Annotated in this window: 108 protein-coding genes and 1 tRNA gene (1 of these 109 running past the window's edge); 23 read left to right on the top strand and 86 right to left on the bottom strand. The window is 61.9% G+C overall.

Annotated elements, in window-relative coordinates; all coding sequences use genetic code 11:
* Positions 1–48: 48 nt before the first annotated feature.
* The 3 genes from INT40_RS08240 to INT40_RS08250 all read right to left on the bottom strand — a co-directional run bounded on the left by INT40_RS08240 (position 49) and on the right by INT40_RS08250 (position 2,798).
* Positions 49–276, bottom strand: coding sequence for a hypothetical protein (locus tag INT40_RS08240; protein ID WP_193095907.1), 228 nt, complete (start codon positions 274–276; stop codon positions 49–51).
* A 66-nt stretch (positions 277–342) separates the two neighbouring features.
* Entirely contained in the window at positions 343–1,002 is a 660-nt protein-coding gene (locus tag INT40_RS08245; RefSeq protein WP_226830977.1) for a response regulator, read from the bottom strand.
* On the bottom strand, positions 999–2,798 hold the full coding sequence (locus tag INT40_RS08250; RefSeq protein ID WP_257930111.1) for an ATP-binding protein: 1,800 nt from the start codon (positions 2,796–2,798) through the stop codon (positions 999–1,001). Before INT40_RS08250 ends, INT40_RS08245 begins: the two co-directional genes overlap by 4 nt.
* Positions 2,799–2,940: 142 nt before the next feature.
* Between INT40_RS08250 and INT40_RS08255 the strand changes: the two genes are divergently transcribed.
* Positions 2,941–4,437 carry a CitMHS family transporter gene (locus INT40_RS08255; protein WP_101571125.1) on the top strand — a complete coding sequence of 499 codons (1,497 nt, stop codon included), beginning with the start codon at positions 2,941–2,943 and terminating at the stop codon, positions 4,435–4,437.
* 13 nt (positions 4,438–4,450) lie between these two features.
* The gene (locus INT40_RS08260; protein ID WP_101571127.1) at positions 4,451–4,912 is read left to right on the top strand and encodes a universal stress protein; all 462 of its coding nucleotides are present in this window, start codon (positions 4,451–4,453) and stop codon (positions 4,910–4,912) included.
* 9 nt (positions 4,913–4,921) lie between these two features.
* On the opposite strand, the gene INT40_RS08265 is transcribed toward INT40_RS08260, so the two are convergent.
* The 8 genes from INT40_RS08265 to INT40_RS08300 form a co-directional block, all read right to left on the bottom strand.
* Positions 4,922–6,394: a (Fe-S)-binding protein gene (locus INT40_RS08265; RefSeq protein ID WP_180958939.1), complete on the bottom strand. Its 1,473-nt coding sequence runs from the start codon at positions 6,392–6,394 to the stop codon at positions 4,922–4,924.
* Positions 6,394–7,545 (bottom strand): FAD-binding oxidoreductase, encoded by a 1,152-nt coding sequence (locus INT40_RS08270; RefSeq protein ID WP_180958940.1) that lies wholly within the window; start codon positions 7,543–7,545, stop codon positions 6,394–6,396. Before INT40_RS08270 ends, INT40_RS08265 begins: the two co-directional genes overlap by 1 nt.
* Entirely contained in the window at positions 7,542–9,008 is a 1,467-nt protein-coding gene (locus INT40_RS08275) for an FAD-linked oxidase C-terminal domain-containing protein (protein WP_101571132.1), read from the bottom strand. The genes INT40_RS08270 and INT40_RS08275 overlap by 4 nt, the downstream gene beginning before the upstream one ends.
* Before the next feature lie 150 nt (positions 9,009–9,158).
* A complete protein-coding gene (gene aceB / locus INT40_RS08280) occupies positions 9,159–10,763 on the bottom strand; it encodes a malate synthase A (protein WP_193095908.1) in 1,605 nt (534 codons plus the stop codon).
* Between the two features lie 467 nt (positions 10,764–11,230).
* On the bottom strand, positions 11,231–12,877 hold the full coding sequence (locus tag INT40_RS08285) for a ribonuclease J (RefSeq protein ID WP_101571137.1): 1,647 nt from the start codon (positions 12,875–12,877) through the stop codon (positions 11,231–11,233).
* A gap of 34 nt (positions 12,878–12,911) precedes the next feature.
* Complete coding sequence (gene dapA / locus INT40_RS08290; protein WP_101571140.1) at positions 12,912–13,835, bottom strand: 4-hydroxy-tetrahydrodipicolinate synthase; 924 nt, start codon at positions 13,833–13,835, stop codon at positions 12,912–12,914.
* 182 nt (positions 13,836–14,017) lie between these two features.
* Complete coding sequence (locus INT40_RS08295) at positions 14,018–14,695, bottom strand: TetR/AcrR family transcriptional regulator (RefSeq protein ID WP_193095909.1); 678 nt, start codon at positions 14,693–14,695, stop codon at positions 14,018–14,020.
* Positions 14,692–16,707, bottom strand: coding sequence for an FAD-dependent oxidoreductase (locus INT40_RS08300; protein WP_193071946.1), 2,016 nt, complete (start codon positions 16,705–16,707; stop codon positions 14,692–14,694). The genes INT40_RS08295 and INT40_RS08300 overlap by 4 nt, the downstream gene beginning before the upstream one ends.
* A gap of 146 nt (positions 16,708–16,853) precedes the next feature.
* Here INT40_RS08300 and INT40_RS08305 point away from each other — a divergent pair, with 146 nt between their 5' ends.
* Positions 16,854–18,137: a heparan-alpha-glucosaminide N-acetyltransferase domain-containing protein gene (locus INT40_RS08305; RefSeq protein ID WP_193071947.1), complete on the top strand. Its 1,284-nt coding sequence runs from the start codon at positions 16,854–16,856 to the stop codon at positions 18,135–18,137.
* Here INT40_RS08305 and INT40_RS08310 read toward each other — a convergent pair.
* The 18 genes from INT40_RS08310 to INT40_RS08395 form a co-directional block, all read right to left on the bottom strand.
* Positions 18,100–18,558: a hypothetical protein gene (locus tag INT40_RS08310; protein WP_193071948.1), complete on the bottom strand. Its 459-nt coding sequence runs from the start codon at positions 18,556–18,558 to the stop codon at positions 18,100–18,102. The genes INT40_RS08305 and INT40_RS08310 overlap by 38 nt on opposite strands.
* The gene (gene dapB, locus INT40_RS08315; protein WP_193071949.1) at positions 18,558–19,307 is read right to left on the bottom strand and encodes a 4-hydroxy-tetrahydrodipicolinate reductase; all 750 of its coding nucleotides are present in this window, start codon (positions 19,305–19,307) and stop codon (positions 18,558–18,560) included. The genes INT40_RS08310 and dapB overlap by 1 nt, the downstream gene beginning before the upstream one ends.
* Before the next feature lie 40 nt (positions 19,308–19,347).
* Positions 19,348–19,935, bottom strand: a complete 588-nt coding sequence (locus INT40_RS08320; protein ID WP_193071950.1) for a GNAT family N-acetyltransferase — start codon at positions 19,933–19,935, stop codon at positions 19,348–19,350.
* Between the two features lie 212 nt (positions 19,936–20,147).
* Complete coding sequence (locus tag INT40_RS08325) at positions 20,148–20,774, bottom strand: superoxide dismutase (RefSeq protein ID WP_092107348.1); 627 nt, start codon at positions 20,772–20,774, stop codon at positions 20,148–20,150.
* 218 nt (positions 20,775–20,992) lie between these two features.
* Positions 20,993–22,159 (bottom strand): acyl-CoA dehydrogenase family protein, encoded by a 1,167-nt coding sequence (locus INT40_RS08330; RefSeq protein ID WP_193071951.1) that lies wholly within the window; start codon positions 22,157–22,159, stop codon positions 20,993–20,995.
* Entirely contained in the window at positions 22,156–23,862 is a 1,707-nt protein-coding gene (locus INT40_RS08335) for a thiamine pyrophosphate-binding protein (RefSeq protein WP_193095910.1), read from the bottom strand. The genes INT40_RS08330 and INT40_RS08335 overlap by 4 nt, the downstream gene beginning before the upstream one ends.
* Positions 23,859–26,006 carry an acetate--CoA ligase family protein gene (locus tag INT40_RS08340; protein WP_226830979.1) on the bottom strand — a complete coding sequence of 716 codons (2,148 nt, stop codon included), beginning with the start codon at positions 26,004–26,006 and terminating at the stop codon, positions 23,859–23,861. Before INT40_RS08340 ends, INT40_RS08335 begins: the two co-directional genes overlap by 4 nt.
* A gap of 4 nt (positions 26,007–26,010) precedes the next feature.
* A complete protein-coding gene (locus INT40_RS08345) occupies positions 26,011–27,285 on the bottom strand; it encodes a Glu/Leu/Phe/Val dehydrogenase dimerization domain-containing protein (RefSeq protein WP_193095911.1) in 1,275 nt (424 codons plus the stop codon).
* Positions 27,286–27,368: 83 nt separating this feature from the next.
* The gene (locus INT40_RS08350; protein ID WP_226830981.1) at positions 27,369–27,971 is read right to left on the bottom strand and encodes a TetR/AcrR family transcriptional regulator; all 603 of its coding nucleotides are present in this window, start codon (positions 27,969–27,971) and stop codon (positions 27,369–27,371) included.
* Between the two features lie 225 nt (positions 27,972–28,196).
* On the bottom strand, positions 28,197–28,844 hold the full coding sequence (locus INT40_RS08355) for a bifunctional 4-hydroxy-2-oxoglutarate aldolase/2-dehydro-3-deoxy-phosphogluconate aldolase (protein ID WP_193071954.1): 648 nt from the start codon (positions 28,842–28,844) through the stop codon (positions 28,197–28,199).
* Positions 28,845–28,955: 111 nt separating this feature from the next.
* Positions 28,956–30,569: a dipeptide ABC transporter ATP-binding protein gene (locus INT40_RS08360; protein ID WP_193095912.1), complete on the bottom strand. Its 1,614-nt coding sequence runs from the start codon at positions 30,567–30,569 to the stop codon at positions 28,956–28,958.
* Between the two features lie 108 nt (positions 30,570–30,677).
* A complete protein-coding gene (locus tag INT40_RS08365) occupies positions 30,678–31,607 on the bottom strand; it encodes a sugar kinase (RefSeq protein WP_193071956.1) in 930 nt (309 codons plus the stop codon).
* Between the two features lie 73 nt (positions 31,608–31,680).
* Entirely contained in the window at positions 31,681–32,061 is a 381-nt protein-coding gene (locus INT40_RS08370; RefSeq protein WP_193071957.1) for a RidA family protein, read from the bottom strand.
* A 58-nt stretch (positions 32,062–32,119) separates the two neighbouring features.
* On the bottom strand, positions 32,120–33,163 hold the full coding sequence (locus INT40_RS08375) for a serine hydrolase domain-containing protein (RefSeq protein WP_193071958.1): 1,044 nt from the start codon (positions 33,161–33,163) through the stop codon (positions 32,120–32,122).
* Positions 33,160–34,401: a threonine synthase gene (locus tag INT40_RS08380; protein ID WP_319020910.1), complete on the bottom strand. Its 1,242-nt coding sequence runs from the start codon at positions 34,399–34,401 to the stop codon at positions 33,160–33,162. The genes INT40_RS08375 and INT40_RS08380 overlap by 4 nt, the downstream gene beginning before the upstream one ends.
* Complete coding sequence (locus tag INT40_RS08385) at positions 34,398–35,336, bottom strand: ABC transporter permease (protein ID WP_193071960.1); 939 nt, start codon at positions 35,334–35,336, stop codon at positions 34,398–34,400. The genes INT40_RS08380 and INT40_RS08385 overlap by 4 nt, the downstream gene beginning before the upstream one ends.
* The gene (locus tag INT40_RS08390) at positions 35,333–36,319 is read right to left on the bottom strand and encodes an ABC transporter permease (RefSeq protein ID WP_193071961.1); all 987 of its coding nucleotides are present in this window, start codon (positions 36,317–36,319) and stop codon (positions 35,333–35,335) included. The genes INT40_RS08385 and INT40_RS08390 overlap by 4 nt, the downstream gene beginning before the upstream one ends.
* Positions 36,320–36,332: 13 nt before the next feature.
* A complete protein-coding gene (locus INT40_RS08395) occupies positions 36,333–37,952 on the bottom strand; it encodes an ABC transporter substrate-binding protein (protein ID WP_193071962.1) in 1,620 nt (539 codons plus the stop codon).
* 68 nt (positions 37,953–38,020) lie between these two features.
* Between INT40_RS08395 and INT40_RS08400 the strand changes: the two genes are divergently transcribed.
* The 3 genes from INT40_RS08400 (at position 38,021) to INT40_RS08410 (ending at position 42,041) form a co-directional block, all read left to right on the top strand.
* Positions 38,021–38,788 carry an IclR family transcriptional regulator gene (locus INT40_RS08400; RefSeq protein ID WP_193071963.1) on the top strand — a complete coding sequence of 256 codons (768 nt, stop codon included), beginning with the start codon at positions 38,021–38,023 and terminating at the stop codon, positions 38,786–38,788.
* 2 nt (positions 38,789–38,790) lie between these two features.
* Positions 38,791–39,912 carry an amidohydrolase/deacetylase family metallohydrolase gene (locus INT40_RS08405; RefSeq protein ID WP_193071964.1) on the top strand — a complete coding sequence of 374 codons (1,122 nt, stop codon included), beginning with the start codon at positions 38,791–38,793 and terminating at the stop codon, positions 39,910–39,912.
* Positions 39,913–40,496: 584 nt separating this feature from the next.
* Entirely contained in the window at positions 40,497–42,041 is a 1,545-nt protein-coding gene (locus INT40_RS08410) for a BBE domain-containing protein (protein WP_193071965.1), read from the top strand.
* A gap of 70 nt (positions 42,042–42,111) precedes the next feature.
* Here the strand turns inward: INT40_RS08410 and INT40_RS08415 are convergent, their stop codons facing one another.
* The 13 genes from INT40_RS08415 to rimP form a co-directional block, all read right to left on the bottom strand.
* Positions 42,112–43,362, bottom strand: coding sequence for a pitrilysin family protein (locus tag INT40_RS08415; RefSeq protein WP_319020911.1), 1,251 nt, complete (start codon positions 43,360–43,362; stop codon positions 42,112–42,114).
* A 68-nt stretch (positions 43,363–43,430) separates the two neighbouring features.
* Positions 43,431–45,659, bottom strand: a complete 2,229-nt coding sequence (locus INT40_RS08420) for a polyribonucleotide nucleotidyltransferase (RefSeq protein WP_193095913.1) — start codon at positions 45,657–45,659, stop codon at positions 43,431–43,433.
* Positions 45,660–46,041: 382 nt separating this feature from the next.
* The gene (gene rpsO / locus INT40_RS08425; RefSeq protein ID WP_101571170.1) at positions 46,042–46,311 is read right to left on the bottom strand and encodes a 30S ribosomal protein S15; all 270 of its coding nucleotides are present in this window, start codon (positions 46,309–46,311) and stop codon (positions 46,042–46,044) included.
* Between the two features lie 92 nt (positions 46,312–46,403).
* Positions 46,404–47,342, bottom strand: coding sequence for a bifunctional riboflavin kinase/FAD synthetase (locus INT40_RS08430; protein ID WP_101571172.1), 939 nt, complete (start codon positions 47,340–47,342; stop codon positions 46,404–46,406).
* An 89-nt stretch (positions 47,343–47,431) separates the two neighbouring features.
* Entirely contained in the window at positions 47,432–47,803 is a 372-nt protein-coding gene (locus INT40_RS08435; RefSeq protein WP_193095914.1) for a hypothetical protein, read from the bottom strand.
* Complete coding sequence (locus INT40_RS08440; RefSeq protein ID WP_193095915.1) at positions 47,793–48,437, bottom strand: hypothetical protein; 645 nt, start codon at positions 48,435–48,437, stop codon at positions 47,793–47,795. Before INT40_RS08440 ends, INT40_RS08435 begins: the two co-directional genes overlap by 11 nt.
* Before the next feature lie 80 nt (positions 48,438–48,517).
* A complete protein-coding gene (gene truB, locus INT40_RS08445; protein ID WP_193095916.1) occupies positions 48,518–49,435 on the bottom strand; it encodes a tRNA pseudouridine(55) synthase TruB in 918 nt (305 codons plus the stop codon).
* 13 nt (positions 49,436–49,448) lie between these two features.
* Positions 49,449–50,321, bottom strand: a complete 873-nt coding sequence (locus INT40_RS08450; protein ID WP_193095917.1) for a ligand-binding protein SH3 — start codon at positions 50,319–50,321, stop codon at positions 49,449–49,451.
* 146 nt (positions 50,322–50,467) lie between these two features.
* Complete coding sequence (gene rbfA / locus INT40_RS08455; protein WP_193095918.1) at positions 50,468–50,902, bottom strand: 30S ribosome-binding factor RbfA; 435 nt, start codon at positions 50,900–50,902, stop codon at positions 50,468–50,470.
* A gap of 215 nt (positions 50,903–51,117) precedes the next feature.
* Positions 51,118–54,156 (bottom strand): translation initiation factor IF-2, encoded by a 3,039-nt coding sequence (infB, locus tag INT40_RS20915; protein WP_101571187.1) that lies wholly within the window; start codon positions 54,154–54,156, stop codon positions 51,118–51,120.
* A gap of 132 nt (positions 54,157–54,288) precedes the next feature.
* On the bottom strand, positions 54,289–54,564 hold the full coding sequence (locus tag INT40_RS08465) for a YlxR family protein (protein WP_101571189.1): 276 nt from the start codon (positions 54,562–54,564) through the stop codon (positions 54,289–54,291).
* Between the two features lie 71 nt (positions 54,565–54,635).
* Positions 54,636–55,598 carry a transcription termination factor NusA gene (gene nusA / locus INT40_RS08470; RefSeq protein ID WP_101571190.1) on the bottom strand — a complete coding sequence of 321 codons (963 nt, stop codon included), beginning with the start codon at positions 55,596–55,598 and terminating at the stop codon, positions 54,636–54,638.
* Positions 55,599–55,681: 83 nt separating this feature from the next.
* On the bottom strand, positions 55,682–56,146 hold the full coding sequence (gene rimP, locus INT40_RS08475; RefSeq protein WP_101571192.1) for a ribosome maturation factor RimP: 465 nt from the start codon (positions 56,144–56,146) through the stop codon (positions 55,682–55,684).
* Positions 56,147–56,277: 131 nt separating this feature from the next.
* Between rimP and INT40_RS08480 the strand changes: the two genes are divergently transcribed.
* Positions 56,278–57,258 carry a hypothetical protein gene (locus INT40_RS08480; RefSeq protein WP_193095919.1) on the top strand — a complete coding sequence of 327 codons (981 nt, stop codon included), beginning with the start codon at positions 56,278–56,280 and terminating at the stop codon, positions 57,256–57,258.
* On the top strand, positions 57,255–58,274 hold the full coding sequence (locus INT40_RS08485; RefSeq protein WP_193071969.1) for an aminoglycoside phosphotransferase family protein: 1,020 nt from the start codon (positions 57,255–57,257) through the stop codon (positions 58,272–58,274). The genes INT40_RS08480 and INT40_RS08485 overlap by 4 nt, the downstream gene beginning before the upstream one ends.
* An 88-nt stretch (positions 58,275–58,362) precedes the next feature.
* Here INT40_RS08485 and INT40_RS08490 read toward each other — a convergent pair whose 3' ends face one another.
* Together INT40_RS08490 and INT40_RS08495 are read right to left on the bottom strand one after the other, a co-directional pair.
* Complete coding sequence (locus INT40_RS08490; RefSeq protein WP_193095920.1) at positions 58,363–59,169, bottom strand: TSUP family transporter; 807 nt, start codon at positions 59,167–59,169, stop codon at positions 58,363–58,365.
* A gap of 13 nt (positions 59,170–59,182) precedes the next feature.
* A complete protein-coding gene (locus INT40_RS08495; protein ID WP_193095921.1) occupies positions 59,183–61,030 on the bottom strand; it encodes a proline--tRNA ligase in 1,848 nt (615 codons plus the stop codon).
* A 232-nt stretch (positions 61,031–61,262) separates the two neighbouring features.
* Here INT40_RS08495 and INT40_RS08500 point away from each other — a divergent pair, with 232 nt between their 5' ends.
* Entirely contained in the window at positions 61,263–61,994 is a 732-nt protein-coding gene (locus INT40_RS08500) for an NUDIX hydrolase (RefSeq protein ID WP_101571202.1), read from the top strand.
* Positions 61,995–62,026: 32 nt separating this feature from the next.
* Positions 62,027–62,443: an RNA-binding S4 domain-containing protein gene (locus INT40_RS08505; protein ID WP_101571205.1), complete on the top strand. Its 417-nt coding sequence runs from the start codon at positions 62,027–62,029 to the stop codon at positions 62,441–62,443.
* A 56-nt stretch (positions 62,444–62,499) separates the two neighbouring features.
* On the opposite strand, the gene INT40_RS08510 is transcribed toward INT40_RS08505, so the two are convergent.
* Both INT40_RS08510 and ispG read right to left on the bottom strand, forming a co-directional pair.
* On the bottom strand, positions 62,500–63,378 hold the full coding sequence (locus INT40_RS08510; RefSeq protein ID WP_193095922.1) for a GNAT family N-acetyltransferase: 879 nt from the start codon (positions 63,376–63,378) through the stop codon (positions 62,500–62,502).
* A gap of 59 nt (positions 63,379–63,437) precedes the next feature.
* Complete coding sequence (ispG, locus tag INT40_RS08515; RefSeq protein WP_101571209.1) at positions 63,438–64,586, bottom strand: flavodoxin-dependent (E)-4-hydroxy-3-methylbut-2-enyl-diphosphate synthase; 1,149 nt, start codon at positions 64,584–64,586, stop codon at positions 63,438–63,440.
* 183 nt (positions 64,587–64,769) lie between these two features.
* Between ispG and INT40_RS08520 the strand changes: the two genes are divergently transcribed.
* Complete coding sequence (locus INT40_RS08520) at positions 64,770–66,203, top strand: serine hydrolase domain-containing protein (RefSeq protein WP_193095923.1); 1,434 nt, start codon at positions 64,770–64,772, stop codon at positions 66,201–66,203.
* A gap of 71 nt (positions 66,204–66,274) precedes the next feature.
* On the opposite strand, the gene INT40_RS08525 is transcribed toward INT40_RS08520, so the two are convergent.
* On the bottom strand, positions 66,275–67,738 hold the full coding sequence (locus INT40_RS08525) for a M50 family metallopeptidase (protein ID WP_193095924.1): 1,464 nt from the start codon (positions 67,736–67,738) through the stop codon (positions 66,275–66,277).
* Between the two features lies 1 nt (position 67,739).
* Positions 67,740–69,011: a 1-deoxy-D-xylulose-5-phosphate reductoisomerase gene (gene dxr, locus INT40_RS08530; RefSeq protein WP_193095925.1), complete on the bottom strand. Its 1,272-nt coding sequence runs from the start codon at positions 69,009–69,011 to the stop codon at positions 67,740–67,742.
* Positions 69,012–69,110: 99 nt separating this feature from the next.
* Between dxr and INT40_RS08535 the strand changes: the two genes are divergently transcribed.
* A complete protein-coding gene (locus INT40_RS08535) occupies positions 69,111–70,310 on the top strand; it encodes an acyl-CoA dehydrogenase family protein (protein WP_101571221.1) in 1,200 nt (399 codons plus the stop codon).
* A gap of 18 nt (positions 70,311–70,328) precedes the next feature.
* On the opposite strand, the gene INT40_RS08540 is transcribed toward INT40_RS08535, so the two are convergent.
* From INT40_RS08540 to rpsB, 9 genes are all read right to left on the bottom strand, one after another.
* Positions 70,329–71,177, bottom strand: coding sequence for a N5-glutamine methyltransferase family protein (locus INT40_RS08540; protein WP_180958942.1), 849 nt, complete (start codon positions 71,175–71,177; stop codon positions 70,329–70,331).
* A 166-nt stretch (positions 71,178–71,343) separates the two neighbouring features.
* Positions 71,344–72,075: a hypothetical protein gene (locus INT40_RS08545; RefSeq protein WP_101571223.1), complete on the bottom strand. Its 732-nt coding sequence runs from the start codon at positions 72,073–72,075 to the stop codon at positions 71,344–71,346.
* Positions 72,068–72,628 (bottom strand): DivIVA domain-containing protein, encoded by a 561-nt coding sequence (locus tag INT40_RS08550; protein ID WP_101571225.1) that lies wholly within the window; start codon positions 72,626–72,628, stop codon positions 72,068–72,070. The genes INT40_RS08545 and INT40_RS08550 overlap by 8 nt, the downstream gene beginning before the upstream one ends.
* Before the next feature lie 83 nt (positions 72,629–72,711).
* Positions 72,712–74,019 carry a radical SAM protein gene (locus INT40_RS08555; RefSeq protein ID WP_193071976.1) on the bottom strand — a complete coding sequence of 436 codons (1,308 nt, stop codon included), beginning with the start codon at positions 74,017–74,019 and terminating at the stop codon, positions 72,712–72,714.
* A 169-nt stretch (positions 74,020–74,188) separates the two neighbouring features.
* Positions 74,189–75,217 carry a phosphatidate cytidylyltransferase gene (locus tag INT40_RS08560; protein WP_101571229.1) on the bottom strand — a complete coding sequence of 343 codons (1,029 nt, stop codon included), beginning with the start codon at positions 75,215–75,217 and terminating at the stop codon, positions 74,189–74,191.
* Positions 75,217–75,774, bottom strand: a complete 558-nt coding sequence (gene frr, locus INT40_RS08565; protein WP_101571231.1) for a ribosome recycling factor — start codon at positions 75,772–75,774, stop codon at positions 75,217–75,219. Before frr ends, INT40_RS08560 begins: the two co-directional genes overlap by 1 nt.
* Before the next feature lie 148 nt (positions 75,775–75,922).
* On the bottom strand, positions 75,923–76,675 hold the full coding sequence (gene pyrH / locus INT40_RS08570) for a UMP kinase (protein WP_101571232.1): 753 nt from the start codon (positions 76,673–76,675) through the stop codon (positions 75,923–75,925).
* A gap of 176 nt (positions 76,676–76,851) precedes the next feature.
* A complete protein-coding gene (gene tsf / locus INT40_RS08575; protein ID WP_101571234.1) occupies positions 76,852–77,679 on the bottom strand; it encodes a translation elongation factor Ts in 828 nt (275 codons plus the stop codon).
* A gap of 33 nt (positions 77,680–77,712) precedes the next feature.
* Positions 77,713–78,678: a 30S ribosomal protein S2 gene (gene rpsB, locus INT40_RS08580; RefSeq protein WP_101571236.1), complete on the bottom strand. Its 966-nt coding sequence runs from the start codon at positions 78,676–78,678 to the stop codon at positions 77,713–77,715.
* 718 nt (positions 78,679–79,396) lie between these two features.
* Here rpsB and INT40_RS08585 point away from each other — a divergent pair.
* From INT40_RS08585 to INT40_RS08605, 5 genes are all read left to right on the top strand, one after another.
* Entirely contained in the window at positions 79,397–80,359 is a 963-nt protein-coding gene (locus INT40_RS08585; protein ID WP_226830986.1) for a D-alanyl-D-alanine carboxypeptidase family protein, read from the top strand.
* A gap of 142 nt (positions 80,360–80,501) precedes the next feature.
* On the top strand, positions 80,502–81,620 hold the full coding sequence (locus INT40_RS08590; protein WP_096177902.1) for a tyrosine-type recombinase/integrase: 1,119 nt from the start codon (positions 80,502–80,504) through the stop codon (positions 81,618–81,620).
* The gene (locus INT40_RS08595; RefSeq protein ID WP_096177844.1) at positions 81,617–81,973 is read left to right on the top strand and encodes a helix-turn-helix domain-containing protein; all 357 of its coding nucleotides are present in this window, start codon (positions 81,617–81,619) and stop codon (positions 81,971–81,973) included. Before INT40_RS08590 ends, INT40_RS08595 begins: the two co-directional genes overlap by 4 nt.
* A gap of 75 nt (positions 81,974–82,048) precedes the next feature.
* Positions 82,049–82,675 carry a histidine phosphatase family protein gene (locus tag INT40_RS08600; RefSeq protein WP_193095926.1) on the top strand — a complete coding sequence of 209 codons (627 nt, stop codon included), beginning with the start codon at positions 82,049–82,051 and terminating at the stop codon, positions 82,673–82,675.
* A gap of 443 nt (positions 82,676–83,118) precedes the next feature.
* A complete protein-coding gene (locus INT40_RS08605; protein ID WP_135447951.1) occupies positions 83,119–84,168 on the top strand; it encodes a hypothetical protein in 1,050 nt (349 codons plus the stop codon).
* A 46-nt stretch (positions 84,169–84,214) separates the two neighbouring features.
* On the opposite strand, the gene INT40_RS08610 is transcribed toward INT40_RS08605, so the two are convergent.
* The 18 genes from INT40_RS08610 to INT40_RS08695 all read right to left on the bottom strand — a co-directional run bounded on the left by INT40_RS08610 (position 84,215) and on the right by INT40_RS08695 (position 102,750).
* Entirely contained in the window at positions 84,215–85,189 is a 975-nt protein-coding gene (locus tag INT40_RS08610; RefSeq protein ID WP_319021963.1) for a tyrosine recombinase XerC, read from the bottom strand.
* A gap of 52 nt (positions 85,190–85,241) precedes the next feature.
* Entirely contained in the window at positions 85,242–86,498 is a 1,257-nt protein-coding gene (dprA, locus tag INT40_RS08615; RefSeq protein ID WP_193071723.1) for a DNA-processing protein DprA, read from the bottom strand.
* Positions 86,495–88,045, bottom strand: a complete 1,551-nt coding sequence (locus INT40_RS08620) for a YifB family Mg chelatase-like AAA ATPase (RefSeq protein ID WP_193071724.1) — start codon at positions 88,043–88,045, stop codon at positions 86,495–86,497. The genes dprA and INT40_RS08620 overlap by 4 nt, the downstream gene beginning before the upstream one ends.
* On the bottom strand, positions 88,042–88,440 hold the full coding sequence (locus INT40_RS08625; RefSeq protein ID WP_101571250.1) for a YraN family protein: 399 nt from the start codon (positions 88,438–88,440) through the stop codon (positions 88,042–88,044). The genes INT40_RS08620 and INT40_RS08625 overlap by 4 nt, the downstream gene beginning before the upstream one ends.
* 182 nt (positions 88,441–88,622) lie before the next feature.
* Entirely contained in the window at positions 88,623–88,940 is a 318-nt protein-coding gene (locus tag INT40_RS08630; protein WP_101571252.1) for a DUF2469 domain-containing protein, read from the bottom strand.
* Positions 88,937–89,668 carry a ribonuclease HII gene (locus INT40_RS08635; protein ID WP_193071725.1) on the bottom strand — a complete coding sequence of 244 codons (732 nt, stop codon included), beginning with the start codon at positions 89,666–89,668 and terminating at the stop codon, positions 88,937–88,939. Before INT40_RS08635 ends, INT40_RS08630 begins: the two co-directional genes overlap by 4 nt.
* The gene (gene lepB, locus INT40_RS08640; protein WP_101571257.1) at positions 89,668–90,372 is read right to left on the bottom strand and encodes a signal peptidase I; all 705 of its coding nucleotides are present in this window, start codon (positions 90,370–90,372) and stop codon (positions 89,668–89,670) included. Before lepB (INT40_RS08640) ends, INT40_RS08635 begins: the two co-directional genes overlap by 1 nt.
* A 210-nt stretch (positions 90,373–90,582) precedes the next feature.
* Positions 90,583–91,206: a signal peptidase I gene (gene lepB, locus INT40_RS08645; RefSeq protein ID WP_193071726.1), complete on the bottom strand. Its 624-nt coding sequence runs from the start codon at positions 91,204–91,206 to the stop codon at positions 90,583–90,585.
* Between the two features lie 33 nt (positions 91,207–91,239).
* Complete coding sequence (rplS, locus tag INT40_RS08650) at positions 91,240–91,581, bottom strand: 50S ribosomal protein L19 (protein ID WP_193071727.1); 342 nt, start codon at positions 91,579–91,581, stop codon at positions 91,240–91,242.
* A gap of 175 nt (positions 91,582–91,756) precedes the next feature.
* The gene (trmD, locus tag INT40_RS08655; RefSeq protein WP_193095927.1) at positions 91,757–92,587 is read right to left on the bottom strand and encodes a tRNA (guanosine(37)-N1)-methyltransferase TrmD; all 831 of its coding nucleotides are present in this window, start codon (positions 92,585–92,587) and stop codon (positions 91,757–91,759) included.
* A gap of 8 nt (positions 92,588–92,595) precedes the next feature.
* Positions 92,596–93,096 carry a ribosome maturation factor RimM gene (rimM, locus tag INT40_RS08660; protein ID WP_101571262.1) on the bottom strand — a complete coding sequence of 167 codons (501 nt, stop codon included), beginning with the start codon at positions 93,094–93,096 and terminating at the stop codon, positions 92,596–92,598.
* A 226-nt stretch (positions 93,097–93,322) separates the two neighbouring features.
* A complete protein-coding gene (locus INT40_RS08665; protein ID WP_009885102.1) occupies positions 93,323–93,553 on the bottom strand; it encodes an RNA-binding protein in 231 nt (76 codons plus the stop codon).
* A gap of 2 nt (positions 93,554–93,555) precedes the next feature.
* On the bottom strand, positions 93,556–93,984 hold the full coding sequence (gene rpsP / locus INT40_RS08670) for a 30S ribosomal protein S16 (RefSeq protein ID WP_193071729.1): 429 nt from the start codon (positions 93,982–93,984) through the stop codon (positions 93,556–93,558).
* A gap of 160 nt (positions 93,985–94,144) precedes the next feature.
* On the bottom strand, positions 94,145–95,758 hold the full coding sequence (gene ffh, locus INT40_RS08675; RefSeq protein ID WP_193095928.1) for a signal recognition particle protein: 1,614 nt from the start codon (positions 95,756–95,758) through the stop codon (positions 94,145–94,147).
* A gap of 133 nt (positions 95,759–95,891) precedes the next feature.
* Entirely contained in the window at positions 95,892–97,112 is a 1,221-nt protein-coding gene (locus tag INT40_RS08680) for an ammonium transporter (protein WP_193095929.1), read from the bottom strand.
* Positions 97,113–97,222: 110 nt separating this feature from the next.
* Positions 97,223–98,365, bottom strand: a complete 1,143-nt coding sequence (gene ftsY, locus INT40_RS08685) for a signal recognition particle-docking protein FtsY (protein WP_193095930.1) — start codon at positions 98,363–98,365, stop codon at positions 97,223–97,225.
* A 178-nt stretch (positions 98,366–98,543) separates the two neighbouring features.
* Positions 98,544–98,945 (bottom strand): hypothetical protein, encoded by a 402-nt coding sequence (locus tag INT40_RS08690; RefSeq protein ID WP_009885107.1) that lies wholly within the window; start codon positions 98,943–98,945, stop codon positions 98,544–98,546.
* A 199-nt stretch (positions 98,946–99,144) separates the two neighbouring features.
* A complete protein-coding gene (locus INT40_RS08695) occupies positions 99,145–102,750 on the bottom strand; it encodes an AAA family ATPase (RefSeq protein ID WP_193095931.1) in 3,606 nt (1,201 codons plus the stop codon).
* A gap of 86 nt (positions 102,751–102,836) precedes the next feature.
* On the opposite strand from INT40_RS08695, the gene INT40_RS08700 reads away from it, so the two are divergent.
* Together INT40_RS08700 and INT40_RS08705 are read left to right on the top strand one after the other, a co-directional pair.
* A tRNA-Asn gene (locus INT40_RS08700) sits at positions 102,837–102,909 on the top strand.
* A gap of 270 nt (positions 102,910–103,179) precedes the next feature.
* Complete coding sequence (locus tag INT40_RS08705) at positions 103,180–105,051, top strand: BCCT family transporter (protein ID WP_226830988.1); 1,872 nt, start codon at positions 103,180–103,182, stop codon at positions 105,049–105,051.
* A gap of 111 nt (positions 105,052–105,162) precedes the next feature.
* Here the strand turns inward: INT40_RS08705 and INT40_RS08710 are convergent, their stop codons facing one another.
* From INT40_RS08710 to INT40_RS08745, 8 genes are all read right to left on the bottom strand, one after another.
* The gene (locus INT40_RS08710; protein ID WP_101571274.1) at positions 105,163–105,558 is read right to left on the bottom strand and encodes a DoxX family protein; all 396 of its coding nucleotides are present in this window, start codon (positions 105,556–105,558) and stop codon (positions 105,163–105,165) included.
* A 122-nt stretch (positions 105,559–105,680) separates the two neighbouring features.
* Complete coding sequence (mutM, locus tag INT40_RS08715; protein ID WP_193095932.1) at positions 105,681–106,625, bottom strand: bifunctional DNA-formamidopyrimidine glycosylase/DNA-(apurinic or apyrimidinic site) lyase; 945 nt, start codon at positions 106,623–106,625, stop codon at positions 105,681–105,683.
* 61 nt (positions 106,626–106,686) lie between these two features.
* Positions 106,687–107,391 (bottom strand): ribonuclease III, encoded by a 705-nt coding sequence (gene rnc / locus INT40_RS08720; protein ID WP_193095933.1) that lies wholly within the window; start codon positions 107,389–107,391, stop codon positions 106,687–106,689.
* 3 nt (positions 107,392–107,394) lie between these two features.
* Complete coding sequence (rpmF, locus tag INT40_RS08725) at positions 107,395–107,598, bottom strand: 50S ribosomal protein L32 (RefSeq protein WP_009885115.1); 204 nt, start codon at positions 107,596–107,598, stop codon at positions 107,395–107,397.
* A 2-nt stretch (positions 107,599–107,600) separates the two neighbouring features.
* Complete coding sequence (locus INT40_RS08730; RefSeq protein ID WP_101571280.1) at positions 107,601–108,119, bottom strand: YceD family protein; 519 nt, start codon at positions 108,117–108,119, stop codon at positions 107,601–107,603.
* A gap of 121 nt (positions 108,120–108,240) precedes the next feature.
* Entirely contained in the window at positions 108,241–109,428 is a 1,188-nt protein-coding gene (locus INT40_RS08735; RefSeq protein WP_193095934.1) for an MFS transporter, read from the bottom strand.
* A gap of 3 nt (positions 109,429–109,431) precedes the next feature.
* Complete coding sequence (coaD, locus tag INT40_RS08740; protein ID WP_101571284.1) at positions 109,432–109,920, bottom strand: pantetheine-phosphate adenylyltransferase; 489 nt, start codon at positions 109,918–109,920, stop codon at positions 109,432–109,434.
* Positions 109,917–110,678: a GntR family transcriptional regulator gene (locus INT40_RS08745; protein ID WP_193095935.1), complete on the bottom strand. Its 762-nt coding sequence runs from the start codon at positions 110,676–110,678 to the stop codon at positions 109,917–109,919. The genes coaD and INT40_RS08745 overlap by 4 nt, the downstream gene beginning before the upstream one ends.
* Before the next feature lie 115 nt (positions 110,679–110,793).
* On the opposite strand from INT40_RS08745, the gene INT40_RS08750 reads away from it, so the two are divergent.
* From INT40_RS08750 to ehuA, 4 genes are read left to right on the top strand one after another with little or no spacing between them, the layout of a single operon-like run.
* Positions 110,794–111,678, top strand: a complete 885-nt coding sequence (locus tag INT40_RS08750; protein ID WP_193071737.1) for a transporter substrate-binding domain-containing protein — start codon at positions 110,794–110,796, stop codon at positions 111,676–111,678.
* Positions 111,679–111,702: 24 nt separating this feature from the next.
* On the top strand, positions 111,703–112,509 hold the full coding sequence (gene ehuC, locus INT40_RS08755; RefSeq protein WP_193071738.1) for an ectoine/hydroxyectoine ABC transporter permease subunit EhuC: 807 nt from the start codon (positions 111,703–111,705) through the stop codon (positions 112,507–112,509).
* Entirely contained in the window at positions 112,506–113,165 is a 660-nt protein-coding gene (gene ehuD / locus INT40_RS08760; protein WP_193071739.1) for an ectoine/hydroxyectoine ABC transporter permease subunit EhuD, read from the top strand. The genes ehuC and ehuD overlap by 4 nt, the downstream gene beginning before the upstream one ends.
* The gene (ehuA, locus tag INT40_RS08765) at positions 113,152–113,940 is read left to right on the top strand and encodes an ectoine/hydroxyectoine ABC transporter ATP-binding protein EhuA (RefSeq protein WP_193071740.1); all 789 of its coding nucleotides are present in this window, start codon (positions 113,152–113,154) and stop codon (positions 113,938–113,940) included. The genes ehuD and ehuA overlap by 14 nt, the downstream gene beginning before the upstream one ends.
* Positions 113,941–114,044: 104 nt before the next feature.
* Here the strand turns inward: ehuA and INT40_RS08770 are convergent, their stop codons facing one another.
* The 3 genes from INT40_RS08770 to INT40_RS08780 form a co-directional block, all read right to left on the bottom strand.
* Positions 114,045–114,326 (bottom strand): hypothetical protein, encoded by a 282-nt coding sequence (locus INT40_RS08770; protein WP_193071741.1) that lies wholly within the window; start codon positions 114,324–114,326, stop codon positions 114,045–114,047.
* On the bottom strand, positions 114,323–115,117 hold the full coding sequence (locus tag INT40_RS08775) for an RsmD family RNA methyltransferase (protein WP_193071742.1): 795 nt from the start codon (positions 115,115–115,117) through the stop codon (positions 114,323–114,325). The genes INT40_RS08770 and INT40_RS08775 overlap by 4 nt, the downstream gene beginning before the upstream one ends.
* A 67-nt stretch (positions 115,118–115,184) precedes the next feature.
* Positions 115,185–115,343, bottom strand: partial view of an ATP-dependent DNA helicase RecG gene (locus INT40_RS08780; protein WP_101571300.1) — the end only. It continues 1,989 nt past the right edge of the window; only the last 159 of its 2,148 coding nucleotides appear in the window; the start codon falls outside the window, past its right edge — the gene reads right to left on this strand; it ends in the stop codon at positions 115,185–115,187.

Here is a 115,343-nt window from a genome sequence, read left to right on the forward strand (position 1 = left end):
GGGTCAGTCAGGCTTTGGGTCACACCGGGATTCCCGACCTTTCCAGTATCAACGTGCAGGCAGTTCCGTCACAGAGACGCCCAGCAACTTTCCCCTCCCGAAGTAACGGACACCGACTCCGATCCGGACCGGCGCATCCTGCTCGATCTCTATTTCAGTGGGTTCGGACCAGGTCAACGGGTGCTCTGCATGACCAACCACCGCCACTGGTTTTGACAACAGTTTCAGGAACCAGCTGCTGACCCAATGAGCCTTGATCGCAATTCTGTATTTCATACTCAAGCTTTCCTGGGCGGAAGGTTCTGGAGTGCGGTCGGGCACGTGCCCAGGACAGATGGCCCCTCAGCCCACCCCATAGAGGTGTTCGGGGCGGCCGGTGCTTCCGTATTGGAGTGAGACGGTGACGGCGCGGGACTCGGCCAGCTTGGCCAGGTGGCGCTGCGCTGTCGCGCGGGAGGTGCCGACGATATCGGAGACCTCCATTGCCGTCAGTGGCTGATCGGCGCTCTCGAGTGCTTCGAGGATCCGACCAGTCGTCGACGAGCCCGAGCCCTTGGCCGGTGCGCTCCCCGGTGAGGAGACGTCATGCAGGCCCCGCAATTGACGCTCGAGCTCGGGCTGGCTCACCTTCTCCCGTTCCCAGTAACGGCGGAAGCGGGCATAACGTCTGAGGAAGTCCTGCAGCTCCTCAGCGGCGAAGGGTTTGAGAATATAGGTCATGGCTCCCGCCCGCAGAGCCGAACGCACCACCTCGGAATCGGACACGGCCGAGAGCACGATGGCATCAACATTCGTCTCACGGATGAGCTCGACTCCGTTGCCTTCGGGCAGAACGTAATCGGCTAACACAAGGTCTACGTCCTCTTCGGCGATGATCGTGCGAGCGGTGCGCAGATCTCTGACCGGTTCCAGAGCGTTGAATCCCGCGACCTCGTTGACGTACCGGCAGTGGATCTGCCCCACATAGAAGTCGTCGTCGAGAACCAGAACGTTGATCATCATCTCTCCTCGTCATCCGTGTCATCGCTGAGTACATCGGACAGGTGCATGCCGAAACCGGCACCGCCCAGATCGGGATCGTGGCCTGCCAGCAGCCACACCCGGCCGCCGTGTCGGCGTGCGGTCCTTCGGCACAGCGCCAAACCGATGCCATGCCCATGGTCTGAATCCAGACCGTCGGCACTGCTGGTCCCCTCGTCGAAGATGGACTCCGCATCCTTCTCATCCACTCCCCCACCGGAGTCAGTGACGACGGCATGCAGCTCCGGGCCCGACCCAAGCAGCGTCACTTCGACTCGGCCGAACACCTCGGCGACCCGATCAACACCCTCAGCACTCTCAACAGCTTTGCCACTTGCCTGCGTCACCACCGCCCGCACCGCATTGTCGATGAGATTGCCGAGGATGAGCGTGACGTCTTCGGGTTCATTCACCCGGCCCAGCACCAGGGAATCTGGGGTGACGGCGAGGCTCACACCCACCTCGGCGGCGGTGGTTCCTTTTGCTTCCAGCAGGGCACGAAGATAGGGATCGGTGATCACCTCAATGCCTTCGACGGGCGTGGTGATCGGCCCGGTGCGCAAGATCGTGGCGAGGTAGTTCCGTGCCTCGTCGGTGGCACCCGTGTCGACGAGGCCGAGGACGGTATGGAGACGGTTCGCGAATTCGTGGCGTTGCGTGCGCAGGGCCCGCGCCATGGAGGTCACCGATTCGAGCTGACGTGCCATGGTCAGCACCTGGGTCTCATCGCGCAAAGTGACGACCCCACCGACCGAGACTCCATCACGACTCACGCGGACAGCGGTGGCCAACAGGATCCGGTCGCCGACGGTGACTCGCCGCCGCAGGGCACCGTGATCGGGGGCCTCGACCATCATGTTCCGGATCACCTCGGGCACTTCTGCCCGTGGACCGGTCGTGGACCCGCCCGAGGCCGACACCGTGACGTCAGTGCCGGCGCCCCTGTTGGTGCCGGCGAACCGGTCGTGGTCGTCGTCATCGTCGTCACGGTCGACATGGGAGATTCCGAGCAGCTGTTCGGCCGTGGAGTTGGTCAGGGTCGGGACTCCCGAAGAACTGAAGGCGAGAACCCCGTCGTCAAGACCGCGCAGGACCGCACCCTGATCGCGTGCCATCTCCGCAAGCTCCTCGGGACCTACGCCCAGAGTCTCACGCCTCAGCCTGCGCCCCAGAGCCAGTGAAGCGATGACACCGATGGCCAGGGCCAGGACCGCGACGGAGCCGAGGACTAGGAATTCGCGCCGCAGATCGGCATCAAGCACCGAGGCGTGAATGCCCACGGAGACCTCTCCGACGACGGTCTCATCATCGGTTGAAGAAAAGATCGGGACCTTCGCACGCACGGTCTCGCCGAGAGTGCCTCGCTCATGCGTCACGGATTCCCTGCCGGCCAATGCATCATCCGGGGAAGTGGACACACGTTTGCCGATATTGTCCTGGTCCGGGTGGGAGAGTCGGATGCCCCGGTCATCGGTGATGACTGCGAAGACGATACCTGAGGAGTCGCGCAGGTCATCGGTGATCTCGAGCAGCGGAGTCGTGATCGCATCATCGGCCTCCCCCGCAGGCTGCGCCGAGGCGTCGGTCGAGGCCTTCCTCACATCAGGATCGATGGCCAGAGTCCGTGCGGTCGCCAGTGCTTTGGTCTCGGTGACTTCGGTGACCGAGCGTGCACCCATCCAGGCGAAGACTCCGGTCACCAACGCCAGCGTCACCACAATGACCGCGAGCTGACTGAACAGAACACGGCGAGAGAACGATCGGCTGGGACGTGGCACCAACCCACAGTAACCAGGCGTGAGCGAAATGCGCAAAAGGCGCCAAACAGGCAGAACGTGTTCAGTGCACACAAGCGCGCGCCCGGGCAGTGCGCGGCCTAGGGTGTATCGGGCATCACATCCGTCTTCACAGGAGAAGCTCGTGCTCGTAATCCTCGGTTTCGCAATGATCATCGTCTTCATGACGCTGATCATGACGAAGCGACTCTCACCGATCCTGGCCCTGATCATCGTCCCGACCATCTTCGGACTCTTCACCGGCGCAGGCTTGGGAATCGGCGAAATGGTCATGGACGCCATCGCAGACATGTCCTCGACCGCAGCGCTGCTGCTCTTCGCCATCATCTACTTCGGCATCATGATCGACGTGGGGCTCTTCGACAAACTCGTCGGATTCATCCTCAGAGTCGCCGGCCATGATCCCGTCAGAGTCGTCATGGGCACGGCACTGCTGACCGGAGCGGTCTCCCTCGACGGTGACGGGTCGACGACGTTCATCGTCGTCACCGCCGCGATGCTGCCGATCTACCAGCGCCTGGAGATGTCACCCGTGGTGCTGACCTGTGTCGCGGGTCTGATCAACGGCACGCTCAACATCGTCCCTTGGGGAGGTCCGACGGCACGCGCCTCCTCTGCCCTGCAGATCGATGCCAACGAAATCTTCGCTCCCATGGTGCCGGCCCTCGCTGCGGGTCTGCTGGTGTGCTTCGTCTTCGCCTACTTCCTCGGCGTCTCTGAACGCCGCCGGCTGGCCAAGAACGGTGTGGCCTGGGTCGATGAGTCCCGTGCGGGTTCGAAGCGCTCCGACCTCGTCGGTGCCGTCGCCCGCTCGAACTCAGAGTCAGGCACGAACTCGGGTGCAGGTTCGGCTTCGGGCCCGGGTTCAGTCTCCGCCACCGGGTCCATGTCGGGTTCCGATCACGGTGGAACAGCCTCGGCGGGCACAGCGGTCGCAGATGACGATGCCGGTTCCGGTTCGGCCCTGACCGATACCGCGCTCGACCCCAATCGGGCGACGCTGCGTCCCAAACTCTTCTGGTTCAACCTGATCCTGACCGTGGCCGTGATGGTCATGCTCATCGCCGACCTGCTGCCCCTGCCTTACCTGTTCATGATCGCCATGGTCATCGCGCTCATGGTCAACTTCCCCAACCTCAAGGCACAGCAGGAAGAGCTGGCCTCACACGCCTCGGCGATCATCGCCGTGGTCGCCATGGTCATGGCCGCGGGCGTGCTCACCGGCATCATGAGCGGCACCGGCATGGTGGATGCCATGGCCGCGTGGCTCGTCGACGTCATCCCGTCCTCCATGGGCCCCTACATGGCCGTCATCACCGGGCTGCTCTCGATCCCGATGACGTTCTTCATGAGCAATGACGCCTTCTACTTCGGCATCCTTCCCGTGCTGGCCGAGACCGCCGGTCACTTCGGGATCTCGGCTGCCGATATGGCCAGAGCCTCGATCACAGGACAGCCGGTGCACATGCAGTCACCGCTGGTGCCCGCGATCCTGCTCCTCGTCTCACTCTCGGGAGTCGAACTCGGAGACCACCATAAGAAGGTCCTGTGGCGAGCCCTCATCGTCGCCCTCGTGATGCTGACCGTCGGCGTCCTCATCGGCGTCATTGCAATCGGATAGGAACAGAACCGACATGACTGACTTCTACTCAGCACCTCAGCACAGATTCCCGACACCCTCGCTGCGGGTGGCGGCCTCGGCCGGCATCGACGATGCCCGGGCCACGGTCATCCTGGCCTACCGGTCCGATTCCTCGGCGACGGTTCTCGACGAGGCGATCGCCGGTGCCCGTCGAGAAGGGGCAGCCCTGCGCGTCGTCCACTTCGGCACCGACACCACGACTGCACCGGCGGCCGGTTCCCTGTCGCAGACGAAGGAGCTGGCCGATTCGCTCGCCGAGGCAGGCCTCGAGTTCGAAATCCAACGCGCCGATTCCGATGTGGCCTCCCAGATCATCGACCTCGCCGAGGCGTGGCAGGCGAAGCTGATCGTGATGGCCTCTCGCCGCCGCTCCCCCTTGGTCAAACTGCTGCTGGGCTCCAGCACCCAGAGGGTCATCCTCGAGGCCGAATGCCCGGTGCTCATCGTCAAATAGCGTGCTGCCTCAGCGTGCCAGCAGCTCTCCGGCTCCTGCCCCAGTGAGTGAGGCGTCGAGGAGTTCGATCGTGTGCGCGGTGGGCAGCGTTGCCTCACCCTGTCGGCGGAGGGCGTCGGTGACCTGCAGCAGGCAACCGGGGTTGCCTGTCACGACGAGTCCGGCCTTGGTGGCGGCGATGTTCGTGGCCTTCTTATCCCCCAGTTCACGAGCTGCCTCTGGGCGCACCAGGTTGTAGATACCGGCCGAACCACAGCAGGTGTCGGCGTCCTTGATCGCAGCCAGTTCGACTCCCGGGATCTGACCCAGTAGTTCGCGTGGAGGGTTGCGCACCCCCTGGGCATGGGAGAGGTGGCAGGCGTCGTGGTAGGCCACACGCAGACCACCATCGGCCACCGGATGCCGCGGGGCGCTGGGGCCGAGCTCGACGAGGATCTCGGTCACGTCTCTGACCTTGTCCGCCAGTTCCTTCGCACGCTCGGCATAGGCGGGATCACCTGCGAGGATGTCGGCATACTCCTTCATCGTCGACCCGCAGCCGGCGGAGTTCACGACCAGATAGTCCACCTGCGCCGAGGTGAATGTGTCCACGATCTTGCGCGCGAAGTCCTCGCCCTCCTCGCTGCGCCCGGCATGGACCGACAGTGCACCGCAGCACCCCTGCGACTGAGGCACCACAACCTCACAGCCCTCCATATTGAGCACGCGCACGGTCGCGGCGTTGACCTGAGGGTAGAAGGTGCGCTGCACACAACCGAGCAGCATCCCCACCCGCGCCCTGACCGGCAGGCTCTCACCTGCGGCCGAACGTGGCGGGTTCGACGATGGAATACTGACCTTCTTCGTCACCGGCGGTGCGATGGCCTCCATCGTGGCCAAGGTCGGTGAGAGCTTCTCCAGGATCTTGGACTTGCGCACAAGCGTGGACAGCCCCGTCCGCTGGTAGAGCTTGAGCGGTGCCAACATCGTCTTGAGACGATCGGGGTACGGGAAGAGTTGGAAGATCGCTGCCCGCAGCGCCACCTCGGCGCGGCTGCGATGCTCTTGACCGTTGCGTTCGACCTGTCCGCGGGTGGCCTCGATGAGCTTGTCGTATTGGACGCCCGAGGGGCAGGCGCTGACGCAGGCCATACAGCCCAGGCAGGCGTCGAAGTGTTCGACCATGGACGCGCTCATCGGACCGTTCTTCAGGCCCTCCTGCATGAGGTAGATGCGACCGCGCGGTGAGTCCTCCTCGTTTCCCCACAGCTGGTAGGTCGGACAGGCGGGGAGGCAGAAACCGCAGTGGACGCAGTCGGCGATGAGACTCGAATCCGGTGGGTTGAAGACGTCGAAGGCCGAGTGGTCCATCGTCGGCGGGGCCATCTCCATCGTTGTCTGACCCGCGGTCGACATCGTGGCCTCCAGGGGTGTCGGACCGGTCGCTTCACTGGGCGCTCCGCCGCCCTGGCAGGCTCCTGCGCCACCGCAATCGCATGACATCACAGTCCTCCTATTCCACGTCCGGGTGAGAGCAGACCGTCCGGATCGAACCGGTCCTTGATGGTGGTCATGAGTCCGAATCCGGGGATCTCGCCCCAGGCATCGACCTCGCCCCACACCGAGGCGGGGGCACACAGCACGGTCGCGCTCAGCTGCTTCTGGCCCCATGAGCGCAGGTGTTCGAGAACGACGCGGGTCGCGATCGTGGGATCGGAGTCGAGATCGCCGATGCCCAGGTCGAAGACTCCCATGGCGGACCCGCGCAGTTGGATCGGGTACCCGATGGCGTCCTCAAGGCGGGCGACCTGGCCCACCAGTTCCGGCACTAGGGCCGGTGAGACCGAGGCCCGTATCGTCACCGGTGCTTGGGCTCGCCGTGCCCACCAGCTGGGTTCGACGCCCGGCATCGCACCGGGGTTGGCGTCGATGATCTGCCGTGTTCGGGACTCGACCGACTCAGGGAGTCCTTCGACCATCACGACGGTCGTTGCCGCTACACCCGGCGAGCGGTCGATTTCGACTGCCGCCGGGGCCACCTGGGATCCGATGCTGGAAAGCGCAGCCTCGGCGCCGGGGATCTCGACGAAGCCCTGAGTCTGCGGTTTCGGGTAGAGCCGAATCGCAGCACTGGCGATGATGCCCAACGTGCCCCAGGACCCGGTCATGAGTTTGGCGAGGTCGTAGCCGGCGACATTTTTCACTACCTTGCCTCCGGCCTTCGCGATCGTGCCGTCGGCGAGGACGACGGTGACGCCGAGGACGACTTCACGCAGCGGCAGGCGGCCGATGCGGCGGGGCCCGACGGCACGGGTGGCGATGGCTCCGCCCAGGGTTGAACCGGAGTCGGTGCGGTCGGCTGGAAAGTCTGAGAGGAGCTCCTGGTCTCCGGTTTCGGCGACTCGGGTCAGCTCAGCGACCGTGGCACCTGCTCCGGCGACGAGGATGAGGTCTCCGGGAGAGTGTTCGGTGACCTGGTTGAGGCCTCCCATGTCGAGGAGAAGCCCCGGAGTCTTACCCGGCGGGTGATCAGCAAGTGCGGTTCCACCACCGTAGACGCCGATGGTGCGTAAGTCTCGGTGCGCGGCGGCCACGAGTTCGGAGAGCTCTTCAACGCTGTCGGGTCGAGCGAGCCTGGGCAGTTCCTCGGTCAAAACAGCTCCGCCTTTCCTGCTGCCTGAAGTGGGTGTTCCCCCGATGTTCGCCGAGGTGGTTCCCCGCACAGTCGAGGAGTCGGGAAGATCTTTCCCGGGTTGGACAGATAGTCCGGGTCGAAGGCACAGCGCAGGATCTGCATCGTGTCGAGGTCCTCATTGGTGAACATCCGCGGCATGAATTTCGCCTTGTCGGAGCCGACCCCGTGTTCCCCGGTGATCGAACCGCCTTCGCTCAGGCACAGGTCGAGGATCCGCCCCGAGGCGGTCTCGGCCAGTTCGGTCTGGCCCTCGATGCTGCCGTCGAAGAGCACGAGCGGGTGCAGGTTGCCGTCTCCGGCGTGGAAGACGTTGGCCACGCGCACACCGCATTCCTCAGCGATCGTCGAAATCGAGGCCAGCACAGGCCCGAGCCGTGAGCGTGGGATCACCCCGTCCTGGACGATGTAGTCGGGGCTGATGCGACCGACAGCGGCGAAGGCCGATTTCCGGCCCTTCCAGATCAGACCGCGTTCGACATCGTCGACGGCAACGCGAACCTCGCCGGCCCCGTGGTCCTTGGCCCGGGCGATGACGGTCTCGCGTTCGAGATCGACGTCGATGGCAGGGCCATCGAGTTCGACGACGAGGACAGCACCGGCACCCTCTGGGTAGTTACACGCCACGGCCTTCTCTGCGGCCTCGATGGCCAGGGCGTCCATCATCTCGATGGCGGCGGGCATGATCCCCGCGGAGATGATGTCGCTGACCGCCTCTCCTGCCGCATCGGTCGACTCGAACCCGATGAGCAGCGTCTCCACCGCTTCGGGCAGCCGGGTCAGACGCACGGTCACCTCGGTGACGATGCCCAGCGTCCCCTCTGATCCGCAGAGCACACCGAGGAGGTCATAGCCGGGATATTCGGGAGCATCTCCCCCGATCTCGACGATGTCACCCTGGGCGGTGACCAGGGTGAGGCCGGTGACGTGGTTGGTGGTGAACCCGTATTTGAGGCAGTGGGCACCGCCGGAGTTCTCAGCGACGTTGCCGCCGATCGAGCACACGCTCTGACTCGAAGGGTCCGGGGCGAAGTAGTAGCCGTGCGGGTTGGCCTCATTGGAGAGATTGAGGTTGATGACCCCGGGCTGCACGATGGCGCGCTGGGCCAGCGGATCGATATCGAGGATGTCTCGCATCGTCGACATGACGATGAGCACGCCCTCGGCGTGCGGTTGGGCACCACCGGAGAGTCCGGTGCCCGAACCCCGGGCGACGAAGGGGACAGCGAACTCGTGACAGGCACGCACGGCAACGGCCACCTCGGCGGTGGAGGTGACGCGGATGACCAGGGCCGGGACGGTCCTGTGCACGGCCAGACCATCGCACTCATAGGTTTTGCGTTCGTTCTCGTCGGTGACGATCGCCCCTGGTGGCAAATGCGGTTCGATCCGTGTGAGAACCGAGTCGACTCTGCTCTTGTCCACTTCCGCCTCCTTGCGTCAATGATGTCGAGCTTAGCGAAGAACGCCGCCGAAAATGTGCCAAGGAGCACATTTTCGACGGCGTTCTTACGTGGTGAGACTCCTGAACCGTGCCGACTCAGGGCTTTAGTTCAGCCCACAGGCGCGCGCAGATCAGGGCATGCGGGCGTAGGCCGGCAGCGTCAGGAAGTCGACGTACTCGTCTGCGACGGCCACGGACAGGAATGTGTCGGTGGCATCCTTCCAATCCGCCTGCTCACCCGGAAGCTTCGCAACCTCTTCGGTCACGACCTGGCGCACGAAGTCGGCTGTGACGGTGACTCCGGTGTCGAGTTCGACTCCGGCGTCCATCCACTGCCAGACCTGAGACCTGGAGATCTCAGCGGTCGCGGCATCTTCCATGAGTCCGTTGATGGCGACGGCGCCGTTTCCTTCCAACCAGGCGCGCAGGTACTGGATGCCGACGGAGACGTTGGTCCGCAGACCCTGCTCCGTCATCGATCCTGGGGTCGACTTGACGTCGAGGAGATCGGCTGCAGTCACGGACACATCGTCGCGCTTGTTCTCGATCTGGTTGGCTTTGGCACCCAGCGTCTCGGTGAAGACCTCCTTGCACAGTGCGACCATGCCGGGGTGGGCCACCCAGGAGCCGTCGAAGCCCTTGCCGGCCTCACGGGACTTGTCCTCGCGGACCTTGTTGAATGCGGCCTCGTTCGCCTCCGGATCCTTCGCCGGCACGAAGGCGGACATGCCGCCGATGGCGTGCGCGCCGCGCTTGTGGCAGGTGTGAACGAGGAGCTCGGTGTAGGCACGCATGAACGGCACCGTCATCGTCACGTCAGAACGGTCGGGCAGCAGGAAGTCAGCACCGCGGGCGCGGAAGTTCTTGATCACGGAGAAGATGTAGTCCCAGCGGCCGGCATTGAGACCCGAGGAGTGCTCGCGCAGCTCGTAGAGGATCTCTTCCATCTCGAAGGCCGCAGGGTAGGTCTCGATGAGCACGGTGGCGCGGATGGTCCCACGGTCCAGGCCGAAGGAGTCCTCTGCATGGTCGAATACCTGGTTCCACAGACGAGCTTCGAGATGGGATTCCATCTTCGGGAGGTAGAAGTACGGGCCCTTGCCCTTTTCGATCTGAAGCTGTCCGGCGGTGGCGAAGTAGAGCGCGAAGTCGACGAGCGAGCCGGATGTCTCCTCGCCGTCGACGAGGATGTGCTTCTCCGGCATGTGCCAGCCGCGGGGACGGACGACGATGGTCGGCAGCTCCTCGTCGGGGGCCAGGGTGTAGCTCTTGCCCTCGGGCGAGGTGAAGTCGATCTCGCGGTTGAGTGCGTCGAGCAGGTTGAGCTGTCCGCCGATGACCGAATCCCACTGTGGGGTGTTCGCATCCTCCTGGTCAGCCAGCCACACCTTGGCCCCGGAGTTCAGGGCGTTGATCGTCATCTTCTTGTACGTCGGTCCGGTCATCTCCACGCGCCGGTCCTCGAGACCGGGTGCCGGTGGTGCGACCTGCCAGCTGGGATCGTTGCGGATCTCGGCGGTCTCGGGGAGGAAGTCGAGGTCAGCGCCGGCGGCAATCTGAGCCTGGCGCTCCTTGCGAGCCTCCAATCGTTCGAGGCGGGTGCCGTTGAACTTCCGGTTCAGCTCGACGATGAGCTCGAGAGCTTTGGGGGTGAGTACCTTCTCTGCCCCGTCCGGCAGTTCGCCGGTAATCTCCATGCCTTCTGGAATGTTCAGATTCTCGATATGAGCAGTCATCCGTGGTTCTCCTTAGTCGGCACTTTCACTAGTGCATCGCTTGTCGCTGGCAACGGGGTTTGGCCTGCAAAACTTTCACATCGTGAAATTTATTGTTCACACAACGAAAAGAATAGGAGGTGACGCACCTCTCGTCAAACCCTTCCCTCGTTCTGAGACACCACCAGAAGTGCCCGGGCTCACTCTTCGAGCGGGGCGGCCTGACTCCTTCGAGACTAACGCGCGGCCTCGATCAATGCGAAGCCCGTTTTTATCGTCGCCGGGGACGGTGAAAACGAGCTTCGCATTGATCGGGGGCAGAGACAGACGAGTTGGCGGTGATCGACGACAGAGACTTCGAGGCCGTGGGGCCAAGGCCCCGCAGATACGACTTCGCCCGCGATGCGCCCTCCTTCGAGGGTGCACCGCGGGCGAAGTGTCTGAACTCACACGAGAGTACTCAGCGAAGCGAACTCAGCGAAGCGAACTCAGACGATGACGACCATGGGGACGATCATCGGCTTGCGACGCAGCTTCGAGGACGCCCAACGTCCCACAGTGCGGCGCACAACCTGCTGCAGCTGGTACTGGTCGGTGTTGCCGTCCTTGAGCGCATCTTCGACGGCCTTCGTGACCTTCGGCATAATGGAGTCGAAAACGGAATCGGATTCGGCCACACCGCGGGCGTGGATCTCGGGCCCGGCGATGAGGGACTTCGACTGGCTGTTGATGGCCATGAAGATCGTGACGAAGCCTTCGCCGGAGAGCACAAGACGGTCCTTGAGATCCGCCTCGGTGATCTCACCGACGGAGGAGCCGTCAACGAAGACGAAGTTGCAGTCCACTGCACCGACGACCTCGGCGTGACCGTCCTTGAGGTCGACGACCCAACCGTCGTCGGCAAGGACGATGTTGTCCGGATTCACCCCGGTCGCCTCGGCGTGCCTGGCATTGGCCAGCATGTGTCGCCATTCGCCGTGGACGGGCATGACTCCGCGGGGCTTGACGATGTTGTAGCAGTAGAGCAGCTCGCCGCCGGACGCGTGGCCGGAGACGTGGATCTTGGCGTCTGCCTTCGAGATGACATTGGCACCCAGCTTCATCAGCCCGTTGATGACCTTGAACACGGAGTTCTCGTTGCCGGGGATGAGTGAGGAGGCGAGGATGACGGTGTCGCCGTCGCCCACCTCGACGCGGTGGCTGCGGTTGGCCATGCGCGAGAGCGCGGCCATCGGCTCACCCTGCGAACCGGTGCACATGAGCACGACCTGGTCATCGGGGAGTTTGTCGACCTCTTTGATGTCGATGAGGGCACCGCGTGGGACCTCAAGGTAGCCGAGATCTTCGGCGATCTTCATGTTGCGCACCATCGACCGGCCGACGAGCGCGACCTTGCGACCGTGCGCGTCGGCGGCGTTGAGCACCTGCTGGACACGGTGGATGTGTGAGGAGAATGAGGCGACGATGATCCGACGCTCGGCGTGACCGAAGAGGTTCTCGAGAACCGGTCCGATGTCCTTCTCCAGGGCGGTGAACCCGGGGACCTCGGCGTTCGTCGAGTCCGTCATGAACAGGTCGACACCTTCCTCGCCGAGGCGGGCGAAGGCACGCAGGTCCGTGATGCGGCCGTCGAGAGGCAGCTGGTCCATCTTGAAGTCGCCGGTGTGGAGGATGTTTCCTGCGCCGGTGCGGATGAAGACCGCGAGCGCGTCGGGAATCGAGTGGTTGACGGCGACGAACTCAAGGTCAAAGGGACCGAGCTGGTCGAGGTCGTCTTCCTTGACCACGCGGGTGATCGGCTTGATCCGGTGTTCCTTGAGCTTGGCCTCGATGAGCGCGATCGTCAGCTTCGAACCGAGGATCGGGATATCGGCCTTGCGACGCAGCAGGTAGGGCACGGCACCGATGTGGTCTTCGTGGCCGTGGGTCAGAACGAGGCCGACGATGTCGTCGAGACGGTCATCGAGGTAGGCGAAATCGGGAAGGATGAGGTCGACGCCGGGCTGGTCCTCTTCGGGGAAGAGGACGCCGCAGTCCACAATGAGCAGCTTGCCGTGGTATTCGAACACGGTCATGTTGCGACCGACTTCGCCGAGGCCGCCGAGTGCGACGATGCGGACGGCCTCTGCGTCCATCTTCGGCGGAAGCTTCAATTCTTGAGTCAATGCATTATTCACTGAGGTAACCACTCCTGGTCAATTGGGCGGTCACGAGCGCCATCTGCTCTTCATCTGCTGGGAGCAGCGGCATTCGTGTTCCGCGGTTGTCAAGTATTCCTTGGGCCTGCAATGCGGCCTTCGCCGAGGTGACTCCCGGCATGTGATTCATGAGCGCGTCGACCATGTCCGCCGTTTCATGGGCGATCGCGCGAGCGGTGGTGAGGTCGTTGTTCGCCACGGCCTCGACCATGTCGGCAAACCGTGGTGTGCAGACGTGGCCAGCAACGGAGACGACGCCCAGGGCGCCGAGTGCCAGCAGCGGAAGGTTGAGTGCGTCTTCGCCCGAATAGTAGACGAGGGAGCTGCGGTTCATCACCTGCGCGGAGGCGAAGAGGTCGCCCTTGGCGTCCTTGACCGCGAGGATGTTGGGATGATCGGCCAACCCGAGGAGAGTTTCCGTGCGGATGGGCACGCCCGATCGTCCTGGGATGTCATAGAGCATGACGGGAAGATCGGTGGAGTCCGCGGCCGCGCACATGTGGGCGGCGATGGCCGGCTGTGTCGGCTTCGAGTAGTAGGGGGTGACGATGAGGATGCCATCGGCACCGGCTGCTGCCGAACGCTTGGACAGGTCAATGGTATGCGAAGTGACGTTGTTGCCGGTGCCCGCGATGATCTTCGCCCGGTTGCCGATGACGCCGCGCACGACCTTGAGCAGCTCGATCTTCTCGTCGTCGGTCGTCGTCGGTGATTCGCCGGTGGTTCCGGACACGACGAGCATGTTGTTGCCGAGGTCGACGAGATGGTTCGCTACCTTCTCCACGGCAGGATAATCAATGGTTCCGTCGTCCTTGAACGGCGTCACCATCGCCGTGCCGACAGTACCGAACGCATCAATTGCAGCGGCCGCTGCGTTGTCACCGAGAATCGCCATACGAAAAGGATACCGCGCACAGTCTTAGTCTGCGGCAGTGGCCGTGCGCGCGCCACCGGCGCATTTTCTGATCACCGCCTGCCACCCGTCGCCGCGCCCCGCTCATCGGCGGTGTGCGGGACGTTCACCCGGGGCGATCGGTGGTGTTTTCAGCACGAGAGACAGATCACATGGATCGGGCTTCAGAGGGTTGTGCTGGCGTATGCGCTGTTGGTGGCCCTGCCATGGACACCCAGCAGGCTCCTCGCGGTGAGTTCGAGGGAGTCTGCGATCCTCTCGGGTGTGACATCGCTGCGGCCGGCGGCCACCGCCATGTCGAAGCCGTCGATCGCTGCGATGAGAATGTCGACGATGAGATCCACTTCGGTGTGCGGGCTGAAACTTCCATCGTCGATGCCGGTTTCGATGAGGGTCCGAAAGTGGGCACGCCAGGTGTCGAAGACAGCGTCGGCGGAGTCGCGCAGATAGCCGTTGCGCGACGAGGCGGCGATGAGCTCGAGCCACACCTGTGAGCGGCGTCTGAGGTCACCGATCCTCGGCACGGCCTGCAGACTCGCCTGCAGCGTCTCCCACGCTGTCCCCTGTCTCCTGGTGAGACCCGCGATGGAGTCCTTCCGTGTGAGACCCGCGATGGCGTCGACGGTTGCGCTGCTGTGGGTCGAGAAGGCGTGGACGAGCAGTGACTCGCGGGATCCGAAATAGTACTGCAGGGTGCCCACAGACAGTCCTGCTGCCTCGGCGATGTCCTTCATCCGGACAGACTCGGGCCCCTGCGCAGCGATCTGGTCAAGGGCTGCTTCGAGGATCGCGGCGCGCCGGGCGTCGACTTCGGTCGTGGAGAACTGGGGACGTGGACTCACGGGACTGGCGCCAGACTGCTCGCAGCCTCGAGTCCTTCGAAGACCGCTTCCTCCACGGTCCGCGGGGCCACGGCATCTCCGATGGTCCGAACGCTCGCAGTCCCGAAATCAAGATCGGGGACCACGGATTGTGGGGCCCCGGAGACGATCGTGGCGGCCACACCGTCGACCTCGTGGACGATCTCGCACAGGGTTGACTGCAGGTACCCGGTCGTCGCATCGACTCCGACGAGGCGAGCGTCGTTGACGAAGTCGACTCCTGTCCGCAGTGCCTGGGACATGAGCAGCGTGCGCGTGTACTGCTGGATGGCGGCTCCGGCGAAGTTCGCCGCCGTCGCCAAGGTCACCGGCACCCTAGCCTCGGCCAAACGCAACGCGATGCCCAGGCCGATCCAGTCGCCCTTCCAGTCATTGACGAGCACGCGACCTTTCGGCAGGGTCGGCTGGGTCATGAGATAGTCGCGGGCACCGATGACGAAGGCCTCGTCGTCGACTTCAAGGTGGGGCATGCGCTGCTGCGCACCCGTCGCAACGATCACATGTTCGGGTGCCACCTCGTCGAAGACCTGCTGGGTCACCGGCGTCGAGGTGCGGATGTCAACGCCGGCTCGTCTCGCCTCGGCGCTCAGGTTCGTCGCGGCTCCCCCGAATTCGGATCGGTAGGGCAGTTCCTGTGCCAGCAGCACGGCCCCGCCGAGGTGGGGCTCGCGTTCGCAGAGCACGACGTCATCACCGGCTTCGGCTGCCACCGCTGCCGCCTTGAGTCCGGCTGGTCCGCCGCCGATGACGAGGACACGACGCCGGATCCTCACCGTGGGCCGAGGCAGGAACTGAAGCTCTCTGCCCGATTCGGGGTATTGGATGCAGGAGATGGGCACACCCATCTGAAAGTGTCCGATGCAGGCCTGGTTGCAGCCGATGCAGGCCCGGATCTCGTCCACCGCATCTCGCTGCGCCTTGCTGGCGATCTCGGGATCGCAGATCATCGCCCGGGTCATGATCGCCATGTCCGTGCGCCCCTCGGCGATGGCCTTCTCCGCTTCGTGCGGCTGGTTGATTCGTCCGGCGACCATGACCGGTTTGTCTGTGATCTTCTTGACCTGTTCGGACAGGGTCGCGGCATAGGCCGGGTCGATCTGCATCGAGGGCACGATGTGCACCGCACCTTGCAGGGTCGAGGAGTCTCCGGCCGTGATCGAGAAGTAGTCGAGGCAGTCCACTTCCTCGATGTCGCCCGCGCTGGGGCCAGCATCAGAACCCGTCTTCATTCCATCGAGGTGTTCGATGAGGTCGAGGACCTCGGTGGCGACCATCCCGTCTTCGGTCTTCTCCTCTCCTGAGATCCGCAGGCCGACCACGACGTCGGGGCCCACTGCTTCGCGGACCCCGGCGACCACCTCGGCGAGGAAGCGACGACGGTTGGCCGGACTGCCACCGTATTCGTCGGTGCGCGCATTCACTCGCGGGTTGAAGAATTGGATGGGCAGATACCCGTGGCTGGCGACGATCTCGACGCCGTCGATGCCGCTGTCACTGATCCGCTTGGCGGCGCTCGCGTAGCCGGCGATGATCTCCTTGATCGCTTCGGTGCTCAGTGCCTCGGGGACCACCTTGAAGCGCTCCTGCGGTTCGTCGCTGGGTGCGACTGCTCGCGGTGCCATGCCGCGCTCACCGTCCATGACCTCCCGGCCGGGGTGGAAGAGCTGAGCGAAGATCGTGGCACCATGAGCGTGGACTGCCTCGGCGACGGCTCCGTATCCGGGCACCGAGGAATCATCGGTGGCCATGAGCACATGGTTCGTGTAGCGGGCGGTCTCGTGAACTCCGGAGACCTGGAGGACGATGAGCCCACAGCCGCCCTGGGCTCGTGCTTCGTGATAGGCCACGAGATCGTCGCCGATCTTCCCGTGGTCATCGAGGACCGTGTCGTGGCCTGAGGACACGATGCGATTGCGAATGGTCCTCGGGCCCAGTGTGATGGGTTCGAAGAGGCGTGGGAACAGTGAAGACATGATCATCCTTGATGCATGCGGTGGGTCCTGACCCGTAATTCATATCACGGTATGACTAACGGGGGAAGTCCCGGCGCTCGGCGTGGAAGACCCCGGCGCTAGGTGCAGAACAGCGGGAACGTTCCGGGGCATGTGAGAATCGAGGCATGAGCTCTCACCGCTCCCCCATCTCGGCGACTGCGCCGGGTCAATCGGTTCTGGAACATCTGAGTCCCCCCGGCCGCCTCATCGGGCTCGATGCCGCACGCGGAATCGCCCTGTTCGCGATGATGGTCACCCATATCTTCGCCCTATCCGACCCTGAGGGCTTCCCTACCTGGGCCGCTGTGTTCGCAGGCCGAGCCTCGGCACTGTTCGCGGTCCTGGCCGGCTGTTCGCTGGTTCTCGCCACACGGTCGCGGATGGCAGGCTCCGGGCGCCTGCGCGATGCTGCACCCAGTGTGCTCATCCGCGCGGGAGCAATCATTCTCATCGGACTGTGCCTGGGATCGGTGTCGACGCTGCTGGCTGTCATCCTCGTCAACTACGGGGTCATGTTCGCCATTGCGATGCTATTCCTGCGCCTGCGCACCCGCACCCTCTTCGTCACCGCCCTGGCGTGGATGATCCTCAGTCCTGTGCTCTCGATGCTCATCCGCAGTCAGTTCGGGCTGGAGCCGAAGTACTCGTCAATGTCATGGTTCGATTTTGCGACTCCGCTGACGATGCTCCACGATCTGGTGCTCACCGGCTACTATCCGGTTCTGCAGTGGCTGTCCTACATTGTGCTGGGGATGGCGGTGGCGAAGGTCGACATCGGCAAGCACCTCATGTCCCTCTTCGCCGCCGGACTCGGACTCTTCCTCATCGGCAAGGGCGTCTCGTGGCTGCTCCTCAACGTCGCCGGCGGAGGTCCTGTCCTGGTCCGGGTCTCCGAGCTGTATGGAACCGACCTCAACGCGGCGCTGTTCACCGGCAGCTATGGGGTGACGCCGACGACCTCTTGGTGGTGGCTGGCGATCGCCGGCCCGCACTCGGGGACACCCTTCGACCTGCTCTCCACGGCTGGGACGGCGCTGTTGACCATCGTCGCCTGTCAGTCGCTGGCTGTTCTTCTGGGACGAAAGACCTGGGTGCTTGCACCGTTGACGGCTCCCGGTTCGATGCCCTTGAGCGTGTACTTCGCCCACGTCATCCTGCTCCAGATCACTCGCCCCTGGGTCGAAGCCACTCCGCTCCTCGGCGGCGAGATGATGACACCGCAGGCCGTGGAGTTCAGTGTCCATGCTCTCGTGTTCATCGGGTCTGCGCTGCTGTGGAAGCTGGCGATCGGTGCCCACGGTCCGCTGGAAGCGGGAGTCGCCGCGGTGATTCGGTCCGCGTCACCGATTCCGAGTCCGGATTCAGACTCGGCTAGGAATTCTGCTTCGCGCCGACCCGATACATATTGACGGCCTTGCGCATCGTTGATCTGGCACGCTTGCGGTCCCCGCACGCGTCGTAGGCGCAGGAGAGACGGAACCATGAACGCCAGTCTTCAGGCGCTGTCTCAGCTTCGGCCTGGTACTTTCCGAATTCCTCGTCGGCGGCTTGGCGAATGATCTTTCCGCCCGGTGTCCGCGGCAGGTCATCAATGGGAAGTCCATCCTCGGATTTGAGGATGCGTGCCAGTTTCTCAGTCCGTGCGCCGAACATGAGCTCGACGACCAGCGTCCATGCTCCGATAAGGGGCAGGACAAAGAGGGCGATACCCATCAGCCGTGGAACCAGGTCGGGTTCTCTGACCAGTATCCATGCTCGATGCCCCATGAGGACGAAGTAGAAGACGAGCACCACTGAGACGATGATCGCCCCGATTTTGCCTTTGGACATCAGAGGTCGAGCATGTTCTCGAGGCCGTGCACCAGACCGGTGTACTCGGCGATCGAACGCACCGCGGTGACGATTCCGGGCATGAACGCCGAGGTGGAATGTGAATCCGTGCGAATGGTCAGCGCCTCGCCGTCGGAACCGAAGTGGATCTCTTCGGAGGCATTCATGCCCTGCTGACGGATGGCGTGGACGTGGATGCCGTCGATGACGGCTCCACGGGCCCCGTTGGGGTCGCTCTCGGTGGAGTCGGGGACCTGCGGCAGGCCCGCCGCATTGCGGGCCGCGGCGATGCGCTGGGCCGTGTGGTTAGCGGTGCCTGAGGGAGCGTCGAGTTTACGTGTGTGGTGGATTTCGACGACCTCGGCGGAGTCGAAGTACGGTGCGGCCAGTTCTGCGAATCGCATCGCCAGGACTGCGCCGATCGAGAAGTTCGGGGCGATGAGGACGGCGGTCTTCGGATGGCTCTGCAGGGAGTCCTTGAGCCGAGCCAGACGATCGTTGTCCCAGCCGGTGGTGCCCACAACGGTGTCGATGTTGTGCTCGACCAGGAAGCGCACATTGTCTTCGGTCGATTTCGGGACCGTAAGTTCGACCGCAACGTCGATGTTCTTCTCCAGCAGGGTCTCCAAGGAGTCGCTGCTGCCCAGAGCCGCGATGAGTTCGAGACCCTCGGCCTCGGTGATGGCATCGACAGCCTGGGCGCCCATGCGGCCCTGTGCTCCGATGACGGCTACTCGAATCGCATTCATAAGTTCGTAACTCCTTGCTCGACGATCTCCGCAGGCCAGTCTAACGACTTCCGGCCCGGCCACCCTCATCAGGTGATGTGGTCTCTGACGCACGGATCGGCAGTCTGCGCCGTTGCGGCCGTGGGTCTCCGGCCAGTCGAGCACATTCTTCTGTGTCGAACCGGACTCCGTCGTAGAGCAGTCGTTCGCGCTGCCTACCTTCGACGATGAATCCGGCACTCGCGGCGACTGCTGCCGATGCTGGATTGTTCAACCGGTAGCCCAGTTCAAGACGGTAGACGTTGTGCTCATCGTGCAGGTAATCGACGAAGCTGCGCAGAGCGGCCGCTGCAAGTCCCTGACCGCGGGCGCTCGGGTCAAGCCAGTAGGAGATCCAGGCGGTCGAATTTCGTTGGTCGATGGATGTCGCCATGACATTGCCGACCGGGCTTTCGTCGCCGTCCACGATTGCGAGGGCCACTGCTGAACCATCGTCTTCTGCGCCACCGGCCCAGTCCAGCCATGTCTGCGCGCCCGCCAGTGAGAGATCGTCAGGGATGTTGTTGAGAAGATCCGAGTCAGCACGGGCATAGATGTCGACGAGGGTATCCGCGTCAGCGCGGTGCCAGCGTCTGAGAGAGGCGGTCATGGGCCAAGCGTAGTGGGCCGGGGACAGTCGAGGCAGGGCAACTTTTGACCTCTCCGGACGCTGAGCAACCTTTGGGGACCACTCCATGGCAGGGTTTCCCGGCGCCGGGAAGGTTGCTCAGGTGTCCGCCTGAGCGACAAAGGATCCGGGACATGAAAACGGCGGCCCCGCCGCTATGGGTCGGGGCCGCCGTTTAGGGGTCTGTCAGGCTATCAGCCGAGCAGGAGTCCCTTGGTCTGAGCGACGGCGCGGTCGAAGCGTGCGCCGGCGTCTGCCCAGTTCACGATGTTCCACCAGGCCTTGACGTAGTCAGGCTTGACGTTCTGGTAGTCAAGGTAGAAGGCGTGCTCCCACATATCGAGCTGAAGAACCGGGGTTCCACCGAGCTGGATGTCCGACTGCTGGTCCTTGAGCTGTTCGATGAAGAGATTTCCACCGAGCTGATCGTAGACGAGCACGGCCCAGCCGGAGCCCTGGATCGTGGTGGCTGCCGTGGTGAAGTGCTCACGGAACTTGTCGAAGGAGCCGAACTGGTCGTCGATGGCTGCTGCGAGTTCGCCGACGGGCTTGTCGCCACCGTCTGGAGACATGTTGTTCCAGAAGATCGAGTGGTTGACGTGTCCGCCGAGGTTGAACGCGAGGTCGCGGGTCAGCTTCGGAACGTTGGCGAGGTTTCCGCTTTCGCGGGCTTCGGCCAGCTGTTCAACAGCAGTGTTGGCACCCTTGACGTAGGTTGCGTGGTGCTTGTCGTGGTGCAGCTCCATGATGCGAGCCGAGATGTGCGGCTCAAGTGCGGAGTAGTCGTAGGGCAGTTCCGGAAGGACGTACTGCTCAGCCATGAAATTCCTCCTGAAGAGAATTGATGTCCGCCAGGTCGGCGGCTTCATTTCGACCCTATAGCAGGGTCTCATCTCGAACAACACGGTATTGCAGAGGTCTATTCCAGATGACGCCCTGTGACCTCGGAAAATAACTGATCGGCCGTGATCACACCGGATCGAGCACGCCGAGAGACCAGCATGTTTCCACCGGTTCGAGCACGCGAGCTCGAGCCGGATCAGGGCAGATTTCGTGAGATGAGCAGCCGCATGATGTCTGAGGTGCCCTCCTCGATCTCCTCGAGCTTCGCATCTCGCATCCACTGCTCGACCGGGTGCTCTCGCGAATAGCCCCAACCGCCCAGGGTCTGGATGCCGGCCCAGGTGCAGAACATCGCCGTCTCCGAGGCATTGAGCTTCGCCATGGCCGCCGCTGCGGTGACCTTCTCTCGCGGTACCGCATCACCGGCATCGATCATCCGGGCCGCATTCAGGACCTGCAGCCAGGCGGCATCGATGCGCGCCGACATGTCCGCAAGGCGGAAGGCAACGGACTGGTGTTCGATGATCGTTTTGCCGAACTGTGTGCGTTCACGCGCATAGTCGCGGGCGTATTCGTAGGCGGCTCTGGCGGTGCCCAGCGCTGCGGCGCCGAGGACCACACGGGAGATGTCGAAGGTGCGCATCAGCCCGTAGAAACCCTGCCCCTCCTCGCCGAGGCGGTTGTGGGTCGGCACGAACGCGTCGGAGAAGAAGATCTCCCTGCACACGATCGCACGCTGACCCATCTTCTTCATCGGCGCACCGAAGTCCATGCCCTCGGTGTCTTTCGGCAGGAGGAATGCGGTGACTCCTCGTGAGCGTTGCGCAGGGTCGGTCTTGGCGAAGACGACATAGCCCTCGGCCAGTCCGGCGTTGGAGATCCAGACCTTCTGTCCGTTGAGGAGGTATCCGCCGTCGACAGGCTCGGCTCTGGTGGTGATCGAGGCGGAGTCGGATCCCGAACCCGGTTCGGTCGTCGCCAGAGCGGTGAAGATCGGATCGGGTCCGGTCAGGGGACGCAGCCAGGTCTCCTTCTGCTCTTCGGTGCCCAGCGCGAGGATCGGATCGGCGAAGAAGCCGTTGGAGCACAGCAGGTTGCCGATGCCGGGATCTCCGAAGCACAGCTGTTCCTGGACGAGGCATTGGGTGAAGACGTCGGTGAAGCCACCACCTCCGTACTCCTCGGGAATCATGAAGTCGGTGATGCCCACGCGCGAGGCTTCGCGAAAGAGCTCGACCGGGGACTCGGTGTCCGCCTCGTCGACTGTGTGCCCTATGGGTCGGATCTTGTCCTTGGCGAAGGTGGCGCACAGTTCGATGATGTCATTCTGTTCATCGCTGAGTGGCCAGGGTGTGTAGCTCATGTCAGGTCCTTCTTCTCGTGCGAATTGTGTGTCGACTCGTGTGAACAGTCTGCCGGCCGAGAGTCACCCAGCATGTCCGTGGCGGCACGGGAGTCCTCGATGATGTGGATGAGTGTTGGTCCCGCGAAGTCCTCGGCCTGCTTCAGCGCCGAGGTCAGCTGTTCCTGGGTCTCGACGTGGACACCGCGAGCGCCCATCGACTGAGCCAGGCTCGGGAAGTCGGGGCCCAGCAGTGCCACACCCGCAGGAGTGTCGCCGCGATCGGCCATTTCGTTGCGGATCTCCCCGTACCCGCCGTTGTCGACGACGATGAGTGACAGTGATGCTCGTGCCTGCGCTGCCGCGGCGAGTTCGGTGATCGTGAACATCGCGCCCCCATCACCCTCGATCGCCACGACCCTTGCGGTGGGCACGGCGAGTTTCGCACCGATTCCCGCGGGCAGCCCGTATCCCAGGGTTCCGGCGCCTGCCGGGTAGAGAAAACGGTCACCTCGGCGTGCCATCCATCCGGTCTGCACTCCGTAGTAGCAGCACATCGTAGAATCCGCGGCGATGATGACCGGTGATGTCGCCAAGGCGGTGTAGTCGTTGAGCCCTGCGCACAGCTGTGCCCACGGCGCACCTTCATCCTTGGCTGCGGCCGTGATCGTGTCCTGCCAGCCACGCAGCCACTCGACACTGTTCCCGGAGCCACTGGTCGACCTGGTCTGGTGCAGCTGGTGTGTCAGCGCGATCGTCGCGTCTTTGGCATCGGCCACGATCGGGTGGGTGACGCGGGCGTTGCGCAGCATCTGCTCCTCGTCGATGTCGATGCGCACGATGGCGTGCGGAAGCGGCATCGGTTCGGGCCAGAAATCGCTGGGAGCCAGTTCCGTGCCGATGGCCACCACCGCATCGGCAGCGCTGAGCACCTCCGGCAAGGCTTCGAGGACCCCGATGGCGCCGAGGTTGTTCTCGAACTCATCATCGATCGTTCCCTTCGCGTTCGAGGACAGGATGACACCGGCACCGAGCACCCGGGAAAGCTCTTCGATCTCGGCTCCGGCGCTGCGGGCCCCAGCCCCGACGATGAGGAGGGGACGCTGGGCGCCAGCCAGCGCCTCGGCGGCGGACCTGATCGCGGAGGGCTCAGAGCTCGGATGCGGGCGGGTGATCGCCGGGTGGGCCCACCCGGGCCCAGCGGCCTCGATGAGATCGAGTGGGATCTCGATGTAGGCGGGGCGAGCGCGCCCGGTGCGCATGCGCGACAGGGCCTGTCCGACCGCCAACGACACCTCACCGGGGCTCGTCACCCGATGACTGTCACCGAGGACGGCGTCGATCGCCTGGCTCTGATTGCGCACCTCGTGGAGGAGTCCGTTGCCCCGTCCCGGGTGGGTCAATGGCATTCCGGGGCTGATGAGCAGGACCGGAACCGAGTCGGTGAAGGACTGCAGCAGCGCGGTCAGCGCGTTGAACACCGCCGGTCCCGTCGTCGTCACGACGACCTGCACCTCTCCGGTCACGCGTGCAGCACCGTCGGCCATATATCCGGCACCCTGCTCGTGCCGCGGCGAGACGATGTCGATTCCCTCAGCTGCCAGCTGCGCGAAGATCTCAAGGTTGTGCGTCCCGGGGATCCCGAAGACGCGCGTGATGCCCTCGGCCCTCAACGCACGAGCCAGGTGTGCGCCACCCGTGATCTCTGCCTGTACCTCTGTCATCGTGACTCCTTCTCGCCATTGCCATCGTTGTCGCTTTTGCCGTTGTCGCTGCCATCGCCATTGGTGTTGCTGCCGCTGTCGCTACTGCTGTTGTCGTCGGTGCCGTCATCGCTCTCGTCGTCTCGGTTGGTCACGACGAGAGCGTCCACGGCGAGCGCCCCGTCCGGGGTGACGCGCACCGGGTTGATCTCGACCTCCTGGATCTCGTTGCTGCCAGCGATCAGACGGGACACCGAGACGATGATCTCGGCCAGTTCGTCAAGGTCGGCGGCACGCCGTCCACGCCACCCGGTCAGCAGCCGGTAGCACGTGAGCCGGGAGACCATATCGAGTGCTTCCGCATGCGTCACCGGTGCCAGCTCGAGCCAGGTGTCGCCGTAGAGTTCCGTCTCGGTTCCTCCGGCTCCCACCATCACGATGGGCCCGAAGTTCTCGTCCTGTCGCCCACCGACGAGGATCTCGACGGCTTCACCGCGGGTGTCCATCTCCTCGACGATGTACTCGCCCTCGCCGAGGCGGGCCACCATCTCCGTGTAGGCGTCTTCGAGGGCCGTGGCATCGCGAAGCCCCAGGGCGATCGCGCCGAGTTCCGTTTTGTGGGCGGGCCACCCGGCCTTGAGTACAAACGGCGGGGTCAGGTCCGAGCCGGCCATCACCTCGGCGAGTTCTGTTCCGCGTTTCACGGTCTGCGCCCGGGGCACCGGCACCCCGGCCGCGGAGATCGTGTCCCGCGCCGCCGCGTATCCGGTCCCCCACGGCGTGACCGGACCCGAGCGTTCCAGTGCCTCGGTGATGCGCCCGGCGTGTGAGGCGTAGAAGCCTGCTCCGGCGACGACGCGCATGACCGATTCGATCGAGGTGTAGACAGGTATCGAGTTCTCCCACAGTGCGGCCACGGCGGGTGAATCGGCGCTCATCGAGTGGACGATGAGTGGTTTGCGGTGCTTGCGCACGGTCTCCCCCAGCGCTCCCACCTCGGCCAGTTCCGCATCGAGGAGTGCGGGAATGTCCTCGCCGTAGCAGCCGAAGTACCCGCTGAGGATGACTGAGTCGATCGTTTCATCGGCCAGGAGCTCATCGACGAGACACGCATGCACGGACAGGTCCGCCTCCCCTGCCCCGTCGAGATCGATCGGGTTGTCGATATGCCCGGCCAGCGGCAGGTGGCCTTCAACCCGGGCGCGGGTGGCGGTGTTGAGGACGTTGACGCGCAGACCATGGGATTCGGCTCGGTCCGCCGCGATCGCGCCCTGCCCGCCAGAGTCGGAGATGATGGCGATCTTCTTGCCCGCGGGCAGCCACGACGTGGCGAGGAAACCGGCGAATTCGACCGCCTCCCCCGGAGTCGAGAGCCGGATCGCGCCGGCCGCGCGGCAGGCGGCATCGACCGTATCCATCGCCGAGGTGAGCGATCCGGTGTGCGATTTCGCGAGCCGGGCACCGGCGTCGGATTGGCCCGTGGTCAGGATCATTGTGGGCTTTCCGGCCGCGCGCAGCGCCTGCATGGCCGCGACCAGGGCACTGCCGCCGGTGAAGGACTCGAGGTAGAGGACGACCTGTGTGGTGGCCTCGTCATCGACCAGGGAGGTCAGGATCTCCGCGGCCCTCACATCGGACTGTCCCCCGATGGAGGCAAAGCGTGAGATTCCGAGTCCGCTGCGTGCCGAGAGGGTTGCGATCTCCGTACCCAATTGGCCGCTCTGCGTCACCACGGCCAGAGACCCCGGCGTGAAGTTGCCCCACGCTAGGAGCAGATCGTTGCTCGCATCGACAACGCCTAAGGAGGAGGGACCGATGAGGCGGGCACCTGCGGAGATGATGCGTTGGGCCATCTCTGCAGCATCCGGCACCCTGGCGGAGATGATGAGGAAGGCGCGCACTCCGGCCGCCAGCGCCTCATCGACGACGGCAGGCACCCCTCGGCCCGGGATCGAGATGACCAGGAGCTCCGGGGTCTCCGGCAGCTCAGCGAGGCTGCCGAAGGTGGGTTCACCCTGGATCGAGGCGACGCGGGAGTTGATGAGATAGACCTGGCGGCGATGGGTTCCCTTCAGCGCTCCCGCCGATAGCCAGAACCCCCATTTCGCTGCGTCGTTCGAGGCTCCGAGGACGGCAACGCTGCCGGGGTCGAAGAACCGCTCCATGGTTCTAACGCTCTGCCATCGAGCCGGGAAGCTGGTCACCGGTCGCGGTGCCGACGGCGGTGGCTGGATCGACGCCGGTCTCTGGGCCGACGGCGGTGGCTGGATCGACGCCGGTCGCTGGATCCGTGGTCGCTCGGAGGGCTTCGAGATTCGCATCAACCAGGGACTGTGCCGCCTGTCGGGGTGTGACGCCCTGCCGGTCGGCGTCGCTGAGCACCAGGATCGTGAGTTCGCGCAGAGTCTGGGTGACCAGCGACCTGCTGTCGTCCCAGCTGCCGTCGACATCGCCGAACGTCACCCACCACCACCATGCATTCGTCGCGGAGTTCGCGAGGAAGTCGGGAACGACCGTGACCCCGCGGGCCCGAAGGCGATCTTCCGCATCGGGCAGGACGGGCATGTTCGCGGCCTCGACGATGAGCCCGGCGGTGATGGCCTCACAATTCTCACTCGTGATTGCGTAGCTGACGGCAGCCGGGACAAGCACATCGGCGTCAGCGGCCAGCCAGTCTCCGCGATCGCCGTCCAGATCCTCGGGACGCAGTGTGGCTCGATCGATGCCGCCGAAGGGATCACGCGTGGCCAGTAGGGCCTCGACGTCGAGACCGGCCGGGTTGGACACGAACCCGTCGGCGTCGGCGATGCCGACGATGCGCACCCCCGCCTCGGCGAGGAACCGGGCGCTCGCCCCGCCCATGGATCCGAATCCTTGGATCACTGCGGTCGCGGTTGCCGGGTCCCGTCCGTCGGCTTCGAGCGCTGCGATCGCCGAGGTGGCCACTCCCAGTCCGCCGACGAGCTCATCCTGCGCCAGACCGTCGACGAGCGTGGAGAACGCCGCCTCCGCCCGCGCTTTCGCCGCTTCCGGGTCCGTCAGCAGCTTCTCCACGGCTGAGAGTCCGCTCCCGAGCTCACGCCTGGCAAGAATGTCGTCGATATCGTTCTGGCGCACGCCCAGGTCCTCACCGAGGGCCCAATAGGCGCGCATGATCGGGTTCACGGCGACGAGGAACCGTTCGAGGATGTCAGTGGCACCGGGGGCACGTGGGTCGAAGTCGATACCGCCCTTCGCACCGCCGACGGGAACGTAGTGCCGGCCCACTCGCAGATGGATCGCTTCCTTGCGCGTCATCCCCTGGGCCAGGCCCCGAACCTCGTCAAGAGTGCACCCCTGACGCATTCGCAGCCCGCCCGAGGCCGTCCCCCTCACCAGCGTGTCGATGACGACGAATCCGTACGCTCCGGTGACCGGGTCCTGCCAGGTGATGTCCATGAACATGTCGCTCCCACGTGTTTTACTGAATCGCCGTTCAGTTCAGACTCCTAGTCTGGCCGTCCGAGGACTGGCGAGTCAAGGGCGTCTCAGGACCAATCCGGGGTTGCGTCCAGTTCGCCTGCGACGAACGCCTCGACCCAGGCGGACAGGGTCGCCGGGGACACGGAATCGGGGTTGAAGATGAGTTGGACCGCGAGCCCGTCGAGGTAGGCGAGGATCCTCGTCGCAGCCTCCTCCCCCACGACGTCGTTGCGAATCTCTTCCGCGTCGATGCCCTCGACGATGAGTCCTGCCAGGATCATCTTCCATGCCTGGTCGAGGGTGGCAAACGTCGACCTCACATCGGGGTCGAAGAGCCCTGCTGACCAGCCGTCGATCCAGATCTTCCAGCTCCTCGTCGATCCGGTCGGCATGTACCAGCCGATGACCTCACGCAATCGCTCAAGGGCGGGCTTGCGTCCCGCAGCCAGGCGACGCGCGCGGTAGAGGTCGTTCTCCCCGGCCTGGGCGAAGGCGGCTGCAACAAGCGCTTCCTTCGTGACGAAATGGTAGATGACCAGACTCGGGCTCAGGCCCAGCCGATCGGCGACATCGGCGACACGGAGGGCCCGCAGGCCCGTGGTCTCGATCTCCTCGATCGTCGCAGCCAGGATCTCCTCCCGGCGCACCGATGCGCTCTTCCTGGGCATGCTCGCCTCCCCATGTCGTGGAAAGATCATCGCCGAGCCACTGCAGACGGCATCATCGGCGCTTCCTGTGCGCATGGGCCGATTTGCGACATGCTCAGGACGACTGATTTCGTACAGATGTCCACAATAGCTCAACGGCCGTTTAGCATCCAGCATTCATCTCACGAAGAATATGACCTCCGCACGAATCCGTATTTCGCCGCTACCGATCACATGGGCGCACACTCACTCCAGGCTGAGAGTCTGCCTGAATGCGCGAGAGTAACGGCTCGCCCGTGCCTCGATGTCTGACCAGTCTCGCTCTCTGACCGACTCACTGCTGACCAGATCGCCGCCTGCACCCACAGCAATCGCCCCCTGCCCGATCCAGTCCGAGAGATTTTCAGCCGTCACGCCGCCCGTGGGCACAAAGTCGGTGTCGGGAAACGGGCCACGCAGAGCACTGAGGTAGGAGGGGCCGCCCAAAGACGCGGGGAACAGCTTCACCGCGTCTACACCGAGCGCATTGGCACTCATCACCTCGGTCGGGGACAGGGCCCCAGCCATGGTGACTCTTCCTGCGGCCACCATGCTCTTGACGACATCTTCGCGGCATCCGGGAGTAACTAGGAAGTCGGCGCCGGTTGCCGTAGCCGCTTCAGCTTGACTAGGCGTAGTGATAGTGCCGAGCCCCACTTGGACGTTCTGACCGTAGCGGGCAATTAGCTTCTCAACCACATAGATCGCATCGGGTACGGTGAAGGTCACTTCGATTCCAGTGACCCCGCCGCGGATGACTGCGTCTGCAGCATCGATGGCCGCTTGAGCCGTCGGAGCCCTCACCACCGCGATGACTCCTGCTTCACAGATTGAGTCTAAACGCTCGTTGCCCATCTGTCCTCCTTTGAATTGCAATCAGCGGCTGCCGTGCTTCCGGCGTCCGACTCAGTGGATATTTCGCAACCCGTTCAGCCTCAGCCATCACCCGGGGCCTGGTCACACCTATCACGAGCCTGAGCTCGGGATTGCCGCGAGCAATTCTCTAGTGTAAGGGTCCTGCGGATTGTCAAAGATCTCTGCCGGTGTCCCACTCTCCACCATTCGACCGCCCTTCATGACGTGGACGATGTCAGAGACCATCTGAACAACAGCCAGATCGTGACTGATGAAGAGGTAGCTTAAACTGAGCTCGACTTGCAGTCGTGCAAGAAGCTCAAGAATCTGCGCCTGGACAAGAACATCCAAAGCAGACACCGCTTCGTCCAGGACAACCAATTCAGGATTCAAGGCCAGGGCACGAGCGATCGCGACTCGCTGCCGCTGACCACCGGAAAGCTCATGTGGATACCGGAACCCGAGGCTTGATGGCAAAGCGACCTGCTCAAGGAGTTCTGCCACTCGCTTTGTCCGTGCATTGCGGTCGTCTACCTTATGAACTTCCAATGGTTCTGCTATTGAGGCGGCAACCGTGTAGCGGGGATCCAGAGAAGCAAAAGGGTTCTGAAACACCGGCTGCATTCGACTACGCAGTGCGAACATCTGCTTCCGATTCATCTTCGCTAAGAAGTTGCCATCAAGTTCAATGGAGCCTTCGTCGACCTCTTCCAACCCCAGCACCATATTGGCAGTCGTCGACTTGCCAGACCCCGATTCGCCAACAATCGATACAGTCTGTCCACGAGGGATCTCGAAGGTGATATCACGTGCGGCCCAGAAATCTGACCGCCCGCCGGCGGTGCCGATCTTGTAGCATCGTCCCACGCCTGCAACCTTCACCAGAGGCGATCGACCGCTACTAGTGGAGGAACGATCAATCAGAGAAGTGGTGGACAAACTGGGCGCGGCGTGTACAAGTCGACGCGTGTATTCTTCTCGAGGCTCGGCCAGGATCTCTTTCGCCGGCCCTTCTTCGATCAGATTCCCGTGATACATCACAAGGACACGATCAGCACGTTCCGTTGCCAAAGCCAGGTCGTGCGTGATCAGCAAGACCGCAGTCTCAGCGCTCGATGTCAAGTCCCCAAGAGTGTCAAGAATCTTTCGTTGAACAGTGACGTCCAGGGCGCTCGTAGGCTCGTCCGCGATTAACAATTGAGGCCGACACGCAAGCCCCATGGCGACGAGCACTCGCTGTTTCATACCTCCGGAGAACTGATGGGGGTACTGTTCGTAACGCACTGTCGGATCAGGGATACCAACCGTGGTCAACAGCTCGATGACACGCTCGCGACTATCAGGGCCCTTCGCGATCCCGTGAATCTCCAAAGCCTCTCGAATCTGTGCCCCCACCGTGCGCACCGGATTGAGGTTCGACATCGGATCCTGCGGGACAAGACCGATCTCCATTCCCCGAATCGATGACATCTCCGCTTCGCTAACAGACAATAGGTCGCGTCCCTTATAGTCGATACTTCCCGCGGAAATGGTTCCATTGTCTGCGAGCAATCGATTGATACATGAGGCGATGGTGGACTTTCCCGATCCCGACTCACCGACGATCGCGAGGGTCTCCCCCGCTTCGACATCGAAGCTCACACCGTGAATGGCTTCGAAGGCTCCGTTGGGGGTCTCGAAGCTTACTCGAAGGTCTTTGACGGACAAGAGAGTTTCTAATTTCATGTGAGTCTCCTACCTAGACGCAGATCCGGCTATGGCAGGGCATCTGTCGAGATGCCCTTTCACAACGGACTAGGTGCCATGGAACTTTCAATACATCCATAAAAAATCTCATCTCTGCACCGAGTCCGAACTGACGACAAGATCTTTGCGATACGGCAGACCTTCCCAATCCCCAGGCACTTGACAGACCCGGGCACCCACAGCATTCGCGAGATCCAAGCGTTCCTGCGGTGGCATTTGTCGCAGGAACTCGGCAAGATAACCGGCAACGAAAGCATCGCCGGCACCGACAGTATCTACCACGGAGACGGAGAGACCATCGACTGCGTATTCATGATCATCAATAACTGCCATAGCACCCTTCGATCCCTTGGTGATAATAGACTGTGAGGGACCGAATTCACCCAGCTTATGGGCAAGGGCCTCTGTCTCGAGTTCGCACCCGACCGCAATCGCAGCCTCGTGCTCTCCCGCGAAGACAATGTCGACCTCTGGCAACAGCCGTCTATACACCGCGCGAGCGCTCTCTTCGCTCCACAGTGCCGCTCGATAATTCAGATCGAGTGAGACCAGAACACCGGCCTCCCTTGCCATGCCGATCACATCTGATACCAGTTCGGGCATCTCGTCCGACAAAGCCAGTGTCACCCCAGTCAGATGGATGATCTGTGCTTCTCGAATCACCTCAAGAGCAAGATCATCCAAGGTCAAGCTGGCGCCTGCACTATGGTCGCGAAAATATTGCACTCTGGTCACCGATGAGGCTGGCTGCTCCTTGACCATTACGCCGGTCGGAGCGCCTACGGCTCTCCTGGCAAGGACAGTCACTCCTTCGGCCCTCATCTCACGCAGCGCCATGTCCCCAATCGAGTCATTTCCGAGCACGCCCATCCACGTTGCTTGGAGACCGAGTCTCGACAGTCCGATGGCCACGTTACTTTCAGAACCGCCGAAGCTCAACGAAAGTGTGCACCCGGGTCTCAACCGCCCGATGGATTCAGCTTCGAACAGACCCATGGCTTCGCCGAATGTGACCACGCCTGCGCCTTGAGGAGAAAAATAATCTCGCACATCAATGCCTTTCGCATGCTTTCCCGATAGTGATCTTCCGTCAGTCCTCGACAACGGCAACAACATCGATCTCCACAAGAATGTTTGCCAGATCCGACCCCACTGTGGTGCGAACCGGGTGCGGGGGGCTCACATACTTTTCATACACCTTATTGAAAGGGGCATAATCACGATGCAACTCCTGCAGGTGTACAGTGGCTTTCACGACCCTGTCCCAACCGGAACCAGCCTGTTCCAGAACTACTTGCAGATTGCGCATCAGCTGATCAGTCTGAGCCTCGATCCCTTCTGGAACTTGTCCCGTCGCCGGGGCCTGGGGTCCGAAACCGGCAGTGAAGACCATCCCATTGGCAACGACTGCTTGGGAATAGGGCCCTGCCGGCGCCGGGGCCAGGGGGGTACTGATTGCTTGTATGGACATGGAAACTCCTTCACTCGTTCATTCTGTTGAAAACACTTGTAGAAATCGGCCGCGGTCATCATGTCGCAAATGCCAGATCATTCATCCGAATGCGCACGTTCTCTATGGAATCTCCATGTCGAGTCGGATGGACCCGATTGGTCAGAAGAAGGCTGTATCGGCCGCTGGAGGGATCGACCCACAACGAGGTGCCGGTGAATCCGGTGTGACCGAATCCTGACGAACTGATGCGAGTGCCCGCGCTTCGACCATGCAGATGGTCTCCGGCGATCATCCAACCGTGCGCCCAGCGGTCCTTGCTCTCACCTGTCTGCAGAGAGGTCATGAGGCGGAAGGCCTCACATCCGATGATCTCGGTTTCCTCCCCCTGGCTGGCTAGCGCGACGGCATGGGCGAATCGTTCCATGTCCGGAAGCGTGGAGAATATACCTGCGTGACCTGCAGCTTTGCCGATCACCTTCGCGTTCTCATCATGGACCTCCCCCTGCACGACATGCCCTCTCCAGGGATCGTTCTCAGTGGCTACGGCATGGGCGCGTTCATGGAACGGCACTCCGAAGCTCGTGTCCATCATTCCCAAAGGGCGAAGAATCCTATCTTGAACGACTTCATTTAGTGGCTGTCCCGTGACCTCTTCAGCAATCTGGCCCAAGAGAATGAAACCTGGAGATGAATACTCGCACCTCTCCCCCGGAGGCGATGACAGAGGGAGCTTCCGCACCGCGTCGAGCATCTCGTCCGTCGATGAGCACGTGCGAAAGAGCGGCACGCCTCCGGGTAGGCCACTCGTGTGTGTCAGCAATTGACCCACGGTGATCATTGATCCATCGTCCGCATAGTTCGTCTGAGTCTCCCCGACAGTTTGTTCCAGAGTCAGCAAACCGTCCTCGATCAAGGAGAAAATAGCCGTTGCAACGATGGGCTTAGTCAATGACGCCAGATCCCAATAGCACCCTTCAGTGGCCTCGGGCCCGTCCCAATAGACAGTCCCGATAGTCCCGTGATCCCAAGGCCCATGATGGTCGCCAATTGACCACGCTGCAGCGGAGAAAACTCGAGTTTCACGTGCTTCCCAGAGTATTCGCTTCGCACTAGTCGTCATGATTCCACTCCCTCGTTAAGCACTTTCAGCATCTCAGAAGTGCGAGCTGCCACTAGGCCCTTGATGCTTGGGGTCACATCCACAAGTACAGACGGCTGTTTCAGCGCAACACCGGTCACAACTGCCACAGCCCTGTCATCCGCTGACAGCCAGCCATCTCGAATGCCCTCAGTCAAGGCTGCATACGACACCGCTGCAGAGGGCTCCACTCCCACCGCAGCGGCACCAAGATCAGTCATTGCCCGTGCAATCGAGTCTTCACTGACCGCTACTGCAGTTCCATTCGACTCTCGAATCGCACGGAGTGGACGCTTTCCGCCTTGGATCATGTCGTCACCAGCGATGCTCTGTGCCATCGTCTGGCTGGCATCACCCGTGGCAGTCGTGGAGGATTTCCCCGACACAAAGGCCTCGAACAAAGGAGCACACACTTTAGGTTGCACTCCGATCATCCGTGGAAGTTTGTCAATCAGTCCAAGAACCCGGAGTTCGCAAAAGCCCTTCCACGTTCCCCACAGCCCTCCTCCAGTCCCAACTGGGTGAACAACGACATCAGGGGCCTTCCAATCCAATGACTCGCAAATTTCGTAAGCACAGACTTTCATCGCCTCATGCCTGATCGGGTTGATGAAATTGACGAACGAATATTGTCCCGCGCTGCTGAGACCGGTGACTGCGTCGAATATCTCCTTACTGGACTGATACTTCAGTTGATAAACATTCGCTCCGTGCAGAGAGATTAGAGCACGTTTCGCTTCATTGGCCACGTCTTCGACAAACACTGTTGCATCGATTCCAGACCGAGCGCAGTAGGCGGCAAACGATGCACCCGCATTTCCTGAGCTGTAAGTGAATGCTGAGTCGAGTCCCAAGTGCTTAGCGAATGACACCGCGAGTGAATATCCTCGATCTTTGAAGGAGCCAGTCGGCATCAGGCTGTCATTTTTAACGAACAATTGTCGAACTCCCACTTCGCTGCTGAGAGTGGGCATCTCCAGAAGCGGTGAGTCGCCTTCACCAAGCGTGACTATCGATGCCTCTGCTGGAAGCGGAAGCAGTTGCCCCCACCGCCACATTCCTCGGCCAGATGAAATCAGTGCATGAGGGTCGGCTACCGCGTCTAGGTCGTATCTTACTTCGAGCAGACCCCCGCAGAGTCGACACAGGTTCTCCAGAGATTGCAGATCGAACTCTGCTCCACAATCATCACAGACATAGCATTCGGCGTATCTACTCATCGGTATGCCTTGGGGTCGGCGAAGTCGCGAAGAAGATCGCCAGTCACATTGATAGACAATGTTGTCAGAACCACAGCCATTCCGCTGAAGACAGCAATCCACCAAGCTGTTCCAATATACAATTGCCCCGAGGCCAGCATCCCGCCCCAGGTCGGTATTGTCGGCGGTACTCCAAGGCCCAGATAGCTCAACGAGGCTTCAGCGATGATCATGGCTGCCACCTGCAAGGTCCCGACAGTTGCAAGCGGTGCGATAATATTCGGTCGAATATGACGCCACATGATCTGACCGCTTCCTGCTCCAATGGCTTTTGCCGCTTTGACGAATTCCCTAGTGCGTAGAGACAAGACCTCAGCACGGATGACTCGTGCATAATTCATCCATCCATTTATCCCGAGGACAAGAACAACGATCCATACGCTGGGCTCGACAACAACAACGACGACGAGTGCAAGAAGGATCGTGGGATAGGCAAGTTGAATATCCGCCAACCGCATGAATAGAACATCTGTTAGCCCTCTAAGGTATCCAGACACCACGCCGATTACTGTTCCGATGAGCCCCGAAAGAATAGTTGCCGAAATTCCGACCAGGAGAGAGACCCTCGTGCCAAAGAGCACCCGGCTGAGAACGTCTCGGCCGAGCTCATCGGTTCCGAGTACGTGCCCCGGGACGCTTTGTGCGTCCCAGAATGGTGGTCGCAGGCGATTGGCTAGATTCTGAGCCTGGGGATCGTGGGGGGCGATGAGCGGCGCGAAGAGTCCGACAATCACCGCGATGAAGAGGATCACCACTGCCACTTGTGCGACGTGGTTTCGGCGAAGAGCCTGGAGGAAACTGCGGAAAACGCTGGGGGGCTGTTGCCCCGCTGCCACCTCCGCGACATCCGAACTCCCCACACTTGGGTGAGGGGCTGAAACATTGTGATTACTCATTTGCTCAACCTGACTCTCGGATCTATGAACGCATAGGCAATGTCGACGAGGAGATTGGTGACGACGAACACCAGTGACAGGAACAGCACAATGGCTTGGATCAAAGCAAAGTCTCGATTGGTGATTGCTTCCACCGTCAATCGCCCGACACCTGGCCAGGAGAATACCTGCTCCGTAAGAATCGCCCCTCCAAGCAGATTCCCGATCTCCAGACCAACGATGGTCACCACCGGTAACGCTGCATTCTTCAGTGCGTGATCACGGATCCCCTGCCAACGCGAGAGACCCTTGGCTCGAGCCGTTCGAATGTAGTCCTCACCGAGGACGTCGATGAGCGAGGATCGCAACAGCCTAGTGATCATTGCCATAGAATATAGGCCCAAGGTGATTGCCGGCAGGATGAGGTGGCTGAGGCCACCCATCCCTGAAGAAGGAAGCCAACTCAGATTCACCGCGAAGATCAGAATCAGGATGATGCCCACGAAGAAGGCTGGGGTGGACTGGCCGATGAGGACAGTCGCAACGACAGCGCTGTCAGTCGACTTTCCGCGGCGCAGTGCCGCGACCATTCCCGCGGGAATCGAGACGATAAGGGCGAAGATCAGCGCGCCCGCTGCTAACTCAATCGTCGCGGGCAGACGGGAGAGGATCAAGGGTAGCGCCGCTTCTCGGAAATACAGCGAATCGCCGAAATCGAACCGGATTACTCCCCCCATGTAGGACAGATACTGGTTCAGAAGCGGCTGGTCGAGCCCGAGTTGCGCCCGCAGTGCTGTCTCCTGCTCTAGGGACGCATTATCTGGCAAGATCGCTTTGACGGGGTCACCAGTGAGACGTACGAGGAAGAACGTCAAGGTAGCGACGCAGAACAGCACGAAAACAGTCTGGGCGATGCGCTTGGCCAGATGCAGCCATAGCTCGTTTCCGGTTTTCTGCCTTGGTGATTTCGACGCCAATGGCTGGCCCGAAGTTTCAATCGACATCTTGTCTACCCCTCTACTTCTTCACAGCTTCAGCCATACTCAGAACGCCTGTGGTCGGCATGTCCCATTCGACCCCCTGTGAAGTGGCGTATGTGTTGTCGATGGTAAACATATAGACGAACGGCGCCTCATCGTGAAGCAGCGTCTGAAGTTGCTTGTATGCTGCGATTCGATCGTCATCGTCAGTCTTCGTCTCACCTTGGATGACGAGTTTGTTGGCTTCCTTGTTATCCCAGCGACTGGATCGACGATCGGATTTCACCATGGACTGAATGTAGCTCACAGCATCCATCGTCCAGCCAGAGTTGGCCATGAGGAACATACCTTTGTCGTGTTTCTCGTTGAGCGTGATCAACTCTGATTTCGCAGATTGAGCGTCGAGCACACGGACCTCGGCTTTCACGCCGACTTCGGCAAGTTGTCCAGACACGGCTTGCGCCAGCGACGAGTCGGTTTCAGAGGCCGTCAGGGTCGTGTCGAATCCGTCCTCATAACCGGCTGCCTTGAGCAGGTTCTTTGCTCTTTCGACGTTGTGCTCATATGGCTTGATCGATGCGTCGTAGCCGAAAGCGTTGGAGGGCAGCAATGTCGCGGCCTGCTGTGCAGCCCCGCCCTGGATAGTATCGACGAGCGAAGGAACGTCGACCGCATAGTTCAACGCCTGCCTGACCGACCTATCGGCCAATGGCCCATCGGAGATGGTGTCGAGATTGACCGAATAAGTTCTGATCCCAGGGACACTATGGACGGAGGTATCCGGATTCCCTTCAAGCTGTGCTGCCGCATCGGTGCTGAGGGCGGACACGATGTCCACTTCGCCAGCTTGCAGCGTCTGTATCGAAGCAGAAGGATCGGGCATGATCTTAAATGTCAGATTCTCCACCGAAGGCGCCTCGCCCCAATAGTCCGAATTGGCCTTGAGCACAATTTCGTCTGCCTGTGACCGGGACACGAACTCATAGGGGCCAGTGCCGACTGGATGCTTAGCGAACTCCTCGTCCCCTTCCTTTTCGATCAGCTTTTGCGGAACCACGACGCCGCCGAAGAGCGAGAGTTTTGCAGGCAGCACTGGGTCAGATTGCTTCATGACGAATTTGACTGTGGACGAATCCTCCGCGACGGCCTCCTTGACATTGGCAAGTTCGACAATGGGAGATTTGGTCTCGGGATCGAGCAGACGATTGATACTAAACGCAACTGTGTCCGAATCGAGTTTTTCACCATTCTGAAACTCAACGCCGTCACGAATGGTGAACATCCATGTCTTAGGATCTGTCTGTTCCCATTTTGTCGCCAGGCCGGGCCCGAGTTCCCCGTCTGCTTGGCGAACTGTCAGAGTATCGAAGATGTTGCTTGCCACTCCCATTGATGTCATATCGCCCTGGAGTTGCGGGTCGAGGGAGACGACATCAGAGGGAATGGCGACTCGTAGATTCGTTGTGTCTCCATCCGAGCTCTCACCTGAGGAACATGCCCCCAAGGCAAGCGACACGGCGAGGACCGAAGCTGCCGCACTGATGACCTGTTTCCGGGTTCTCTGAAACCTGGGATCTACCGACATGATGACCGATACTTTCTCTAGGAGATATTCACTGCGCCGCCATTGGCGTAGGAGTGCACCGAAGGTATCCACTCTATTGCGTTCCGTATGACGGAATGGCATTCAGCCTTATGAACTATAGTAGACTGGGTCCGGAGTCAATGTCCAGCATCGAACGGCAAAAAATGAATTCCATCCACAAAGTACTCGCGGTCATGCAAGCGTTAAGTAGTCCCGACGGCCCTCACCGCCTGTCCGAGATCGCAGACCGAGCTCAGATCAAGAGACCAAGCGCACATCGCATTCTTCAGGTGTTGACCGAGATGAACTATGCGGCACCCACCGGGGATGGCTTCTACTCATCAGGCTTGGCGATGCGTGCATTGGTGGGTCCTGCTCGCGGCGACGCTGTCACCGAAGCTGCTCCGACTCTCGACGCCCTGCAGAGGTCGACTGGCCATACCGTTCATTTCGCTGCTTTCGTCGGCACCAGTGCGGTGTATATTTCCAAGTTCGAAGGTGACAAGCCTTATCAGATGGCATCTCGAGTCGGAATGCACCTCGAACTTCACTGCACGTCGATCGGCAAATCGATCCTCGCCGCTCTGCCTCGCGACGAGGCAGACCAGTTGCTCCAAGCGAAGCTCGGAACCGGCGAGGCGGGACTGGTGAAGATCCATGAAGACCTCGACCGTATCGCTGATCTCGGGTTTGCCCTCGATGACGAGGAAAACGAACCCAAAATTCGTTGTGTCGGGGCATCAGTACTAGACAGACTAGGTCAACCGATCGGTGGAGTCAGTGTGTCCGGTCTTGCGTTTGTTCTTGATGTGCCAGAGCTGATGACGCTTGGTCCACGTGTGGCCGCGGCGGCAAACGATATCTCTATGTTGCTTGACTTCGATGTGTCAAAACCATTTCAGGAGTAGGAATGCACCCCAGTGAGGATCACCAGACGACGCCGATTCGCATTATTGACGATGGAACGAAATCATGGGTAGGGGCACTGAATGTCTCAGCATCATGTGCCCGACTGGTAGGAAGCAACGAACATGCAGCCGCCGCAGCGCGCCTGGCCATCAGTCCAGGTTGGGCGGACCTCCATACGCACGTCTTCGACGGATCAACTCAAATTAGTGTCTCACCGGATTCTGTTGGACTCGATCACGGAGTTCATCTGGTTGCCGATGCAGGCAGCGCCGGGCAAGCAACCGTCGATGGGTTTGAAAGGTATGTCACACCTTCCGCCAAGACAAAAGTCGTCAGCTGGCTCAACATCGGCTCGGGCGGCTTGGTCAATCTGAGGGAAACGGCAGACATAAGTCTCATCGATATCGACGCATCCGTGAAAGCAGTTATCAACAGCCCCACCTTCATCCGAGGAATCAAGGTTCGCTCAAGCGGTATGATCGTCGGAAACATGGGCCTGCTGCCCTTGCAGATGGGTCGGACAGTTGCCAGAGAATGTCACGTGCCACTGATGGTCCACATCGGTGAAGTACCACCTGTCATCGACGATGTGCTCGATCTTCTCGACGACGGCGACGTGATCACGCACTGCTATCACGGAAAGGTCGGGACCCCCTGGAGTCCTGATGGCACTCCCTTGCCTGCACTCCGAAGAGCTATCGAACGAGGCGTCAAACTCGATGTTGGACACGGCGCGGCAAGTTTTGACTTCGGAATCGCTCGGCGAGCCGTTGAAGCCGGTTTCCCACCCGATTCCATCAGCACAGACATCCATGTCCGAAATGTAAATGGTCCCGTGCACAGCTTGGCAAGCGTAATGACCAAGCTCCTCGCCTGTGGCATGGCCATCGACGACATCATTCGTGCCGTCACCGACTCACCAAGGTCGATCCTCAGCCTGGACGAGCCCTGGCTCAATCCCGACGACACGATCCGGCATGCGACAGTGTTCGAGCTCGCAGACGGGTTTCGAGGTAATGAAAACTACATAGACTCAAAAGGAAACGCAGTTACACCAGACGTGCATATCGTTCCGCGCGCTGTCATTGTTGATGGGAAATATTCCCAACTACCAATTATATGAAATACAATGCCGACTACGCAGATAGTTCGCAACTCAGCAACTCTGCAATACTTACGCCTGGCTGACTAGCGGAAAGGATTACACAAACTTCAAGACAAAATCACTTTAATCAACCGTTAATCTATTAAGTAGCGCGCGTTAGTCTAATATCAGCAACTCCAATAGGTATAAGTTTATCTTATGAGTCACGAAGCTTAGGAGAAATTTAAATGTCTATCCAAGGTACTAACTCTCACGACTCAGCTAGCGGAGCGAATCCGCTATTACCCGAGCAGCAGATTGATCCCTCAGATCCACGTTACCGAACACTCACAAGCGGATTCAACCAAAGATGGCCAAGCTCAGACATCGAACGTGCAGCGAAAGTTCTTGTTTGCAAGTCTGTATCCGAGGTTCTCTCAGCGGTCAGCCTCGCCTACAGGGACCTATACGGGCGCCTCCCAAACAAGAGAAAGCCAGTTCCAACCACACCCCGAAGCACCGATTACAGCACAGAGGCACGAATTACAATTCGAAGCGGTGGACATTGCTACGAGGGATTTGTCTCAGAAAACCCGTCCGGATATATAATTGATGTTGGTCCGATGTCGGGATTCGAAAAGAACGTGCATCTCAAACCGACGCACTACCACGATAACGTGACTATCGCGAGGACCAAACATGGCAACAAAGGCCTGGAAGCTCAGACGCCGACCGGCGATCTCACCTACAAATACAAGGTTCTCCCAGGCACCATGAATTGGGACGGATACGTCAATATGTACAAAACTGACGGCGTCACAATTCCCGGAGGTTCCTGCTATTCCGTTGGGACTGGAGGTCACATTTCTGGCGGTGGTTATGGGCTTCTGTCTCGCCTTCAGGGACTGACTTCCGATTGGCTGACAGCGGTCGATGTAGTGTTGCCACCTACCGCTGACCGGTCAGAACCTGCACTTGTACATGCAAAACGGCCCGATTCAGATGGCTCCGGCGGAGTCAACGAAGATCTCTTTCAACTGTGCTGCGGCGCTGGCGGAGGAAACGTTGGTGTGATTACCGCATTTTACTTTGACGAACTACCCAAAGCACCATCAGATGCCGTTTTGCTCTTCGTCACAATACCTTGGAACCAATTCGAAAGCTCTACCGACGGGAAACGAAAATTCAACGTCTTGATTCGCAGTTTTGTGGAGTACTTCGAAAAAATCGATCAAGATCATACGCAGCGGGACCTATTCTCGATTCTCCATGTGCCGCACCATTCCAAAGATATCACCATGACCGTCCAATGTGTAAATATCGACCTCGACAATAATGATCGCTTAGAATTTGCCAAGCGAGTAAATAGTTCGATTAATGCACTGTTCTCTGCGCTTTCGCTATCCAAGAAATTGACCGATGATACAGTCGAGTACAAGCTATCTGACACGACCGCGCATTTTCGGCATTCTGATTCGTTACCGATGCCCCAAAAATCAAATCATCCAGTTCAAGAGCATCTCAAAGGAGATGCGTTAGAAGGTGCCGTGGCTATGAACTGGCTCGAGGCAGTCCAGTACGCCAACGGCAGTGGACACAATCGACGAGGAAAATATAAGAGCGCATATCTGAAGTCAGTACCAGCTCAGTTCTCCGATGGACTTCACGAGGCGCTCACCAGTAAGCCTAACGAACTCATCAGTGCCAATGAGGAGAAACAACTTAACGTCTCGGACTGCATCGTCGCGTTCGATTCCTACGGAGGGGCGATCAATGGGAAGTCCTCCTCTCACGACTCAGTCTTTCAGAGATCCTCTTACGCGAAAATTCAGTATCAAGCCTATTGGCATGATTATGAGCTTGATGAGAAATATGTTAGTTGGCTGAACAGAGTCTATATGAAATGTTTTCCCACCCAAATCGATGGATTCCCATGGGATTCAAACGATGATCATTATCAAGGATGCTATATCAATTATCCTGACATTGAGATGCTGGAGTTCGAACGACCCAGTTCTCCATACACTGGGACACCGCATCAATGGCTTGAATTGTACTTTGGCCCCGAGATCGGGCACGACCTAATGCAGGCGAAACAGAAGTACGATCCCTTGGATGTATTCCATCACGCCATGTCGATTCCGTTGCCAGAGAGCATGACGCGCTGATGTGGCCTGTGGAAGTTGCGGACCCAATCTCTTGAGGACCACGTGCGTTCGGTGGCGCCGCCCCTGCTGGCTAGGGCAGTTCCACCGAGGTGGACGGTCCCACAAGGGACAGCGACTTCGGGCGACTCATGAGGTCTCCTGCCATCGTCGACACCTGCTCAGCCGTGACCGAGCGGACGCGGTCGATGAGGTCGAGAGGAGATTCGAGTGCGATCCCGAAGATCTCCGACCTGGCCAATCGATTCATACGCGCCGCCGAGGATTCGAGTCCGAGGACCATCGAACCCGAGAGCTGGGAGACGATCCCGTCCAATTCCGAGCGACTCGGCGGGCTCTGCGCCAAGCGATCCCATTCGGCCAACGCCAGGTCGACGACGGCCTGCCCGTTCTCCGGTGTGCAGCCTGCGTAGATGCCGAACGTTCCGAAGTCGGTGAACTGGCTTGCCATGCAGTTGACAGCATAGGCGAGGCCGCGCTCTTCTCGCACACTCTGGAAGAGGCGGGAGGACATGCCTCCACCGAGCATTGTCAGCAGCACCGAATAGACGAAGCGATCCGGATGGCCCTCTTCGAGACCTTCACAGCCGAGGAGCATTCCCAACTGTTCGGTGTCTTTGACGGTGTGTGAGGCACCCGAATGGAACGTCGGCACCTCACGTGCACCACAGGCAGGCATCGTGCCCGGCGCAGCAGCGCTGTCCCAAGCATGTGCGCCGGCCTCAGAGCCGACCCCGGCCTGAGCCAGTGCGTCGTCGACCATGCCCAGGACCTCGTCATGGGTGGCACCGCCGGCAGCGGCAATGACCAGACGCGGGGGAACATAGGTCGTCGAATGGTGCTCGAGGAGTGTGTGGTGACCCAGAACGCGGATCTGGTCCTTGGTGGCACCGACCGGGCGCGCCAAGGGGTGATCGCCGAAGATGAGTTCGTCGAAGTCATCGAACAGGACGTCGCCGGGGTCGTCGGCCGACATTGCCAACTCTTCGATGATGACCCCGCGTTCACGTTCGAACTCCTCGGCATCCAGCTTCGAGTTCGAGACCATGTCAACGAGGAGCGCGGTGATGTCCGCCAGGTCTGTGACCAGGCAGCGCGAGTAATAGCAGGTGAGTTCCTTGGCCGTGATGGCGTTGGAGTCTCCCCCAGTCCGGTCGAAGGCCGCTGCGATCGACTTCGCGTCCTTCGTCGGCGTTCCCTTGAAGAGCATGTGCTCGAGGAAATGGGTCGAACCGGCGGTCTCGATCGATTCGTCACGCGAACCGGCCGCGACCCAGATGCCGATGGTTTCCGACGCTAGTCCGGGCATGTGTTCGGTGGTCACTGTCAAACCACCGGGGAGGACAGACCGATCGATTCGGCTGCCCTCCCCGGTGTGAGAATCCCCCCGTATCAGTTGCCTGATCCCTCATCTGTCTCGGTTGCTTCTTCGTCATCGTCGCTGACAGGCGAGAGTGACAGCTTGCCGCGGTCGTCGATCTTCGTGATCTCGACCTGGACCTTCTGTCCGACTCCGACGACGTCTTCGACGTCCTCGACGCGCTTGCCATCGTTGAGCTTGCGCAGCTCGGAGATGTGCAGCAGTCCGTCCTTGCCCGGTGTCAGGGAGACAAATGCGCCGAAGCTCATCGTCTTCACGACGGTGCCGAGGTAGCGTTCGCCGACCTCAGGAACCTGCGGGTTGGCAATGGCGTTGATCATCGAACGAGCAGCCTCTGCTGACTCGCCGTCGGTGGCACCGATGAGGACTGTTCCGTCGTCTTCGATGCTGATGTCAGCGCCGGTGTCTTCCTGCATCTGGTTGATCATCTTGCCCTTGGGTCCGATGACCTCACCGATCTTGTCGACAGGGATGTTCACCGAGATGATGCGTGGAGCGGTCGGTGCCATCTCTGCCGGAGCGTCGATGGCCTCGGCGATCACGTCGAGGATGACCATGCGGGCTTCGTGGGCCTGCTTGAGTGCGGCACCGAGCACCGAGGCGGGAAGGCCGTCGAGCTTGGTGTCGAGCTGGATCGCGGTGATGAAGTCACGCGTACCGGCGACCTTGAAGTCCATGTCGCCGAAGGCGTCTTCTGCGCCGAGGATGTCCGTCAGTGCCGCGTAGGCGGTCTGGTCACCGGAGTCGGTGGAGATGACGTCGGAGACGAGGCCCATGGCGATGCCTGCAACAGGAGCCTGCAGCGGCACACCGGCCGAGAGCATGGCCAGAGTCGAGGCACAGACCGAACCCATTGAGGTCGAACCGTTGGATCCGAGTGCTTCGGAGACCTCACGGATGGCGTAGGGGAAGTCCTCACGCTTCGGCAGAACCGGCACGAGAGCACGTTCAGCCAGTGCACCGTGACCGATTTCGCGACGCTTCGGGCTGCCCACACGACCGGTCTCACCGACCGAGTAGGGCGGGAAGTTGTAGTGGTGCATGTAACGCTTCGTGGTCACAGGCGACAGCGAGTCGATGTGCTGTTCGAGCTTGAGCATGTTCAGCGTGGTGACGCCGAGGATCTGGGTCTCTCCGCGCTCGAAGATGGCCGAACCGTGTGCACGTGGGATCACGTTGGTCTCTGCGGTCAGCGGACGGATGTCCTTGAGACCACGACCGTCGATGCGGATCTGCTCGGTCAGGATGCGCTTGCGCACGACCTGCTTGGTCAGTGCGTTGAGAGCACCGGCGATTTCCTTCTCGCGGCCCGCGAAACGCTCGCCCAGCTGGTCGAAGAGCTCAGAGAGCAGAACTTCGCCGGCTGCTTCGCGTTCCTGCTTGTCAGCGATCTGGAAGTTTTCGGTCTGCTTGGCTTCGGCGAGTTCACGCACAGCCTCGTAGACGTCGTCCTGGTAGTCCTTGAAGACAGGGAACTCGACGGTGGGCTTGGCAGCGCTGTCGGCCAGCTCCTGCTGCGCACGGCAGAGTTCGCTGATGAAGGGCTTCGCAGCTTCGAGTCCCTCGGCCACAACCTCTTCGGTCGGTGCGGGGGCACCGGTCTTGATGCGGTCCATGGCGTTGTCCGTGGCTTCTGCCTCGACCATCATGATCGCAACGTCGTCACCGACGACACGGCCGGCGACGACCATGTTGAAGACGGCGTCGTCGAGCTGAGAATGGTTTGGGAAGGCAACCCACTGGCCGTCGATGAGTGCGATGCGCACACCGCCGATGGGGCCGGAGAAGGGCAGCCCAGAGAGCTGAGTCGACATCGAGGCGGCGTTGATGGCCAGCGCGTCGTAGATGTGGTCAGGGTGGATCGACATCACTGTAACGACGACCTGGACCTCGTTGCGCAGTCCCTTCACGAAGGAAGGGCGCAGGGGGCGGTCGATGAGACGGCAGGTCAGGACTGCGTCGGTCGAGGGACGTCCTTCGCGGCGGAAGAACGATCCCGGGATGCGGCCCGCGGCGTACATGCGCTCTTCGACGTCGACTGTCAGGGGGAAGAAGTCGAAGCCCTCACGGGGGTGCTTGCCGGCCGAGGTGGCCGAGAAGAGCATGGTTTCGTCGTCGAGGTAGGCGACGGCAGAACCGGCGGCCTGTTGGGCGAGCCGTCCTGTTTCAAAACGGATGGTGTGTGAACCGTAGCTGCCATTGTCAATGTGCGCTACGGCGGATTCAGGGTTGAGTCCCACGTATTCTCCTTGTTCGTAACCGGCACGCGGACACCTTCGCAGTCCGAAGGCGGAAAGCCCGCGTGAATCCGGTGGATATTGGCTTGGACATCCCATGGATCCAAGCCGGTCATCGATCGGGGCCCACGGAACCGGCAGTCGTCTGCCCGTTCTTCCGGAGGCCACTACCGAGGACCGAAACGTCCATGGCATGATTGTCCACTTTGAAGTCTACCGCAGTTGCCTCGTCGAGCCATCGAGACGCATACCACCCGGGCATGCCGAGAACTCGTGCTGTCGCGGAAATCCGGATGCCACGGGAATTGAGCTGCCTGGGAAGACGAAGAAGCGCCCTGCATGATGCAGGACGCTTCGTATCGCACTCAATATGAGGGGGCTGGTCTCAGCGACGCAGACCCAGGCGCTTGATGAGCTCGCGGTAGCGCTCGATCTCGACGCGCTGCAAGTACTTGAGCATCCGGCGGCGCTGGCCGACGAGGAGCAGCAGGCCACGACGTGAGTGGTGGTCGTGCTTGTGATCTTTGAAGTGCTCGGTGAGCTCGGTGATCCGGCGGGTCAGCAGCGCAACCTGGACCTCGGGAGAACCGGTGTCGCCCTCGTGAGTTGCATATTCCTTGATGACTTCTTGCTTTTCAGCAGTACTGAGAGCCATGGACTTCTCCTTTTGATCGTTGCGCGGCGCCGAGACCTGTCAGTCTCAGCACTATCGAACCGCGGCCGGTGAAAACGGCAAGGTTCAGTTTATCAGGTGTGGAGGACCTCGCGCACATCGGCAATATCCTCATGCATCTTCACAACGAGTTCGTCCATGCCGGTGAACGTCACCTGTCCCCGGATCCGTGACACGAATTCGAGTGTCATGTGCCTGCCGTAGACGTCGAATTCCCCAAATTCCTTATCGAGAACATGCGCTTCGACGCGTCGGATGTTGCCTTCGAACGTGGGATTCGTCCCCACCGAAATGGCGGCAGGGTAAGCCTGATTCTCCCCGGAGAAAGTCGCCCACCCGGCATAGACGCCGTCGGCGGGAATGAGGCCGGCGGCATCCTCGGACAGGTTCGCGGTCGGGAACCCGAGGTCGCGACCGCGGGCATCGCCGTGGACGACAGTCCCCTCAACCCGGTGGTAGCGACCCAGCTGATCAGCAGCCTCGGCGACATCACCGGCGGCGATCTGCTCACGGATCCGGGACGAGGAGTACCGTCCCCCCCGTCCGACCTCTTCGATCGTCTCGGTCCGGAATCCGTATTTCTCGCCGAGGTGGCGCAGAGTTTCGATGGTGCCTTCGTTGTCTTTGCCGAAGCGCACATCATCGCCGACGACGACGACTTCACAGTGCAGAGCCTCAACGAAGTAGGTGCGGACGAACTCCTCGGCGCTCTGGGCCGCGAAGTCGAGGTCGTAGCGCTGGACGAACAGGGCGTCGATGCCGGTGTCCGAAATGAAGTCGGCCTTCTGCTTCGTGCTCGTGATCATCGGAGTGGGTCCATCCGGGCGGTGGACCGTGCGCGGATGCGGGTCGAAGGTCATGGCCACGGAGCGCAGAGATCGCTCGCGGGCCAGCGCCGCGACGGCTTGGAGAACGGTCTGGTGACCGCGGTGGACCCCGTCGAAGTTTCCGAGGGTCACGACGGTGCCGACATCGTCGGTCCTGACCTCATTCAGTCCGTGATAAAGCTCCACTCGACGTTTGCTCCTTCCGTGCACCGAATCAGGTTATCTCAGAGATGTTCCCACGTGCTAACCCGCTCCCCTGTCGGGAGATGGCTCTGTCAGGAGATGACCGCCCAGCCGATCACACCGATCAAGGATGCGATCGCGATGGACACGAACGTGCCGATGATGAATCGTTCGCCGGCGGCAGACGACGATTTGATCTCCGCGAAGCGTCCGAGCCCCTTGACTGCGATGACGACGGCCATGAGCTCGGGCCGTCCCAGCACGATGGCACCGGCGATGAGTGCACGCTCGACGATGCCGATCCACATTCCACCCCGCAGGACCTCGATGTCCTCACTGCCGGTGCGACTCGGCTTCGAACCGGGGCCGTCGTGGGTCAACCTCAGGAACAGCGGAACCAGCGGGTACCCGCCTGCCCCGGCGACGATTGCGGCGAGGACCGCGATGAGTACGTCAAACCACATGGGCACCTGCCTGAGAATCGCTGCCTGAGCCGGCTTCTGACCGAGCGAGGTGGAAGGTCGAGAGCGCGCAGGCGCCTTCGATGAGTTCCACACTGCCCGGGGAGAGCACCCGCGACACAGCTTGTTGGGAGACGTCGAAATGTTCGGCGATGTCGTGCTGTGTGGATTCGGGCCGGTCGAGTCGACGTTCGATGTAGCGACGTGACTGAGACCGGATGTTCTCGAATGTCCAGACAATCAGCCGCAGAGCACTTTCGGCCAGTTGCGACTGCTCGGTCGCCGGATCCGACTGCTCGGTCGTCGGATCCACGACGAGATGCGCCGGCGCCCCCTTTGCAGCCTCGACCGCGCGCCTGGCTGCATAGAAGGCCTCTCCCCTGCCCTCGGCAGTGGAGGCCGGTAATGGGGTTTCGACCGGGCCGATGCCGATTCCGATATGCCACCCGGTCTGAGCAGCCAACAGTCGGACGGCCAGAGTCACCTGTTCCGCCGAGCTGAGAACGCCCTGCACCTCATCGCCGATCGTGCGTTCGAAGCCCCGCTGGGTCTCAACGCGGGCGAGGATCTCAAGCAGACCGGGCACCTCATCGGTGCGGTCGCGGGATCCTCGCTGGTCGATGGTCATGACATACATGACTCAAGTACACCAAACCCGCCGACAAGAAACAAGCGTTTCAGTTGTATTAACTGAATACAAGCAAATCACTTGTAATATCAGGCGAGGTCGATGGCGAATGCCGTCTGGGACTTCAGCACTCCCCCGGCTCGCACCTCGGCGATCGAGACGAGCTCATCGCCGGAGACCACAGCGACCTCGCTGCCCTGCTCAGGGCTGCGGTCCGTGCTGACCCTCTTGCCCTGCATGAGTGCTTTGGCCTCCTCCGAGTCCACGTGCACCGTCGGAAGCAGGGTCTGGGCCACCTCGGCGAGGGATATCAGTGCGGGTGCCCCGGTGTCGAGATCCTCGGGGATCGTCACCGCCTGGTCCAGGTCGAAGGCGCCCACGCGGGTGCGCCGCAGCGCGGTCAGATGGCCATGGACGCCGAGGCTGGTGCCAAGATCTCGCGCCAGAGCACGCACATAGGTTCCCGATGAGCAGTCGACTTCGACGTCGACGTCAATGTGACCCTCGGCAACGGAGAACCGAATATCGAGAATGGTGAAGTTCGAGATCTCGACCCTGCGGGCCTTGAGCTCAACGTCTTCACCGGCACGCACGCGGGCGTAGGAGCGTTGGCCGTTGACCTTGATTGCGGAGACGGCACTGGGAACCTGGTCGATCGATCCCGTCAGCGCGAGAACGCCTTGGGCGATCGACTCATCAGTGACTGCCGCCAGTGCGGCCGGTTCGGCGAAGAGATCAGGTTCGGAGTCCGCGTCATCCGTGGGCGTGGCCGAGCCGAGGCGGATCGTGGCCAGATAGGTTTTGGACACACCGGTGATGTATCCCAGAAGTTTGGTCCCGCGGCCCAGTCCGAGCACGAGCACGCCCGTGGCCATCGGATCGAGTGTTCCGGCGTGCCCGACCTTGCGGGTGCCGCACCAGCGCCGAATCCGAGAGACGACGCCGTGGGAAGTCAGGCCCTGGGGCTTGTCACAGACAAGGACGCCCTGTGGCGCGGAATCGTTCACGTGGCAGGTGCGATCAGTTGAACGATACGTGCACGTGGTCGAAGTGGTTGTCCGTTGGTGAACCACGGTCTTCCATGCTGGACCAGCCGCTGCCGGGGTTCCAGATGCGCTGCTTCCAGATCACATACTTGACGTTGAGGGCACCCGAGTTCTTGATCAGGTAGTCGGCGATGCGGTCGCCGGTGGAGTCGGCGATCATGATATCGACGGCCCCGCCTGTGTAGTGGTCGGATGTGCCGGAGCCCGGGCGAACGCCGCCGTAGGTCTTGACCTCGGGGAATTTCGCACACACGGCGCGGTAGCCGTTGACCGCATTGGGCTGCAGACCGGATTCGATCGAGGACGAGACCGAGCAGGGCTCGTTCGAGATGCCGGATGGGGTGTCTCCACCCTTGGAGGACTTGTCGTCGGAGGACTTCGCGCTGCCGGACTCCGCGTCGGCCTTCTCAGTCGTCGCAGACGGCTTGGGCTTCGGAGTTTTGACGTCGAGCGTCGTCTTCGATGTCTTGTTCTTGTACTTGGGATCGTCCTTGACATCCTTGATGTACTCTTCGCCGGCCTTCTTGCGCTGGGCGTCGATCTCGTCCTGGCTGACAGCCGAAGGCTTCGACTGCGGCTGCTGCGCCGAGGTCTCAGCTGCCTCGGTCGTGACGCTGCCGGCCTCGGGCGGGCTCATCACGACGGTGGAGCCGACAACGGCTGCGGTGGCGGCGGCCGGAACCGCGATAGCGGCAACGACAGGACGCTGACGGACAGTGGCCAACACCGAGGTGGCGGTTGACGGCGCGTCCGAGGAGTGCCGACCGGCAGAGCGCTTGCTGGCGGGGGTCAGATCCCGGACCAGCTGCTTAGCAAAGCCAGGCTTTGGCGAAGAGTGCTTACCCAATGCAGAAATCCCTTGACAGAGTCGTAATCATTTCGTTACCAGAAAAAGTCTAAACCAGAACCGAAAGATAACAAAACTGTTACGTGAAGTTTTTTGCTCACAGTGACAGAGATCGCGTCTGCGCGGTTTCCCGCGCGGTTCAGCGCTCAGTCCTCGTCTTCGACGTCGGCCCTCTTGTAGGGGTCGACATCTCCAGCAGGTTTCGCGTCCTTGGCCAGGCCGGCCACCCGAGCGTCATCGGCTGCGGCTTTGGCGAGAAGACCGTCGAGGTGAGCGGCGGCCTCCGGCACGGCGTCGGCCATGAATTCGAGGCTCGGGGTGAGTCGAATCGTAAGGCCCTTGCCGACCTCGGAGCGGATGAAGCCCTTCGCGGATTCCAGTGCTTTGCCTGTGGCTTCCAGGTCCTGTCCGTCGCCGAAGACCGTGTAGAAGATCGAGGCGTGCTGCAGATCTCCGGTCACGCGCACATCGGTGACCGTGACGAAACCGAGACGTGGGTCCTTGAGTCTGCGTTCGATCGTGCTGGCGACGATGACCTTGATCTGGTCGGCGATCTTACGCGCCCGAGTTGCATCTGCCATGGTGTCTTCCTTCTTCGTCTGAATCGTGTTCGTGACCGAGTCCGTTGGGAACTGCCACTTTTGTCTCTGGGGTGGTGCTGTGCTTGAGTTTCTGGGTGCAGCTGGGCGCCGAAGCACAGACCGGGTCCTGCCCGGGCCGTATGCGGGCGAGTGCACTCATGCCACCCGCTCGCACACTACCCGTTCAGAACCCGGCCTGGAGAGCGATGCGCTGATCAGTCGCGAGGCTTCTCACGCATCTCGACGGTCTCGATGATGTCACCGGTTCGCAGATCGTTGAAGCTGCCCAGGCCGATGCCGCACTCGTATCCTTCGCGGACCTCGGTGGCATCGTCCTTGAAACGACGCAGGGACTCGATCTTGACCTTTTCCCCGACGACCACGCCATCACGGGTGACGCGAGCAGACGCGTTCCTGGTGATGTGACCGTCGCGAACGATACAACCGGCGATGTTGCCGAACTTCGAGGAACGGAAGACTTCGCGGATTTCCGCGGTGCCTGTCTGGACCTCTTCGTACTCCGGCTTGAGCATGCCCTTGAGCGAGCTCTCGATATCGTCGATCGCCTGGTAGATGACCGAGTAGTACCGGACGTCGACGCCTTCGCGTTCTGCCAGGTCGCGTGCCTTCGCTTCCGGACGGACGTTGAAGCCGAGGACGATCGCATTGTCGACCGTGGCCAGGTTGATGTCGTTCTCGGTGATCGCACCCACACCGCGGTGGATGATGCGCAGGTCGACGTCGTCGCCCACATCGATCTTGAGCAGCGAATCTTCCAGTGCTTCGACAGCACCGGACACGTCGCCCTTGAGGATGAGGTTGAGCATGTCGACCTTGCCCTCGGCGAGCGCCTTGGTGAAGTCCTCGAGGCTGATGCGCTTGCGACCGCGAGCCTGAGCTGCGTTGCGCTCGATGGCGTCACGCTTCTCAGCGATCTGGCGGGCGGTGCGATCATCATCTGTGGAGATGAACGTGTCACCGGCGCGCGGCACGGAGGACAGACCCAGCACCTGGACGGGACGGGATGGTCCCGCTTCCTCAACGAGGTTGCCGTTCTCATCAAACATGGCACGCACACGTCCGTAGGCGGTGCCACACACGATGGCATCTCCCTGACGCAGTGTGCCGGAGTCGACGAGCACGGTGGCAACCGCGCCGCGGCCCTTGTCCAGCTTGGCTTCGATCGCGATGCCGCGAGCGGACTTGTCCGGGTTGGCCCGGAGGTCCAGTGCAGCGTCGGTGGTCAGCAGGACGGATTCGAGCAGCTTGTCGATGCCCTCGCGCTTGAGCGCGGAGATCGGCACGAACATGGTCTCGCCGCCGTATTCCTCGGCGACCAGGTTGTATTCGGTCAGCTGCTGCATGACCTTGGCGGGGTTGGCGCCTTCCTTATCCGTCTTGTTCACTGCCACCACGATCGGCACATTCGCGGCCTGAGCGTGGTTGAGTGCTTCAACGGTCTGCGGCATCACGCCGTCATCGGCTGCGACCACGAGGATCGCAAGGTCGGTCGACTTCGCACCACGGGCACGCATAGCGGTGAACGCCTCGTGACCTGGGGTATCGAGGAAGGTGATCTTGCGATCGATGCCTTCGTGTTCGACCTCGGCCTGGTAGGCACCGATGTGCTGGGTGATTCCGCCGGCTTCGCGGGACGCCACGTTCGCGGAGCGGATGGCATCGAGAAGCTTGGTCTTACCGTGGTCGACGTGACCCATGACGGTGACGACCGGTGGGCGTGCTGCGAGATCATCGTCGTCCTCGTCCGCGGCTTCCGCGTCCAGGTCGATGTCGAAGGTCTCGAGCAGCTCACGGTCTTCGTCTTCGGGTGAGACGATCTCGATCTTGTAGCCGAGCTCCTCGCCGAGGACCTCGAAGGTGCCCTCGTCCAGAGACTGGGTGATGGTCGCCATCTCGCCGAGGTGGAAGAGCACGGTGACCAGGTTCGTCGGATCGGTGTTGATCTTTTCAGCGAAGTCAGCCAGCGAGGATCCACGACGCAGACGCAGCGGAGTGGTGCCGTTGCCGCGTGGAACAGAGACGCCACCGACGGACGGTGTCTGCATCTGCTCGAACTCGGCGCGCTTGGCCCGCTTCGACTTACGTCCCTTCTGACGGGGACCTCCACCGCGGCCGAATGCACCCTGGGTGCTTCCGCGACCGCGACCTGAGCCACGACCGCCTGGGCCGCCTCCGGGTCCGCGACGACCTGCGGGTGCGCCGCCTGGGGCAGCACCTGGTGCACCGGGTGCGCCACCGCCGGCGGGCGCGTTGCCGCGTCCTCCGCCGCGACCGCGGCCTGGAGCTGGCTTGTTCAGCGCAGAGTTCTTCATCATCGATGGGTTGGGGCGAGGTGCGCCCGGGCGTGGTGCCGGTCGTGGACCTGCTGAGCCCTCTTCACCGGATGCACGAGGTGGCTTCTGGCCTGGCTTCGGCATTCCCTGCGAATTCGCAAACGGGTTGTTGCCCGGACGCGCACCTGGACCACCTTGGCCACCCTGGCTGCCGGGGCGATTGCCGGACTTCGGTCCGCCGCGTCCTGCCGGCTTGGGCATTCCCTGTGCTGGTGCGAAGGGGTTGTTTCCGGGGCGAGCCGGCGAGCGACCGCCTGGCTTCGGAGCAGCGCCCGGCTTGGGTGCCGAACCTGGCTTCGGAGCAGCACCTGGCTTCGGCGCGTTCGACCGCGCTGCGGGCTTGGCCTGCTCAGCTGCGGGCTCGGTGGGAGCCGCAGCTGCGTCGGTGTCAGCGGCCTTGGCGTCTGCAGCTGGTTTGGCGTCTGCGGCCGGTGCTGCTGGTGCTTCGGACGTAGCCTCTGCGGCAGGCTTCGGAGCTGCAGCTGGCTTCGCACCGGGCTTGGCACCGGTCGACTTGGCTGCGGGCTTCGACTCTGCAGCCGTGGAATCAGCGGCTTCGGTCACTGCCGAGCTTGCCTTCGCCCCGGGTTTGGCGGCGGGTTTGGCTCCTGGCTTAGCCGAAGTCTTTGCGCCGGGCTTGGGCGCACCTGGCTTCGCTGCGGGCTTTGCGCCCGGCTTGGCTGCCGACTTCGAATCGGCGGATGCGCCGGATGCCTTGTCTGCGCTGGAGTCGGCTGGAGCCGAGTCTGCGAATGCTTCTCTCACCTTGCGCACAACCGGTGCTTCAAGGGTCGAGGATGCGGAGCGAACGAATTCGCCTAGGCCCTGGAGTTTCTCGAGGACGTTCTTACTTGTAGTGCCGAGCTCTTTCGCGAGCTCATGAACACGGGGCTTTGCCACAGTTCTCCTGTCCGGGTTCTTTCCCGGTCAGGAAAGAACCTCATCAATGAAGAGCAGTTCTCATTTCACTGCTCTCTCGAATTCCGATAGCGGTGTCATCGCACGACACTCACAACTTGTCATCCATTCGGGCTACCCGCTCTTCTTGGGTTCGGTATCCATCCTCGGCAGGTCCGAGGCGGTGACCTTCGTTCGAAAGGCTCGAGCGAAGGATGCGGCCGTCAACGCCTTCTTCAGGCATGTGGCGGTCGGGTGCACCCAGACTCCTCGTCCCGGAAGTGTCGCTGACACGTCATGGACGATGGCTGGATGCTGATCGGGTCGAATCACGAATCTTGTGAGTTCTTTCCGGTCGGCCTTTTGCCTGCAGGCGATGCACGTCCTTTGGGGTGCCGCGCCTACAATCACAGTAAACAATTCTACAGCACTTCCATCCCCACCTGTGCCACGGCTCGAGTGGTTCAGATCACGCTTGATGCCTACTCGCCTGGGATGATGTCAATCTTCCAACCGGTGAGCTTGGCCGCCAGACGTGCGTTCTGTCCTTCCTTGCCGATGGCCAGGGAGAGCTGGTCCCGCGGGACGATGGCGCGTGATTCCTGCAGGTCAGGGTCGAGGATGTCGACCTTCGACGCTTTGGCGGGCGAGAGTGCATGGGCGATGAACTTGGCCGGGTCATCGCTGTAGTCGACGATGTCGATCTTCTCCTGGCCCAGTTCGTTCATCACGGCGCGCACGCGGGAACCGAGTTCACCGATGCATGAGCCCTTCGCATTCACGCCGGGCTTCGTGGCGCGCACTGCCAGTTTGGTTCGGTGCCCGGCTTCACGAGCCAGGGAGACGATCTCAACGGTGCCGTCTGCGATCTCCGGTGCTTCGTGTGCAAACAGCCGACGAACGAGGTTCGGGTGCGTCCGCGAGACAGTGACAGAAGTTCCCTTAGGACCCTTGTGGACGTCTGCGATGTAGACGCGCAGGCGCTGTCCGTGACGGTAGGTCTCTCCGGGAACCTGCTCGTGCGGAGGCAGAACTGCCTCAACTTCGCCGAGGTCGACCTGCACCATCTGCGGGTCTCTGCCCTGCTGGATGGTACCGGCGACGATCTCGCCTTCACGGCCCTTGAAGTTGCCGAGCACCGATTCGTCTGCGACATCGCGCAGACGCTGGTGGATGACCTGGCGAGCTGTCTGGGCAGCGATGCGTCCGAAGCCGGTGGGCGTGTCGTCGAATTCGCCGATCGGGTTGTCATCGTTGTCGAATTCGACCGCGAGGATGCGGACTTCGCCGGAGGTCTTGTCCAGTTCGGCGCGGGAGTCTGGCCACGCGCCCTCGGTCTTCTGATAGGCAAGGAAGAGCGCTTGTTCGATGAGTTCGATCAGAGTGTCGAGCGGAATCTCCCGCTCTCGCTCGATAATGCGCAGAACACTGAGGTCGATATCCATGGCCTATATCCTCTCCGGCTCCCTCGAGCATTGAATTGTCGGTCTTCATTTATGCAGGCGTGACATTCTATCTCAGATTACGCTCACCGAAATTTGAGTTCGACCTGTGCCTTGACGATGTCGCCCAGCGACACGGTCCGCTTCTCACGGCTGGCGGGGTCGATTCCCGAAATTGAGTTCTCGCCCACATCGTCGAGATCGAGCTTGAAGGTATCCTTCTTCGTGCTGATTTCGAGTCGACGGCCGATCACTCGTTTGAAGTGCCGCGGGGATTCGAGCTTCCTCGTCGCCCCCGGACTCGTCACCTCGAGCTGATAGGGCTTGTCACGGAAGATCTCGACGTCGTCGAGGGTGTCGCCGACGAGTCGGCTGGATTCCGCGATCTTCTCCATCGACATCGGTTCCGTACTGGACTCGTCAAGGTCGACGACGACCGTCAGCGCCCGCCTCTGCCCTGCGGCGACTGCCTTGACCGATTCCAGGTAGAAACCGGAGGTCTTCAGCGGCTCCCGCAGAAGTTTCTCGATCTGCGCCACGTCTTCATCCATGTGTCCTCCAGTCCTCATCCCGCGGCCGAGGTGTGCCTCGCGCGGGTACGTCGTATCTGCCCTGCTGATTGCCTATGCCCAACCCTAAGCGACTCCCCCGGGTGGGGTTAAGCATCCGCTACGATTGGCCTATGCGTTTTCCCGTCAGCCGTCGCGCTCTTCTCCTCTTCGGTGCGAGCGGGGCCGGCCTGAGCCTGCTGTCGGGCTGCGGAGTGAGACTCGATACTCCCCCGGATGTGCCGACTCTCGATGAGACGAATCAGCTGCGCAACCGCATCGCCAGGATCCTCGCCGCCACGACCGCGGGAGACACGGATCCCGAGACCGCAGGTGAGGATCTGCAGAAGCTCCGCACTGCCATCGGTCCGGCGTGGTCGCCACCCACGGAGGTGGCAACCGAGGCCCCACCGTCGGAGAAGCCGCGGACCTACATCGCCGCCGCCGAGGTGGTCTCCACCGCCGTATTCACCGCTCTGCCGACCTTGGGCTCAACTCTCATTCCTGTGCTCGTTGACGTGGCGACTGGCCTTGCGTTGACCGCGGGGGCAGAAGAGCACGCGAAGATCATCCGTGACGCAGATGCACTGATCCGCGACTCTCGCCAGCCCAGTCCTGACTCGGCCTTGGGCGAACCTGAGGCTGCGAAGGACTCGGGCTCTCCTGACGAACAGGGACCCACAGCCGACGATTCCACTGCTTCCCCGATGTGGAATGAGATCCTCGACCAAGCCAGGGCCGCCTCCTACGGATATGAACGTCTCGCCGTGAACTTCGACTCGAAGTCGCGTGAGCGCAAACGTGCGGTCGCCCGTTTGGAGTCCTTGGGCTCACTGGCAGGAGAGATGCTTGAGAAGCTCGGCGAGAAGAACGCGGACGCTGGTGCTCCCTCGTGGAAGCTCGACCCCAGCCCCACCGACCCGGCGACCGCCAAAGAGCTGGCCCTATCCCTCGAGGACGGCCTCGCAGCCGCCATCCTGCCATGGCTGCAGACCGACACACGAGCCGCTCTGCGACTGTGGGAGTCGGCACAAGCCCGCATGGTCTTCGCCAGCCCCCAGGTGCTGCGTTACTCCTATTCCGAGGACTCGGGAACCGCGGAGGCACAGAAATGAAGGTGCCACCGGTCCTGTTCAACGCCACTCGCGACATCATCGGCGAATTCCGCACCACCTCCTGGGTCGCCGCATTGGATTTCATGGCCACTGAGCTCGCCGATCGCTGGAAGCTGAGCTTCGACGATGTCCCCGGCTCTCCCTGGGCCGGTTGCGAGAGCCTCGTCATCCCGGTCCTGACCCAGGAGCACTACCAGGGGGTGCTGCGGTTCGCCGCCCCCACCTCGGCGCACACTGCCGCGCATGCGCAGGCCCTGCGGGCGTTGAAGATGTGGAACGGGCACGGCGCCGTCCGGGTGGTCAGGGACGATCACAGCTTCCGGGTAACGCTGCAGGAGCGGTTGCGGACCAAGGACAATCTGTCTGTGCTTCCTCTGGCCGATGTGCCTCCGGTCTGGGGTGCCCTGCAGAGGTCGCTCGAGATTCCCGCGGATTCCGACTTTCTGCGGGTCCAGGATGTGGCGGCAGGCTGGTTGAGCACCTTCGATGCTGATGCCGGTCTGCTCAGCGGCTGGTCAGAGGCAGGTCCCGGTGATTCGCTTCTGCTCTCGTTCGCGCGCAATTGGATGCAGACGCTGGCCGCTTCAGAGGAGAATTGGCTCATCCACGCCGATCTGCATTACTACAACATCCTCGCCGGCAACCCCGATGCCGCCGGCATCTCCACGTGGAAGGCCATCGACCCGCAGCCGCTGTCGGGCCCGACCGCCTACACCTTGGCGCCGGTGCTGTGGAATCGTCTCGTGGAGATCCCGTCCCAGCATCCGCAGGCCCAGGCCGCGTGGCTGCGCGGCTTCGCCACCGACCTCGCACTGTGCGCAGGCATGGACCCACAGTACGGAATGGGTTCCGCCGTCGCGCGGGAGGTCACGAACATGTTCTGGTATCTCAGGTCTGCTCGCAGCGGTTCGACCGGGGCCTTGGCCGATGCCGCACGGTCCTTGTGGGTGGCGCGTGCCCTGTCCGGTGCCGACGTCGCCGGCGTCAACGCCCACGCACTCAAACCCATCGGCTGAACACTCCCCTAAACCTCCCCGACGTCGCTGATGGCACCCGGCGCCGGGGTCGTTTAGTGACGTCGGGGAGGTTTAGCGATGGTGTCAGTCAGTGAATGAGGCCGGAGATCACGTCGTAGCCGAGTTTGAGGATCATCGCGGAGACCACGATGACGAAGACGACGCGGACGAAGCCGGATCCCTTCTTCAAGGCCGTGCGCGCACCGAAGATTCCGCCGAGCACGTTGCCCACTGCCACGACGAGGCCGAGCGCCCACACGACTTGGCCGTCGGGGATGAAGAAGACGAGGGCTCCGAAGTTCGTCGCCCAGTTGATGACCTTCGCTGTGGCCGAGGCCTGGAGGAATGAGAACCCGATGACCGTGACGAACGCGATGACGAGGAAGGAACCGGTGCCCGGGCCGAGCACGCCGTCGTAGACGCCGATCGTGAGTCCGATCAGCCATGACAGCCCATGATGGCGTTTCGAGGACTCCCCGAACCGCAGGGTCGCATCGGCGCCGAGGCTGGGGTTGAGGACCGTGAAGAGTCCGACCCCGATGAGCGCGACCAGGATGATCGGTGTGAAGAGTTCACCGGGGACCAGGGTCGCGAGTTTGGCGCCGAGGACGGCACCGAGGAACGCCGTGGCGGCGGCAGGGATCGTCGCCGATCTGTCCGGCGTGATCTTGCGCAGATAGGTCACCGCCGAGGCGGTTGTCCCCGCGATCGATCCCACCTTGTTCGTGGCCACCGCCTGGACCGGTGTCATGCCGGGCACCAGCAGCAGCGCCGGCAGCTGGATCAGACCGCCGCCGCCGACTACGGCATCGATCCACCCGGCCAGTACGCCCGCGGCCAACAGCCACAGGAGCATCCCGAGGGTGACATCGATGCCGGCGGTGAGGGTTTCCATCACCTGGGTCGGCTCAACGTTCAGATGTTTCCGCGATCGCAGCGTCTGCCGCGGAAGCAGCCGCGGCGTAGGCGGCGCGGATCGTGGCCACGGTGGAGGCGACCACCTCGGCGACGGGCTGCTCCTGCTTCTCATCGGCCAGACGGTTGCGGACTTCGACCACTCCATCGGCCAGGCCGCGACCGACGACGATCACGGTCGGGATGCCGATGAGTTCAGCATCAGCGAACTTGAAGCCGGGTGAGACCTTGAGGCGGTCGTCGAGGAGGACGGTGACGCCCTCTGATTCGAGCTCGGATGTCAGCTTCTCGGCCGCCTCGGCGATCTCTTCGCCCTTGCCTGCGGCGATGATGTGCACATCGGCCGGGGCCAGGTGCTGGGGCCAGAGGAGACCGCCTTCGCTGTGGTATTCCTCCGCGATGCAGGCCATGACACGGGTGACGCCGAGGCCGTAGGAGCCCATAGTCACGGTAGTGGCCTTGCCGTTCTGGTCCAGGACCTTGAGATCAAGGGACTCGGCGTACTTGCGGCCCAGTTTGAAGATCTGACCGATCTCAACGCCACGGGCCAACTCGAGCGGGCCAGAACCGTCGGGCGCGGGGTCACCGAGGACCACCTCGGCGGCCTCGATGGTGCCGTCGGAGGTGAAGTCGCGACCGGCGACGAGATCGAAGACGTGGCGGCCGGGCTCGTTGGCGCCGGTGATCCACCGGGTGCCCTCGACGACGCGAGGATCGAGGAGATAGCGGACCTTCGAGGTGCCCTCGAGTCCAAGCACCTGGTTGTCGAGGTCGAGGCCTGGTCCGATGTAGCCCTTGATGAGCTCCGGGTGGGCGGCGAGATCTTCGCTGGTGGCGGCCTCGAGATCGACTTCGCCGTTGCCGAGCATTCCGGTTCCGGCAGCGCGGTCCAGGTCGACGTCGCGGTCTCCGGGAAGGCCGATGACGATGATCTCGCGGGTGCCGTCGGGGTGGGTGACGGCGCAGACGACGTTCTTGAGTGTGTCTGCTGCGATCCACTCGCGGTCCTCGCGAGGGTGATCGGCGTTCGCTGCGGCCACGAGGGACTCGATCGTGGGGGTGTCTGGGGTGTCCTCGACGTGGGCTGCGGGTGAGTCTTCGAACGGGATCGCCTCGGGCACGATCGAGGTCACTGCCTCGACGTTCGCGGCGTATCCGCCGGGTGAGCGCACGAAGGTGTCTTCACCGACCTCGGAGGGGTAGATGAATTCCTCGGTGCCGGAGCCGCCCATGGCGCCGGGTGTGGCTTTGACGGGCAGGCAGGGCAGGCCGAGGCGGGCGAAGGCGCGCAGGTAGGCCACGCGCATGGCTTCGTAGGAGGCGTCGAGTCCGGCGTCGTCGATGTCGAAGGAGTAGGCGTCTTTCATGATGAATTCGCGTCCGCGCAGCAGACCCGCGCGGGGCCTGGCCTCATCACGGTATTTGGTCTGGACCTGGTAGATCGAGAGCGGGAGGTCCTTATAGGAGGAGTACAGGTCCTTGACGAGGAGGGTGAAGACCTCTTCGTGTGTGGGTGCCAGAATGTAGTCGTTGTCCCTGCGGTCCTTGAGGTGGAACAGGTCGGGTCCGAAGGCTTCCCAGCGGCCGGACTTCCGGTACGGGTCGGCGGGCAGCAGACCGGGGAAATGGACTTCCTGTGATCCGGCTTCGGCCATCTCTTCGCGCACGATGGCTTCGATCTTGCCCAAGACCTTCAGTCCCAGCGGCAGCCACGTGTAGATCCCCGGGGCCGATCGGCGGATGTAGCCCGCACGGTGCAGAAGTTTGTGGCTGGCGACCTCGGCACCGACCGGGTCCTCCTTCTGGGTTCGCACAAACAGGGACGACATGCGCAGGGCCATGGGTGATACTCCTCAACTTGTCAAGACTCAGATCGAACACTATCGCACGCGAGTATCCACACGGCAATTATGGGACAAAACCGATCGCTCGCGTGGTTGGAAGGCGGCAGTCAGCGGGTGGATTCGCGTGGTGGGGGAAGCGAATTAGACTGGTGGGCACAGACGTCCACCAGGGCCTGAACGATTCAGGCCGATTCGCTGTCCCACCGACTCCCTGACCGATACGAAGAGCATGCCTGATTCCACTCAACTGACGCAGTTCCCGCGGCCCTCGGTCGCGGTCGACACCGCGGTCCTCTGCCCCGTCCCTCGGCGTGGCCTGCACGTGCTCCTCACTCATTCCGGCGATGGCGTGTGGCAGCTGCCGGGGTCGATTCTGCGCCCCCAGGAGCGACTCGCCGAGGCTGTTGCCCGATGTCTGCACGAAAAGGCGCGGCTTGTCGACCGTGCCCCAGTTCAGCTCCATGTCTTCGACCAGCCCGATCGTGATGATCGCGGGTGGGTGATCTCGGTGGCACACCTCGACGTGCTGTCGACGAACGATGTCGGATTCGGTGACGCGAGTACCCCGGAGACAGAGCCTGACCCGAAGGATGCCCGACGGAGAAAGCTGGCTCCTGTGCATTCGGTGCGTGAGCTCAGCGCCGAGCATCAGGAGATCGTCCGAGTGGCGGTGCACCGACTGCGTGCCCTGCATGAGCGCACACCCGACCCGTTCGGGCTGTTGCCGAAGGAATTCTCGCTGCGACAGCTGCGCGAACTGCACGAGGTCGTTTCCGGCGAGGATCTGCAGGCAGACACCTTTCGCCGCACGATGCTTCCGCTGCTGGCACCGACTGGGCAAGCTGTGTCCCAGGGGCGCGGTCGCCCCGCCCAGACATTCACCCGCCGCTCCGAGATCGCGCTGCGTCGCGATGCAGACGTCCCCGCACCGAGCGCGGGCACCGACGATAATGGACTCTGATGTGTTGAACGCTGATGTGATGGAGGCCGACTGTGGAGATTGACCGTTCGCCCGGCAAGCACGTTCGTGTCGACGTCTGGCTGTGGACGACCAGGATGTTCAAGACCCGGAACCTGGCGACTCAGGCCTGCCGCGGCGGACACGTCCAGGTCGATGGTCAGCGTGTCAAGGCAGCGCAGAAGGTCTCCATCGGCCAGGAGGTGCGCGTGCGCAAAGCCAGCACCGAATTCATCTGGAAGATCACCGGCTTCATCCCCACTCGGCCGCAGGCCTCGATCGCTGTGCAGTGCTACGAAGACCTCACTCCGCCGCCGGATCCTGCTCTGCGCGGATTCGTCCCCCGCCGAGACAAAGGATTGGGACGGCCGACGAAGAAGGACCGTCGGGAGATGGAGAAGTTTCTGGGCGACATGGCCAAACCCCGAAACTGGGATCGCCGAGACTCCTGAGGCTGCCGCTGGCCGCGCCGCTGGCCCACAACCATTCGCCGCCGGCGTGAGGCCGGTCAGAACATGACGGTGGCGAAGGTGCCGACCTGTTCGAACCCGACGCGTGTGTACATGCGCAGGGCCACCTCGTTGTAATCATTGGCATAGAGGCTCACAGTGGTATGCCCCGCGGCTCGAGTCTGCGCGACGACGGCCGCCATTCCGGCAGCGCCCAGGCCCTGCTGGCGAACGTCGGGATGGACCCAGACGCCCTGAACCTGAACGATGCGCGGTGCCCGGATGCCGATGTCTGCCTTGAACAGCACCTGCTCGGCCTGCTCCGTCGCCGGCCAGCGTCTGACCGCACCGCCCTGAGGCAGAGTCTCGGAGATGCGTGCAAAGCAGTTCTTACCCCGAATGATGTTGCGGACTCGGGCCAGGTAGCTCGCCTGGCCGCCCTCGACGGGAGAGAAGCCCACCTCGTTGGTGAACATGTCCACGCTGGCAGAGAACACTGCGGGCAGCTGCTCCACCGTGACCAAGTTGACGGCCTCGTCGGGTTCGATCAACGGGTCGGAGCTGATGGCCAACAGCGGCTGGCGGTCACGGACCCCGCGGGGACGCCCCCAGTTCAGGCGGCTGTGCAGATCGAGGATGATGTCGCGGGCGCCGATGAGTGAACAGGAGTAGCGCCCATCGGCGTTGAGCTTCTCCGCAAGCACCTGGTTGGTGCCTGGGGTCGCAGCGACGGGGATGATGTTGCCGCCCACCCAGTAGGCTGCGACCGGACGATCGCCGTTGAAGACTCCCAGCAGGGTACCTGCCGGGGACCCCATCTGAGCTGTGCCGGTGACTTCGAGCAGCGCGATGAGGTAGACGTTCTCACACGGGTTGCGTGCGAGCAGATCCTTCAGCCAGTCAGTGTGCTGATGTCCCAGCCGAACGACTCTCAGCACGAGAGCGCCTCCTTGATCAGATCCTCATACACCGGGAAATTTCTCCGCCAGGACTGGGCTCAGCCGACGACGACGTCGGGCGACCCGGACGGGATGTCGGACTCAGCTGCGATGCGATTGGCTTCTTCGATGAGAGTCTCGACGATCATGTCCTCGGGCACGGTCTTGATGACCTCACCCTTGACGAAGATCTGGCCCTTGCCGTTGCCGCTGGCCACACCGAGGTCGGCTTCACGGGCCTCACCGGGACCGTTGACGACACAGCCCATGACAGCCACACGCAGAGGAACCTCCATGCCTTCGAGACCGGCAGTGACCTTGTCCGCGAGGGTGTAGACGTCGACCTGGGCGCGTCCGCAGGAGGGGCAGGAGACGATCTCGAGTTTGCGAGGTTTGAGGTTGAGGCTCTCCAGAATCTGGTTGCCGACCTTGATCTCCTCCACCGGTGGGGCAGAGAGGGAGACGCGAATCGTGTCGCCGATGCCCTGCGACAGCAGTGTGCCGAAGGCGGTCGCGGACTTGATTGTGCCCTGAAAGGCAGGCCCAGCCTCGGTGACGCCCAGGTGCAGGGGCCAGTCGCCGCGTTCGGCGAGCAGCTCGTAGGCGCGGACCATGACCACGGGGTCGTTGTGCTTCACAGAGATCTTGAAGTCGTGGAAGTCGTGTTCTTCGAACAGCGAGGCCTCCCACACGGCGGACTCGACGAGCGCCTCCGGAGTGGCTTTGCCGTATTTCTCCATAATCCGCTTGTCCAGGGATCCGGCGTTGACACCGATCCTGATCGAGGTTCCGGCGTCATTTGCCGCCTTCGCGATCTGCTTGACCTGATCGTCGAATTTACGGATGTTTCCGGGATTGACGCGGACAGCGCCGCAGCCGGCGTCGATCGCGGCGTAGACGTACTTCGGCTGGAAGTGGATGTCGGCGATGACCGGGATCTGCGACTTCTGCGCGATGATCGGCAAAGCGGCAGCGTCATCGGGTGAGGGGCAGGCCACCCGCACAATGTCGCAGCCTGCGGCAGTGAGTTCGGCGATCTGCTGCAGAGTCCCGTTGATGTCAGTGGTCTGCGTCGTCGTCATCGACTGGACACTGACAGGGAAATCGGAACCGACGCCGACCTTTCCGACCTGGATCTGTCGCGTCTTCCGTCGCGGCGAGAGCACAGGAGGTGGTGGGGCAGGCATTCCGAGATTGACCGATGTCACGAAGACATTCCCTTCATTGAAGACTGGGGACCAGACTGATCGTTCGAGTCATTCATATTGTAGGACTTCAAACTGTGTCCGGGCTCGTCGACCACGGTGTGATCGCTCACCACAGCATCATTTCGCAGGTATTGTGAAGGAAACTTGCCGTCCGATCCGAGGATCAGATCAGAGGAGATGCCTGTGCGCCGAGGCGATTCTGTGCCCTTCACCCACCCCGATACCCAGGCCATCATCGGCCGCCTTGAAGCTGCAGCCGATTCCCTGGCAGACCAGGGCGGCACATTGGCGTGGGGTGTCTTTCGCCGAGGTGAGACCGGGACCGTTGCCCAGGGCGACGTTCCCTACCGGATCGCGTCGATGACGAAGTCATTCACCGCGGCGCTCATGGGCCACCTCACATCCAAGGGCTTGGATCTCGATCGGCCCCTGGGCCAGCTCATCCCCGATATCGCCGACACATCGATCGCCGACCGCACGTGCCGGCAGGCACTGACGATGGGCACCGGGTTCACCAAGGACGACCCCTGGGCCGATCGGGTGGAGTCGATGACGAAGACCGAGCTCGTCGACTATCTCAAGGCCGGAGCCATCCCCATCGGCCCGGCAGACACCGGCTACGAATACTCCAATCTCGGCTATGCACTCCTCGGACTCGTCGCCGAGGCAGTGACCGGGAGGCCGTTCATCGACCTCGTGACCACCGAGGTGCTTGAACCCGCGGGTCTGACTCGCACCGGTTTCGACATCGCCGACTTCCCAGACCTGATGCCCGGCATCCGCATCGACCGCAACGGCGGCGGCCACCCTGCCGAACTCACCGGCCCCGGTGCCTTCTCCCCCATCGGCGGAGTCATCTCCACGGTCAACGACATCGGGACCTGGATGGATGCCCATATGGACGCCCTTGAGAACATCGACGCCTATGCGCCTGAGGCGCTGCCGCGGATCCTGAACGACAATCAGCAGGCGCATCGCCTCATCGAAGTTCAGCACAGCGAGCACCACACGGAATCCGTGAACTACGGTTTCGGTCTGCAGCCGCGCCTGGACTCCCGCTTCGGTCGTGTCGCCTGCCATTCCGGGGGCTATCCCGGATACGGCTCGCACATGCGCTGGTTCCCGGATCTGGGCCTGAGCATCGTCGTGTTCGGCAACACAACCTACTACCCGGCCGAAAGCACCGTCCGGGACGCCATCGACGCCGGTTGGGCCGCGGCAACGGGCAATCCCGGTCTGCAGCTCACCCGCAGGGCCACCGCGGTGCCGTCACCTCACCACGCCGCCGCACCCGAACAGGCAGAGACCGTGCTGCGCGCAGCGAACCTGGTCATCGATTTCGACGATACGGTCGCCGAGGAACTCTTCACCGTGAACATGGACCTCGATGAGCCTCGCGCAGAACGTGGTGAGCGTTTCGCGGCGTGGAGAGAAGAGCAGCAGCTCACTCGGGCCTTCAGCGCCGAGAACGTCACCATGACGACTCCGCTGAAGGGGACGGTGACGGTTCCGGGCGGGCAGGCCGGCGGCGAGACGAACCCGGCACAGACGTCACCGACGATCACGGTGAGCTTGGACCACCTCGGCGAGGTGCAGACGATCTCACTGAGCAGCTGAACACCGCTCCCGCCGGGCATTGCGGGCAGACTTCTCCCTCGCTGTCCCGCCGCCCGGGGTCGGCCCTCCGGCTATCCGGAGTTGAAGATCGCGTCTAACGTGACGGGTTTGACGAGGTCGACGTAGACGAGCAGCGCCGTCATGCACAGCATCAGCGCGATGACGACGTAGGTCAGCGGCAGCAGTCGGGCTGTGTCGAAGGGCCCGATCTTGCCGCGCCCACGGAATTTGTTGATCTGGCGGCGCGCCCCTTCGTAGAGGCCCACTGCGATGTGTCCGCCGTCGAGCGGGAGCAGCGGGATCATGTTGAACGCGAACAGGAAGATGTTGAGTGATCCCAGCATTCCCAGCCCCAGCTGCGCCTTGTCCATGATCTGGAACTTGTCCGTCGACACGATCTCACCGGCGATGCGCCCGACTCCGACCATCCCGACCAGCCCCTCGGCGTCGCGTTCCTTCGAACCGGTGGCCACCTCGGCGATGTCGATGAGTTTGACGGGCAGGGTCACGATCGCGTGGAAGACACCGCTGACCTGGTCCCAGACTGCGCCGGGGAATTCGTTCAGCGGCAGCGGCTGGCGCTCCTGGACCGGTCCGACGCCGAAGAATCCCTCCGTCACCGTCTGAGGTGTGCCGTCGGCGTTCATCATGGGCTTTCCACTGTCGTCGACGCGGGCGCTCTCATGCGCGATGATCGGAACGTTCACGGACTGCGAGTGACCGTCCCGGGTGAACGACACGTCGACTCGCTCACCGGCATGATCTTTGATGACGCTGGAGAGTTCGTCCCAGCTGTCGGTGGAGACGCCGGCGACCGAGGTGATGTCATCGCCTGGTTTGATTCCGGCTTCCCACGCGGGAGTCAGCGGATCATCGTCCTGGCAGCTCTTCCTCTGGTCCGCGGGACGCTGCGCCGCTTCGGAGGCCGGAACCGCACATTCGACGACGGTCTGCACGGTGGTCGTCGGGGTCGTGATCCCGATGCCGATGAGCGAGATCGCCATGATGATGATTCCGAGGACGAGGTTGACCAGAGGTCCGGAGAACATCACGACGAGGCGTTTGGGGACGTTCAGAGCGTAGAACGTCCGGTGCTCCTCCCTCGGATCGATCTCCTGGTTCGAGAAGTCCCGGGCATCGGCCATCGTGTTCTCGAACAGGCGACCGCGCCGCTGCCTGCGCGGGCGGCCAGCAGTCTCGGTCGCGACGTCGCCGAGGTGATCGCTTCCGGCCGCGTCAGTTGCGTGCTGGGCATCCTCTCCGGAAGCAGTCCCTGCCCGTCGCGTTGTCGCTTTGAGGGGCGGGTACATTCCCGGCATGGCGATGAATCCGCCCAAGGGAAACGCCTTGATTCCGTATTCCGTCTCGCCGCGGCGGAAGGAGAACACGGTCGGGCCGAAGCCGACCATGTAGTGGGTGACCTTGACACCGAACTTCTTCGCCGGCGTCAGGTGGCCCAGCTCGTGCAGACCGATCGAAATCGAGATTCCGATCAGGAACAGGACGATCCCGACGATGTAGAGGAGAACCGTCATATCAGGAACCGCCGAGGCTCGTGCCCGGTGCGGACTGTGCAGCCGGTGCGCCGGGTGCGGCCTCTGCCACCTGCTCCGCCAGGTCCTGGCGGGCGAATTCTCGAGCCCAGGCGTCGGCGGCGAGGACCGTCTCGACCGTGTGCTCGGCTGCCGGCTGGTGGGCCTGCAGGGCCCGTTCGATGCCCTTGTCGATTCCGGTGAATGGGATCTCACCACCCACGAAGGCTTCGACGAGAACCTCATTGGCGGCGTTGAAGACTGCGGGGAAGCTCTTCCGCTTCCGTCCGGCTTCAACGGCCAGGCCCAAGGCGGGGAAGGCGATGTGGTTCACGGGTTCGAATGACCAGTGCATCGGCTGTCCCCAGTTGTTCGCCACCGCTCCAGACGCCAGTCGACGGGTCTGACCGTCGGACTGAGTGCCCAGCGCGTAGGCGATGGGCAGTCGCATGTCCGGCGGTGAGATCTGCGCGATCGTCGAGGCATCGCTGAATTCGACCATCGAATGGATCTGGGACTGCGGGTGGACGACGACTTCGATGTTGTCGAAGTCGATATCGAAGAGCAGGTGGGCCTCGATGACTTCGAGGCCCTTATTCACCAGTGTCGCCGAGTTTATGGTGATCATCGACCCCATCGACCAGGTGGGATGTTTGAGTGCCTGAGCCGGGGTGACACGTCGCAGCGCGTCCCGGGTCATGCCGCGGAAGGGTCCACCGGAAGCGGTGATGACGAGTTTGCTGACCTCACCGTGGGTGCCTGAACGCAGGGCCTGGGCGATCGCCGAGTGCTCGCTGTCCACAGGAATCAGTGCCGCTCCGGTGCGGGCCGCGGCATCGAGGACGATCGTGCCGCCGATGATGAGTGACTCCTTGTTCGCCAGCGCCACATCGGTGCCGCGCTTGAGCGCGGCCAGGGTCGCGCCGAGCCCGGCTGCTCCGGTCACCGCATTGAGAACGATGTCGGCAGCGGCACCGGCGACCACCTCGGCGGCATCGGGGCCCACATGGATCTCACGGACAGGATCACTGATGCCTCGTTGACCAGCAGCCTGCTCCAGCCTCTTCCGGATCTCATCTGGGCCGCCCTCAGGTGGGCTGGTGAGACCGATGACGGGGACCGAGAAATCGAGCGCCTGGACCACCAAAGCATCGAGCTGGGTTCCAGCGGCGAGGCCGATGACCTCGAAATCCGCTGCGTTCTCTTCCAGGACATCGAGGGCCTGGGTGCCGACCGAACCGGTCGAGCCGACTACAATGATTCTACGTTTGCTCACGCCTACCGATAATGCCAAAGTTCTCTGAGAAATGACTCGACATTGTCATCATCGGCGACGTGAGATATGCAATGCGAATCTATGGTGAGAGAGGTTTACATGAGTGCAACGCTGAGCCCCGACGACATCCTGGGACTGGATTCGGTCTTCGAGGAAGATGACCTCGAGTTCGCGTCGATCGTGAAGAAATGGCTTGATGAGAACGTTCGCGAGAAGATCGGCGACTACTTCCTCGACGCCACAATCCCCGCTCGGGAGCTCGCAGAGGGACTCGGCGAACTCGGGCTCCTCGGCATGCACCTCGACGGCTACGGCTGCGGAGGATCCACCGCCACCCAGTACGGTCTGGCCTGCCGTGAGCTCGAAGCCGTGGACTCGGGTCTGCGTTCACTCGTGTCGGTCCAGGGATCATTGGCCATGTTCGCCATCCACCACTTCGGCTCCGAAGCGCAGAAGGAGGAATGGCTTCCGAAGATGGCTGCCGGCAAGGCCATCGGCTGCTTCGGCCTGACCGAACCCGACGTCGGCTCCGACCCATCGGGCATGAAGACGACCGCGAAGAAGGACGGATCCGACTGGATCCTCAACGGGGCGAAGATGTGGATCACGAACTCCCCCGTCTCCGACGTCATGGTCGTCTGGGCAAAAACCGAGGAAACCGACTCCAAGGGCAAGCCCGTTGTCCGCGGATTCGTCGTCCCCAGCGACACCGAGGGTGTCCAGACTCCTGAGATCCACCGCAAGATCTCTCTGCGTGCCTCGATCACCGGTGAGATCGTCCTCGATAACGTGCGCCTGCCCGAAGACGCCATGCTGCCCGAGGCCAAGGGTCTGAAGGGCCCCCTGTCCTGCCTGTCCGAGGCCCGCTACGGAATCGTCTTCGGAGTCACCGGTGCCGCGCGTGACGCGCTCCAGTCCGCACTGGAGTACACCGGCACCCGCGTTCAGTTCGACCGTCCGCTGTCCTCGTTCCAGATCAGCCAGCAGAAGCTTGCGAAGGCCTTCGGCCAGTACTCGCAGATCACACTGCTCGCCGCCCACCTTGGTAAGCTCAAGGACTCGGAGAAGGGTGTGCGTCCCGAACAGATCAGCCTGGGCAAGATGGTCAATGTCGACACCGCGATGAACGTCTGCCGTGACTTGCGCGCACTGTTCGGCGGTTCGGGCATCACCAGCGAATACCCACCATTGCGCCACGCCGTCAACCTCGAGACCGTGCTCACCTACGAGGGCACCCACGAGGTTCACCAGCTCACACTGGGCCGCAGCCTCACCGGGATCAACGCCTTCGCGAACTGATCCCTGCGGGGTCTGAGTTCAGCCGACAACCGCTGGCCAGAAGTGTCTACGTCGTGCATCAGTGCACGACCGCGCCACCTCTGGCCAGCGGTTGTTCTCATTCATCGGGTTGCGTCTTTCATTCAGCTGCAGCTCGAGTACCACGGACTGTTCGTCTTCGCCGAGCGTGCTGGTGGCGGTGAATCCCTGTGCCTCCGCGAATTCAGCAGCGTTCGTATATTGTGCGGCGCCGAGTTCGATGAGCACCACCCCGCCTGGTGCCAGCCACTCACGAGATTCGCTGACAAGGCGACGAACCAGGTCGAGCCCATCGACTCCCCCGAACAGTGCTGTCGCCGGCTCGTGCTCACTTGCCTCACGGGGAAGGAATTGGGCAGCAGAATCTGGCACATAAGGCGGCACCGCGGAAATGACGTCGAAGCTACCACTCAGGGCCTGTGGCAATCCCACCAGACAGTCAAGCAAGTGAGCCTGAGCGCAGGGTCCGACATTGTCCTGTGCCCACCTCAGTGCTGTTTCGTCATGATCGCCGAGATGGATCTGCGTACCCGGGATAGCCGAGGCCACTGTGGTGGCGACAGCTCCCACCCCGCAGAAGGCTTCGAGGAATCGGGCCGGACGTCCGTTTTCCGTCGCATCGGTTACATCACGAACAGCATTTGCGGCCTGCACAGCACTCCCTGTGGTCTGCACAGTATCCGTTGCAGCCTGAACTGCAAGGATCGACCGTTCCGCCAGCAACGCGGTCCGCTGCCGAGGCACGAACACGCCAGGAACAACGGGGAGTCTCTGCCCCGCGAATTCGACCCATCCGACGATCTGCTCGAGAGGCTCGCCCGCGACGCGGCGAGCTATGAGTTCGGTCAAAGAGGATTCCTGGTCAGAAACGGAGCCCTGCGCCGCTTCCATCAGGATCCGCGCTTCATCTTCAGCGAAGACACACCCTGCCTCTCGCAGTCGGGCCACCACCTTCGGCGGGTCCATCTGCTCGGGCCCGTCTGGGTCGGACTCGGACCCTTCTGGGTCGGAGGCGTCAGGCCTCAGCTAGGGTCTCCTGAGCCAGCCATTCCAAGCTCGATTGCGCATCGAGCACTTTCTCCTCGGTGACGATCAGCGGGCGGCTCGGTACCAATGCGACCACTGCGGCAGGTTCGACTCGCGAGTCCCGCATCGCTTGGTCGATATTCGCGGTCTCCCCCGCGACGGTGATGCCGACTCCTTCGAATTGGGAGCGGATGACCTTGACCGAGGCTCGTCCCGATTCGATCGGGGCAGCGTCGATCGTGTGCACGAGAACCGTGGTGAGGCCCTCGCCCCCACCATCAGTTGAGGAAGAGTCCGCAGACGACGCGCTGGCAAACGGGGCATCGGTCGATGCCGCGCCGGAACGAACGTCGACGCTGGCTCCGATGCGCACGGCGCCGAGGATGCTCAGCCTCCGCGAGATCGGTGGAACATCCTCGGCGATGACGACTCGAGCGTTCTCTGTGCCGATGATGCCCATGGCATGGAGGATGCCGCCGAGTTTCGCACTCCGGTCCAACACCTCGGCGCGATCGAGCTCCACAGGCTTCGACAGTGCCTTGATCAGCCGTGGGTCGCTGACTTCACGGCCATCGACCATCGGCTTGTCCGGGGTCGGACCGGTGAGGACGATGTCATCGGCACCGCCCATGACGATCGGGAAATCGAGCAGCTCGAACACCGGGTTAAGCGTTCCGGGTGAGGTGTCTGTGGGTGCTTCGAAGTAGTGGAAGTCAGTCAACGGAGGCCATCACTTCGACGACACGGTCGATGAACGCATCGACTTGGTCTTCGTCGTAGGCTTTGTTGCCCTTGGCCGTTTTGAACAGGACGCGGCGGACCTGGTCAACGCTCATCGCCACACCTTCCGTGAAGTAGGCGTTGACCTTCTCGCACATGTCATCGACCTGGTCGATGTCGTAGCCGATGACTCCCGGGGCCGGGTTGTCGAAGTGCTCGCCCGGTTCGCGGACCAAGCGTCCTCGCAGAGACGAGGCCACACGTGTCAGTTCGGAGACCCAAGCATCTTGGCCCGACTGTGCGATGAGCCGGTCACGTGCCTGTTTGGCGAAGGCGTCTTCGAGACGATCGAGCGCAGCATCGACGACGGCAACGTGGTATCCCTTTCGCACCAGATCGAAGCCGACTGTGCGCACCGCGCGTGAGTCGAGGTCACCGGGCTGCGGAGTGGGGCGTTCGAAGGATTCGCGCGCACGTTTGAAGAAGCTGTCGACCTGTTTCGGGTCGTAGCCGTTCTTCCATCCGGACATTCGGGGGAAAGTCGTGTCCGCCATGTTGCCTCCAGAAGCGAATCGTGCGTATGGGTCATTTCCACCATGATAAATGGCGGACGCGGAAAATGCGTGTTCGCGACGTCTCAGTCGGCGGCGGCGAGCTGTCCGCAGGCCCCATCGATGTCCGAACCGCGGGTATCGCGGATGGTCGTGGGAATGCCCTGGTCGATGAGCCTGCGCACGAATTCGTCGGCCACCTCCGGGTCGGAGGCGGTCCACACGGACCCGGGCGTCGGGTTGAGCGGGATGGGGTTGACGTGGACCCAACCGCGACCACGAGCATTGAGCTTCTTCGCCAGCAGTTCCGCACGCCAGGGGTGATCGTTCATATCCTTGATGAGGGCGTATTCGATGCTCACCCGACGTCCTGTCACCTGGTAGTAGTTGTACGCGGCATCGATGGCCTCATCGGCCTTCCACCGGGTGTTGACCGGGATCATCTCATCGCGCAGTTCGTCATCGGGTGCGTGGAGGCTGAGTGCGAAGGTGACCGGAATCTCCTCGGCCGCCAGCTTGTTGATACCTGGGACCAGACCGACCGTGGAGATGGTGATGCGACGGGCCGACATTCCCAGTCCCTGCGGCGCTGGTTCGACGAACCGGCGCACCGCGTTCATCACGCGTTTGTAGTTGGCCAAGGGTTCGCCCATTCCCATGAACACGATGTTGGAGACGCGTTCGGGTCCCGTCGCCGAGGTGGTCGAGTCCGATGCGTCGACCATTGCCTCTGGTGATTCGCCCTGGTCATCGTCTGCTTCGGCACCGAGGGCCGTCTCGCCGTCGGCTGGCATGTCCCCCGAGGGTGCCGGTGCGAGTTCGCCGTCAGCGATGACCTGGTTGGCGCGGATGACCTGTTCGACGATCTCGGCCGCAGACATATTGCGTGTCAGTCCCTGCTGTCCTGTTGCGCAGAAGGGACAGTTCATTCCACAACCGCACTGGCTTGAAACACAGAGTGTGACTCGGTTGCGGTAGCGCATGAGCACCGATTCGACGAGTGCTCCGTCATAGAGGCGCCACAGGAACTTGATTGTGTCGCCGTTGGCGGTGCGCAGGCGACGAACCTCGGTCAGGAGGTGGGGGAAGAATCGTTCCTGCAGGTCGGCACGCAGGTCCTTCGGCAGGTCCGTCATGGACTCGACATCGGTCTGATAGTGCGTGAAGTAGTGAGTGGAGATCTGCTTGGCGCGGAAGGCGGGCAGTCCCATCTCTTTGACCGCGTCGATGCGTTCGTCCATCGTCATATCGGCCAGATGCTGCTTTGGCTGGCTGGCTCGTGGAGATTTGAAATTAAGCAGCGGACGGCCGTCACGCGTCGGCGTCTTCGATGTCGTGCCGTCTGCGTGTTCGACGACGGGCCGTGTCTGCCTGTTACCTGCTTGAGAACTCACACGTCCATTGTCTCATGAGAGCAAATGTCTTGGAGTGTGTGTGCCGCCACGCCCGATAAGAGGCTGTCACCGGCGATTGAGGGCTGGGTGGATACCCGCGGTTCGCGGTCATGCAGATGCCCGCGATTGACGGCTATCCAATTGCAGGTGCGAGGCGGATCAGTGTGGATCAGAGGTAGCCGGGCAGGACCGTGAACATCACGAGGGCCACCGGTGCGGTGGGCAGGATCGAATCGAGTCGGTCCATGACGCCGCCGTGCCCGGGCAGCAGAGTCCCCATGTCTTTGAGGTCGAGGTCGCGTTTGATCATCGATTCGCTGAAGTCGCCGAGGGTGGCGAAGGCTGGGATGACGACACCTATGACCAGACCGGTCCAGAACGGAGCGTCGAAGAGAGTCAGAGCGAGGATGGTGGCGACCGCGGCGGCGAAGACCACCGAACCGATGTAACCTTCCCAGGATTTCTTCGGGGAGATTCTCGGTGCGATCGGGTGTTTGCCCCAGAGGACGCCGAAGACGTAGCCGCCGGTGTCAGAGGCGACCACGCTGGCCAAGAACAGGATGACGTAGAAGTTGCCGTCGGGTTGGGTCAGCAGGTACACGACGAAGCAGGCCATGAGGCCCACGTAGGTCAGTGCGAACAGGGACAGCGAAACGTCTTTGACCGCGTTCTTACGGCGCTCGACCATGGTGAAGAGCATGACGGCGCCGGCACTGGCGGCGAAGGTCACCCACAGGGCCTCGCGTCCACCGACGAACGTCGCCACCACCATGCATGCCGCCGACACCATCGTCGGTATCCGCGATACGAGTGACCCCGACCGGGACAGCGCATTGGCCAGCTCCCACATTGCGGCCACGATGGCGATGAGGATGATGAAGAGGAAGGAGATCGGGAAGAAGATGAGGGACGCCAGGACAATGCCGCCGATGAGCAGCCCGATGCCGATCGCAGCCGGCAGATTTCGTCCGGCCTTGCCGTAGTCCTTCTCCGCCACCTCAGGGACATCCTGCCCAGACTCAGCGGCAGGGTTCGTCGCCGGGTCTTCCGGCGAATAGTCCTTATCGGAGTTGCGCAGGTCTCTGCGCCTGGGGAATGGGGTCTCAGGCCCCGCTGCATGCGGAACCGGATCCGGATCCGGCCCCCCGAGGGGAGCCGGATCGGATGCTGGAGTGCCTGGCCCGGTCAACGAAATCATCAGACCTCGAGGAGCTCAGCTTCCTTCTTGGACAGCAGTTTGTCGACATTGTCGACCTTGCCCTTGGTCAGGTCATCGAGTTCGGAGATTCCGCGTGCGACTTCGTCTTCACCGGCGTCGCCGTCCTTCTTGATGCGCTCAAGGGTTTCCTTGGCATGACGACGGATGTTGCGGATCGACACCTTGCCGTCTTCAGCCTTGCTCTTGACGATCTTCACATATTCCTTGCGGCGTTCCTCGGTGAGTTCCGGGAGCACGACGCGGATGACGTTGCCGTCGTTGGCTGGGTTGGCGCCGATGTCCGAGTTGCGCAGCGCGGTCTCGATGTCGCCGAGTGCTCCACGATCGTAAGGAGTCACCAAGATGGTGCGAGCTTCTGGGGTCTGGAATGAGGCCAGCTGCTGCAGAGGGGTCGGTGCACCGTAGTAATCGATCTCGATGGCGGCGAACAGTGCGGGATTGGCGCGGCCGGTGCGGATGGACGAGAAGTCCTCCTGCGTGAATTCCACGGCTTTGTCCATCTTTTCCCTGGCCTCGGCCAGTGTTTCTTCAATCACGACTCACTCTTTCCGTCGATAGGAGCTTTGGGTTCATTCTATGGGTCATAGCTGTCGAATGCCGCACTCGTTTGGTCCAGGGAGAGTTCTGGACCTCGTCTGAGACATTTCGAGGCGTTGTAGGCCCGGGGCCGATGCGCCCTGGAGACTATTTGACTACGGTGCCGATCTTGTCGCCGACGATGGCCTTGCGCAGATTGCCTTCGCCTTCCATCCCGAAGACGTGCATCGGAAGTTTGTTGTCCATGCACAGGGAGAATGCGGTTGCGTCGACGACTTTGAGGCCCTTCTGCAGCGCCTCCTGATAGGTGATCTCACGGATCTTTTCTGCAGTGGGGTCGATGTTCGGGTCGGCGGTGTAGACGCCGTCGACTCCGTTTTTGGCGATGAGGACTTCGTCGGCGTGGATTTCCAGCGCCCGCTGAGCGGCGACGGTATCGGTGGAGAAGTAGGGCAGTCCGGCTCCCGCGCCGAAGATGACGACCCTGTTCTTCTCCATGTGGCGCATGGCCCTGCGCGGAATGTAGGACTCGGCGACCTGCGACATGGGGATTGCTGTCTGCACCCGGGTGTCGACGCCGGTCTGTTCGAGGAAGTCCTGCAGCGCAAGGCAGTTCATGACTGTTCCGAGCATGCCCATGTAGTCGGCGCGTGTGCGGTCCATGCCGCGCTGTGACAGCTCTGCTCCACGGAAGAAGTTTCCGCCTCCGACGACGATGCTGACTTCCACCTCTTCGACGGTAGGGGCTACTTCTCTGGCTACAGCGGCGACGACATCGGGATCGACTCCGATTTTGCCTCCGCCGAAGACCTCACCCGAGAGTTTGAGGAGCACGCGGCGGCGGTGTGTGCGGACTGGTCTGCTGGCGTAGCTGGATTCGTGAACCGGGGTGGATGTCATTTAGAGTCCTTCTTCCGTCTGGGCAGGTTGGAGCCCGGATGTGTCGTCGGTGCCAGTGTAGCGAAAACGGGGCCGGACCGAATGGTCCGACCCCGTCAGCCGCTTATGAGTTCACTCTCAAGCGAGACGACTGCTGTGCAGGTCGGTTTACGACCCGCTCAGCGGTCAATGATGTTTCAGGCTCCGACGCGGAAGCGCAGGAATCCGGTGGCCTTGACGCCGGCAGCTTCGAGGACCTTGCTCACGGACTGCTTGGGATCCTTGGCGAATCCCTGGTCGAGCAGGCAGTTTTCCTTGAAGAAGCCGTTGACGCGGCCTTCGATGATCTTGGGCAGAGCCTTCTCAGGCTTGCCTTCGTTCTTCGCGGTGTCTTCAGCGATGCGACGTTCGTTCTCCACGAGGTCGGCTGGGACCTCTTCGCGGGAGAAGTACTTCGGGCTCATAGCTGCAATGTGCACGGCGACGTCGTGTGCGACAGTGGCGTCATCACCTTCGTATGCCAGCAGGACGCCCACCTGAGGTGGCAGGTCCTTGTTCGTGCGGTGCAGGTAGGACTCGACGCTTGCGCCTTCGAGACGTCCAACGCGACGAAGGGCAACCTTCTCACCCAGAGTCGCACCGCTTTCAGTGATGAACTCCGAGACGGGCTTGCCGTCCTTCGTGGACTCGAGAACAGCTTCGGCCGAATCGGCGTTGCTGGACACGGCCAGAGACAGAACTTCATCAGCGAGTGCAACGAAGGGATCGGACTTCGCAACGAAGTCGGTCTCCGAGTTGAGCTCGATCATCGTTCCGACGCCGCCCTCGACGTGGGTAGCCACGAGACCGTCAGAGGTGGAGCGACCTTCACGCTTGGTGGCGCCCTTGAGACCCTTCACACGGAGGACCTCGATGGCTTTCGCCTGATCGCCGTCAGCTTCGTCAAGAGCCTTCTTGACGTCCATCATTCCGGCGCCGGTCTTCTCGCGCAATGCCTTGATATCAGCGGCAGTGTAGTTTGCCATTCTTTCTCCTCAGGATGGTGGAGTTATGGAAAATCAGGACTCTTTGGACTCGGTGGAGTCTGCAGCTGCTTCTGCGGCGGGTGCTTCGGTTGCCTCGTCAGCAGCTTCGGCAGCAGCCTCAACTGGCGGCTCGTCGGTTGCTTCTTCAGCGGCAGCAGCGGCATCGGCGGCTGGCTTCTCGGCAGCGTCTGCAGCCGGAGCGGCAGCTTCCTCAGAAGCAGGAGCGTTGCCCTCGAGCAGTTCGCGTTCCCACTCTGGCATCGGTTCGACGGCGGAGACGTTCTTCTCTCCGCTGTTGTCGTCCGAGGAGTGGCGGGCGATGAGGCCCTCTGCCACTGCGTCGGCGATCACGCGGGTCAGCAGGGACACCGAGCGGATGGCGTCGTCGTTGCCCGGGATCGGGTAGTTGACGTCGTCAGGGTCGCAGTTGGTGTCGAGGATCGCGATGACCGGGATTCCGAGCTTGCGAGCTTCGTCGACGGCGAGGTGTTCCTTCTTGGTATCAACGATCCAGACAGCCGAAGGGGTCCGCTGCATGTCGCGGATACCGCCGAGGGTCTTCTCCAGCTTGTCCTTCTCGCGACGGAGAATGAGCAGTTCCTTCTTGGTGTGCGAGGAACCTGCAACATCGTCGAAGTCGATCTCTTCGAGTTCCTTCAGGCGGCGCAGGCGCAGCGAGATGGTCTGGAAGTTGGTGAGCATACCGCCGAGCCAGCGCTGGTTGACGTAGGGCTGTCCCACGCGCTTGGCCTGTTCGGCGATCGATTCCTGGGCCTGCTTCTTGGTGCCGACGAACAGGATCGAGCCACCGTGGGTCACGGTTTCCTTGACGAACTCGAATGCAGAGTCGATGTAGCCCAGCGACTTCTGCAGGTCGATGATGTAGATGCCGTTGCGCTCGGTGAAGATGAAACGCTTCATCTTCGGGTTCCAACGGCGGGTCTGGTGTCCAAAGTGAACGCCGCTGTCGAGCAGCTGGCGGATGGTGACGACGGCCATACCGACGTCCTCCCTTCTCTTGCGCCCGGAGGCGCTTTTACGTCATTATCGAACGACAGCATTGTGCTGGCGGAACAATGACATTTTCGGTTAATTCCTGGTATTCGGTTCATCCGCCCCACAAATTCGCCCTTGCAGGCTATTTGCACCATGGGATGGAGAAGAAATCGAATACGCGTAGTCAGAAGACACGCTTCTGCTGAGGCCAGTCTATCCCTGTTGCCCAAGGCTTTTCCAATCGATCAGGCACCTGCCGAATGGGCTGCATCACAGTCTGCGCGGCTTTCAGACTGCTCGGTGTGCTCACCCAGTGCACGCCCCCAAGTAGCCAGTCAGTCGACCCATGTCCGGCGCCGTGTGGATATCTTTGTCCCGCATCGCCTGATCAGAGCCGCAGCTTCGAGGTTCCAATCAGATTCGCAATCTCCACAACTCGCTGGTCAGGCACTCCTCTCGACCACTCATGGGCAGTCTCCTGTGGATCGCCGCGCCACTCGTGTTCGTTTCGTCTGTGTACGACGGGGCTCTGTCCACAGTCGCTGCTCGCGCGCCTGACATCTGGAGGCGACCGGGCTTCCATTGGCTCATGGACCTCATCGTCGCTTCTTCGCACACCGCCCGTTCCATCTGGTCTCGAACGCTGCCGGCTGCCTTGTCTCTAACTCGGCTGGCGGTCTGGTCCAGGGCTCGCCTGGCATCTCACAGGCTGAGTCGCATCATGACCGTGAGTCTGATTCCAGTGCTCCTCGCCCTCGCCGAGGTGGTGGCACCGTTTTCGGCGACCTCTGCCGAAGCTGCGGCCCAGGCACAGAGGACATGGGCCTCCCCGGTCCCGGCGATGGAGATTCTCGAAGCATTTGATCCGCCGACAGAGGCGTGGTTGAAGGGACACCGGGGCATCGATGTGCTCACGGTCAGTGGTGAACCGGTGCGGGCACCCGCCGCTGGCACCATTCGCTTCCGCGGCTCGGTGGCTGGCACCGCGACCATCAGCATCGAAACAGATTCCGGATATGTCATCTCGTTCCAACCGGCAGAGTCGGTTCTGAAAACGGGCGAGGCGTTCTCTGCCGGTGCTGAGATCGGAACAGTCGCTGAGGGTGGTCACTGCGATCAATCGTGTCTGCACGTCGGCGTCTGGAAGTCTGAGGGAGTGAAGAAGTACATCGACCCGGCAGGCTTCTTCGGACAAGAGGAGTCGATCCTCTTGCCACTGTCGCGCAAGCCCGAAAAGGAACATACCGGCGACTCCACGACCTCTGGAGCGGGTGCGTGGGGTGGACATCGCAATGGTCGGATACCTGCCGCGGCGATGTGTTCGTTGATGTCGGCGCCGGGACAGATGCTGCGCTGTGATGCTCAGACGGCGTTCGACCGGATGTCTCACGCCTATGCAGCCAGGTTCTCGACTCCGATCTCGGTGACTGATGCCTATCGTGACTACGACACTCAGGTCATTTTGAAACGACGGAAGGGTCGGATGGCTGCGACTCCCGGAACCTCGAACCACGGTTGGGCGCTGGCAATGGACCTGGGCGGCGGAATCAATTCGTTCGGCAGCGCTGAGCACCAGTGGATGCGTGCCAACGCACCGAAGTTCGGATGGATCCATCCGAGCTGGGCTCGTCAGTCGGGTTCACTGCCTGAACCGTGGCATTGGGAATTCTATGGTCACGAATAAACTTAAAGTTGCGTCCCTGGAGCCCGTTGGGCGACCGAATGCTCCAGAACGAAGAACGCGACGCGCTTCTCATCAAGCAGTCTATTCCAATCTCTACTTTAAGTTGCTAATCTCTACTTCAAATAGACGATTTGGAGTGTTGATGATGGATGTTCCTGGATCAGCCCAGTTGGTCCTCGTACCCGGTGTTCGCCACCTTAACGAACCAGAAGCTGTGTTCAACGCAATGGTGGCTGGGTGGCAGCGACAACTACGATCCCGATCCTTAAGTAACCAAACCGTGGACAGTCGAATCTCGTTGATCCACCGCTTCAACGAGTTCGCAGGATCCCACCCCTGGTCCTGGACCCCCGGTGATATGGAAGACTTCACGCTGTCGTTGATGTCGGGTTCTAAGAAGGCTGCGCCATCAACGATCCGTGGCTATCACTTTGTGATTCGTATGTTTTGCGACTATCTTCTCGACGGCCGCTACGGGTGGATTGAAGAGTGCCAGAAACGATTCGATCAGATCCCGTCGCAGGTTTGTCACGACTACAACACAGTCGCTCACACCACCGACTACGAGGGACGCCCGGGCCGCCGTCCATTTACTTACGACGAGATCCAGCACCTCTTCGACTTCCTCGATACCCGAGTCGAGCGTGTCAAAGCCTCGGGCCGTAAAGGCGCGTGGGCGGCGCTGCGCGACTCCCAAATCGTAAAAACGATCTATGCCTATGGACTACGCCGTCGCGAGGTCTGCATGCTTGACATTGCTGATCTGCGACCCAGTCCTGATATGCCTCAATGGGGAACGTACGGAGCAGTCCACGTCCGTTACGGCAAAGCTGTCCGCGGAGGAGTTCCTCGACGACGCACAGTTCACACAGTCCCTGAGTTCGATTGGGTCGTGACTGGACTGACCCAGTGGGTCGAACAAGCACGACCCCTGGTCCTCGGTACCGACGCTGAAAGAAGAGTTGAACTGTGGCCAACCGAACGCGGCGGACGCATTGACCCGAGAACCATGGACCTACGGTTCGCCTGGTTACGGCGCGAAGCCGAGCTACCAGACGAACTGACGCTTCACTGCCTTCGACATTCTTACGTCACCCACCTCATCGAATTCGGTTACCCCGAACGATTCGTCACCGAGCAAGTCGGCCACTCATATGCTTCGACTACTGCTATCTACACCTCAGTTTCAAACGACTTCAAGACCAAAACTTTGCAGGCTGCTCTCCGCCGGGTCTACAACAACGAAGAAGGGCAACAATGAATACAGCAAGCAACAAATTCCCGACACCAGGCCGGCAGGTTTCTCTGCAGTGGAATCTGCGTCAGGTCATGGCCTCTGCTGGCATGTTCAAGACCACAGACCTTGTCGAACCGCTTTCCGCACGAGGCGTCGATATCTCAAAGCAGATGATCCACAAAGTCGTCACTGGCACCCCTCAACGCATCAATGTTGAGCTGCTCGCTGCGCTCTGCGACATCTTGGACTGCACACCCAACGACCTCCTCGAACTGAATTATGACCAAAAGCCAGCGCCGCAGTCGCCCAGCGGTACTGCGGGCATCGGCGACCTCCGGCCAGTTCGATCCACTGTCCGACGCCCAGAGGGCCTATGACTGGACGCTATCGCTCTGTCAGGTAACTGCTAGCGCCCCTTGACCCACATTCCCCGTAACTGAAAGGCACAGGACATGCGCACAATCCACGTCGTCGCCCATCCCGAAGCAACACACCACGTGGAAAACTTGGTCGGTGGGTGGCATGACTCCGAACTCACACTCGCCGGACACAAAGCCGCCGTCGCGATTGCTCAAGCGTTGCGGTCGAAACTTCCGGAAAATACAACAGTCGACTTGTTCTCTTCGGACCTGAAACGCACGGCTCAGACAGCGGACCAAATATCCGCGATACTCCGGGCGCAGCCAGTACTGGATCGTAGGTTGCGTGAGAAATCGTATGGCGAAGGAGAAGGAAGGCCCCAATCATGGCTGGACAGTCGGTTCATTCCGCCACCGCGCACAGGTGATCGCCTGAACCATGACGAAGGCGTAGTGGGGGCGGAACCAAACCGTGTTTTCGCCCATCGTGTGTACGCCGCCATGGACGACATCTTGGCAAGCCCGACAGAACACCAAGTCATCGTGACGCACGGATACGCCCTCACGTTCGTTGTAGCCTCTTGGATCAAGATGCCACTCGAATCGCTGGGATACATCAATCTCCGTGCGCCTTCCGGAAGCATCACCACTCTCAGGGAAGACTATTTCTTCCATAACCGACAGGTCGTCAGCTTGGGCGACACGTCTCACCTGACATGACTTCGTCGACACAGAAAACCCGTCTCAGTCCTTGCATCGACTGTGGCCGCACCGATACACCGATCGACCAACGCATCACCGGATGGCAAATGTGTCGACCTTGCACGAAACGCCGTCGCAATCATCCAGCCCCATGCCCATCCTGCGGCCTGGTCCGTGTGCTCGCTCTCCCATTGGGTAAACAAGCCGTGTGCACCACTTGTGCGGGAGCACCACCGCTCTTTGAATGTCCCAATTGTGGGGAGGAATCTCACCCTTATGGCAAGGTGTGCGCCCGGTGCACACTGGCGACCCGCGCCACCGAGCTCCTGACCGATCCAGCCACAGGCCACCTCAATCAACAGTTGCGACCGTTGCTTGACTACTGGATCAATTCAGTTGACCCGCGCACCCCACTACGCTGGGTCTCCCAGTCCCAAGCGAGCACCGATCTCCTGAGACAAATGGCCTGCGGGCAGTCGTCTATCAGCCATACTGCTTTCCGGCAATTGCCACCGACGAAGCCCAATGACTACCTGCGCAATCTGCTTGTCTCGATCGGGATCCTCGGCCCGTGGGAACCACATGTCGACCGTTTCATCTCGTGGCTCGACACCGAAATCGCCCCGAGACTGGAAACCGAGTGTGCCTTCACCATCAACAGCTATGCCCGATGGCACATCCTGCGCAACCTCCACCGCCATGCGAGCAACGGAACACTGACGCAGGCGGTTGCGAATTCTGCTCGTATCCGGGTTCGCGCAGCAATTGAATTCTGCGAGCTGCTAGCTCGTCGTGGAGTCTCTATTGAAGATGCCACACAGGTCGACCTCGAAGAACTCATCAGCAACTCTCCCGGCTATAACCGAACCAAAACGATTGCTTCATTCATCGCTTGGGCCAGAAAGACTCGAGTCAATAGAAACTTGACCGCGTCTGGTGAGCCGTGGCCGAATGCAACTGTCACTATCAGCACTGAGCAACACTGGTCCGATGTCGAGCGACTTCTGAACGAGGACCACCATCCTGCTCATATTCGTTTGGCCGGGCTCTTCACCCTCCTGTTTGCTCAACCCCTCAATCGCATTGTGGCAATGAGGCTTCAGCAGATCCATGTCACCGAAACCGACGTGTTGGTCACTTTCGCCAATGACCCGATTGAAATGCCACCCATTCTTGACGACCTACTACGGAACTACCTGACTACCCGTGCAGAAAGGCTGGTCGAGACCAGCGATCCGGGATGGCTCTTCCCCGGGGGCCAGCCCGGTCGTCATCTCGTTACCGAGGTGTTCCGCCGGGACCTTACCGCGATCGGGATTAAGCCGTACGAGAGTCGAAAGGCTTCCATGTTTCACCTCGCAGCCAGAATTCCTGCACCCGTGCTTGCTGGGCTGCTCGGGATCACCGATAGGAACGCGGCGGCATGGGCCAAGTTAGCCGGCCGCGACTGGAGTGCATATATCCAGCACCGTGATCAGGCAGGCCAAAAAGGAGAAACTCATGCAATCTGAATATGACACCCCACCGGTACGAAAGTGATGACATTGCCGGGTGTGGTCAGGCCCGAGGGTGTGCCTGCCGATAGGTCTCCTGCAGTCGCTGCATCGAGACATGGGTGTAGATCTGCGTGCTGCTCATGGTCGAATGCCCCAGGAACTCTTGGATCTGTCGCAGATCCGCTCCCCCGTCGAGCATGTGGGTAGCCGCCGAATGCCTGAGCCCGTGCGGGCCGATATCCGGTGCGCTGGGGTCATCGGCGCCGTACTTATGGACGAGCTCTCTCACCTGTCTGGCTCCGATGCGACCGCCTCTGACGCCGAGGAAGAGCGCATCACCGCTGCCGCCGGAGGCGAACGTCTGCCGCAGGTTCAGCCACTGCTGCAGCGCCGACTGGGCGGGTTTCCCGAACGGGACGCGTCGTTCCTTGTTGCCCTTGCCCAGGACGGTGATCATCGAGCGCTGGTAGTCTACGTCGCTGCGGTTCAGTCCGGTCAGTTCCGATACACGCACCGCCGTGGCATAGAGCATCTCCAGGATGGCTGCGTCCCTGGCCCACTTGGCTGCTTCGATGGGATCGCTGTCCTCCGCCTCAGCGTGAGCAGGACGCCCCCGGGATACGAGATCGGCTGCCTGCTGAGGTTTGAGTACGGTGGGAAGACGCGATTCCTTCTTCGGAGTCCGCAGCCGCGCCGCCGGATTGTTCGTCAGCCCGTGCCGGTTCACGCAGTAGGCGAAGAAGGACTTCACGGCTGCGATCTTCCGAGCCACGGTGGACTTCGCTGCTCCGGCGTCATCGAGGGTGATGAGCCACGAACGCAGGTCGTTGAGATCAATGTCGTCCACCCCGAACTCAGCGGTTCGGACCCCGGCGTCCGTGGTCGTGGACTGGGCCGCTCGAGAGTGAGCCGCATGGTCGAAGAATTCGGTGACATCTGCGATGTAGGCCCGCGAGGTGTGGGCGGAGACGTCGCGCGATCTCAGGTGGTCGGCATAGCCGGACACCACCTCGGCGATGGTCATCGATTGGGTCACAACCTCAGGTTACGCGATCGGCCGAGCCTGACGGTGGACCTACGGAGTGGATCTAGGCCGGTCTGCGCAGTTTGATCCAGCCGGAATCGCGACGAGCACTCAGACCGGCCAGTTCGAGGACGGCGAGCGCAGAGAGAGTGTTCGGCACGGTCAGTCCGGCTCGTGCTGCCACAGTTCCGACATCCAGAGCCTTGGTCGCCGAGAGGACGTTGACACAGATCTTCTCTCGCTCGGCGAGGTCATCGATCGGATCTGCCGGTACGCGCTTTCGGCTGCTGGTTTGGAGGCTTGAGGTGCCGGCAGGAAGACTTGAGTCCTCTGACGAGGGGCTTCGGTTGTCGAACAGTGTGGGTTCCCCACTTTTGGTGAGTTCGATGACGTCCTCGCAGCTGGTCACCAATTCCGCTTCATGATCTCGGATGAGTCTGTGGGTTCCCGTCGATGATGCCGAATACACGGATCCGGGGAATGCCGCGACTTCACGGGAGAGCTCGAGGGCGTGTCGAGCAGTGTTGAGGGCTCCGCTGCGCCAGCCTGCTTCGACGATGACGGTGACCTGGGACGAGGCGGCGATCAGCCGGTTGCGGAGCAGGAAGCGGTGTCGCATCGGAGTCATCCCGGGAGCGGTTTCGGACACGATCGCACCTTGTTCGAGTATCTGATGGAACAGTTCGGTGTTCGCGACCGGATAGAAACGGTCGACTCCCCCAGCCATGAACGCGATCGTGGTGCCTTCTCGGGCGATGGCTGCTCGATGGGCGGCCGCATCGATGCCGAAGGCTCCCCCGGAGACGATGGTCAGCCCTCTCGCGGCCAGGTCCCAAGCAAGATCTGAGGCACATTTGGTGCCGTAGTTGCTGGCAGCGCGTGCCCCGACGATGGCGACCGCACGCTTTAATGCTGCGTTCAACTTCGCCTCGCCCCGGACCCACAGTCCCAGTGGTGCCGCCGGCCCCAGGTCACTGAGCGAAGCCGGCCATTCGTCGTCACTGGGAATGACGAGTCGCCCACCCAGTCTGTGCACGGCTTCGAGGTCGCGATGCCCCTGCGCGTCCTCGCCCCGCACTGCCCACCGGTCGAAAGCCTCTCCCAGCTGCCCGCCGCCGGCCACCGCGGCCACAAACGACGACAGACTCTCCGCGGCCTCGGCTGCTGACGATCTTCCGGCCGCCACCGCCCGAATCAGTTCAAGGACGGCGATCGGACCAACCTCGTTCACGAGTCCGGTGAGCAGTCCGTCGCCTGGTTCTCCGATCCTCAGCAGGGCAGCGATCGCCGCGCGAGTGTCTCTATTGCCTTCGTCGTTCATGAGTCTTGGGTCCTCAGCGCCAGAGCCGTCGTGATCTTGTCCGGTGTGGGCGCCTCTGTCCCTTCAAGATCTGCCAGGGTCGTTGCCACCCTCAGCACTCGGTCGTATCCGCGCATGGTGATCCTTCCTGTGTCGAGCGCACGGTCTAGGTCGCGCAGACTGTGCGGGCTCAGGGAGAAATGCTCACGCAGCCAGGCCCCGGGGGCGTTCGAGTTCAGCGTCCAGTCACAGTCGACGTATCGGTCGGCCTGTCTCTGCCTGGCAAGCCTGACTCTCCCAGCGACTGCAGCACTGTCTTCCTGTGCCCCGCCGAGGCGAATGTCTGCTGGGGAGACGGGGAACAGTTCGAGTTGCAGGTCGACTCGGTCCAGCAGGGGGCCGGAGAGCCTGTTGCGGTAGCGACGTTTGTCCATCGGCGTGCATCGACACGTGGATTCGGCTCCGCGCATCCCGGCTCCGCAGGGGCATGGGTTCGCCGCCATCACCAATTGGAACGATGCAGGAAGGACCATGGATCCCCAGGCCCGGTGGATGTGGACCTGTCGAGCCTCCATCGGCTGACGTAGTGCTTCGAGTACATCCCGTGAGAACTCGGGTGCTTCGTCCATGAACAAAACGCCTCGGTGGGCTCTGCTGAGAATTCCTATCGACCCCGGTCTGCGTCCGCCGATGAGCGCCGAGGCTGTGCTGCGATGGTGGGGCGCTTCGAATGGGGGCCGATGGTCAAGGCCTTCGCCGATGGGCAGCTCTCCGCGCAGGGAACGCACCGCCGCCACCTCGACGGCTTGTGGGTCATCCAACGGTGGGAGTATCCCCGGCAGGCACTGCGCCAGCAGCGTCTTCCCCGCTCCCGGTGTGCCTCGCATCAGGAGATTGTGTCCACCGGCTGCAGCGACCTCGAGGCCGAAACGCGCTTCGGCCTGCCCTTGGACTTCGGCGAGGTCGTGACGTTGCGAGGTTTCTGGGTGGGCGGCTGCTGCATCGACGACGGGTGGCAGCTGCGGGACGTTGAGTGCTCCGCCATAGATGTTGATCAGTTCGGCCAAAGAGGAGATGGTCATGACCCTGGCACCGGCGAGCAGTGCTGATTCCTGACGGTTGCCCACGGGGACGACGAATCGGTCGAAACCTGCCTGAAGACCGCTGTGCAGGCTCGGCAGCACACCGTTGACGGGACGAATGCGTCCGTCGAGGCCGAGCTCACCACAGTGGATGATCGATTCCGTGTGCGTTTCGGTGATGATTCCTTGCGCCTTGAGCACGGCCACGGCGATACCCAGGTCGAATCCTGTCCCGACCTTCGGCACAGTGCCGGGAGTGAGGTTGATCGTCACATGCTGTGTGGCCACGGGGATGCCCAGATATGCGAGTGCGGCCCGAAGTCGTTTCCGCGATTCGCTGACCGAGGCGTCCGGCAGACCGACGATGTCGATACCGGGCAGACCAGCGCTGACGCAGGCTTCAATGGACACGATCTTGCCAGCCAGACCCCAGAGCGCCACGGCGGACGAGCGACCGATCACATTGAGCTTCGCCTCCTCGCTCATGAGTCGACCTGCAGATTGCGGCGGTGGGAGTAGGCGGGTTCTGGTTCCATTACGATGCCGAGGGCATCGATGCGGACGCTGGGGAAGAAGTCACTTTGTCCGCGCAGCCAGATGCCCGAGAGCATTCTGATCCGCTTCAGCTTCGCCCTGGTCACGGCCTCGAGCGGAGATCCGAGGGCGAAGGTTCTGCGGGTCTTCACCTCTACGAAGACGATGGTGTCACCGTCTCGGGCGATGATGTCGATCTCTCCCCGCGGGCACCTGAAGTTACGTTCGATGACGACCATTCCCTGCCGCTGCAGGAATTCAGCGGCCAGGTCCTCCCCTGTCTGACCCACAGCACGCTGACGCATCCCCGATGTCGTTGTGCTCCGTCTGCCCGATGTTGGTTCCATGACAGACAGACCACTACCGGCACTGCAAGCGTGGCAAGAGCACAAAATCGGCCTGTGGACGGCGCTTAGCCGTCCACAGGCCGATCACGTGCAAGTCAGGGTTCGGTCCACAGACGAAGTGTGTGCGAGTGGTTCTCTCGATTCAGGAACTCACGTACGGCAGCCACTGGTCGTCAGAGTTCTCAGCCCCTGATTGACGTCGGCGGTTCCAGATCGTTCTTCGCGATCTCCTCGATGTTGACGTCCTTGAAGGTCAGCACGTGCACGGTCTTGATGAAGCGTGCTGATCGGTAGCTGTCCCACACCCAAGCGTCGCGCAGCGTCAGTTCGAAATAGACGTCTCCGGCATCGTTGTGGGCCTTGAGGTCAACGTGGTTGGCCAAGTAGAAGCGCCGTTCGGTCTCTACAACGTAGGCGAAGAGTCCTACGACATCGCGATACTCCTTGTAGAGCTGCAGCTCCAGTTGAGCTTCGTAATCGTCCAGATCATCGGTGCTCATGACGATCCCTCCTTCGCATCGTGCGCCGTTTGCAGGCGGAAGCTTCTCCGGTGGTGAATGCTGGGGCCGAAATCGGCGATGCCCCGACGGTGTTTCATGGTTCCGTACCCGACATTCGACTCCCAACCATACTGGGGGTGAGCCTGCGCGAGTGCGATCATCTCCTCGTCTCGGTCCACTTTTGCCACAATACTTGCTGCGGCGATGACTGGGACGCTGCCGTCACCTTTGATCACAGTCCGCACCGGGGGCAGATCCAAGTCCGCTGCGGGCCCGAATATCCCCAGGCAGTCGAGCGTGAGTGGAGCTGAAAGCCAATCGTGTTTGCCGTCGAGGAGCACCATCGTCGACTGCGGGCAGACTGCTGCGCCGAAGAGCGTCACCAGCATGTCAGACAGTGCCCGACGCCCGGCCAGGTTCAGAGCCATGGTCATCCCGAGTTCGTCGAGTTCATTCGGCGTCGTCGACCCCACTGCTGTCGCCCGCGCCCACCCATTGACACGATCGGTCGCGGTTTGACGCGACAGCGCGCTCAACTGCTTCGAATCATGAATGCCCGCAGGCACCTCGGCGTCGGTGAGCTCTCTGAGGTCGAAGAGAGCAACTCCCACGCTGACCGGTCCGGCCAGCGCACCACGGCCGACCTCGTCGATGCCGATGACGAACTCATAGCCTTCTGCCAGCAGTGCGCGTTCGAGGCTGAGGTCCTGCAATCCGATCTGTGCCATCAGCTGCCGGTGATTCCCTCGGAGTCGGGGACATCGGCGAAGACCGCTTTCGGCGTGGACATCCAGCTGAAATGCTTAAACGGCCAGTTGATGAGGAAGACGGTGCCCACCACGTTGTCTTCGGGAACATAGGGCTGTGTGTCGACGTGATATCGGGAGTCTGCGGAGTTGCTGCGATTGTCTCCCATCACCCAGTAGTGGCCCTTGGGAACGGTGACCTTGAAGTCCATCTCGGAAGGAGCTGTGTCGGCGTCGAGGTAGGTCTCATCGATGGGTTCGCCGTTGACGAGGATCCGTCCCTGCGCATCGCAGCATTCGACGGTGTCGCCGCCGACGCCGATGACGCGTTTGATCAGCTGTTGGCCACCGTCTGCGGGAGCCAATCCGATGAATTCGAGGAGAGGGTTGGGCTGATATTCCGAGACTTCTTGAGGGCTCAGCCAATGGTCTGGGTCGTCGAAGACGATGATGTCACCACGGTTGGCCGGTCCGAAACGGGGCGCCATCTCATTGACAAGGACCCTGTCATCAATCTGCAGGGTCTCCATCATCGATCCTGAAGGAATGTAGAACGAGCGGACGACCCAGGTCTTGAGGGCGGTGGAGATGATAATGGCGACGAGGATGATCGCTGCGATCTCGAGCAGGCCACGGAGGAATCTCTTCGAGGCTGAAGGTGGGGAAGCTTCTGATTCGGTTGACATTCGTTCGCTTTCGCATCGGACCACAGGTTCCCCAGAGGGAATGAAATGAGCGTACCAGCACTCCGGAGCGCCACCTTTCAGCCGGCGATCATCTCGGCTGCCCAGATCGGCCACCCAGGTCGGCCACTAAGATCCGCGTGCCAGATCCGCGTGCCAGATCCGCGTGCCAGATCAGCGCGCCAGGTCAGCCGGCCAAGTCAGCGCGGCAGATCAGTCGATCGAGGAGCCATGGCCGATCACTGGTCCGATGACTCGGTCAAGGGGGATGAACCCGCCGCCTGGTTTGCCCATCAGTGCACGCGAGTCGGCGGAGTTGTTCCGGTTGTCGCCCATCACCCACATGGTGTCTGCAGGGATTTCGATCGAGAACTCAGTGGCTGAGGCCGGTTGCGGAGCATAATCCTCTGCAAGAGGTTCGTCGTTGAGCAGCATCCGGCCCTGCGCGTCGCAGCATCGGAGGGTGTCTCCACCGAGCGCGATGACGCGTTTGACGTAGTAGACGTCTCGATTTCCGATCCCAACCCATGACCCCACCTTCTGCAGCGGGGTCGGCAGCGCATCGTCAACGAAGGAGCCTCGACCGTCGAAGACGACGATGTCTCCGCGTTGGATATCAGACGTCAGCGCGTCGGGACGCCACACGGTGATGTCATCGCCGACGTTGAGGGTCGGTTCCATCGATGCGCTAGGGATCGTGAACCGTTGGATGACGAACCCGCGTACCGACCCGCCGATGACGATGATGAGGATCGCAATGACGGCGACGATCTTCCAGAAGCGGCCAGAGTACAGAAAACGCGACCCGAAGGTCGCGTTTTCTTGATTCTTCGGCACAGCGTGATCATTGCCCACAGTGCCAGGCAATAATCAGGCCTTTTCGCGGATGCGTGCAGCCTTGCCGCGCAGGTCGCGCAGGTAGTACAGCTTCGCGCGACGAACGTCACCGCGTGCGAGGACTTCGAGCTTCTCGACGATGGGCGAGTGCACTGGGAACGTGCGCTCGACACCGACGCCGAAGCTGATCTTACGAGCGGTGAAGGTCTCGCGGATTCCGTCGCCCTGGCGACGGATGACGATTCCCTTGAACACCTGAATACGCGAACGCGATCCTTCGATCACGCGAACGTGAACGTTGAGGGTGTCGCCTGGGCGGAACTCAGGAACATCAGACTTTATCGAGGCTGCATCAACAACATCAAGCTTCTGCATTGTGTTTCTCCATGTATCCCCAGCTTCAGGTCGAGGACACGCATATCGGACCGGTTGAACCGGTGATTGGATCGTCTGTCGGGATCACTCCCCGAAATTCTCCGATGTCGACATCGGAGAACAGTTCTGGGCATCCATCCCCCTGAAGCAGGTGAATGCCAACAAACGCGACGACCTATTCTTTCACGGATTCGTCTCCGGACTCAAACCGGTCCAGAACGCTTCGATCGTGCTTATCCAGATCGTGGAGTTCGGCGAGCAGATCGGGTCTGATCTCGGCCGTGCGCTCGAGTCTCCAGTCCCGTCGCCACCGTGCGATCGCACCGTGATTTCCACTGAGTAGGATTTCGGGCACGTCCCGGTCTCTCCAGCTGGCGGGCTTCGTGTAGATCGGGTATTCGAGGAGGCCGTCTTCATGGCTTTCCTCTGTCAGGGACTCGGGGTTGCCGATGACTCCGGGGATGAGGCGGCTGACCGCTTCGATCATCACCATCGAGGCGACCTCTCCCCCATTGAGCACATAGTCTCCGATGCTCATGGGTCGCAGATCGAAATGTTGAGCCGACCAGTCGATGACGCGCTGATCGATCCCTTCGTATCGTCCGCATGCGAACACCAGGTGGTCGGCGTTGGAGAGCTCCTCGGCGATGCGCTGGTTGAACACGGGGCCGGCAGGGCTGGGCACGATGAGGATCGGCTTCCCGTTACCAGCGGGCTCGCCTTCAGCAGAGTTCCCGCTGACTGTGTGCTCCTCGCCGCGGACAGTCTCAGGTGATTTCCCGCCGAGGATGTGCTCGAGTGCCAGCGCCCACGGCTCGGCCTTCATCACCATGCCGGCTCCTCCGCCATACGGTGAGTCATCGACGGTGTTGTGTCGGTCGAAGGTGAAGTCACGCAGATCATGCACGCTCAAGTCCAGCAGTCCCTGGTCGACAGCCTTGCCGATGAGGGAAAGCTGGAGTCCGGCCAGGTACTCCGGGAAGATGGAGACGACGTCTATCTTCATGCCTGTGCTCACGAGGCGTCGAAGAGACCAGCCGGAGGCGTGACTCTGACCCATCCGGCCTCAACATCGACCTCGGGCACGATCTCGGTGACGAATGGAATGAGCGCCTGATGACCGTCGACGTGCTTCATATGGAGCAGGTCCTGGGCAGTGCCGTTCGTGACGTCGACGATCTCGCCGACCTGTGTCTCGCCTTCGAGGACTCTCAGCCCGATGAGGTCTTCGAGGTACCAGGCATCGTCTTCGACCTCGTCCTCATCCAGGTCACTGAGGATCAGGGTGTTGCGGATCGCCTCGGCCCGGTTCCGATCGGGAACCTCGTCGAAGGTCAGCAGCAGACGGTCCCGGTGCCACCTCGCCGTCGCCAGCGTCAGCTCGCCGATATCGGGATCGGTCGTGTAGGTCTGGCCGGGGACGAGTCGTTCATCCGGCCTGTCGGTACGCACCTCGACGGTGAATTCGCCTTTGATGCCGTGCGGTTTGCCCAACCGGGCGATCACCGTGTCCATGCTGCTCCTCGTGTTCATGAAAGTACTCAAGCTCGTGCGTGTGATGATGCGTGTGACCGTGCAGATGCGGGTACGCATTCACTTCAAGCACACAGTTTAGTCCGCTGACTCGGTCATATCTGCCTCGCGCCCGGTTTGCACCGTGCAATATCACCGCCCGATCAGTGAATACAGGAAAGGGGGACCCGGCGATGAAACGCCGGGTCCCCCTTTCCTGATGAAGGTGTTACGCCTCGATGAGGTCCACTCGCACCGACTCACGGCCGGCAAGAGAGTTGATCACGGTACGCAGAGCCTTTGCGGTTCTCCCCGCGCGACCGATGACACGACCGAGGTCTTCCGGGTGAACCCGAACCTCGAGCGTGGTCCCGCGCTGTGACGAGCGGGATCGAACAGCAACATCGTCTGGATGATCGACGATGCCGCGGACCAGGTGTTCGAGCGAATCAGCCAACATGATCAGGCTTCAGCGCTCTCTTCGGAGGCAGCAGGAGCTGCTTCTTCGGCAGGTGCTTCCGCAGCCTTGTCCGAACCCTTAGGAGTGATGGCTTCCTTGATCACGGATCCGGCAGCAGGAGCCACGAAGGCTTCCTTCTCCGGCTGCGGCTTCACAGTGTTCACTGCTTCGCCGATGCCGGTGTGCTTCTGCCAGTCACCTGTGAGCTTCAGGAGTGTGCGAACCTGATCGGTCGGCTGAGCACCGACGGAGAGCCAGTGCTGTGCACGCTCCGAATCGATCTCGATGACCGATGGGTTGCGGGTCGGGTGGTAGATGCCGATCTGTTCGATGGCCTTACCATCGCGACGTGTGCGCGAATCGGCCACGACAACGCGGTAGAACGGTGCACGGATTTTGCCCATGCGGGTCAAGCGAATTTTGACTGCCACTTTAGTGGTGTCTCCTTTTGTCTTTATGTTGCACAGAGGTTCCAGAAGAATCGTGGGGTTGACCTGTCGGAGTCTGTGACCTGGACTATCACCTCAACGCGGAAGAGAGGGCCCGCGTCGGAAGCAAAAGTACAAGACTCAATTGTGCCAGAAAGCCGTACTACTTTCCACCTGGGAACATCCCGCCGAAGCCCTTCGGCAGGTTCTTCATATCGAAGTCTTCTTCACCGTCGAGATCGACTCCCCCGAAGGCCGAGCCGACGGGGTCCTTCGTCTTGCCGGCCTTCTTGTCCTCAAGCGCCTGCGCCTGCTGCGCACGCTTGGCGGGGTTGCCCGACTGACCGCCCTTGCGGCCCTTCTTCTTGCCCACAGCCTTCTTCTTACGGTTACCGCCGCCGGGCACTGAGCCCATTCCAGGCATACCGCCCATGCCCGGCATACCGCCGCCTCCGCCCATTCCGGGCATCCCGCCGCCACGAGTCATCCCACGCATCATCTTCTGCGCCTGAGTGAAACGCTCCATCAGCTGGTTGACCGCGGTCACCGTGGTGCCGGCGCCCTTGGCGATGCGTGCCCGGCGTGATCCGTTGAGGATCTTCGGGTTGGTGCGCTCTGCCGGAGTCATCGATCGCACAATGGCTTCGACGCGGTCGACTTCGCGTTCGTCGAAGTTCTCCAGCTGATCCTTGTACTGGCTCATGCCGGGCATCATGCCCAGCATCTTCTTCATCGAGCCCATCTTCTTCAGGCCCGACATCTGAGTCAGGAAGTCATTGAGGTCGAAGTCCTCACCGGCTTCGACCTTCTTCTGAAGCTTCGCGGTCTCCTTCTCGTCGAAGTTCTTCTCGGCCTGCTCGATGAGGGTGAGGATGTCACCCATATCGAGGATCCGGTCAGCCATCCGGTCGGGATGGAACTGTTCGAACTCCTTCATCGACTCACCGGTCGACGCGAACATGATCGGCTTTCCGGTCACCTCGGCGACGGACAGCGCGGCACCACCACGTGAGTCACCATCGAGCTTCGAGAGCACGACACCGGTGAAGTCAACGCCTTCGAGGAACGCCTCGGCGGTCTTCACCGCGTCCTGACCGATCATCGCATCGATGACGAACAGGACTTCGTCCGGGTTGACCGCGGAACGTATGTCAGCGGCCTGCTGCATGAGCTCTTCGTCGATGCCGAGACGACCGGCGGTGTCGACGATGACGACATCGTGAAGCTTGGACTTTGCGACCTCGAGGGAGTCGGTTGCCACCTGCACCGGATTGCCGACGCCGTTGCCGGGTTCTGGTGCGTAGACGAAGGCGCCCGCACGTTCGCCGACGATCTCGAGCTGATTGACGGCGTTGGGACGCTGCAGGTCAGCTGCAACGAGCATCGGACGGTGGCCTTCGGACTTCAGCCAGTACGCGAGCTTTCCGGCCAGTGTGGTCTTACCCGCACCCTGCAGACCGGCGAGCATGATCACCGTGGGCGGGCGCTTCGCATAGTTCAGGCGACGGGTCTCTCCGCCGAGGATGCCGACCAGTTCATCCTTGACGACCTTGACGACCTGCTGGCCCGGGTTGAGCGCACCCGAGACTTCTTCGGACAGCGCCCTCTCGCGGATGCGTCCGGTGAATGCACGGACGACGGGCAGGGCGACGTCGGCGTCCAGAAGAGCACGCCGGATCTCGCGGATGGTGGCATCCACATCGGCTTCGGACAGCCGGCCCTTGCCGCGCAAGTTCTTGAACGTCGCGGTGAGCCTGTCGGAAAGAGAATTAAACACGTACAAGCCTTCTTCACGATAATTGGTCGACTCCCTAGCCTAACAACTCACCGGTGTCCGACTGAAACCGGAGAAGCTGAGAATGCGCCCACAACCAGTCCCATCGAGACCGATTGTGGGCGCCGACGCTGGCTCAGCGGAAGGAGTAGGCCTGCTCCGCGTGCTCGAAGGCGTCGATGCCGGCAAGCTCGTCTCGCGGATCGATGCGCAGGCCCATGGTCTTGCGCAGCACGAGGGCAATGACCAGGGTGACGCCTCCTGCATAGACCAGAGCGACCACGGTGGCCGCGATCTGTGACACGAGCAGCCCTGGGCCTCCGCCGTGGAAGAGACCTGCCGCAGAGTTCGCGCTCGGGACGGCGAAGAGTCCGATCAGCACGGTACCGATGACCCCGGCGACCAGGTGAACGCCGACGACGTCGAGCGCATCGTCGTAGCGCAGACGATTCTTCGCCTCGACGGCCAGGACGGCGCCCGCGCCCGCAGCGATTCCGATGATGATCGTCGCATAGGGTTCGACATTCGCGCAGGCAGGGGTGATGGCCACCAAGCCGGCGATGGCGCCGGAGACGCTGCCGATGCTGCTGGGCCGGGTGGCACGGATCCGTTCGATTGCGATCCAGGTGACCAGTCCGGCGGCCGGTGCGATGAGAGTGTTGATCCAGATCAGGCCCGCCTGCTCGATCGTCGAGGCGGCTCCCCCGTTGAATCCGAACCACCCGAACCACAGCAGTGCAGCACCGAGGACGGTGATCGGAATGTTGTGAGGTTTGTGCGGTGTCGAGAAGCGGGCACGACGTCCCATCACGACGACCAGGACCAGTGCCGAAACGCCCGCGTTGATGTGCACGACGGTGCCGCCGGCGAAATCGATCGCGGTCCCCACGACGCTGCCGATCGCACCCTTTTCGCTGAGAAGCCCATCGCCCCAGACCATGAACGCCAGGGGACAGTAGACGAACGTGACCCACAGTGCGGCGAAGACCAACCAGGTGGAGAACTTCGCACGATCGGCCACAGCTCCGGCGATGAGTGCGATCGCAATCATCGCAAAGGTGGATCCATAGCCGATGGAAATCAGGGTCTCGGGCTGACTCGCGACCGCCTCGGCGAGGCCGATCTGCGAGAGCGGATTGCCCACCATCCCGGCCAGCGAATCACCGGAACTCAACCCATAGCCGAAGAGGACCCAGACGAGACCGGCCACGGCCATCGCGGAGAAGACCATCATCATCATGTTGATGCTCGAGGTGATTCGGGTCATTCCGCCGTAGAAGAAGGCGACCCCCGGTGTCATGAGCAGGACCAAGCCTGCCGCGATCATCATCCACACGCTTACCGCATCGAGTTCCATGCCGTCTCTTCCACGTCATTGCCGGCTCCGGTCGAGCCGAACAATGACAGTGTCTATGACACATGTCACCACGGTGAGTCAGTCATGTTTCCAGCGTGTGACACCCGGGTTCAGTCGAGGAGAGCGTCGACGAATCCCTCGGCGGTGAATGGCGCCAGATCGTCGGCACCTTCTCCGAGGCCGATGAGCTTGACCGGAACTCCGAGCTCACGCTGAACGGCGATGACGATTCCGCCCTTGGCAGTGCCGTCAAGTTTCGTCAGCACGATGCCGGTGATGTTGACCGCCTCGGCGAAGACCTTGGCCTGCTGCATGCCGTTCTGCCCGGTCGTGGCATCGAGGACGAGGAGCACCTCGTCGATCTCGTGTCCCTCACCCAAGGGACGCGTGGCCACACGCTTGACCTTGCCGAGCTGGTCCATCAGGCCGATCTTATTCTGCAGGCGTCCGGCGGTGTCGACGAGCACGACATCGGTGCTGTCCTGCTTGCCCCGTTCGACGGCAGAGTATGCAACGGAAGCAGGGTCGGCTCCTTCTTCACCGCGTACGGTCTCCACGCCGACGCGGTCGCCCCAGGTGGCCAGCTGTTCGGCCGCAGCAGCACGGAACGTATCGGCAGCACCCAGCAGCACACTCTGGCCTTCGGCGACGAGGACGCGAGCGATCTTACCCACGGTCGTCGTCTTGCCAGCACCGTTGACACCCACGACGAGCATCACAGTGGGGTCGCCGTCGGTGCCGGTGGCGGCCAGTTCACGATCCATAGAGGGATCGACGAGGTTGATGAGTTCTTCGCGCAGCAGTTCCCTGACCTGTTCCGGCTCACGGGTGCCGAGGACCTTGACGCGTCCGCGCAGACGGTCGACGAGTTCGGTGGTCGGATCGACTCCGACATCGGCGAGGATGAGAGTGTCCTCGATCTCCTCCCATGTCGATTCGTCGAGAGTGTCACGAGACAGCAGGCTGAGCAGTCCGCGTCCCAGGCCTGAGTTGGACTTCGCGAGGCGCTCGCGCAGGCGGACCAGTCGGTTCGCAGGTTCGGTGGGAACTTCGGAGCCGCGGGTGGCGGCCTTCTCCTTGGCGATGGCCTCGGAGGGCTCGCCGACCTCCCCTTCACCGGTGACATCGGCATCGATGCTGCGCTGATCCCGCAGACCCTTCCTCTTGGCGTTGACGCGCAGGGTGAAGCCCAGGCCGACGACCAGAATGAAGACGACGGCTGCGACGATGAGCAATACGATCGGCTGATCCATGGACGTACGTTCTCCTTTGATTACCTTCGTCGGCCCCACGCTCTCACGCGGCGACCGCCAGTTGAGGGTGCTGTGCGCCTGCCGTTGCACGCATCGGTTCCAGACCGGTGTCGCGTTCACGTGGCCCGCGCTCAGGCGCCCCACTGTCTCGGGGCACGTGGATGATGTTGTGTTCGGGTCAGGAACCTCGGCTGCCGAAGAGCAGACCGGCTGTGGTTCTCCACCCTGTGCCGGATTCCGGAATCTTCCAATGACGGGTGCGCGGCCTCACTGTCAGCAGTGATGGCGCGGCGTGCCGGCGCGGCTGCGGTCTGAGCACGTAGGAATGGTCTCGGATCGCGGTGACGGCGGCCTGTTCGCGAGTCGCCAGATGGGAGGTGCCATCATCATGTCCGAAGAATTCGTGGACCTCATCGTCATACCCGGTCCATTGGCCCGGCAGTCGAAACCGCTGCACATCGGATGAGTACTTCAGGCGGCCTTCGGCCCTCAACCCGGGCAGTGCGACGAGGAGGACGACGATGAGTGCCAACGCGAACGATACGGCGAGTCCGACGATGACGACGAGTACTGCATTCATGTTCTCGAGTCACCCCGTGAATCAGCCGACTCGGCCATGGACGTCTCGCTCCTCAAGCTTTTTGACAATGCTTCCCTGTCCCCAAGTCTATCGTCCAAACCCACAACATTTGTGTTCGGGGGCCGTGAGCCTGTTGGAGAATTCCCTGGGACTCCCCTGGACGTCTCTGCCGAATCGGTCTCTGGCGGGCGGTTGCCGCTCATGGAATCCGCTGCGAGATGACCTTCGACACACCATCACCATGCATCGTCACCCCGTAGAGCGCGTCGGCGATCTCCATCGTGCGCTTCTGGTGCGTGATGACGATGAGCTGAGAGGAGTCCTGGAGCTCCTCGAACACGGTCAGCAGGCGAGACAGGTTGAGATCGTCGAGTGCCGCCTCGACCTCGTCCATGACGTAGAACGGACTGGGCCTGGCCTTGAAGATCGCAACCAGCATGGCCACGGCGACCAGTGAGCGCTCACCGCCGGAGAGCAGGGACAGTCGTTTGACCTTCTTACCGGCGGGCCGGGCGTGGACATCGACGCCGGTCGTGAGCATGTCATTGGGATCGGTCAGGCTCAGGGATCCCTCGCCGCCGGGGAAGAGTCGGGAGAAGATGTCTTCGAATTCGCGAGCGGTGTCCGCATAGGCCTCCGAGAAGACGCGTTCGACGTGCCGGTCGACCTCATCGACGAGCTTCATCAGGTCTTTCCGGGAGGACTCGATGTCGGTGATCTGCTTTTCGAGGAACTGGTGTCGCTCCTTCAGCGCTTCGTATTCTTCGAGCGCCAGCGGGTTGACGGTTCCGATGCGCTTGAGGGCAGCGGTTGCCTGCTTGTGACGCTTCTCGACCTCGGCTCTCACGTAGGGTCGTTCTTCCTCGCTCTCGTCGAAGGCGGGCACAGGGGTATGCGGACCGTAGAGTTCGACCAGTCGTTCGAGCCCGAGGCCGGTCTCTTCCCCCGCCCGGTGCTCGATCTCTTCGAGCTTAAGTCGGAACCGTTCCTTTGCAAGTTCGGCTTCGGCCGCCATGTCCTTGAGTCGTTGGAGTTCTGTGCGCGTGGTGCCCAATTCTTCGCCGAGGTGGCCCTTCTCCTCGCGCAGCTGCCCGCGCTCCTCGACGAGGACCTGGATCTGGGAGCCGAGTTCGGACACCGTCGTCTCCGCGAGGGTGCTCGCGTTCTGTGCGGTCTCGACGATGAGCAGCGCCGAGGCGGCTGCTCTGTTCTTGCGCACAATCGTCCGCTGCGTCTGCTCACGTGCGGTCTCCTCCGCCGTTGCCTGACGCAGCAGGGAATCAACACGGTCGGAGAGGAACTGTGCCCGGTCCGTGGCTGCCTTGTGGCTGATCCGAGTCTCGATGACGTCTTCAGAGGACTGAGACACCTGCTGGCTGAGCTCGTCTCGGGCTGTGGTGTCGACGACCTCTTCGACGTCGTCTGCCCCGGCGAGTGCGGATTCGGCTGTGCGGGCCTCACTTTCGGCGGTCTCCAGCCGTGTCTTCAGTTCTACTTCGTTGTCTTTGGCCCGCTGCAGGCGAGTCTGGGCGGTGGTGATGTCGCCCGTGATTCGCGAGACCTCTTCCCCTGCGGCCATGATCGCCGCGTCCGAGGAATGCAGTTCTTCAAGGGCCGCGGCGGCCACTGTCTTCGCCTCGACGAGTTTCGCGTCGACCCGATCGATGTCGGCGTCGATGCGGCTCCGTGCCTGCTCCAGTTCGGTGATTGAGGTACGGGTCTCTTCGAGCGCGGTCTGTGAGGACAGACGGGTGCCCGAGGCGGTGCGGGCCCGACTGACCCGGGTGGCGGTGAGGATCTCACCGTGCACCGTGACGGCGGTGAGTTCGGGGTGGGCGTCGATGAGGGACAAGGCGCTGTCAGCGTCATCAACGCACACGACCGCCTCCAGCGCAGAGTTCAGAAGTTCGGTGAGTTCAGGGACGTCGCTGCTGACCACGTCGGAGAGCCACCGCGCGGCCGCCCCACCGTCCGCGGTCGGGCTGAGGGTGGGCAGGCTCTTCGACTCGCCGCTCCTACCGGCGATCCCACCAGCGGTCCCACCAGCGGTCCCACCAGCGGTCCCACCAGCGGTCCGACCTGTTCTCGTCCCGGCAGGGATCGTGAGGTGGACATTGGTGTCCTCGCCGAGGTGGTCGAGGACTGTCAGTGCCACCCGACCGGAGTCGACGAGCACACCGGAGACCGTGTTCGACAGGGCTGCCGCCACAGCCATTTCAAATCCGTTGGCCACGCTCAACCGTTCGGTCACGGCCGAGCCGACCCCTGGCAGATCGGCGTTGACGATATCTTCGAGGTCGGCTTCCAATGCGGTGCCCAGAGACAGGGCCTCCGCGCGGGCCTGGGCCGAGGCGAGTTCTGACGCGGTCTTCGCCTGCTGTGCTCGGAGCTCGTCGAGTTCGGTCTCCAACGCGGTCTGGGCGTCTTTCGCGGATTCGTATTCCGTGTCGAGTTCGCTCTCGCCTGCTTCCACGCCTTCCACAGCTGCCTCGGCGGTGCTCAGTTCTTCACGGCGTTCGGCGATACGGGCCGACGCGGTGTCGATCTCTGCCCGGTTGGATTCGATTCTGGAGGTGAGGTCGCTGATGCGCTCTCGCGCCTGGGTGCTCTTGGACTGCAGTGCCGAGCGGTTCTTGATCGCCTCGGTGATGGCCAACTGGGTCGCCTTGACCTCGTCTTCGGCCTTCTTCAACGCCAGTGCGAGTTCTTCTTTTCGCATCTGGCTGCGATCCAGTGCCACCGCGGATTCCTCCACTGTCTTCCGTGCGGCGCCGAGTTCCTGCTGGTGGTGCTCGGCTTGGGATCTCAGCTCTTCCGGCGACTTCGATTCCCGTCTGCCCAGGCTTGCAACCTCGGAGAGCAAGTGTGAGCGCTTGTCCTCGGCGCGCTGGGCAAGTCCTCTGGCCCGGACGATCTGGGTCTGTGTCCGCGATTCGGAGGTCCGCAGGTTCTCCAGCTCGGCATCAAGGGTTCCCAGACGTGTTTCGATCTCCTGCAATCGCGCCTCTGTGCGGGATCGCCGATGCTCGAGGTCACCGATCCGGTCATTGCCGTCTTCGCCCTCAACCGTGGAAGTCGAGGCCAGTGAGGCCTGCAGGCGCACGGTGTCATCAGCCAACAGCCGTGCTGCGGAATCGCGCAGTGTGGCTTGGACGGTGGCGGCTTTCTGAGCGGCCTCGGCCTGTCGCCCCAGCGGCCCCAACTGTCGATTGAGTTCAGTCCGCAGGTCGGACAGACGATCAAGGTTCGTCTGCAGACCGGTGAGCTTGCGGACGGCTTTGTCCTTGCGTCTGCGGTGTTTGAGGACGCCGGCGGCCTCTTCGATGAAGCTGCGGCGCTCGATCGGGTCGGCGTGCAGAATCGCGTCGAGGCGCCCCTGTCCCACGATGACGTGCATCTCTTTGCCCAGACCGGAGTCGTTGAGCAGTTCCTGGATGTCCAGCAGTCGTGCCGGTGTCCCGTTGACGGCGTATTCGCTGCCCCCGGTGCGAAACAGGGTGCGCGAGATCGTGACCTCGGTGTAGTCGACGGGAATGGCTCCGTCGGTGTTGTCGATGGTCAGGGCCACCTCGGCGCGGCCCAATGCCTGTCTCTTCGAGGTCCCGGCGAAGATGACGTCGTCCATCTTTCCGCCGCGCAGATTCTTCGCGCCCTGCTCTCCCATCACCCAGGACAAGGCGTCGACGACGTTGGACTTGCCGGAGCCGTTGGGGCCGACAACACAGGTGATGCCCGGCTCGAATTTGAGAGTCGTCGCCGAGGCAAAGGATTTGAATCCTCGCAGAGTCAGGCTTTTGAGATGCATTGTCCATCCAGCATATCGCGAAGGAGTTCCTGCAATACTCCGATCTTTTGATAGAGTGTTCCCTCGTGCGCCGAAATCGGCGCCTATCCTCCGTAGCTCAGTTGGCAGAGCATTCGACTGTTAATCGAAGGGTCGCTGGTTCGAGCCCAGCCGGAGGAGCGGATCGAGGCCTCGTCGTTAGCGACGAGGCCTCGTCCTTGCCCGGGCAGAATCAATCATCGTCGCACCGGCGAAAGCTCGGCCCGCCTCGCATCTCATCTGAGGAGATCATCGGTGTGAATCGACAGGAAACTGACAAATCGGGCTATTTCTAGGTAAGCACATCGTAATACCGCCCGATGACTATCAATGCCGTCCATGAACAGGAAGGAGCGCCGACTGGGAATGGTCGCGAACCTATTGCGGCCCAGCTGATCGGCTAGCGTCCCTATGAGCAGTGAATTAACTAAGACTCAGGAGCTGATCAAGCACCTGAAGAATCCGACCACCAAACAGAGGCCCCTGATTCGCCAGGGAGTCGACAAGGTGGTCTTCTTCACAGCCGGCATCCTCGCAGTTGCATTCGTTGTCTGGGGCTTCATCTCTCCAGAGAGCCTCGGTTCTGTCGCGGGCACTCTGCTGACCGGTGTCATGGACAACTTCGGCTGGCTCTTCGTCATCGCCGCCACGGTCTTCACGATCTTCGTCATCATCGTCGCCTTGTCCAAGTTCGGGCGCATCCCGCTGGGCAGGGACGATGAGAAGCCGCAGTTCAAGACTTCGTCGTGGATCTCGATGATGTTCGCCACCGGCATGGGCATCGGGTTGGTCTTCTCCGCTGTCGGTGAGCCGCTGTTCTTCTACATGTCTCCTCCCCCGGCGACCGTTGATGGTTCCACGGCGGAGGCGATGGGCACCTCGATGGGAACCACGCTCTTCCACTGGACCCTCTACCCCTGGGCCATGTATGCCATCGTCGGACTCGGCGTCGCCTACGGCTCCTTCCGTCTCGGTCGCTCCCAGCTGTTCTCCTCGATGTTCACCCCACTGTTCGGCGAGCGTGCCGTCAACGGCGCCGGCGGCAAGGTCATCAACATCCTCGCGATCCTCGCGACGCTCTTCGGCTCAGCCTGTTCGCTCGGTCTCGGCGCGATCCAGATCGGCGGCGGCATCGAATCGGCGGGCATCATGTCCCACGTCTCTTCGCCGATCCTCGTCATCATCATCGCAGTCCTCACAGCTGCCTTCGTCGCTTCGGCCGTGTCCGGTGTCGAGAAGGGCATCCAGTGGCTGTCGAACATCAACATGGTTCTCGCGATCATCGTCGCCCTCATCGTGTTCATCGGCGGGCCGACACTGTTCATCCTCAACGTGATCCCATCCTCGATCGGCTCGTTCATCGAGGATCTGCCCCAGATGGCCTCGCGCACCGCGGCCAACGGTCAGGGCGTCAATGAGTGGCTGTCCTCGTGGACGGTCTTCTACTGGGCCTGGTGGGTCTCCTGGTCGCCCTTCGTCGGCCTCTTCATCGCCCGTATCTCGCGCGGCCGCACCGTGCGTCAGTTCGTCACCGGCGTCCTCATCGTCCCTTCCGTCGTGTCGACCATTTGGTTCGCGATCTTCGGCGGCGGTGCCATCGGCATCCAGGAGCGTGCCGAACGCGGCGAAGGAACTGTCAAGGCACTGGCGAAGATCGTCGACGGTGAGCCGGACATCAACATGGACACGATCCTCTTCGACCTCCTCGGCGCGCTTCCGCTGCCGAACCTCATCGCCATCATCCTGATGATCGTCACGGTCATCCTGATCGCGATCTTCTTCGTCACCGGCGCCGACTCTGCCTCGATCGTCATGGGCACGCTCTCGGCCAACGGTCGCGAAGAGCCAGGACGAGGTCTTGTCCTGTTCTGGGGTGTGGCCACCGGTGCTGTGGCCGCGGTGATGCTCCTCGCCGGAGGTGATGACCCCGCCGAGGCGCTCGAAGGTCTGAAGAACATCACGATCGTGGCGGCATTGCCGTTCGTCATCGTCATGCTGCTGCTGTGTGTGGCGGTGTGGAAGGACCTGTCCCGAGATCCGCTGATCATCCAGGGGCAGCTGGCCGACCACATCCTCGAGCAGTCGGTCGCCACGGCCGTCGACGAGTACGACGGTGAGGTCTTCGGACTCGACACGTCCGAGTTGCCTGCCGAGGAGATCGCAGACGACGAAGGCACGACCTCCACCGACACCGAGGCGGGTGCTGAGTCTTCGTCGAAGGGTGATTCCTCGAAGTCCGGTGACACGTCCGGTGACGAGGGTTCCAAGTACCGCATGCGCTGATTAGTCGCAGAAACCGAGCCGAGGGCCGGGTATCACTCCGAGAGGAGCGGTACCCGGCCCTCGGCAATTCCCTGGGCTTCCTGCCCCAAGAGGGTCACCTTCGAGTCAGGGTCACATCCCGAACAGGGTGGGAATCGCGATCGGTCCCGTCCCGAAGGCGGTGATGACCGCGGCCAAGACCAGCAGAAGCAGGTCGTACTCCGGACCTCCGGCCGAGGCCCAGTACTTCGAGTGCCATCTGAACACGTGCAGACAGGTGGTGATGAGCATCAGGACGATCACTCCGATTCCGGCCCACTGAGCGAGAACGCCGGAGGCGAAGGATGCCGCCGCAGTCAGTTCGGCGATGGCGACGAACCACGCGGTCGGGACGTTGAGCCCGTCGTTCTTTGCGAAACCCGGAATGTCCTTTGCCTTGACCCAGAACTCGCGGACGAATGCCGCAGTGAGCAGCGCCCGAACGAGCAGGAGGACAATCCCGCCGATGAACGTTGGAATTGTGAACATGTCTGTTCCTCTCTGAACATCCACCGACCTGGAATTCGCTTGTCCCGAGTCTACTCACACTGCTGACGGGCTCCAGCGACTCTTCGGCTTGATGCGCCAGCGCCGCAGTCGTCGGCACGCGGCTAGCGGTAGCGCGGAGCGTTCTGGCAGTTCGGGCAGAAGTGGCTGCCGCGTCCGCCGATCGTCATCTTCTCGATCTCGGTCCCGCAGCGCACACATTCCTGGCCACCGCGACCGTAGACCAGCAAGGCCCGGTCAAAGTAGCCGGATTCTCCGTTGACGTTGACGTAGAGCGCGTCGAAGCTGGTCCCACCCACGGCCAGCGCATCGCTCATCACCCGCGCCGCAGAATCGAGGACAGCAGCCAGGCGTGACTTGCGGGTGCGAGCGGGAATCGCCAGAGGGTGGATGCCGGCTCTGAAGAGAGCTTCATCGGCATAGATATTGCCGATTCCGCTGACCAGAGACTGATCGAGCAACGCTGATTTGACCACCGTCCGCTTGCGGGAGAGCTGCTCGAGAGCCAGACCGGGTTCGAATGCAGGTTCCAGCGGGTCGGCCGCAATGTGATTCGCCGAGGCGGGCACGAGCCGACCGTAGGCGTGCACCAGGGGCTGAACGCCCAGATGGCCGAAGATCCGTTGGTCGACGAAGCGCAGCTGAAGGCTCTCACCGTCGGTCTCGGATCCGGCGCTGCCCCGTTCGAGCCGGAAGATGGCTCGCGTGTGCTTGTGGATTGAGTCATTCGCGTTGTGCACGCGCAGCTGCCCGCTCATGCCGAGGTGGACGAGCAGACTGAGTTCAGGGGCAGCCGGTTCGGCCGACTGCCCAACGCCGGGGTCCTCCCCCAACGTCAGCCACATGAATTTTCCACGACGTTCGGCACCGATGATTCGCCGACCGGTGACGGCTGCGACGAACCCTTCGGCTGCGGAAGCATCGATGCGACGCTGTGACGTCGTGCCGAGTATTCGGGGATCGATCACCTCGGCGCCGGTGATGGTGGTGCCGGCAGTCCATTCATGGACGCCCACACGGACGCTCTCAACCTCGGACAGCTCAGGCATCAGGAACTCCTTCGAGCTCTCACGCTCAGAGCGGGGCTACGAGGCCCCGCCACAGCGATGTTCAGCGAGTGTAGTCCGGGTAGATGGTGCGGATGGCCTTGACGGCGACTTCCGCGGCGGCGGCTTCCGCGTTCTTCTTCGAGGAACCGTCTCCGGAGCCCCAACCGTTGGAGCCCAACAGCGCTGTGGCGGTGAAGACCATGGCGTGGTCGGGTCCCGAGGACACGATCTCGTAGCTCACGGCGCCCAGATCAAGGTCGGCCGCTGCTTCCTGCAGGGTCGTCTTAAAGTCCATTCCGGCACCGAGGTTCACGGCGTCGGAAAGCATGCCGTCGATGAGACGGTGAACGAAGGCGAAGGCCTCTTCACGTCCGCGGGCGACGAAGGTCGCACCGATGAGGGCTTCGACGGTATCGGCGAGGATCGAGTCCTTGTCGCGACCGCCGGTGAGCTCTTCGCCCTTTCCCAGGAGTATATGGGGGCCGATTCCGTGTCTGCGCGCGATCGACGCCAGTGCTTTGGTGTTGACCACGGCGGAGCGCATCTTGGCCAGTGAGCCTTCGGCCAGATCCGGGTTGTCGTAGTACAGCGACTCGGTGGCCACGAGGCCCAGGACGGAATCGCCGAGGAATTCGAGGCGCTCGTTCGTGGGTATGCCGCCGGCTTCGAAGGCGAAGGAGCGGTGAGTTAAGGCGAGACGAAGAGTCTCGGGATCAATATCGATCCCGAGACTCTTCTGCAGTTCTGCTGTGGTGTCAGTGTCCACAGGTCAGACGTCGGCGACCTTGCGTCCCTTGTATTCAAGGAACAGCGGGGTGCCGGCTGCGTCTTCGACAACTTTGGCCTGGTGAGGGCGCGAGTACACAACGCGACCGTTCTCCACAGTCTTGACCAGGCTAGGCGCCTGTGCCTTCCACTGCGAACGACGGTGGCGGGTGTTGCTGCGCGACAATTTACGCTTTGGAACAGCCACGTCTAGCTCTCTTTCTTCTCATCCAACAAACTCTTCAATGATGCGAACGGCGAATCCGATTCACTGTCATCGACCTCAAGATCTTCACCGAGGGTGAAGCTGAACTCTTCGCTCCGGTCCTTTGACGGACTGAAGGGCAGAGCCATGACGACAGCATCTCTGATTGCGGGCTCGAGGTCGAGCTGATCGCGATCGATGACATAGGAATCCTCGTCGCCATCGGCCTGCTCATAGACATACATCTCTTGGATGTCGACATCTATAGGCAACTCGATTTCGTCGAGAGTCCTTACATCTTCGCCGCGGGCCACTGTCGAGACTGTGCCCGACACGTAGATTCCCTCCGACACGCTTTCGAACATCAGCTCGAGTGTCAGTGGTGAACCTTCGGCGACCCCGATCACTTCGATCTTGAGATCCGACGGAGCAGACAGGGTGGTGTTCACCCGTTCCCATTCACCAGGATGACCGAGCAATCCCATCGACCTGAGATCGTAGACGAACTCAGACTGCTTCTTCATGCTCACTCCTCCTTTACGTGATTGAGGATGCTTACTCCTGCGTTCACACGCGACTCACCATTCTAGTCATCATCGCCGGTCATTACCAATCGAGCCTGTGCGGATGCGCGGGTGTTCCTGGTCACCATTTCTCGTGCTGGTTGCGCCAGGTGACGCCACCGGCGGCTAAGAGCAGTGCCCCGGAGATCGTGAACACGATTCCGGATCCGGCAACGATGGTGAGCAGAGAGGCCGCCGAGGGGATCGCCACCTGGCTGAGGCGGTTGCCGGCAAGTCGGATCGAGAGGACTGCGGCCCGGTTGGCCGGGTCCGACAATGTCGAGACCCAGGTCATCGTCAGCGGCTGGGTGAGTCCGAAGCAGAACCCGGAGGCGAGCAGCAGGATCGCCAGCGCCCACGGTTGGGTGAAGACAGGGATGAGGATGATGCAGACCCCTGCCAGCGCCGAGGCCGTCCACAGGAGCGAGAGATTGCGCCATCTGCGGGTGAGCTGTCCGATGATGAGTCGTGAGATCACCGAGGCGAGTGTGCGCAGGGTCAGCAACCAGGTCACCGTCGTCACCGACAACCCGTTCTGCTGTCCGATGAGCGGCAGGTAGGCCGTCATCAGGTCGACGGCGGCCAGGGTCGTCATTGATGCGAGGATCGCGGGCTTCATGCCCCGGATCGCCAGCAGAGACAAGGGGGTTCGGGCGTCTTTGGCCGCATCAGCACGGGAGACGTGCGGGGTGCGACCGCGGAGCATGACGATGACTGCAGCGACCAGGGTCAGCGCGGAGACCCCGGTCATGAACCACAGGGCGTTGACGATCTGCGGCGCACCATCGGTGGCGCCGGCGATGGCACCGGCTACGGGCAGACCGATGGTCTGTCCGACCGAGACGCCGAGGGTGAGGTAGCCGAACTTCGAGGTCAGCGCCGAGGCGGGAAAGCTTTGTGGGATCAGCGCCTGCGACGCGACCGTGGTCAGCAGCTGCCCGAGCCCCAGGCACATCGTGGCGATGAGAAGCATGCCGAGGTTGGGCGCTATCGCTGCGAGCCCGACGGGCAGGATCGAGAGGATCGTTCCCGTCCACAACACAGCGGTGGCGTATCCGCGGTCGACGAGCCGGCCCACAAGGAGCGCTGTGATCAGCGGCACGAGTGAATAGCAGGCGGTCATGAGACCGAGGACGACCCCGCTGCCGCCCAGCTCCAGGGTCCGGTAGGAGATGAGGACGCGCACGCCGTTGTAGGTGGCATGCGCGATCACGGTGTGGAAGATGAGACCGAGGAACCACACCCGAGACGAGGAAGAGGGAATCGGCATGTCTCAGGCGCTGGCGTTCAGCGCCGACAGCACCGCGCCGGGAACCAGACCTTCGATGTCTCCCCCACCACCGTGGACTTCCTTGATGAGCGAGGACGAGACATGCTCGTACTCGGGGTTGCCGGGGACGAAGATCGTCTCGAGCTCACTCAGATGCTTGTTCATCAGCGCCATCGGAAGCTCGTAGGCGAAGTCTGTGCCCGAGCGCAGTCCCTTGACCACGGCGGGGGCTCCGATAGAAGTGCAGTAGTCAACGAGGAGCCCCCCGGCGACGGTGTCGATGATGACGTTTTCGGCGTCGCGTGTCCGCTCGTCCTCGTCCAGGGACCGCCGGATAAGATCGGCGCGAACTTCAGGGTCGAAACGTCCGGACTTCTTGGGATTGTGCACAACGGCCACGACCACCTCGTCGAAGAGTCGGGCACTGCGGGCGATGACATCGAGATGACCCATAGTGATCGGGTCATAGGAACCGGGGCAGACAACCTTCATGTCTTCATCGTATCTCTCAGCTGCGACCACTGGTCATCAACGGGCCCGTCCTGATCACCGGCCCTGACGATGACGGCTTCGGGTTCAGTCAGCGGGTTGTGCAGACGGCAGGCGGCGCCGGTCATGATCCTGCCTACGATCTCCAAGGAGAGGCGCTCGTCACCGGCTGCGATGGCCTCATTCAGCTCTCTGTGCGTTTCGATGAGGTCGCACCTGACCTCGTATCCGCGCGGATCGGAGAGTGAGAGAAGTCGGGTGTGGACCATCGAGACCTTCATCAGGCTGCTGAGCCTGATGGAGCCGGAGCAGGCGACGATCGAATGGTGGAAGTCGAGGTCGGCGTCGCCGATTGCTCGCGCAGTGTTCTCCTCGATCGCGAGCTCAAGCTTGGCCAGCGCCTGGTGGATGCGGGCGATCGGCTTGCCCGACCGGATAATGATCTTCACAGCCTGCGCCTCAATGGCTTCCCTGACCGCATAGACGTCGTCGATGTCATCAGACGTCATCCGCTTGACCCAGACTCCGCGGCCCGGTGCGTGGGTCATCACCCCTTCGCTGACAAGACGCTGCAGGGCCTCCCGCAAGGAGGGGCGGGAGACGACCAGGAGCTCTGCCGTGCGCACCTCGTTGATGGACTGCCCCGGCGCCAGCGAGCCGCTGTAGATGGCGTTCCTGATCTGATCGGCGATGAGGTCGATCGTCGAGGAACGGATGACCTTGCGCAGGACAGGAAGCTCCGAAGTCGGGGGTTGAGGCATATCACGATCATATAACGTTGTCTGACAGTGTGACATCCGAACAACAAAAGTATTGAATAGTGTTCTTGAGACGCATGTCACGAAGATGTGTCGACGTACTAAGAAAGGGACAGCTATGAAAGCCATCAAGGGGCTAGCCGCCGCGACCTCGATCCTCGCTCTGACACTCACCCTGGGGGCTTGCGGCGGAAGCGATTCCGACAAGAGCACTCTCCAGAAGGCCGTCGATGACGGAAAGATCACCGTCGGCTTCGCCGGTGAGGCTCCGTACAGCTTCGAAAAGGACGGCGAGCTCCAGGGTGCATCGGTCGCCATGGCAGAAGCAGTCTTCAAGGAACTCGGTGTCGACGACGTCGAGGGTGTCAACACCGAATTCGGTTCGCTGATCCCCGGACTGAACGCCGACCGCTTCGGTGCGATCTCCGCGGGCATGTCCATCCTGCCCGATCGCTGTGAGCAGGCCGCCTTCGGCGACCCGGAGTTCATGTACACCACCGCCCTGATGACCAAGAAGGGCAAGCAGGACGGCATGAAGACCATGGACGATGTGAAGAAGAAGGGCCTCAAGCTCGCCACCATGACCGGAGCGGTTGAGACCACCATCTATGCCAAAGAACTCGGCATCAAGACTCAGGAAGTCGGCACTCCGCAGGACGGCATGGACGCCGTGACCACGGGCCGCGCGGACGTCTTCGCACTGACCGCCATCTCGCTCAACTGGATGGAGAAGAACAACAAGGATGCAGACGTCGAGGTCGGCGATTCCTTCGTCCAGGAGATCAAGGGAGTCCCACAGGTCGGTGCCGGTGCCACGGTGTTCCGCACAGATGACACCGAACTCCGCGACAAGTGGAATGAGAAGCTCGACGAGATCGTCTCCGATGAGAAGAAGTACCTCGATGTCGTCGGCGATTTCGGCTTCACCAAGGAAGAGCGTCCTGACGGTGAGATCACGACCGATCAGCTGTGCAAGGGCGAACTGCCCACAGCCGAGTCCTGAACCGGCCCCTAGTCACTGCCGATCATGACTGACAATCTCACAACGTTGCTGAATTTCCTCCCACAGCTGTGGGAGGGAATTCAGACGACGATCATCCTCACCATCGCCGGCTCGATCGGCACCATCATCATCGCGCTCATCCTCGGACTCGCGATGACCTCCCCTCACTCCTGGCTGCACATCCCAGCCAGGATCATCGTGGAATTCTTCCGCGGCACATCACTGCTGGTCCAGCTGTTCTGGCTCTTCTACGTCTTCCCGCTCGTCTTCGATATCCACCTTGACCCTCTGATGTGCGGCATCGTTGCCCTGTCACTCAACTACGGGGCCTATTCCGCCGAGGTGGTCCGATCGTCGATCAAGACCGTGAACCCAGGCCAATGGGAGGCGGCAATCGCGCTCAGCATCTCCCCGACCCGACGTATGATCCGCGTCATCTTTCCCCAGGCTTGGGCTCTGATGATTCCCTCGCTTGCCACTCTGCTCATCCAGCTCCTCAAGGGCACGGCTGTGGTCTTCTTCATCACGCTCAGTGACCTCACGGACAAGATCCAACAACTGCGCCAGTCGACCGGAGACACCGTCTTTGCCTTCACCATCGGTCTCCTCATCTACTTCGCCCTCGCCTGGTTGATCCAGGAGGGCATGAACCTTCTCGAACGCCAAGCCACCAAACGGCTGGGACGCAGACGTCCGAACTCCCGGAGTGATCGACGAGATGCTCGTCGCGATGCTCGCGAGGAACTTCGCCGCGATCGTCTCAAATCCAATGCTGCTGCCAAACATGGAGCCTCCAAGCTAGGCCCTACCGGTCAAGGAGGTGGCCTGTGATCTGGAACTGGGAATTCGCCGCCGAAGCGCTGCCGATCCTCCTCCGAGGATTCGTCAACACGCTCATCGCCACCGTGGTCGGCACCATCATCGCCGCAATTCTGGGCCTCCTCATAGCTGTGGCTATCCGCTCACTGCCCCGCTGGATCAACTGGCTGGTCAGGTTGCTCGTCGCCTTCGTTCGCAACACGCCGCTGATCGTGCAGCTGATGTTCGTCTACTTTGCGTTCTCTGACATTCCCGGACTGGTGAACATTCCGGCGCTTGCCATCGGCTGCATCGTCATCGGCATCCACTATTCGACATACATGTCAGAAAGCTACCGTGCGGGCATCGATTCGGTGCCTCCGGGACAGCACGAGGCCGCCACGGCTTTGTCCCTACCACCGGTGCGCACATTCACCGCCGTCGTCCTCCCGCAGGCGCTGCGCGCCACGATCCCGTCGTTGGGCAACTACGCCGTGGCGATGTTCAAGGACACCCCGTTCCTGTTCGCGATCTCGGTGGTCGAACTCGTCACCTCGGCGAAGCAGTTCGGCGGTTCCACCTTCGCCTACACGGAAGCCTTCACCCTGGCCGGATTCATCTTCCTGGCCGCCAGCTACCCGACATCCCTGCTCATCCAACGATTGGACAAGCGCCTTGCCACCTACTGAGAACACCTCATCAAGCCCGGCCATCGAGTTCAAGGACGTGGAGAAGTCCTTCGGGAAGACGACGGTCCTCAAAGACCTCAACTTCACTGTCGCTCCCGGCGAGCGTGTGACCCTCATCGGGCCCAGCGGTTCGGGCAAGACGACGATTCTGCGTCTGGTTATGACCCTGGAAGAACTGACCGGCGGCTACATCTTCGTGGACGGCAAGCCTCTGACTCACACGGAGAAGAACGGCAAGCGGGTCGAGCTGCCGTCGAAGACGACGCGCGCCATGACAACACGGATCGGCATGGTCTTCCAACAGTTCAATCTCTTCCCCAATATGACGGTGCTCGAAAACATCATCGAGGCTCCCGTCCATGTGCTGGGCAGATCCAAGGCCGATGCCGTGGCAGAGGCGAAGTCGCTGTTGGACAAGGTCGGACTCGCAGACAAGGCCGATGAGCATCCCACTCGCCTTTCGGGCGGTCAGCAGCAGCGTGTGGCTATCGCACGGGCACTGGCGATGAGCCCGGAGATCCTCCTCCTCGACGAGGTGACGTCCGCGCTCGACCCCGAGCTCGTGGGAGATGTCCTCGGAGTCCTCCGCGATATCGCAGAGACGACCGACATCACGATGCTCCTGGTCACCCACGAGATGCAGTTCGCCCGCGAGGTCTCACACCGGGTGATGATGTTCGACGGCGGCCAGGTCCTCGAAGAGGGTCCGCCCGATCAGATCTTCAACAATCCGCAGCATGAACGGACCCGTACGTTCCTCTCCAGCGTGCAGTAAGCCTCACGTTCAACGGAGGCCCACCGGTATGCGATTCCGGTGGGCCTCTGGCGTTCCCGGTGGGCTTCAGCCGTACTTTCAGGTCTCGATCGTTCCGACGGACCTCAGCTGCGGATGCGGCGCACGAGCCGCCAGATCCTCACGACGACTGCAATGGCGATGAGCACCATGGCCACCCAGAACAGGATGTCCGAAGGCCCGGCCCAGAACACATCGGAGCGCCGCACCGGATCCGCTGCGTTCGTGACCGCGTCGCTCCTGCCTGCACCGGCATCAGTCTCCGACTGACTCGTCAGCCACCTGAGTGCCAACCAGAGGAGCAGCAGACCCACCCCGCAGGCTGCGAACACCCAGGGTGTGCGGTGCCAGGGACGATGAGAACTCACGCCGACTCGTCTGCTGCCGTAGCACCTACTGCGCTGGCGACATCCGCTGCCTCTTCAGAGTCGGCCTTGAGTTGGACGAAGTACAGAGCGGTCTCACCGAAGCTCTTCGAACGGAAGATTTCAAGCGCCGCCGGCATCGTCGGCTCAGGTGCGCGTGATGCGCGTTCGAGTACGACGATGGATTCCATGTCGAGGAGCCCGGAGAGCCTGCCCAGAATCTGAGTCACTGCGTCCTCACCCAGCGGGTACGGCGGATCCATGAACACCAGGTCGAAGATGCGCCCCTCACCGTCGTCGAAGTCGCTTCTGGTTTCCAGTACCTCGCCGTCCAGAACCGCGTCGAGCCCGTCAGCGTGCTCCACTCCCCCGTTGTGGCCCTCGGGTTGCAGCTGCGCCGAAGTTTGCTCCGACGAAGACTGCTGCCCCGATGCCTGCTGCGCGGCAGCCTGCAGCTTAGGGACACGCTGAGCGCTGAGGAATGACACAACGTCCGAGGAATGGATCCGAGTCGAGTGATCGATTCCGAGCTTCGCGGCATTCGCCTCGACCGCGCGGACCGAGGCACCGGCCGAATCGACGAAATCGACCTCGGCAGCACCCCGCGACATGGCCTCGAACCCCAGCCCACCGGACCCGGCGAAAAGATCGAGAACATTCGCAGCCTGCAGCACCCCGTAACCGTCGAGCATGGAGAAAAGAGATTCCTTGACCCGGTCCGAGGTCGGACGGGTGTTGGACCCGCCCGGTGCCACAAGCTTGGAACCTTTGAACGCACCAGCGATGATTCTCATTGCGTCTCCTCCTCAAGGGGGTGGTTCGACAGCACACGAAACCTTGTCATCTCACAGTAGCGCGACATCAGCTCGCCTCGATGAAGTGAGCCGATTCTGCGGGCAGAACCCTATTGATGAAGGTCCGCAGAGCCGGCAGTGCGCTCAGGTCGGGGTCGACGGAGATGATCTTCTCCGCGATGGCTCTCGCCTCTTCGACGATCGGTGCATCACGGAGAATAGACAG

Origin of the sequence: Brevibacterium sp. FME17 (assembly GCF_014897515.1) — a bacterium.
Classification (GTDB): domain Bacteria; phylum Actinomycetota; class Actinomycetes; order Actinomycetales; family Brevibacteriaceae; genus Brevibacterium.

Excerpts from the sequence above, each read along its gene's own strand:
- INT40_RS08695 (WP_193095931.1), bottom strand. The coding sequence starts at position 102,750 with ATGCATCTCAAAAGCCTGACTCTGCGAGGATTCAAATCCTTTGCCTCG.
- dapB (WP_193071949.1), bottom strand. The coding sequence starts at position 19,307 with ATGAATGCGATTCGAGTAGCCGTCATCGGAGCACAGGGCCGCATGGGC.
- INT40_RS08375 (WP_193071958.1), bottom strand. The coding sequence starts at position 33,163 with ATGACGACTAGTGCGAAGCGAATACTCTGGGAAGCACGTGAAACTCGA.
- INT40_RS08705 (WP_226830988.1), top strand. The coding sequence starts at position 103,180 with ATGAGCAGTGAATTAACTAAGACTCAGGAGCTGATCAAGCACCTGAAG.
- INT40_RS08300 (WP_193071946.1), bottom strand. The coding sequence starts at position 16,707 with ATGTCTTCACTGTTCCCACGCCTCTTCGAACCCATCACACTGGGCCCG.
- INT40_RS08485 (WP_193071969.1), top strand. The coding sequence starts at position 57,255 with ATGAAGGTGCCACCGGTCCTGTTCAACGCCACTCGCGACATCATCGGC.
- trmD (WP_193095927.1), bottom strand. The coding sequence starts at position 92,587 with ATGAAGATAGACGTCGTCTCCATCTTCCCGGAGTACCTGGCCGGACTC.
- mutM (WP_193095932.1), bottom strand. The coding sequence starts at position 106,625 with ATGCCTGAGCTGTCCGAGGTTGAGAGCGTCCGTGTGGGCGTCCATGAA.
- INT40_RS08265 (WP_180958939.1), bottom strand. The coding sequence starts at position 6,394 with ATGTCATGCGATTGCGGTGGCGCAGGAGCCTGCCAGGGCGGCGGAGCG.
- INT40_RS08325 (WP_092107348.1), bottom strand. The coding sequence starts at position 20,774 with ATGGCTGAGCAGTACGTCCTTCCGGAACTGCCCTACGACTACTCCGCA.
- INT40_RS08410 (WP_193071965.1), top strand. The coding sequence starts at position 40,497 with ATGTCGGGATTCGAAAAGAACGTGCATCTCAAACCGACGCACTACCAC.
- INT40_RS08585 (WP_226830986.1), top strand. The coding sequence starts at position 79,397 with ATGACCGTGAGTCTGATTCCAGTGCTCCTCGCCCTCGCCGAGGTGGTG.
- tsf (WP_101571234.1), bottom strand. The coding sequence starts at position 77,679 with ATGGCAAACTACACTGCCGCTGATATCAAGGCATTGCGCGAGAAGACC.
- INT40_RS08775 (WP_193071742.1), bottom strand. The coding sequence starts at position 115,117 with ATGAGAATCATCGCTGGTGCGTTCAAAGGTTCCAAGCTTGTGGCACCG.
- INT40_RS08385 (WP_193071960.1), bottom strand. The coding sequence starts at position 35,336 with ATGAGTAATCACAATGTTTCAGCCCCTCACCCAAGTGTGGGGAGTTCG.
- INT40_RS08405 (WP_193071964.1), top strand. The coding sequence starts at position 38,791 with ATGCACCCCAGTGAGGATCACCAGACGACGCCGATTCGCATTATTGAC.
- INT40_RS08635 (WP_193071725.1), bottom strand. The coding sequence starts at position 89,668 with ATGGCACAGATCGGATTGCAGGACCTCAGCCTCGAACGCGCACTGCTG.
- dapA (WP_101571140.1), bottom strand. The coding sequence starts at position 13,835 with ATGGCGATTCTCGGTGACAACGCAGCGGCCGCTGCAATTGATGCGTTC.
- rplS (WP_193071727.1), bottom strand. The coding sequence starts at position 91,581 with ATGCAGAAGCTTGATGTTGTTGATGCAGCCTCGATAAAGTCTGATGTT.
- pyrH (WP_101571232.1), bottom strand. The coding sequence starts at position 76,675 with ATGACATCCACCCCGGTTCACGAATCCAGCTACGCCAGCAGACCAGTC.
- rimM (WP_101571262.1), bottom strand. The coding sequence starts at position 93,096 with ATGGACACGGTGATCGCCCGGTTGGGCAAACCGCACGGCATCAAAGGC.
- INT40_RS08435 (WP_193095914.1), bottom strand. The coding sequence starts at position 47,803 with ATGTGGTTTGACGTACTCATCGCGGTCCTCGCCGCAATCGTCGCCGGG.
- INT40_RS08495 (WP_193095921.1), bottom strand. The coding sequence starts at position 61,030 with ATGGCCCTGCGCATGTCGTCCCTGTTTGTGCGAACCCAGAAGGAGGAC.
- INT40_RS08625 (WP_101571250.1), bottom strand. The coding sequence starts at position 88,440 with ATGGAACCAACATCGGGCAGACGGAGCACAACGACATCGGGGATGCGT.
- lepB (WP_101571257.1), bottom strand. The coding sequence starts at position 90,372 with ATGTCAACCGAATCAGAAGCTTCCCCACCTTCAGCCTCGAAGAGATTC.
- INT40_RS08550 (WP_101571225.1), bottom strand. The coding sequence starts at position 72,628 with ATGGCGGACACGACTTTCCCCCGAATGTCCGGATGGAAGAACGGCTAC.
- INT40_RS08260 (WP_101571127.1), top strand. The coding sequence starts at position 4,451 with ATGACTGACTTCTACTCAGCACCTCAGCACAGATTCCCGACACCCTCG.
- INT40_RS08370 (WP_193071957.1), bottom strand. The coding sequence starts at position 32,061 with ATGTCCATACAAGCAATCAGTACCCCCCTGGCCCCGGCGCCGGCAGGG.
- INT40_RS08500 (WP_101571202.1), top strand. The coding sequence starts at position 61,263 with ATGCCTGATTCCACTCAACTGACGCAGTTCCCGCGGCCCTCGGTCGCG.
- INT40_RS08600 (WP_193095926.1), top strand. The coding sequence starts at position 82,049 with ATGCGCACAATCCACGTCGTCGCCCATCCCGAAGCAACACACCACGTG.
- INT40_RS08710 (WP_101571274.1), bottom strand. The coding sequence starts at position 105,558 with ATGTTCACAATTCCAACGTTCATCGGCGGGATTGTCCTCCTGCTCGTT.
- aceB (WP_193095908.1), bottom strand. The coding sequence starts at position 10,763 with ATGACTGCTCATATCGAGAATCTGAACATTCCAGAAGGCATGGAGATT.
- INT40_RS08305 (WP_193071947.1), top strand. The coding sequence starts at position 16,854 with ATGAGCTCTCACCGCTCCCCCATCTCGGCGACTGCGCCGGGTCAATCG.
- INT40_RS08245 (WP_226830977.1), bottom strand. The coding sequence starts at position 1,002 with ATGATGATCAACGTTCTGGTTCTCGACGACGACTTCTATGTGGGGCAG.
- ftsY (WP_193095930.1), bottom strand. The coding sequence starts at position 98,365 with ATGGATCAGCCGATCGTATTGCTCATCGTCGCAGCCGTCGTCTTCATT.
- INT40_RS08605 (WP_135447951.1), top strand. The coding sequence starts at position 83,119 with ATGGCCTGCGGGCAGTCGTCTATCAGCCATACTGCTTTCCGGCAATTG.
- INT40_RS08595 (WP_096177844.1), top strand. The coding sequence starts at position 81,617 with ATGAATACAGCAAGCAACAAATTCCCGACACCAGGCCGGCAGGTTTCT.
- INT40_RS08590 (WP_096177902.1), top strand. The coding sequence starts at position 80,502 with ATGATGGATGTTCCTGGATCAGCCCAGTTGGTCCTCGTACCCGGTGTT.
- rbfA (WP_193095918.1), bottom strand. The coding sequence starts at position 50,902 with ATGGCAGATGCAACTCGGGCGCGTAAGATCGCCGACCAGATCAAGGTC.
- INT40_RS08440 (WP_193095915.1), bottom strand. The coding sequence starts at position 48,437 with ATGTATGTCATGACCATCGACCAGCGAGGATCCCGCGACCGCACCGAT.
- INT40_RS08690 (WP_009885107.1), bottom strand. The coding sequence starts at position 98,945 with ATGAATGCAGTACTCGTCGTCATCGTCGGACTCGCCGTATCGTTCGCG.
- INT40_RS08730 (WP_101571280.1), bottom strand. The coding sequence starts at position 108,119 with ATGAAGAAGCAGTCTGAGTTCGTCTACGATCTCAGGTCGATGGGATTG.
- INT40_RS08360 (WP_193095912.1), bottom strand. The coding sequence starts at position 30,569 with ATGAAATTAGAAACTCTCTTGTCCGTCAAAGACCTTCGAGTAAGCTTC.
- INT40_RS08480 (WP_193095919.1), top strand. The coding sequence starts at position 56,278 with ATGCGTTTTCCCGTCAGCCGTCGCGCTCTTCTCCTCTTCGGTGCGAGC.
- nusA (WP_101571190.1), bottom strand. The coding sequence starts at position 55,598 with ATGGATATCGACCTCAGTGTTCTGCGCATTATCGAGCGAGAGCGGGAG.
- INT40_RS08535 (WP_101571221.1), top strand. The coding sequence starts at position 69,111 with ATGAGTGCAACGCTGAGCCCCGACGACATCCTGGGACTGGATTCGGTC.
- coaD (WP_101571284.1), bottom strand. The coding sequence starts at position 109,920 with ATGAAGGTTGTCTGCCCCGGTTCCTATGACCCGATCACTATGGGTCAT.
- INT40_RS08560 (WP_101571229.1), bottom strand. The coding sequence starts at position 75,217 with ATGATTTCGTTGACCGGGCCAGGCACTCCAGCATCCGATCCGGCTCCC.
- INT40_RS08620 (WP_193071724.1), bottom strand. The coding sequence starts at position 88,045 with ATGAGCGAGGAGGCGAAGCTCAATGTGATCGGTCGCTCGTCCGCCGTG.
- INT40_RS08380 (WP_319020910.1), bottom strand. The coding sequence starts at position 34,401 with ATGAGTAGATACGCCGAATGCTATGTCTGTGATGATTGTGGAGCAGAG.
- INT40_RS08745 (WP_193095935.1), bottom strand. The coding sequence starts at position 110,678 with ATGCCTCAACCCCCGACTTCGGAGCTTCCTGTCCTGCGCAAGGTCATC.
- INT40_RS08355 (WP_193071954.1), bottom strand. The coding sequence starts at position 28,844 with ATGGGCAACGAGCGTTTAGACTCAATCTGTGAAGCAGGAGTCATCGCG.
- INT40_RS08680 (WP_193095929.1), bottom strand. The coding sequence starts at position 97,112 with ATGGAACTCGATGCGGTAAGCGTGTGGATGATGATCGCGGCAGGCTTG.
- INT40_RS08390 (WP_193071961.1), bottom strand. The coding sequence starts at position 36,319 with ATGTCGATTGAAACTTCGGGCCAGCCATTGGCGTCGAAATCACCAAGG.
- INT40_RS08285 (WP_101571137.1), bottom strand. The coding sequence starts at position 12,877 with ATGGACGCAGAGGCCGTCCGCATCGTCGCACTCGGCGGCCTCGGCGAA.
- INT40_RS08525 (WP_193095924.1), bottom strand. The coding sequence starts at position 67,738 with ATGACGGTTCTCCTCTACATCGTCGGGATCGTCCTGTTCCTGATCGGA.
- INT40_RS08665 (WP_009885102.1), bottom strand. The coding sequence starts at position 93,553 with ATGTTGGCTGATTCGCTCGAACACCTGGTCCGCGGCATCGTCGATCAT.
- INT40_RS08240 (WP_193095907.1), bottom strand. The coding sequence starts at position 276 with ATGAAATACAGAATTGCGATCAAGGCTCATTGGGTCAGCAGCTGGTTC.
- INT40_RS08630 (WP_101571252.1), bottom strand. The coding sequence starts at position 88,940 with ATGAGCACCGATGATCTGGACGATTACGAAGCTCAACTGGAGCTGCAG.
- INT40_RS08335 (WP_193095910.1), bottom strand. The coding sequence starts at position 23,862 with ATGACAGAGGTACAGGCAGAGATCACGGGTGGCGCACACCTGGCTCGT.
- rpsB (WP_101571236.1), bottom strand. The coding sequence starts at position 78,678 with ATGGCCGTCGTCACCATCCGCCAGCTGCTCGACAGCGGCGTTCACTTT.
- INT40_RS08320 (WP_193071950.1), bottom strand. The coding sequence starts at position 19,935 with ATGACCGCCTCTCTCAGACGCTGGCACCGCGCTGACGCGGATACCCTC.
- INT40_RS08310 (WP_193071948.1), bottom strand. The coding sequence starts at position 18,558 with ATGTCCAAAGGCAAAATCGGGGCGATCATCGTCTCAGTGGTGCTCGTC.
- rimP (WP_101571192.1), bottom strand. The coding sequence starts at position 56,146 with ATGGATGAAGACGTGGCGCAGATCGAGAAACTTCTGCGGGAGCCGCTG.
- INT40_RS08750 (WP_193071737.1), top strand. The coding sequence starts at position 110,794 with ATGAAAGCCATCAAGGGGCTAGCCGCCGCGACCTCGATCCTCGCTCTG.
- dprA (WP_193071723.1), bottom strand. The coding sequence starts at position 86,498 with ATGAACGACGAAGGCAATAGAGACACTCGCGCGGCGATCGCTGCCCTG.
- INT40_RS08735 (WP_193095934.1), bottom strand. The coding sequence starts at position 109,428 with ATGCCGATTCCCTCTTCCTCGTCTCGGGTGTGGTTCCTCGGTCTCATC.
- INT40_RS08330 (WP_193071951.1), bottom strand. The coding sequence starts at position 22,159 with ATGAGCTACACACCCTGGCCACTCAGCGATGAACAGAATGACATCATC.
- INT40_RS08340 (WP_226830979.1), bottom strand. The coding sequence starts at position 26,006 with ATGGAGCGGTTCTTCGACCCCGGCAGCGTTGCCGTCCTCGGAGCCTCG.
- INT40_RS08490 (WP_193095920.1), bottom strand. The coding sequence starts at position 59,169 with ATGGAAACCCTCACCGCCGGCATCGATGTCACCCTCGGGATGCTCCTG.
- ehuC (WP_193071738.1), top strand. The coding sequence starts at position 111,703 with ATGACTGACAATCTCACAACGTTGCTGAATTTCCTCCCACAGCTGTGG.
- rpsO (WP_101571170.1), bottom strand. The coding sequence starts at position 46,311 with ATGGCTCTCAGTACTGCTGAAAAGCAAGAAGTCATCAAGGAATATGCA.
- INT40_RS08400 (WP_193071963.1), top strand. The coding sequence starts at position 38,021 with ATGTCCAGCATCGAACGGCAAAAAATGAATTCCATCCACAAAGTACTC.
- INT40_RS08350 (WP_226830981.1), bottom strand. The coding sequence starts at position 27,971 with ATGCCCAGGAAGAGCGCATCGGTGCGCCGGGAGGAGATCCTGGCTGCG.
- INT40_RS08345 (WP_193095911.1), bottom strand. The coding sequence starts at position 27,285 with ATGTTCATGGACATCACCTGGCAGGACCCGGTCACCGGAGCGTACGGA.